General features: G+C 61.0%; 110 protein-coding genes, 4 tRNA genes, 7 pseudogenes and 1 riboswitch (1 of these 122 running past the window's edge). Of the genes and pseudogenes, 60 read left to right on the plus strand and 61 right to left on the minus strand.

Annotation, left to right across the window (positions count from 1 at the left end):
- Positions 1-194: hypothetical protein (locus AS026_RS42800; RefSeq protein WP_205634470.1), on the minus strand; the 194-nt coding region annotated here is incomplete at its 3' end.
- A gap of 219 nt (positions 195-413) precedes the next feature.
- Between AS026_RS42800 and AS026_RS27210 the strand changes: the two genes are divergently transcribed.
- The 4 genes and pseudogenes from AS026_RS27210 to AS026_RS44670 all read left to right on the plus strand — a co-directional run.
- Positions 414-2,519: a recombinase family protein gene (locus tag AS026_RS27210; protein ID WP_028749699.1), complete on the plus strand. Its 2,106-nt coding sequence runs from the start codon at positions 414-416 to the stop codon at positions 2,517-2,519.
- A 1-nt stretch (position 2,520) separates the two neighbouring features.
- A pseudogene (locus tag AS026_RS40585) lies at positions 2,521-2,679 on the plus strand (ATP-binding protein); the annotation flags it as partial.
- A gap of 130 nt (positions 2,680-2,809) precedes the next feature.
- Complete coding sequence (locus tag AS026_RS42475) at positions 2,810-3,268, plus strand: aminotransferase class I/II-fold pyridoxal phosphate-dependent enzyme (protein WP_131815348.1); 459 nt, start codon at positions 2,810-2,812, stop codon at positions 3,266-3,268.
- Positions 3,196-3,414, plus strand: a pseudogene (locus AS026_RS44670) (aminotransferase class I/II-fold pyridoxal phosphate-dependent enzyme); the annotation flags it as partial. The gene AS026_RS42475 and the pseudogene AS026_RS44670, both read left to right, overlap by 73 nt.
- 52 nt (positions 3,415-3,466) lie before the next feature.
- Here the strand turns inward: AS026_RS44670 and AS026_RS43725 are convergent.
- Positions 3,467-4,036 carry a hypothetical protein gene (locus tag AS026_RS43725; RefSeq protein ID WP_245307651.1) on the minus strand — a complete coding sequence of 190 codons (570 nt, stop codon included), beginning with the start codon at positions 4,034-4,036 and terminating at the stop codon, positions 3,467-3,469.
- Between the two features lie 315 nt (positions 4,037-4,351).
- On the opposite strand from AS026_RS43725, the gene AS026_RS27225 reads away from it, so the two are divergent.
- Complete coding sequence (locus tag AS026_RS27225) at positions 4,352-5,380, plus strand: IS110 family RNA-guided transposase (protein WP_062373133.1); 1,029 nt, start codon at positions 4,352-4,354, stop codon at positions 5,378-5,380.
- 333 nt (positions 5,381-5,713) lie between these two features.
- Here AS026_RS27225 and AS026_RS27235 read toward each other — a convergent pair.
- The 10 genes from AS026_RS27235 to AS026_RS27280 all read right to left on the minus strand — a co-directional run bounded on the left by AS026_RS27235 (position 5,714) and on the right by AS026_RS27280 (position 11,650).
- Positions 5,714-5,789: transfer RNA gene (locus AS026_RS27235), tRNA-Phe, on the minus strand.
- Positions 5,790-5,973: 184 nt separating this feature from the next.
- The gene (yacG, locus tag AS026_RS27240) at positions 5,974-6,180 is read right to left on the minus strand and encodes a DNA gyrase inhibitor YacG (RefSeq protein ID WP_062373139.1); all 207 of its coding nucleotides are present in this window, start codon (positions 6,178-6,180) and stop codon (positions 5,974-5,976) included.
- Positions 6,181-6,198: 18 nt separating this feature from the next.
- A complete protein-coding gene (locus AS026_RS27245; protein WP_062373142.1) occupies positions 6,199-6,819 on the minus strand; it encodes a Maf-like protein in 621 nt (206 codons plus the stop codon).
- A 56-nt stretch (positions 6,820-6,875) separates the two neighbouring features.
- Positions 6,876-7,094 (minus strand): translation initiation factor IF-1, encoded by a 219-nt coding sequence (gene infA / locus AS026_RS27250; protein WP_003545338.1) that lies wholly within the window; start codon positions 7,092-7,094, stop codon positions 6,876-6,878.
- Positions 7,095-7,212: 118 nt separating this feature from the next.
- Entirely contained in the window at positions 7,213-7,689 is a 477-nt protein-coding gene (locus tag AS026_RS27255) for an arsenate-mycothiol transferase ArsC (protein WP_062373146.1), read from the minus strand.
- A gap of 5 nt (positions 7,690-7,694) precedes the next feature.
- Positions 7,695-8,168, minus strand: a complete 474-nt coding sequence (locus AS026_RS27260; RefSeq protein WP_018858550.1) for a UPF0262 family protein — start codon at positions 8,166-8,168, stop codon at positions 7,695-7,697.
- 3 nt (positions 8,169-8,171) lie between these two features.
- A complete protein-coding gene (hisD, locus tag AS026_RS27265; RefSeq protein ID WP_062373152.1) occupies positions 8,172-9,470 on the minus strand; it encodes a histidinol dehydrogenase in 1,299 nt (432 codons plus the stop codon).
- Positions 9,471-9,506: 36 nt separating this feature from the next.
- Positions 9,507-9,944, minus strand: coding sequence for a DUF2948 family protein (locus AS026_RS27270; protein WP_062373155.1), 438 nt, complete (start codon positions 9,942-9,944; stop codon positions 9,507-9,509).
- Between the two features lie 115 nt (positions 9,945-10,059).
- Entirely contained in the window at positions 10,060-11,352 is a 1,293-nt protein-coding gene (gene murA, locus AS026_RS27275; protein WP_062373161.1) for a UDP-N-acetylglucosamine 1-carboxyvinyltransferase, read from the minus strand.
- Positions 11,353-11,455: 103 nt separating this feature from the next.
- A complete protein-coding gene (locus tag AS026_RS27280; protein ID WP_062373164.1) occupies positions 11,456-11,650 on the minus strand; it encodes a hypothetical protein in 195 nt (64 codons plus the stop codon).
- A 152-nt stretch (positions 11,651-11,802) separates the two neighbouring features.
- On the opposite strand from AS026_RS27280, the gene AS026_RS27285 reads away from it, so the two are divergent.
- The 3 genes from AS026_RS27285 (at position 11,803) to AS026_RS44305 (ending at position 13,068) form a co-directional block, all read left to right on the plus strand.
- Positions 11,803-11,877: transfer RNA gene (locus AS026_RS27285), tRNA-Thr, on the plus strand.
- Positions 11,878-12,038: 161 nt separating this feature from the next.
- A complete protein-coding gene (locus AS026_RS27290) occupies positions 12,039-12,326 on the plus strand; it encodes a hypothetical protein (protein ID WP_062373166.1) in 288 nt (95 codons plus the stop codon).
- Between the two features lie 517 nt (positions 12,327-12,843).
- A complete protein-coding gene (locus AS026_RS44305; RefSeq protein ID WP_425349833.1) occupies positions 12,844-13,068 on the plus strand; it encodes a hypothetical protein in 225 nt (74 codons plus the stop codon).
- A 69-nt stretch (positions 13,069-13,137) separates the two neighbouring features.
- Here AS026_RS44305 and AS026_RS27300 read toward each other — a convergent pair whose 3' ends face one another.
- Positions 13,138-13,386, minus strand: coding sequence for a hypothetical protein (locus AS026_RS27300; protein WP_018858557.1), 249 nt, complete (start codon positions 13,384-13,386; stop codon positions 13,138-13,140).
- 305 nt (positions 13,387-13,691) lie between these two features.
- Here AS026_RS27300 and AS026_RS27305 point away from each other — a divergent pair, with 305 nt between their 5' ends.
- The gene (locus tag AS026_RS27305; protein WP_025660341.1) at positions 13,692-13,934 is read left to right on the plus strand and encodes a DUF982 domain-containing protein; all 243 of its coding nucleotides are present in this window, start codon (positions 13,692-13,694) and stop codon (positions 13,932-13,934) included.
- Positions 13,935-14,164: 230 nt separating this feature from the next.
- Here AS026_RS27305 and AS026_RS27310 read toward each other — a convergent pair whose 3' ends face one another.
- The 3 genes from AS026_RS27310 to AS026_RS27320 form a co-directional block, all read right to left on the minus strand.
- Positions 14,165-15,313 (minus strand): acyltransferase family protein, encoded by a 1,149-nt coding sequence (locus tag AS026_RS27310; protein ID WP_062373172.1) that lies wholly within the window; start codon positions 15,311-15,313, stop codon positions 14,165-14,167.
- 154 nt (positions 15,314-15,467) lie between these two features.
- Entirely contained in the window at positions 15,468-15,725 is a 258-nt protein-coding gene (locus AS026_RS27315) for a hypothetical protein (protein WP_018117007.1), read from the minus strand.
- A gap of 222 nt (positions 15,726-15,947) precedes the next feature.
- Positions 15,948-16,211: a BON domain-containing protein gene (locus tag AS026_RS27320; protein WP_018858560.1), complete on the minus strand. Its 264-nt coding sequence runs from the start codon at positions 16,209-16,211 to the stop codon at positions 15,948-15,950.
- A 167-nt stretch (positions 16,212-16,378) separates the two neighbouring features.
- Between AS026_RS27320 and AS026_RS27325 the strand changes: the two genes are divergently transcribed.
- Complete coding sequence (locus tag AS026_RS27325) at positions 16,379-16,642, plus strand: hypothetical protein (protein WP_062373175.1); 264 nt, start codon at positions 16,379-16,381, stop codon at positions 16,640-16,642.
- Between the two features lie 96 nt (positions 16,643-16,738).
- Positions 16,739-18,799, plus strand: a complete 2,061-nt coding sequence (locus tag AS026_RS27330) for an ATP-dependent helicase (protein WP_062373178.1) — start codon at positions 16,739-16,741, stop codon at positions 18,797-18,799.
- Here AS026_RS27330 and AS026_RS27335 read toward each other — a convergent pair.
- The 3 genes from AS026_RS27335 to AS026_RS27345 form a co-directional block, all read right to left on the minus strand.
- Positions 18,796-19,860, minus strand: a complete 1,065-nt coding sequence (locus AS026_RS27335) for an enoyl-CoA hydratase/isomerase family protein (RefSeq protein WP_025660344.1) — start codon at positions 19,858-19,860, stop codon at positions 18,796-18,798. The genes AS026_RS27330 and AS026_RS27335 overlap by 4 nt on opposite strands.
- A gap of 132 nt (positions 19,861-19,992) precedes the next feature.
- A complete protein-coding gene (gene galE, locus AS026_RS27340; protein ID WP_062373466.1) occupies positions 19,993-21,027 on the minus strand; it encodes a UDP-glucose 4-epimerase GalE in 1,035 nt (344 codons plus the stop codon).
- Positions 21,028-21,227: 200 nt separating this feature from the next.
- Complete coding sequence (locus AS026_RS27345) at positions 21,228-21,419, minus strand: hypothetical protein (protein ID WP_018858565.1); 192 nt, start codon at positions 21,417-21,419, stop codon at positions 21,228-21,230.
- A gap of 232 nt (positions 21,420-21,651) precedes the next feature.
- Between AS026_RS27345 and AS026_RS27350 the strand changes: the two genes are divergently transcribed.
- From AS026_RS27350 to AS026_RS27365, 5 genes and pseudogenes are all read left to right on the plus strand, one after another.
- Positions 21,652-22,095: an SRPBCC family protein gene (locus AS026_RS27350; protein ID WP_062373181.1), complete on the plus strand. Its 444-nt coding sequence runs from the start codon at positions 21,652-21,654 to the stop codon at positions 22,093-22,095.
- A 402-nt stretch (positions 22,096-22,497) separates the two neighbouring features.
- A complete protein-coding gene (locus AS026_RS27355; protein WP_280950909.1) occupies positions 22,498-22,890 on the plus strand; it encodes an isochorismatase family protein in 393 nt (130 codons plus the stop codon).
- Entirely contained in the window at positions 22,862-23,035 is a 174-nt protein-coding gene (locus tag AS026_RS44060) for a cysteine hydrolase family protein (RefSeq protein ID WP_342587577.1), read from the plus strand. Before AS026_RS27355 ends, AS026_RS44060 begins: the two co-directional genes overlap by 29 nt.
- Positions 23,036-23,221: 186 nt before the next feature.
- A pseudogene (locus AS026_RS27360) lies at positions 23,222-24,311 on the plus strand (IS5 family transposase).
- Positions 24,308-24,655, plus strand: coding sequence for a hypothetical protein (locus AS026_RS27365; protein WP_062373183.1), 348 nt, complete (start codon positions 24,308-24,310; stop codon positions 24,653-24,655). The pseudogene AS026_RS27360 and the gene AS026_RS27365 overlap by 4 nt, the downstream one beginning before the upstream one ends.
- On the opposite strand, the gene AS026_RS27370 is transcribed toward AS026_RS27365, so the two are convergent.
- Together AS026_RS27370 and mscL are read right to left on the minus strand one after the other, a co-directional pair.
- Positions 24,652-25,818 (minus strand): pyridoxal phosphate-dependent aminotransferase, encoded by a 1,167-nt coding sequence (locus tag AS026_RS27370; protein ID WP_062373185.1) that lies wholly within the window; start codon positions 25,816-25,818, stop codon positions 24,652-24,654. The genes AS026_RS27365 and AS026_RS27370 overlap by 4 nt on opposite strands.
- 124 nt (positions 25,819-25,942) lie before the next feature.
- Positions 25,943-26,386: a large conductance mechanosensitive channel protein MscL gene (gene mscL, locus AS026_RS27375; protein WP_062373188.1), complete on the minus strand. Its 444-nt coding sequence runs from the start codon at positions 26,384-26,386 to the stop codon at positions 25,943-25,945.
- Positions 26,387-26,602: 216 nt separating this feature from the next.
- Here mscL and AS026_RS27380 point away from each other — a divergent pair, with 216 nt between their 5' ends.
- A complete protein-coding gene (locus tag AS026_RS27380; RefSeq protein ID WP_062373192.1) occupies positions 26,603-30,106 on the plus strand; it encodes a PAS domain-containing hybrid sensor histidine kinase/response regulator in 3,504 nt (1,167 codons plus the stop codon).
- Here AS026_RS27380 and AS026_RS27385 read toward each other — a convergent pair.
- On the minus strand, positions 30,066-30,665 hold the full coding sequence (locus AS026_RS27385) for a TetR/AcrR family transcriptional regulator (RefSeq protein WP_062373195.1): 600 nt from the start codon (positions 30,663-30,665) through the stop codon (positions 30,066-30,068). The genes AS026_RS27380 and AS026_RS27385 overlap by 41 nt on opposite strands.
- 134 nt (positions 30,666-30,799) lie before the next feature.
- On the opposite strand from AS026_RS27385, the gene AS026_RS27390 reads away from it, so the two are divergent.
- Positions 30,800-31,999 (plus strand): MFS transporter, encoded by a 1,200-nt coding sequence (locus AS026_RS27390; protein WP_062373200.1) that lies wholly within the window; start codon positions 30,800-30,802, stop codon positions 31,997-31,999.
- 20 nt (positions 32,000-32,019) lie between these two features.
- Here AS026_RS27390 and AS026_RS27395 read toward each other — a convergent pair whose 3' ends face one another.
- The 5 genes and pseudogenes from AS026_RS27395 to AS026_RS44675 all read right to left on the minus strand — a co-directional run.
- On the minus strand, positions 32,020-32,424 hold the full coding sequence (locus AS026_RS27395) for a GFA family protein (RefSeq protein ID WP_062373203.1): 405 nt from the start codon (positions 32,422-32,424) through the stop codon (positions 32,020-32,022).
- Positions 32,425-32,502: 78 nt separating this feature from the next.
- The gene (locus AS026_RS27400; protein WP_062373205.1) at positions 32,503-32,718 is read right to left on the minus strand and encodes a hypothetical protein; all 216 of its coding nucleotides are present in this window, start codon (positions 32,716-32,718) and stop codon (positions 32,503-32,505) included.
- A gap of 306 nt (positions 32,719-33,024) precedes the next feature.
- Positions 33,025-36,858, minus strand: a complete 3,834-nt coding sequence (locus AS026_RS27405) for a peptidoglycan-binding protein (protein WP_062373469.1) — start codon at positions 36,856-36,858, stop codon at positions 33,025-33,027.
- A gap of 316 nt (positions 36,859-37,174) precedes the next feature.
- On the minus strand, positions 37,175-37,876 hold the full coding sequence (locus tag AS026_RS27410) for an SDR family NAD(P)-dependent oxidoreductase (protein WP_062373208.1): 702 nt from the start codon (positions 37,874-37,876) through the stop codon (positions 37,175-37,177).
- A 66-nt stretch (positions 37,877-37,942) separates the two neighbouring features.
- A pseudogene (locus tag AS026_RS44675) lies at positions 37,943-38,049 on the minus strand (Lrp/AsnC family transcriptional regulator); the annotation flags it as partial.
- A gap of 139 nt (positions 38,050-38,188) precedes the next feature.
- Between AS026_RS44675 and AS026_RS27415 the strand changes: the two are divergent.
- Positions 38,189-40,729, plus strand: coding sequence for an arylsulfatase (locus AS026_RS27415; RefSeq protein ID WP_062373211.1), 2,541 nt, complete (start codon positions 38,189-38,191; stop codon positions 40,727-40,729).
- A gap of 152 nt (positions 40,730-40,881) precedes the next feature.
- Here the strand turns inward: AS026_RS27415 and AS026_RS27420 are convergent, their stop codons facing one another.
- Positions 40,882-41,340, minus strand: coding sequence for an Lrp/AsnC family transcriptional regulator (locus AS026_RS27420; protein ID WP_062373215.1), 459 nt, complete (start codon positions 41,338-41,340; stop codon positions 40,882-40,884).
- A 122-nt stretch (positions 41,341-41,462) separates the two neighbouring features.
- Here AS026_RS27420 and AS026_RS27425 point away from each other — a divergent pair, with 122 nt between their 5' ends.
- The gene (locus AS026_RS27425; RefSeq protein WP_062373218.1) at positions 41,463-42,752 is read left to right on the plus strand and encodes a cystathionine gamma-synthase family protein; all 1,290 of its coding nucleotides are present in this window, start codon (positions 41,463-41,465) and stop codon (positions 42,750-42,752) included.
- 14 nt (positions 42,753-42,766) lie between these two features.
- Here the strand turns inward: AS026_RS27425 and AS026_RS27430 are convergent, their stop codons facing one another.
- Entirely contained in the window at positions 42,767-43,138 is a 372-nt protein-coding gene (locus AS026_RS27430; RefSeq protein WP_082728615.1) for a hypothetical protein, read from the minus strand.
- Positions 43,139-43,356: 218 nt separating this feature from the next.
- On the opposite strand from AS026_RS27430, the pseudogene AS026_RS27435 reads away from it, so the two are divergent.
- Positions 43,357-43,785: pseudogene (locus tag AS026_RS27435) on the plus strand (GGDEF domain-containing protein); the annotation flags it as partial.
- A 96-nt stretch (positions 43,786-43,881) separates the two neighbouring features.
- Here AS026_RS27435 and AS026_RS40610 read toward each other — a convergent pair.
- Positions 43,882-44,355 carry a VOC family protein gene (locus AS026_RS40610; protein ID WP_082728617.1) on the minus strand — a complete coding sequence of 158 codons (474 nt, stop codon included), beginning with the start codon at positions 44,353-44,355 and terminating at the stop codon, positions 43,882-43,884.
- 203 nt (positions 44,356-44,558) lie between these two features.
- Here AS026_RS40610 and AS026_RS27440 point away from each other — a divergent pair, with 203 nt between their 5' ends.
- From AS026_RS27440 to AS026_RS27450, 3 genes are read left to right on the plus strand one after another with little or no spacing between them, the layout of a single operon-like run.
- Positions 44,559-46,355 (plus strand): acyl-CoA dehydrogenase C-terminal domain-containing protein, encoded by a 1,797-nt coding sequence (locus AS026_RS27440; protein ID WP_062373225.1) that lies wholly within the window; start codon positions 44,559-44,561, stop codon positions 46,353-46,355.
- Positions 46,356-46,392: 37 nt separating this feature from the next.
- Positions 46,393-47,601 carry an acetyl-CoA C-acetyltransferase gene (locus AS026_RS27445; RefSeq protein ID WP_062373229.1) on the plus strand — a complete coding sequence of 403 codons (1,209 nt, stop codon included), beginning with the start codon at positions 46,393-46,395 and terminating at the stop codon, positions 47,599-47,601.
- A 12-nt stretch (positions 47,602-47,613) separates the two neighbouring features.
- On the plus strand, positions 47,614-49,827 hold the full coding sequence (locus AS026_RS27450) for a 3-hydroxyacyl-CoA dehydrogenase NAD-binding domain-containing protein (protein WP_062373232.1): 2,214 nt from the start codon (positions 47,614-47,616) through the stop codon (positions 49,825-49,827).
- 62 nt (positions 49,828-49,889) lie between these two features.
- On the opposite strand, the gene AS026_RS27455 is transcribed toward AS026_RS27450, so the two are convergent.
- The 3 genes from AS026_RS27455 to AS026_RS27465 all read right to left on the minus strand — a co-directional run bounded on the left by AS026_RS27455 (position 49,890) and on the right by AS026_RS27465 (position 53,026).
- Positions 49,890-50,318, minus strand: coding sequence for a plastocyanin/azurin family copper-binding protein (locus tag AS026_RS27455; protein ID WP_062373474.1), 429 nt, complete (start codon positions 50,316-50,318; stop codon positions 49,890-49,892).
- A 131-nt stretch (positions 50,319-50,449) separates the two neighbouring features.
- The gene (locus tag AS026_RS27460) at positions 50,450-51,565 is read right to left on the minus strand and encodes a flavin-containing monooxygenase (RefSeq protein WP_062373235.1); all 1,116 of its coding nucleotides are present in this window, start codon (positions 51,563-51,565) and stop codon (positions 50,450-50,452) included.
- Positions 51,566-51,616: 51 nt separating this feature from the next.
- A complete protein-coding gene (locus AS026_RS27465; RefSeq protein ID WP_062373238.1) occupies positions 51,617-53,026 on the minus strand; it encodes a DUF1254 domain-containing protein in 1,410 nt (469 codons plus the stop codon).
- 609 nt (positions 53,027-53,635) lie between these two features.
- Between AS026_RS27465 and AS026_RS27470 the strand changes: the two genes are divergently transcribed.
- Complete coding sequence (locus tag AS026_RS27470) at positions 53,636-54,118, plus strand: hypothetical protein (RefSeq protein WP_062373242.1); 483 nt, start codon at positions 53,636-53,638, stop codon at positions 54,116-54,118.
- 95 nt (positions 54,119-54,213) lie between these two features.
- On the opposite strand, the gene AS026_RS27475 is transcribed toward AS026_RS27470, so the two are convergent.
- Entirely contained in the window at positions 54,214-55,836 is a 1,623-nt protein-coding gene (locus AS026_RS27475) for an ABC-F family ATP-binding cassette domain-containing protein (RefSeq protein ID WP_062373479.1), read from the minus strand.
- Positions 55,837-56,116: 280 nt separating this feature from the next.
- Here AS026_RS27475 and AS026_RS27480 point away from each other — a divergent pair, with 280 nt between their 5' ends.
- The gene (locus tag AS026_RS27480) at positions 56,117-56,749 is read left to right on the plus strand and encodes a TerC family protein (RefSeq protein ID WP_062373483.1); all 633 of its coding nucleotides are present in this window, start codon (positions 56,117-56,119) and stop codon (positions 56,747-56,749) included.
- A gap of 23 nt (positions 56,750-56,772) precedes the next feature.
- Here the strand turns inward: AS026_RS27480 and AS026_RS27485 are convergent, their stop codons facing one another.
- Positions 56,773-57,336, minus strand: coding sequence for a DUF922 domain-containing Zn-dependent protease (locus tag AS026_RS27485; protein WP_062373245.1), 564 nt, complete (start codon positions 57,334-57,336; stop codon positions 56,773-56,775).
- Between the two features lie 310 nt (positions 57,337-57,646).
- On the opposite strand from AS026_RS27485, the gene AS026_RS27490 reads away from it, so the two are divergent.
- Together AS026_RS27490 and AS026_RS27495 are read left to right on the plus strand one after the other, a co-directional pair.
- Positions 57,647-58,567, plus strand: a complete 921-nt coding sequence (locus AS026_RS27490; RefSeq protein ID WP_018858589.1) for a sulfite exporter TauE/SafE family protein — start codon at positions 57,647-57,649, stop codon at positions 58,565-58,567.
- Positions 58,567-59,373, plus strand: a complete 807-nt coding sequence (locus tag AS026_RS27495; protein ID WP_062373247.1) for a TIGR02186 family protein — start codon at positions 58,567-58,569, stop codon at positions 59,371-59,373. The genes AS026_RS27490 and AS026_RS27495 overlap by 1 nt, the downstream gene beginning before the upstream one ends.
- Here AS026_RS27495 and AS026_RS27500 read toward each other — a convergent pair whose 3' ends face one another.
- The gene (locus AS026_RS27500; RefSeq protein WP_062373250.1) at positions 59,374-59,880 is read right to left on the minus strand and encodes a winged helix-turn-helix transcriptional regulator; all 507 of its coding nucleotides are present in this window, start codon (positions 59,878-59,880) and stop codon (positions 59,374-59,376) included.
- A 91-nt stretch (positions 59,881-59,971) separates the two neighbouring features.
- Between AS026_RS27500 and AS026_RS27505 the strand changes: the two genes are divergently transcribed.
- Positions 59,972-60,535, plus strand: coding sequence for a dihydrofolate reductase family protein (locus AS026_RS27505; protein WP_062373254.1), 564 nt, complete (start codon positions 59,972-59,974; stop codon positions 60,533-60,535).
- A 43-nt stretch (positions 60,536-60,578) separates the two neighbouring features.
- Here AS026_RS27505 and AS026_RS27510 read toward each other — a convergent pair whose 3' ends face one another.
- On the minus strand, positions 60,579-61,646 hold the full coding sequence (locus AS026_RS27510; RefSeq protein WP_062373258.1) for a cyclic nucleotide-gated ion channel: 1,068 nt from the start codon (positions 61,644-61,646) through the stop codon (positions 60,579-60,581).
- Between the two features lie 340 nt (positions 61,647-61,986).
- On the opposite strand from AS026_RS27510, the gene AS026_RS27515 reads away from it, so the two are divergent.
- Entirely contained in the window at positions 61,987-62,568 is a 582-nt protein-coding gene (locus AS026_RS27515) for a transglycosylase SLT domain-containing protein (protein ID WP_018858594.1), read from the plus strand.
- Between the two features lie 141 nt (positions 62,569-62,709).
- Positions 62,710-62,940 (plus strand): hypothetical protein, encoded by a 231-nt coding sequence (locus AS026_RS27520; protein WP_062373262.1) that lies wholly within the window; start codon positions 62,710-62,712, stop codon positions 62,938-62,940.
- Between the two features lie 38 nt (positions 62,941-62,978).
- Here the strand turns inward: AS026_RS27520 and pdeM are convergent, their stop codons facing one another.
- The 4 genes from pdeM to AS026_RS27540 all read right to left on the minus strand — a co-directional run bounded on the left by pdeM (position 62,979) and on the right by AS026_RS27540 (position 68,445).
- Entirely contained in the window at positions 62,979-63,704 is a 726-nt protein-coding gene (pdeM, locus tag AS026_RS27525) for a ligase-associated DNA damage response endonuclease PdeM (RefSeq protein ID WP_062373265.1), read from the minus strand.
- Positions 63,705-63,810: 106 nt separating this feature from the next.
- Entirely contained in the window at positions 63,811-66,321 is a 2,511-nt protein-coding gene (locus tag AS026_RS27530) for a ligase-associated DNA damage response DEXH box helicase (protein ID WP_062373268.1), read from the minus strand.
- 51 nt (positions 66,322-66,372) lie between these two features.
- Positions 66,373-67,626: an NAD(P)/FAD-dependent oxidoreductase gene (locus AS026_RS27535; protein ID WP_062373271.1), complete on the minus strand. Its 1,254-nt coding sequence runs from the start codon at positions 67,624-67,626 to the stop codon at positions 66,373-66,375.
- A gap of 63 nt (positions 67,627-67,689) precedes the next feature.
- Complete coding sequence (locus AS026_RS27540) at positions 67,690-68,445, minus strand: ABC transporter substrate-binding protein (protein ID WP_018858599.1); 756 nt, start codon at positions 68,443-68,445, stop codon at positions 67,690-67,692.
- 174 nt (positions 68,446-68,619) lie between these two features.
- On the opposite strand from AS026_RS27540, the gene AS026_RS27545 reads away from it, so the two are divergent.
- Together AS026_RS27545 and AS026_RS27550 are read left to right on the plus strand one after the other, a co-directional pair.
- The gene (locus tag AS026_RS27545) at positions 68,620-69,120 is read left to right on the plus strand and encodes an RrF2 family transcriptional regulator (protein WP_062373274.1); all 501 of its coding nucleotides are present in this window, start codon (positions 68,620-68,622) and stop codon (positions 69,118-69,120) included.
- A 29-nt stretch (positions 69,121-69,149) separates the two neighbouring features.
- Positions 69,150-69,611, plus strand: a complete 462-nt coding sequence (locus AS026_RS27550; RefSeq protein WP_062373277.1) for a carboxymuconolactone decarboxylase family protein — start codon at positions 69,150-69,152, stop codon at positions 69,609-69,611.
- On the opposite strand, the gene AS026_RS27555 is transcribed toward AS026_RS27550, so the two are convergent.
- Positions 69,608-70,243, minus strand: coding sequence for a YitT family protein (locus tag AS026_RS27555; RefSeq protein ID WP_062373283.1), 636 nt, complete (start codon positions 70,241-70,243; stop codon positions 69,608-69,610). The genes AS026_RS27550 and AS026_RS27555 overlap by 4 nt on opposite strands.
- Before the next feature lie 210 nt (positions 70,244-70,453).
- Complete coding sequence (locus tag AS026_RS27560) at positions 70,454-71,386, minus strand: class I SAM-dependent methyltransferase (RefSeq protein WP_062373287.1); 933 nt, start codon at positions 71,384-71,386, stop codon at positions 70,454-70,456.
- A gap of 146 nt (positions 71,387-71,532) precedes the next feature.
- Here AS026_RS27560 and AS026_RS27565 point away from each other — a divergent pair, with 146 nt between their 5' ends.
- From AS026_RS27565 to AS026_RS27575, 3 genes are read left to right on the plus strand one after another with little or no spacing between them, the layout of a single operon-like run.
- On the plus strand, positions 71,533-71,799 hold the full coding sequence (locus AS026_RS27565; RefSeq protein ID WP_018858604.1) for a DUF6460 domain-containing protein: 267 nt from the start codon (positions 71,533-71,535) through the stop codon (positions 71,797-71,799).
- A gap of 1 nt (position 71,800) precedes the next feature.
- Positions 71,801-72,298 carry a CAP domain-containing protein gene (locus AS026_RS27570; RefSeq protein WP_062373291.1) on the plus strand — a complete coding sequence of 166 codons (498 nt, stop codon included), beginning with the start codon at positions 71,801-71,803 and terminating at the stop codon, positions 72,296-72,298.
- 31 nt (positions 72,299-72,329) lie between these two features.
- Positions 72,330-73,676 (plus strand): MATE family efflux transporter, encoded by a 1,347-nt coding sequence (locus AS026_RS27575; RefSeq protein WP_062373294.1) that lies wholly within the window; start codon positions 72,330-72,332, stop codon positions 73,674-73,676.
- Here the strand turns inward: AS026_RS27575 and AS026_RS27580 are convergent.
- Together AS026_RS27580 and AS026_RS27585 are read right to left on the minus strand one after the other, a co-directional pair.
- On the minus strand, positions 73,652-74,740 hold the full coding sequence (locus tag AS026_RS27580; protein ID WP_062373298.1) for a quinone-dependent dihydroorotate dehydrogenase: 1,089 nt from the start codon (positions 74,738-74,740) through the stop codon (positions 73,652-73,654). The genes AS026_RS27575 and AS026_RS27580 overlap by 25 nt on opposite strands.
- The gene (locus AS026_RS27585) at positions 74,737-75,090 is read right to left on the minus strand and encodes a DUF952 domain-containing protein (RefSeq protein WP_205634495.1); all 354 of its coding nucleotides are present in this window, start codon (positions 75,088-75,090) and stop codon (positions 74,737-74,739) included. The genes AS026_RS27580 and AS026_RS27585 overlap by 4 nt, the downstream gene beginning before the upstream one ends.
- Before the next feature lie 108 nt (positions 75,091-75,198).
- On the opposite strand from AS026_RS27585, the gene AS026_RS27590 reads away from it, so the two are divergent.
- The 5 genes from AS026_RS27590 to AS026_RS27610 all read left to right on the plus strand — a co-directional run bounded on the left by AS026_RS27590 (position 75,199) and on the right by AS026_RS27610 (position 78,326).
- Entirely contained in the window at positions 75,199-75,597 is a 399-nt protein-coding gene (locus AS026_RS27590; protein WP_018858609.1) for a hypothetical protein, read from the plus strand.
- An 89-nt stretch (positions 75,598-75,686) separates the two neighbouring features.
- Positions 75,687-76,334, plus strand: coding sequence for a response regulator (locus AS026_RS27595; RefSeq protein WP_062373304.1), 648 nt, complete (start codon positions 75,687-75,689; stop codon positions 76,332-76,334).
- Between the two features lie 110 nt (positions 76,335-76,444).
- On the plus strand, positions 76,445-77,110 hold the full coding sequence (locus AS026_RS27600) for a S24 family peptidase (RefSeq protein WP_062373308.1): 666 nt from the start codon (positions 76,445-76,447) through the stop codon (positions 77,108-77,110).
- 11 nt (positions 77,111-77,121) lie between these two features.
- The gene (locus AS026_RS27605) at positions 77,122-77,859 is read left to right on the plus strand and encodes a thermonuclease family protein (RefSeq protein WP_062373311.1); all 738 of its coding nucleotides are present in this window, start codon (positions 77,122-77,124) and stop codon (positions 77,857-77,859) included.
- Positions 77,860-77,912: 53 nt separating this feature from the next.
- The gene (locus AS026_RS27610; protein WP_018858613.1) at positions 77,913-78,326 is read left to right on the plus strand and encodes a tellurite resistance TerB family protein; all 414 of its coding nucleotides are present in this window, start codon (positions 77,913-77,915) and stop codon (positions 78,324-78,326) included.
- Positions 78,327-78,338: 12 nt separating this feature from the next.
- On the opposite strand, the gene AS026_RS27615 is transcribed toward AS026_RS27610, so the two are convergent.
- Positions 78,339-79,214 (minus strand): transporter substrate-binding domain-containing protein, encoded by an 876-nt coding sequence (locus tag AS026_RS27615; RefSeq protein ID WP_062373314.1) that lies wholly within the window; start codon positions 79,212-79,214, stop codon positions 78,339-78,341.
- Positions 79,215-79,327: 113 nt separating this feature from the next.
- Between AS026_RS27615 and AS026_RS27620 the strand changes: the two genes are divergently transcribed.
- The 3 genes from AS026_RS27620 (at position 79,328) to AS026_RS27630 (ending at position 82,370) form a co-directional block, all read left to right on the plus strand.
- Positions 79,328-79,687, plus strand: a complete 360-nt coding sequence (locus AS026_RS27620; protein WP_131815350.1) for a hypothetical protein — start codon at positions 79,328-79,330, stop codon at positions 79,685-79,687.
- Positions 79,651-80,112, plus strand: a complete 462-nt coding sequence (locus AS026_RS27625) for a hypothetical protein (RefSeq protein ID WP_131815351.1) — start codon at positions 79,651-79,653, stop codon at positions 80,110-80,112. The genes AS026_RS27620 and AS026_RS27625 overlap by 37 nt, the downstream gene beginning before the upstream one ends.
- 233 nt (positions 80,113-80,345) lie before the next feature.
- Complete coding sequence (locus AS026_RS27630) at positions 80,346-82,370, plus strand: methyl-accepting chemotaxis protein (RefSeq protein ID WP_062373324.1); 2,025 nt, start codon at positions 80,346-80,348, stop codon at positions 82,368-82,370.
- 123 nt (positions 82,371-82,493) lie between these two features.
- On the opposite strand, the gene AS026_RS27635 is transcribed toward AS026_RS27630, so the two are convergent.
- From AS026_RS27635 to AS026_RS27645, 3 genes are all read right to left on the minus strand, one after another.
- Positions 82,494-82,679 carry a hypothetical protein gene (locus AS026_RS27635; protein WP_018857618.1) on the minus strand — a complete coding sequence of 62 codons (186 nt, stop codon included), beginning with the start codon at positions 82,677-82,679 and terminating at the stop codon, positions 82,494-82,496.
- Between the two features lie 251 nt (positions 82,680-82,930).
- Positions 82,931-83,004: transfer RNA gene (locus AS026_RS27640), tRNA-Gly, on the minus strand.
- Positions 83,005-83,059: 55 nt separating this feature from the next.
- On the minus strand, positions 83,060-84,154 hold the full coding sequence (locus AS026_RS27645) for a 2'-deoxycytidine 5'-triphosphate deaminase (protein WP_062373327.1): 1,095 nt from the start codon (positions 84,152-84,154) through the stop codon (positions 83,060-83,062).
- Positions 84,155-84,226: 72 nt separating this feature from the next.
- Positions 84,227-84,305: riboswitch (SAM riboswitch) on the plus strand.
- A gap of 45 nt (positions 84,306-84,350) precedes the next feature.
- Here AS026_RS27645 and AS026_RS27650 point away from each other — a divergent pair.
- Positions 84,351-85,535 carry an O-succinylhomoserine sulfhydrylase gene (locus AS026_RS27650; protein ID WP_018857620.1) on the plus strand — a complete coding sequence of 395 codons (1,185 nt, stop codon included), beginning with the start codon at positions 84,351-84,353 and terminating at the stop codon, positions 85,533-85,535.
- A gap of 200 nt (positions 85,536-85,735) precedes the next feature.
- The gene (gene apaG, locus AS026_RS27655) at positions 85,736-86,128 is read left to right on the plus strand and encodes a Co2+/Mg2+ efflux protein ApaG (RefSeq protein ID WP_018857621.1); all 393 of its coding nucleotides are present in this window, start codon (positions 85,736-85,738) and stop codon (positions 86,126-86,128) included.
- On the opposite strand, the gene AS026_RS27660 is transcribed toward apaG, so the two are convergent.
- From AS026_RS27660 to AS026_RS27670, 3 genes are all read right to left on the minus strand, one after another.
- On the minus strand, positions 86,129-87,124 hold the full coding sequence (locus AS026_RS27660) for an Hsp33 family molecular chaperone (RefSeq protein WP_018857622.1): 996 nt from the start codon (positions 87,122-87,124) through the stop codon (positions 86,129-86,131).
- Between the two features lie 92 nt (positions 87,125-87,216).
- Positions 87,217-88,134 carry an ornithine carbamoyltransferase gene (gene argF, locus AS026_RS27665; protein WP_062373330.1) on the minus strand — a complete coding sequence of 306 codons (918 nt, stop codon included), beginning with the start codon at positions 88,132-88,134 and terminating at the stop codon, positions 87,217-87,219.
- A 42-nt stretch (positions 88,135-88,176) separates the two neighbouring features.
- On the minus strand, positions 88,177-89,373 hold the full coding sequence (locus AS026_RS27670; protein WP_062373333.1) for an aspartate aminotransferase family protein: 1,197 nt from the start codon (positions 89,371-89,373) through the stop codon (positions 88,177-88,179).
- Positions 89,374-89,801: 428 nt separating this feature from the next.
- On the opposite strand from AS026_RS27670, the gene AS026_RS27675 reads away from it, so the two are divergent.
- A complete protein-coding gene (locus AS026_RS27675; RefSeq protein WP_018857625.1) occupies positions 89,802-90,335 on the plus strand; it encodes a GcrA family cell cycle regulator in 534 nt (177 codons plus the stop codon).
- A gap of 93 nt (positions 90,336-90,428) precedes the next feature.
- On the opposite strand, the gene phoB is transcribed toward AS026_RS27675, so the two are convergent.
- From phoB to phoR, 7 genes are all read right to left on the minus strand, one after another.
- Positions 90,429-91,112 (minus strand): phosphate regulon transcriptional regulator PhoB, encoded by a 684-nt coding sequence (gene phoB, locus AS026_RS27680; RefSeq protein WP_007529789.1) that lies wholly within the window; start codon positions 91,110-91,112, stop codon positions 90,429-90,431.
- A 36-nt stretch (positions 91,113-91,148) separates the two neighbouring features.
- Positions 91,149-91,862, minus strand: a complete 714-nt coding sequence (gene phoU, locus AS026_RS27685) for a phosphate signaling complex protein PhoU (RefSeq protein ID WP_025658811.1) — start codon at positions 91,860-91,862, stop codon at positions 91,149-91,151.
- A 43-nt stretch (positions 91,863-91,905) separates the two neighbouring features.
- Positions 91,906-92,721 (minus strand): phosphate ABC transporter ATP-binding protein PstB, encoded by an 816-nt coding sequence (gene pstB / locus AS026_RS27690; RefSeq protein WP_062373337.1) that lies wholly within the window; start codon positions 92,719-92,721, stop codon positions 91,906-91,908.
- Between the two features lie 14 nt (positions 92,722-92,735).
- A complete protein-coding gene (gene pstA / locus AS026_RS27695) occupies positions 92,736-94,058 on the minus strand; it encodes a phosphate ABC transporter permease PstA (RefSeq protein ID WP_018857628.1) in 1,323 nt (440 codons plus the stop codon).
- The gene (gene pstC, locus AS026_RS27700) at positions 94,055-95,536 is read right to left on the minus strand and encodes a phosphate ABC transporter permease subunit PstC (protein WP_018857629.1); all 1,482 of its coding nucleotides are present in this window, start codon (positions 95,534-95,536) and stop codon (positions 94,055-94,057) included. Before pstC ends, pstA begins: the two co-directional genes overlap by 4 nt.
- 147 nt (positions 95,537-95,683) lie before the next feature.
- Positions 95,684-96,718, minus strand: a complete 1,035-nt coding sequence (locus AS026_RS27705) for a substrate-binding domain-containing protein (protein WP_025658808.1) — start codon at positions 96,716-96,718, stop codon at positions 95,684-95,686.
- A 198-nt stretch (positions 96,719-96,916) separates the two neighbouring features.
- Positions 96,917-98,143, minus strand: coding sequence for a phosphate regulon sensor histidine kinase PhoR (gene phoR, locus AS026_RS27710; RefSeq protein ID WP_062373488.1), 1,227 nt, complete (start codon positions 98,141-98,143; stop codon positions 96,917-96,919).
- A 237-nt stretch (positions 98,144-98,380) separates the two neighbouring features.
- Between phoR and ppk2 the strand changes: the two genes are divergently transcribed.
- The gene (gene ppk2, locus AS026_RS27715) at positions 98,381-99,262 is read left to right on the plus strand and encodes a polyphosphate kinase 2 (RefSeq protein ID WP_062373340.1); all 882 of its coding nucleotides are present in this window, start codon (positions 98,381-98,383) and stop codon (positions 99,260-99,262) included.
- Position 99,263: 1 nt separating this feature from the next.
- Here ppk2 and AS026_RS27720 read toward each other — a convergent pair whose 3' ends face one another.
- A complete protein-coding gene (locus AS026_RS27720; RefSeq protein ID WP_062373344.1) occupies positions 99,264-100,451 on the minus strand; it encodes a hypothetical protein in 1,188 nt (395 codons plus the stop codon).
- Positions 100,452-100,705: 254 nt separating this feature from the next.
- Between AS026_RS27720 and AS026_RS27725 the strand changes: the two genes are divergently transcribed.
- The 8 genes and pseudogenes from AS026_RS27725 to AS026_RS27760 all read left to right on the plus strand — a co-directional run bounded on the left by AS026_RS27725 (position 100,706) and on the right by AS026_RS27760 (position 108,350).
- Positions 100,706-101,665 (plus strand): NAD(P)H-dependent flavin oxidoreductase, encoded by a 960-nt coding sequence (locus AS026_RS27725; RefSeq protein ID WP_062373347.1) that lies wholly within the window; start codon positions 100,706-100,708, stop codon positions 101,663-101,665.
- Between the two features lie 128 nt (positions 101,666-101,793).
- A tRNA-Thr gene (locus AS026_RS27730) sits at positions 101,794-101,869 on the plus strand.
- Between the two features lie 267 nt (positions 101,870-102,136).
- Positions 102,137-102,286 (plus strand): annotated as a pseudogene (locus AS026_RS44680) (SOS response-associated peptidase); the annotation flags it as partial.
- Positions 102,287-102,644: 358 nt separating this feature from the next.
- Positions 102,645-102,860 carry a hypothetical protein gene (locus AS026_RS27740; RefSeq protein ID WP_018857635.1) on the plus strand — a complete coding sequence of 72 codons (216 nt, stop codon included), beginning with the start codon at positions 102,645-102,647 and terminating at the stop codon, positions 102,858-102,860.
- Between the two features lie 1,002 nt (positions 102,861-103,862).
- Entirely contained in the window at positions 103,863-104,120 is a 258-nt protein-coding gene (locus AS026_RS41785) for a hypothetical protein (RefSeq protein ID WP_131815352.1), read from the plus strand.
- A gap of 77 nt (positions 104,121-104,197) precedes the next feature.
- Positions 104,198-104,530 (plus strand): hypothetical protein, encoded by a 333-nt coding sequence (locus AS026_RS27750; RefSeq protein ID WP_062373358.1) that lies wholly within the window; start codon positions 104,198-104,200, stop codon positions 104,528-104,530.
- Between the two features lie 149 nt (positions 104,531-104,679).
- Entirely contained in the window at positions 104,680-105,618 is a 939-nt protein-coding gene (locus AS026_RS27755) for a polyphosphate kinase 2 family protein (RefSeq protein WP_062373361.1), read from the plus strand.
- Positions 105,615-108,350: a cation-transporting P-type ATPase gene (locus tag AS026_RS27760; RefSeq protein WP_062373364.1), complete on the plus strand. Its 2,736-nt coding sequence runs from the start codon at positions 105,615-105,617 to the stop codon at positions 108,348-108,350. Before AS026_RS27755 ends, AS026_RS27760 begins: the two co-directional genes overlap by 4 nt.
- A gap of 80 nt (positions 108,351-108,430) precedes the next feature.
- Here AS026_RS27760 and AS026_RS27765 read toward each other — a convergent pair whose 3' ends face one another.
- Positions 108,431-108,886, minus strand: coding sequence for a carboxymuconolactone decarboxylase family protein (locus tag AS026_RS27765; protein ID WP_062373494.1), 456 nt, complete (start codon positions 108,884-108,886; stop codon positions 108,431-108,433).
- A 342-nt stretch (positions 108,887-109,228) separates the two neighbouring features.
- Between AS026_RS27765 and AS026_RS27770 the strand changes: the two are divergent.
- The 4 genes and pseudogenes from AS026_RS27770 to AS026_RS27785 all read left to right on the plus strand — a co-directional run.
- A pseudogene (locus AS026_RS27770) lies at positions 109,229-109,984 on the plus strand (SDR family oxidoreductase).
- A gap of 76 nt (positions 109,985-110,060) precedes the next feature.
- Positions 110,061-110,477, plus strand: coding sequence for a cupin domain-containing protein (locus AS026_RS27775; protein ID WP_062373367.1), 417 nt, complete (start codon positions 110,061-110,063; stop codon positions 110,475-110,477).
- Between the two features lie 91 nt (positions 110,478-110,568).
- Entirely contained in the window at positions 110,569-111,219 is a 651-nt protein-coding gene (locus AS026_RS27780) for an HD domain-containing protein (protein ID WP_062373370.1), read from the plus strand.
- A gap of 298 nt (positions 111,220-111,517) precedes the next feature.
- Positions 111,518-111,635, plus strand: the 5' portion of a protein-coding gene (locus AS026_RS27785) for an alpha/beta fold hydrolase (RefSeq protein ID WP_062373373.1). The gene runs 863 nt beyond the window's last position; the window shows 118 of its 981 coding nt (coding positions 1-118); the start codon lies at positions 111,518-111,520; the stop codon falls past the right edge of the window.

Genomic DNA, 111,635 nt, shown 5'->3' on the forward strand with positions numbered 1-111,635 from the left:
GAGCTGGTGTCGGTCCAGTCCGGCCGCGGTGCGGCATTCGTTGTCGTTCGATTACCTGACGGACGCCGCCGTTCAATTCGCCGATCGATAACCGATCTTGTAACCGCTTCGCCGGAAGCGCGAAGCGAGTCGAAGTCGGCGCCTCGCATCAGCGTTCGAACCCTGCTCACATTGATGCACCATTTGAACAGCATGGTTACCTCCCGTTCCAAGGAGGTGATTCGCGATGAACGTGCAATCAAAACCGTACCGCGTAGCGTCTCAGTCCCTCGTAAAGCTTCTTACCCCGAGCACGACAGTCCCGCGTCCGTGGCTCGATCTGCCGCCGGAGACGCGGAAACAACTTGCTCAAAAACTTGCCCCCCTGTTGATGCGGATGCGGTCAATACGCGCGCCGACAAAGGTGGATCGGCATGCTGAGAGCGACGAATAACCCGGACGAGCGCGTCACGGCCGAGCATCGCGGCAAGCTCGCCTACATCTATGTCCGCCAGTCTTCCGTAAACCAGGTGCGCCATCATCAGGAAAGCACGGAGTTGCAGTATCGTCTGATCGATCGTGCCGTCGCTCTTGGCTGGCCACATGAACGCGTGCACGTCATCGATGAAGATCTCGGCAAATCCGGTTCGGGCTGCGTCGAGCGAGAGGGCTTCAAGAAGCTAATCGCGGAGATCGGGCTGGGAAACGCGGGGCTTGTCATCAGTCTTGACGCCTCCCGGCTCGCCCGTAACAACCGCGACTGGCATCAACTCCTCGATCTGTGCTCATTGTTTGGCGTCATCATCGCTGACGGCGAACGGCTCTACGATCCGTGCGCTTATCACGACCGCCTGCTGCTGGGCTTGTCCGGCATCATGAGCGAGGCGGAGCTGCACCAGATCAAGCAACGCCTGCATCAGGGTGAGCGCCAGAAAGCGGCACGCGGCGAATTGCGCCTTGGCCTTCCCGCCGGATTGGCTTACGACCGCTCAGGCCAAATCATCCTCAACCCCGATGAGGAGGTGCAGGCAAGGCTGTGCCTGGTCTTCAGCAAATTCCGCGAGTTAGGAAGCGCGCGGGCAGTGATGCGCTACCTACGCAAGGAGAATTTGCCGTTGCCAATGCGCCCCCTTCGTGGTCCGGCGCCGCACGAAGTGGTTTGGCGTGAGGCCAGCAACCCGCGGGTGCTCAGCATTCTCCATAATCCCGGCTATGCTGGGGCCTATGTCTATGGTCGGCGGCGGCAGACGGGTGGACGCGTTCGCCAGGACGTTTATCGTCCGCGGACGACTAAGGTCCCCATCGCGGACTGGGAGGTCTGTTTGGAAGCGGCCCATCCTGGTTACATCGGCTGGGAGCAGTTCATGGAGAACCAACGGCGATTGGAGAACAACATCAACCGCTACGAAGCCGGCCATTCGGGCTTGCCGCGCAAGGGCGCCGCGCTGCTGCAGGGCATCGCTGTCTGCGGGCGGTGCGGTCGCCGGATGAGTTTGCGCTATAGCGGCCCTGCGGGAAACTATCCCGTCTACGCATGCCGCGCCGACCGCGGCCACGACGGAGGGCCGTTATGCCAGGAGGTGCGCGCTCTGCCGGTCGATGCACGCGTCGAAAGCATTCTACTCGAGGCTCTGACGCCGGACAGGATTGCTATCGCCGTCGCCGCACTGGGCCAGATGGAAGAGGAGGCCCGTCAACTCGAGCGTCAATGGGCTCTGCGGCGCGAACGTGCGCGCTACGAGGCGGAAAGGGCACGGCGCCAATATGATGCAGTCGAGCCAGAGAACCGCTTGGTGGCCCGTTCGCTGGAACGCGGATGGGAGGAAAAGTTGCGCGCGGCCGCGGCCATCGAGCAGGACTATGAACGGTGGCGGTCCGACGAGCCCCTGGTTCTCAGCGAGGCAGATCGCGACGGGTTATTGGCACTCGGAGAGAACCTGCCTGGCATCTGGCATGCCCCATTGACCACGGCGGCCGAGCGAAAGAGCATCTTACGCCTCATTATCTGCGAGGTCGTTCTCGATCAAAAACGGCTGCAAGGACAGGTCTGGATCAAGATCTTGTGGCAAACGGGAGCGACGAGCGAGCACTCTGTCCAAAGGCGCGTTCATACCTATGGCGACTATATCGATATCGACAAATTACGAGCGCGCGTGACGGAGCTGAACGCCGCAGGCAAAATGGACAAGGAAATTGCGTCGGTACTGAACGCGGAAGGCTTCCGTGCCGCACAGAATTGCGCCTTCAAAGGTGACAATGTCTGGCTCTTGCGCAGGCGTTGGGGCATTCCAACCGTCAAAATCAACGGAACGAGCTCCAACCCCGTCAGGTGGCCAGACGGAACCTATTCCGTTCAAGGAGCTGCTGCAGCTCTTGGCATTACGCCGCAGACCATCTTCAAATACCTGGCACGAGGCCTGATTCAAGGCCGGCAGCTAGTGAAAGGACAACCATGGCAGATCGAACTGATGGAGGACCAGATCGACATTCTACGCGCTCGCGCTCAACGCAATAGACGATCGAGGAAACAGGCATCATGAAATCATTGGTGATCCCGTGGTGGCAACCGCTATCCTCGATCGATTGCTGCACCATAGCCACGTGATAACAATCCGTGGTGACAGCTACAGACTGCGAGAGAAACGTCGTAGTGGACTCCTACAGAAGCCCGCAACGACACTCGGCATGGAGAGCAACTAGCAATCCTTGGCGGACCAGATTTGTGTGTCGCCAGAGGACCAGTTCACGATGACGCTTGATACGGCATTCATGCCATGACGGTTCAACCTATCAACGATGGGTCATTTCGAACCAGAAGGACGTGTCGCAAATGCAGCTTGCACCGTACCTGCTTGATCAATGGTTGGCGAAATACGGATCCTCGCGATCCCCTATACTCTACGACCTGGCTTCGAGCGCGGGACCGACCTGGACATTGAGGGAACTGCTAGCTTTGGGAAACGAGGCGGTGAATGTCTCGGAAGTCGTTCTGGGCGACGTGCCTCCCGACGGCGACCCTGATCTCCGAGGGGTGATCGCTGCGCTTTCCGACGTCGATCCGGAATGGGTCGTTGTGACGTCCGGTGCATCGGAGGCAATCGCGATCCTGCTTTGCATATCGGCCCAGCCGGATCACAATGTCCATATTCCGAACCCCGCATTTACTCCCTTCGAAGTTATGCGCAGGCATGGGGTTTGCAAACCCGTCGATACGAGTTGTCGCGGGACAACGGCTATCGGCAGGACGCCGATCAAATCCTTGCGGCTTCGGACCACAAGACCGTTTTGACGTTGGTCAATACGCCACACAATCTAGCGGGAACGGTCTTGTGGCGCTGCGAGATTTCGGAGCTCGCAGCCGCCCTCCGAGACCACGGAACTCCCCTGGTTGTGGATGAAGCCCATCACCGAGTTTATTCTGGGACGGCGGAACGGTTGGCAGCAGGCATCGAAAATGTGATCGTCATCGGTGACATGGCGAAGGTATTTAGCCTTCGATCGCCGCCGTCATACTCATGTCGAAGGCCTCGAGCGCAGCATCTATGCGCCCGATGCCGAGCGTCCTGGTTATGGCGCAGGCCGTGCCGAGACGCCCTGAGAGGTTCACCAGGGAGTGCAGCTGTGCCGGAGTAAACGGACCGAGACTTGGGAGCGTTGCAGGGCCAGACACCAGAGGCTGTCGCTCGACGCGACCTTGACCCCAGCGAACCATTGCAGTCCGTTCGGTGCGAGGAATTCCTGGTAGTAGGAACCTCGAAATGCTATCGGGGGTGAATATGTCGAAATCCGTAGCAACACCCCTCTGCACCAGCGTCGAAAGCACTCCGTAGCGGACGTCGCGCTCGATCCAGCCACCCTCGACATAGGCCTCGAGCGAACGAACCTTGCTTTCGCTATGCGGCAGTCCTGGCAGATGATTGCCAGTGTCGAAAAGAACCGCACCGGTGCATCCGGTAGCGATGGTGACGGCGTTCATCGCCTCGTTCCATTTCGTTGGATCGAGTGCCGCCTCGACGAACGCGCGTTCTATGCTAGCAACGTCGAATTCCATCCCCATGGCTCGGTCCCCCAACCGAAATCGCCCTGAGATAACCTGGCACCAGCCAATGGCCGGCTTCACCCCTCGCCTAAACGTCAGAGGATACTAATTTGCCTCCGTCCGCGTTGCAGCTGCACGATGCAGCCTCAAGCGGTTGGGATTGACCAGGGGGTGCGTTGTCAGTGGAGCGGCTCCCGGAATCGCGCAAACCTGCCAGCAAATGCAAATTGAACGGATAGTCCGTTTAGGCCGAAAGCATGCGTAATCGGGCGGTCCCGCAAGAGGCAAGCTCCTAGTACAATCCCGGTTCAACCGCGATGAAGGGAGATGACGATGTTCTATGCTGCTTTGGACGTGTCACTGCGCGCAGTGGCTATCTGCATTATCGATGAGACTGGAAAAGTCAGGCTCGAACGCTCTGTGCCATCGGACGTTCCCGATATTGTCCGCTGCTTCGACGAGTTCGGCGAACCTATCCACGAGGTCGGGCTCGAAGCTGGCACGCTCACCCAGCACCTGACTTACGGTTTGACGGAGGCGGGCTTCGATGTCGTGTGCATGGAGGCTCGCCAAGTCAATGCTGCTCTTTCGGCCATGCGTAATAAGACGGACAAGAACGATGCGCGCGGCATTGCCCAGCTGCTTCGATCGGGTTGGTACAGCCGGGTACATGTGAAGAGCGTCGAAAGCCACTACACCCGAGCGCTACTTAGTAGCCGGAAGGTGATGCAGCGAAAATGCCTTGATCTCGAAAACGAGATTCGAGGGCTGCTCAAGGTCTTCGGCGTGAAGCTGCCCATACGCCTCAGGGGCGGTGCGTTTGAAGAGGCTGTCCGCGACACGATCGAAAACGATCCACCGCTCAGTCATGCGCTTTTGCCAATGCTAGAGGTTAGGCAAATGCTCTTGGAGACATTCCTCGAGCTGGATCGACGTGTCCGGAAGGCCGCCAATCAAGACACCATAACCACCCGTTTCATGAGCGTTCCGGGCGTCGGATATGTCACGGCCCTGAGCTTCAAGGCAGCAGTCGATGACCCCGCTCGCTTTAAGAGCTCACGAACTGTCGGAGCCCACTTTGGATTAACACCACGACGCTTCCAATCTGGTGAAAAAGACAATCCCGGCCGCATCTCACACGCTGGTGACGCCGATGTGCGCGCAACGCTCTACGCCGCGGCCAACGCGATGCTCATGCGATCGATTGCGTGGAGCAGCTTGAAAGCATGGGGTGTACGCCTCATGAAAACCAAAGGAAGACGGCGAGCCATTGTCGCTGTTGCCCGCAAAATTGCTGTCTTGCTCCATCGCATGTGGATTGACGGCACAGAATTCCGGTTCGGATTGGAGGCTGCAGCATGAATTGAAATTGCCACCGAAACCGATCCTGGCCGGATCGTCCCATGCGGACGACGGGATGGATGAAGCCGACTATGACTGCTGCGCTTCGAGCGCGTCCTTAAGCAAGGCTCTCCAGACCCTGATCCCATGCATGCGTGCAGCGGCTCCAAACGAACGCAGCCACCAGACTGCGGAGAGAAGCGTGACCCGCATGATCGATCAGGCCATCAAAGATCAGAAAGAGCTTGACCAAAATGCCCGATTAGAGAAGCGGTCATTAAGAGAAAGTGGCATCCAGCCAAGCCGGGCTTCTGGAAACTTGGCTAGATAAACACGACAAAATGGGTGGTGAAATGGTGCCCAGAGCCGGAATCGAACCAGCGACACGCGGATTTTCAATCCGCTGCTCTACCAACTGAGCTATCTGGGCTAACCCGCTTCGCAGACATTCTTTCCTGGGAAAGAACCGAAGGGCCTTGGTTCGCCCCGGAAGCGAGCGGGGTTATAGCATCTTGTCCGGACATGGCAAGCGCCAAATGACAGTTTTTTGAGAAGCCTTGGAATTTTCCAAATTCATCAACGAATTTAATGGCTTCGCCCGTGGAAAAACGGACCTATTCCTCATCATTGTAATCCGCCTTCGCCTCGTCGTCGGCAACGGAGATGGCGTATGAGCCGGAGAGCCAGCGCGAAAGATCGAGGTCGCGGCAGCGGTTCGAGCAAAACGGGTAGTGTTCGCGGTTGGACGGCTTGCCGCATTCCGGGCAGGGCCGCGTCTTGCGCAGCGGTTCGACCTTGGCGGTCTTGTTTTCGTCAGGCATCAGCGGTTCCTTCGAGGATCAGCCCTCGGCCCACCGGCTATGCACGTCAAAGCCTTCGCCGGTCAGCAAAAGGATGGTTTCATAAAGCGGCAACCCAACAACGTTGGTGTAGGAGCCGACCATCTTCTGCACAAATGTTCCGGCCAGACCCTGGATGCCGTAGGCGCCAGCCTTGCCGCGCCATTGCCCCGATGCAAGGTAGTTCTCGATCTCGAAACCGGAAAGGCGCTTGAAGCGAACCTTCGTCTCGACAATCTTCTGGCGGATCTTGCGGTCGGGCGTCACCAGGCAGACGCCGGTATAGACCCAGTGGCTGCGCCCGGACAAGAGATACAACGAGGCTGACGCCTCATCCGCGAACTCGGCCTTGCCAAGAATGCGGCGTCCGACAGCGACGACGGTATCGGCGGACAGGATGTAACTGCCCTTCCACGTCATGTCGCCCTTGAGGGCGGCAAGTGCTGCCTCGGCCTTTTCCGTCGACAGGCGCCGGGCGAGCGAGCGCGGGTGCTCAGACTTTTTCGGCGTCTCGTCGATATCCATCGGCATGAGACGCGAAGGCTCGATCCCTGCCTGATTGAGCAGATCAACACGGCGGGGCGAGCCGGAAGCCAGAATGAGCTTGTATTTCAGCGCCATGGAACCTCGACCACCGGAAGACGGAGAAAGCGGCCTTTCAAGCCTTGTATGCAGGCCTACTTGAAGCGGTAGGTGATGCGGCCCTTGGTCAGGTCGTAGGGCGTCATTTCAACGAGAACCTTGTCGCCGGCCAGAACGCGGATGCGGTTCTTGCGCATGCGGCCAGCAGTGTGAGCGATGATCTCGTGTTCGTTTTCGAGCTTTACGCGGAACGTTGCGTTCGGCAGAAGCTCGGTCACAATACCCGGAAATTCGAGGACTTCTTCTTTAGGCATATAGAGGTTTTCTTCCTGTGGGTTGAGATGACGGCGGCGGCCGCCCAAAATTTTGGGCGGAAACTACACAATCAACGAGGGTTTGTGAACCTAATTGATCGCGTTTCCGCCATTTGTTTCACGCCGAGTGCGCGGCAATGATGTTTCTTCTAACCAGCCGGCTCTCGATCAGTTCGGTCAGATGATCGCGGACTTGCCGGTAGCTGTCCAGAATCTGCTCTCGCGTGCCCTGAACAACGGTCGGATCGATGGTCGGCCAATAGACGACTTCGATGGCTTTCGACCGGGTCAGTTCGAGCGCTGCATGGTGCGCTTGCGGCGAGAGCGAGATGATCAGGTCGAAGTAATCATCTTCCAGTTCTTCCAGCGTATGCGGATGATGCCGACCAAGAGAAAGGCCGATCTCCTCAAGCGCAACATCGACGAATGGGTCCCGCTCCCCCGAACGGACGCCCGCGGATCTGATATAGACGTTCGCAGGCAGCATGCTGCGGGCGATCACCTCGGCCATGGGGGAGCGAATGCAGTTCATGCCGCACATGAACAGGATGGCGCCCGGCCTTTTTTCTTCGCCTGCGTCGACTGGCGCTTCCATCGGCCTCAACCGCGCCAGTAGAGCACGCAAACCAGCGTGAACAGCCGGCGTGCGGTATCGAAATCGATCTCGATCTTGCCGTTCAAGCGGTCCCTCAGCGTCTGCGAGCCCTCATTGTGAATGCCGCGCCGCCCCATGTCGATCGCCTCGATGCGGCTCGGCGAGGCTGAGCGGATTGCCTCGTAGTAGCTTTCACAGATCAGGAAATAATCCTTCACGATGCGGCGAAACGGGGTCAAGGACAGGATGTGGGTGGCGACGGCGCCTCCGTCCTCCGTCGTGATCGCGAAAACCAGCTTGGAGTCGACCAGCGAGATATTCAGCCGGTACGGCCCACCGGAATGACCCACGGGCGTAAAGCTGTTTTCCTCGACAAGATCGAAGATGGCGACCGCGCGCTCGTGTTCGACGTCGGGCGTCGCTCTGCCGATGCTGTCGTCAAGGACGACGTCGCAAAGCCGAAAGTCGCCCGTTGCCATCTGTCACCCTTCCAGGTTCAGGCGGATCGCTACCGACCGTGCGTGTGCGTCCAGTCCTTCGGAAACGGCCAGTGCGATGGCGGCGGGACCGAGCGTGCGAAGTTGCTCGGGACCGAGGCGCAGGATCGAGGTGCGCTTGACGAAATCGAGCACTGAGAGACCGGAGGAGAACCGGGCCGAGCGGGCCGTCGGCAGAACGTGGTTCGAGCCGCCGACATAGTCACCGATCACTTCAGGCGTATGGGCGCCCATGAAGATCGCGCCGGCATTGCGGATGCGAGGCAGCAGCGCGTCCGGATCGGCAACGGCGAGCTCCAGGTGTTCGGGCGCGATCCGGTTTGCCAGCGGAATCGCGTCCTTGAGCGACTTCACGAGAATGATCGCTCCAAAGTCGCGCCAGCTTGCGGCAGCGGTTTCGGCCCGATTGAGCAGTTTCAACTGCCGCTCGACGGCTGCTTCCACGGACCGTGCGAACTCGGCATCCTCAGTCGCGAGGATCGCCTGCGCGCTCGCATCGTGCTCGGCTTGCGCCAGAAGATCGGCCGCCACCCAGTCCGGATTGTTATCCTTGTCGGCGATGACAAGCACTTCCGAGGGACCGGCGATCATGTCGATGCCGACGGTGCCGAAAACCTGGCGCTTGGCGGCTGCCACGTAGGCGTTGCCCGGGCCGGTGATCTTGGCGACCGGCGCAATGGTTTCGGTGCCGTAGGCAAGGGCAGCGACGGCCTGCGCACCGCCGAGCCGGTAGATCTCGGTGACGCCCGCGAGTTTGGCGGCTGCAAGCACGGCCGGATTGACCACGCCACCGGTTGCGGGAACGACAATGACGATGCGGTCGACGCCGGCAACTTTGGCCGGCACGGCATTCATCAGCACCGAACTCGGATAGCTAGCCGTGCCGCCAGGCACATAAAGGCCGACCGCCTCGATCGCCGTCCAGCGAGACCCGAGGCCGACGCCCATGTCGTCCTCATAGATATCGTCTTTCGGCAACTGGCGGCGATGATGCGATTCGATCCGCACGGCCGCGACCTTCAGCGCGCCAAGCACTTCGGCCGGCACAGCTTCGACCGCTGCATCGATCTCGGCTTCCGTCACACGCATGGGCGTTACGGCAAAATCGATCCCGTCGAACTTCTTCGAATATTCGGCAAGCGCCGCGTCGCCGCGCGCCCTGACGTCATCGATGATGGCGCGGACTGCCGTATTCACATCCTCGGAGATTTCGCGCTTGGTCGTCAGGAAGGCGGCAAACCGTTGCTCGAAGCCTTCCGATGCCTGATCCAGCCAGATTGCCAATGCGATATTCCTCTTTGATTACAGAACAACCAGTTCTCAGGCGCCGGGATGGCGCGGCTTAGATGCGGTTTCCCACGCTCCGCCGATATCCGCAAGCTGAACCTCGATGCATTCGACATCGAGCGCAACACTTGCCGTGCCTGACAGCGCCAGCACGACCGTTCCCTCCGGCCCCTCGCCCTTCTGCTCGAAGCGGATAGCAAGCAGCGACAGCACCGCGTCGCGGTTCTCGCGATCGATGCCGGTGGAGCGAACCGCAAGTACACGCTTGAAGACGACAGCTGCGCGGCGGCGTTCGAACCCCCTGCGCTTCTTGCCGGCTTCTTCCCACACGAAGCGGTTGACGGCGACCGAGAACTGACCTTCGCGCGGCGACCATGCCAGATCGGCGACCTTGAAGACGCTATCCTGCAAATGCGCGGAGACGACGGCAAGATCTTCGCTATCGAGCGCTACCAGCTTCAGGTCGGTCATTCAGGCAATACCCCATCGCCAATGCATCGCCGGAATGGCGATGCGTCAGACAACGGACATAAGGCGCGACAGGACAATGCGCAACCATATCGAAGGGCTAAGAAGCGCCCTTTCGTTATTCGCTCACACGCTCGACGATGGCGCCGCAGCGGGTGAGCTTTTCTTCCAGGCGCTCAAAGCCGCGATCGAGGTGATAGACACGGGACACCATCGTCTCGCCTTCGGCGGCAAGGCCGGCGATGACGAGCGAGACGGAGGCGCGCAGGTCGGTCGCCATGACGGGCGCACCCTTCAGCCGCGGAACGCCTTCGATCTTCGCCGTCTGGCCAGACAGCGAGATCTTCGCGCCCAGGCGCGCCAGTTCCTGCACATGCATGAAGCGGTTTTCGAAAATCGTCTCGGTGACATGCGAGATGCCGGTCGAACGCGTCATTAGCGCCATGAATTGCGCCTGCAGGTCGGTGGGGAAGCCCGGGAAGGGATCGGTGACGATATCCACCGGCTTGATGCCGACGCCATTGCGGCGGATGCGCATTCCGTTGCTGGTCGGCAAGATTTCGGCACCGGCGCGGCGGAGCGTTTCAAGGGCCGTGTCGAGAAGCGCGATATCCGTGTGCTCAAGAGTGACATCGCCGCCGGCCATGGCGACGGCCATGGCATAAGTGCCGGTCTCGATGCGATCGGGCAGGACGCGATGGCGCGCGCCGGAAAGCGACGAGACGCCCTCGATCGTAATCGTGCTGGTGCCGGCGCCGGAGATCTTGGCGCCCATGGCAATGAGGCAGTTGGCGAGGTCGACGACCTCCGGTTCGCGGGCGGCGTTGCCAATGACGGTCGTGCCGCGGGCAAGCGTTGCGGCCATCATCATGACGTGAGTCGCACCGACGGATACCTTCGGGAAGGTGTAGCGGGCGCCGATCAGACCGCCCTTCGGCGCCGTCGCATTGATATAGCCGCCGTCGATCTCGAGGTTCGCGCCGAGCGCGGTCAGGCCGTCGAGGAACAGGTCGACCGGACGCGTGCCGATGGCGCAGCCGCCCGGCAGCGAGACGCGGCACTGGCCTTCGCGCGCCAGCAGCGGGCCGATGACCCAGAAGGAGGCGCGCATCTTGGACACCAGCTCATAGGGAGCGGTGGTATCGACAATGGTGCGGCAGGTGAAGTGGATGGTGCGCGAGTACGCGTCTTCCTGACGCTCGCGGCGGCCGTTGACGGCAACATCGACGCCGTGATTGCCGAGGATGCGCATCAGCAGCTCGACATCGGCCAGATGCGGCACGTTCTCAAGCGTCAGTGTATCGCTGGTAAGCAGCGAGGCGATCATCAGCGGCAGGGCGGCATTCTTGGCGCCGGAAATCGGAATGATGCCGTTAAGCTCATTACCGCCGACAATTCTAATACGATCCATGTGCGCTTACGGGCGATGCCCGCCTTTCTGAAAGGCTGTCTGTAAAAAGATGCGGGTGTTTAGACGAAATTAGCGGGGGCTTCAATTCGCCGTGAACCGAACATTATGATTCGTCCATTTTTGCGGCAGGCAGGCCATCCGTCTCATCCGCCTGCCCCGATCGACGCGCACGGGTCTGCTGTTTGCGGCGGGACAAATTTTCTCGGAGCTTTTCGGCGGCCCGCTCGCGACGCAGTTTTGCCTGGCGTTCGATCTCGGTCTTGCGGCTGTTCTGGCCTTTTTTGGTGTTTTCGGTCATCGCCCAGACTTAGCCGAATTCGCGCCAATCCAAAAGTGGGCCGGCCTCAATCTCTACAAAGATGGAAATTGCGGCTTGCGCTTATCATGAAGCTGTGGCAATAGGCCCCCCGTTCACGCAATGCAGCCGGTTCGGTTGCGCGTCTGGTCCTTGCTGCCGTAGCTCAGTGGTAGAGCACACCCTTGGTAAGGGTGAGGTCGGTGGTTCAATCCCACTCGGCAGCACCAGTTTTCCCTAGGAAAATCAGATAGAAGAGCGTGGACGTCAGCGACCGAGAGGCGCGCGAAACGACGTGAAAGTGTGGAACAGACCACGAATTGCACAGAAAATCCGTGCGGCATGTTCCCGTCACGTTCTCACGAGACAGAAGACAAATAGGTTTCCTAACATGATCGAGCTTACGCCATCGCAGATTGCCGCACTGAAACTCGCTCGGGCCGGAGACCTGTATCTTCAGCCATCGAACAAATGGACGCACCAGAATGCGACGGTAACCTACGCAAAGTCGGACCGCTGGAAGGAACGGCCTCTGAAAGTGAAGTCCGTAACAGCCAAAGTTCTGGATGAGCTAAAGGCGCCTGGCTTGCTGGAGCGGCGGCATCTCGACGATAACGCTTCGAAAGACGTCTACGGGATAACAATGGCCGGGAAGGTATGGCTACTGAAGAACAAGTAGGCTTAAGTGCATCTTAACGGTGGTGTCCAGAGCCGGCACACGGAAACTCAACAAAAACAAGATGGGTAGCGTGTGATTGGACACTCATTATTGCCGCGCCGTCATTATGCTTTTTGGAAAAGTGTCCAGCCGTTTTTAGGAGTGAGAGTGGCCGTTTACGTCGATCCACAGCGGCATAAACTCGGGCGGATGAGACCTATTCCCAGATGCTCGGAAGCTTCCTTAACGGCACTCCAGCCAGTAAAGCCTGCGTCGACTTAAATGGCGGCACGAAATCGTGTCACCCGCGGTTCATACCGCCGCGCTTGACGATGATCGCTCTATTGGCGCGTGGAGCGTCGGCAACCTGTGACTCTCGGCTGCGAAAGAACGCCTTTCCCGCCAGCGGAGCTACGCAATGCCCTGAGATTTCAATTGAATCGCTCTGCGTACGCTGTTTAACTGTCAGCAACCAGGAGGCGTTCATGAAAAATGTGGTTCTAGGGGCTGCGCTTTTGCTGTCTCCTTTGCCGGCGCGGTGACGCAGATCAATGCTCGTGAGCATACCTGCGCTGAGATCACGCAAATCATTCGCCAGGAGAAAAAGCTTTTCGTGCGCGTCGGCATCGGAGGCCGGAGCTTCCGTTATCCGCCGGCCAAATGTGGCCCCGGCGACCAACGGGACACAACCAACCTGCCAGATGCCACCGGAAAACAGTGCGTTCTCGACTATGCCTGCGTCTATGATCCGCAATCGCTTTAGAATTTCCGATAGGACTCTCGGGAAAGCACTGCCGAGTCATCGGCTCGAAGAGAATGCCCTGGTCCGGCCTCAGGCGTCGAAGTGCCAATCCTTCGTCGGACGGCACAGCGTATAGTCGGACTCATCGAGGTCCTGGATCATCTGCCTCAGCGTCCGGACGGTTTCCTCAAAGGCCGCTAGCTTTGCATCGGTCACGTCTACGTTCGAGCCCGTGGCAGCATCCCGTTCGAGCCATCGCTGGTTGCCGCGCCGCATGGATATGACCATAGAAACATACTTCTGGCATTCAGCATTCAGAACGTTCTTGAGGTCCTGCATCACCGATCTCCAACGCTAACAGCGGGCGACTGACGTTGAGCTTTCCATGGTTGCACAAAGCGTTGTTTTCAGCCAGTTAAAAGTGCGCTTAGCCGATCTGCCGGCTAAAAAAGAGACAACCTCCCACGGCACTCAAAAGATCTGCGGTCTGGGGGACGGCGCCGGTGGATACCGAGATCCACCAGCACCCGGTTTTCCTGTTTGCGGGCTCCGAAAATATCGCTAAAATACACTCAGTACGGGCCTTCTGGGGGAACGCGAAGGCTGACTTGCACGATTTGGCGTAAGCAACGGAGAATGCGCCTATGGCCAGCGAGAAGTGGAATAATCCTATTCATGTGGGGTTTGAAAATACGGGCGCACGCACGATCGTCGGCCCTATGGACGCGCTGAAATGCCTGGCAGACCTGTGGCCGAGCAGTCGCGGGTTGCATTATCTGAAGGCAAGAAGCACTTGCAGAGCCGCCCTTGATGGTCGAAAGACGGTCGAGGAGGCACGCGCGGAATTCGTAGCGGCCGCGGAAGAAGCCAAGCTGAAGGTCAACTGATCGGGCCTTGATCCGCCAATCGGCGGCAGATCGTCGACAACCTGTCCCGGAACAGGGCAATGGTTTATTTTTGTTTAACCCTCGGCAGCGCTTGCTGTTGGGAGCGCGATTAACCTCATTGCCATCAAGGCACGTCCCTCAATAGAAAGTGTGCAGCCATCATGATGATGGTCAGAGGCTCGTCACCCTCAGCGAAAGCAGACGAGCCTCGATTGCGATAAGCCGGTGCGTCAGGCCGGCTTCAGGCGCCGTCTCCGGATTATTTCCAGCACCTTGCGCCCAAGCGTCTGGCCCGGCCCCTCGATGCGGGTGAAGCCGAGATATGCCAGCGCATAGGCCAATGGCAGCAGGGCGGCGACCACGATCGCAAAGCGCGCCGGCGCGGAAATCTCAGCCCCGAAATGCGTTATGACGAATGCTGCGAGCGGCTGGAGCAAAAGCAGGTGAATCAGATAGACGCCGAACGAGAGCTCGCCGAGCCAATGGCAGAAGTGATTTCCCATCAGCGATGAGACGCGATCGCCGAGCTTTCCGACCAGACCTGGCAACAAATGATAATGCACCAGCACGAAGAAGCCGACGACCAGAAGCAGGCGGACGGCGACCTTCGTCGAGGTCATGTCGCCGCCGATCGGAATCATGACCAGCATGACGGCAAGCAGGCCATTCATGACGGTTTGCCGCGGCGTCACGAACAATCCGTTGGCGATCAGCATGCCGCACAGGAAGACATGCATCTTCAGCGGCAGGAAAGACGGCATCGGAAAATCGATGTGGGCGGCCTGCACGGCCTTGGCGACTACGAAACCGCCAAGCGCAATCAGGGCGGCGCCGGGCACCCATCTGGCTTTCCTCAAGAGCAGCATCGCCAGCGGAAAGACCGCATAGAACTGCATCTCCAAACCAAGACTCCAATCGGGCAGTGGCGTGCGGAACGCATAGGCCGGATGCAATCCGAAGAGGAAGCTCGCGTGGATGAGAAGGTTGCGCAGGCTACCGTCCAGATAGCGCTCCGGCAATTGTGGACCGTGGGATAGGAAGGTGTCAATGACCATGCGGCTCGCATAGAGCTGCGGCCCCAGCAACAGGGCGATGCACAGCATCACGTAGTAGAGTGGCGCAATTCGGAAAAAGCGCTTCAGCCAGAAGCCGAACCAGGTGGATGGCTTCTCCCAGGGGTTGGCGCTCTCGCGTAACCGATAGTGAAAGACCATCAGAAAGCCGGACAGCATAATGAAGAGGTCGACGCCCAAATCCGGCGACGACAGGATCGGAAGGTGCCAACCCGTCAGTTGCAGGCTGTGACCTAGGAGGACCCAGAGTGCGGCCAGTCCGCGCAGCCCGTCGAGGCATCCGATCCGCTTGCTCTCAATGATCATAGGGTATCCTTCTGGTTGAGGCTCAGCTTCGCGGAAGCTAACGCAATGTGCTGCAACGCACAACTCACAACCAGAAAAGTTGATCGGTCTCCGGCTTGGGGAGCGCGATCTTCCTACCCTATTTCATCGGATTCCGAGACGGACGAGCAAACGATCAGCAGCGACCGTCGCTCTGCACCTCGAGGTAACCGACGCCGATAATGGTGCCGTCAAAAGACCGGATGAAGGATGGCACATAATGCGTCGTCGGCGCGGTGCAGGACACCGAACCGGTATATTCGTTCATCGCCATCTCGTCCTGCGGCAGGGCGGAATAGTCGCTCGTAATCTCGAGTGAAGCCGAAGCTGGCGTGATGAAAGTCCCCAATGCCAGCGCAAAAGCCGGCGCTCCCAGTCGAAGAAGTCTTCGCATGCCCTTCTCCCGTGTTTTGATTACAAGCATTAACTAATGAAACACGCTTTTAGTTCCAGTGTCGCCGCTACTACTTTCGCACAGTTAATTCTTCGTATTTTCGGTCGAGCTAAATTGTATTATTTTATATGAAGATAGGCGGATATTTCCGGGTGCGCAGCAACATGCCGTATGCGTGCGTCAAAACTGATGAACTTACAGTATTACATGTGAGTAGGCTGGCTAACGCCGCAGCATCCGGCTGCGGACATAACCCTTCCCGACCACGTCTTCGGCAATCTCGACCGCCCGCTCGACATGGCCTTTCTGCCGGACGAATCCTTCCAGGACGACATAGAGTCCCAGGATCGAGACGACGATTTCGCTACTATCGACGTCATAGGCGGCACTGAGAGCGCTTTCGACCGAGGCGCGTGTTGACGCGAGGCTGTGGCCCTGCCCGCAAGCACCACCGTGACCTTCCGTCGTCTGAAATCGAAGCACCATGATCGCCTCCGAATGGCAAAGTCAGTTACAGGCAAACGCCGGAGGAGAGTTTTAGTTGCGCTGCACCAATCTATACTCGAAAGAATCTCGCCGGTCCCAGGCCACGCTACTTGGCGCCCGGATCTGGTGCGCCATATATACCATAGGTTTAGCTAAGGGCTACCGCGGTGAAGGTTGTGCTTCCGACGATTCTATCGCTCGTCATACTATCGGGCTGCACGACGGACAGCTCCACCGAGGTTCAGCCCATTCCGGGTAGCATCACCTATGGCGGGCAACCGCGCACGAAACTGACCAAATCGCCGCCCGGCAGTGTCATCTACAATTCCTTCTACGACTCCACCGGCGCCAGGGTGAGAGAAACCTATATCCTGCAGCCGGATCGCACGCTGAGACTGACGAGGCGCGTCATCGTGCCCGATTTCCCCTGATACGCCCACGCTTGACAGCCGCAGCGTTCGAGAACATTCAAGGAACGTCGAATATTTCCGCGGTGCGATTCTCCGCCGAAGCAACCGGACGGCTGAATGTATCTTGAAAAGCTCAATCCCCAGCAGCGCGCGGCCGTTGAATACGGCACGCTCACTGACGGCACCCACGTTGCCGGTCCCTTGCTCGTCATCGCCGGCGCCGGCTCGGGCAAGACGAACACGCTCGCGCATCGCGTTGCGCACCTGATCGTCAAAGGCGCCGATCCTCGCCGGATCCTGCTGATGACATTTTCCCGGCGCGCGGCCGCCGAGATGGCGCGTCGTGTCGAGCGTATCTGTGTCCAGGTGCTCGGCGGCAATTCCGGCATCATGGCTGACGCGCTTGCCTGGAGCGGAACCTTTCACGGCATCGGGGCACGGCTGTTGCGCGATTATGCGGTACAGATCGGCATCGACCCCGCCTTTACGATCCATGACCGCGAAGACAGCGCCGATCTGATGAACCTCATCCGGCACGAGCTCGGCTTCTCGAAGATGGAGAACCGATTTCCGACAAAGGGCACCTGCCTTGCGATCTATTCGCGCGTGGTCAATTCAGAAAGCGAACTCGGCCTCGTTCTGCGCGACGCGTTCCCCTGGTGCTCGGCCTGGGAAAACCAGTTGCGAGACCTCTTCGGCGCCTATGTCGAGGCCAAGCAGAGCCAGAACATTCTCGATTATGACGATCTGCTCCTCTACTGGGCACAGATGGTCAGCGAACCGATCATCGCCGACGATATCGGCAGCCGCTTCGACCACGTGCTTGTCGACGAATACCAGGATACGAACCGGCTGCAGGCCACGATCCTGCTCGCATTGAAGCCTGGCGGACAAGGCTTAACCGTCGTCGGCGACGATGCGCAGTCGATCTATTCCTTTCGCGCGGCCACCGTGCGCAACATTCTCGACTTTCCGGCCGCGTTCAGCCCCTCGGCAAACATCATCACGCTCGATCGCAACTACCGCTCGACGCAGCCAATCCTCGCGGCGGCGAATGCCGTCATCGATCTCGCCTCGGAGCGCTTCACCAAGAACCTCTGGACAGAGCGCCAATCGGCCCAGCGTCCAAGGCTCGTCACCGTGCGCGACGAGGCCGACCAGGCGCGATACGTGGCGGACAAGGTGTTGGAGAACCGCGAAGAAGGCGTGAAGCTCAAGCAGCAGTCGGTGCTTTTCCGTGCCTCGCATCACAGCGGAGCGCTGGAGGTCGAGCTGACACGGCGCAACATTCCGTTCGTGAAATTCGGCGGATTGAAATTCCTCGACAGCGCGCATGTGAAGGACATGCTGGCCGCCCTGCGCTTTGCTCAGAACCCGCGCGACCGCGTCGCCGGCTTCCGGTTGATGCAACTGCTCCCGGGTGTCGGGCCCTCGACGGCGCAGCGCGTCATCGACCAGATGGCCGCGGATGCAAGCCCGATGCAGGCCCTTGCCGACCTGCCGGCCCCTCCCCGCTCCGGCGAGGATTGGACGGCCTTCGTTGCGATGCTCCAGGAAGTGAAGACAGGCAAGGCCGGCTGGCCGGCAGAAATCGGCCTCGTCCGCGAATGGTATTCGCCGCATCTCGAACGCCTGCACGAGGACGCCTCGACCCGCCAGGCCGACCTTCTGCAACTCGAGCAGATCGCCAGCGGCTATCCTTCCCGCGAGCGTTTCCTGACGGAGTTGACGCTCGACCCGCCGGATGCGACCAGCGACCAGGCCGGTGTGCCGCTGCTCGACGAGGATTATCTGATCCTCTCCACGATCCATTCCGCCAAGGGCCAGGAATGGACACGGGTATTCATGCTGAACGTCGTCGACGGCTGCATCCCGTCCGACCTCGCGGTCGGCACCAGCGCCGAGATCGAGGAGGAACGGCGACTGCTCTACGTCGCGATGACCCGCGCCAAGGACAATCTCGACCTCGTCGTGCCGCAACGCTTCTTCACGCACGGCCAGAACGCGCAGGGCGACCGGCACGTCTATGCGTCGCGCACGCGCTTCATTCCGGCAACCTTGCTGCAGTTCTTCGAGGTGGTCGGCTGGCCGCAATCCAGAGCCGATGGCGGCGCGTCGCATCAGGCCCGACAGGTGCGCGTCGATGTCGGCGCACGCATGCGCGGGATGTGGCGCTAGAGCGCCAGCGGCGGCTCCGCGGGCCGGAAGAAGGCATCGATGGCCGCCTGGTCGACCGCCTCCGATGTCGCCGGCATCCACTGCGGATTGCGATCCTTGTCGATAATGGCGGCGCGGATGCCCTCGTAGAAATCCGGGCTTTTCAATATCTGCTGGCAGGCGCCGAGTTCGCGGTTCAGGCATTCGGCAAGGTTCCTGCTTTGCCTTCCCTGGCGCAGCAGACGAAGCGCAAGTTTCAGGCTGGTCGGGGAGCGGGTTCGGATGATCCGCAGCGTTTCGGCGGCAAAATCGCCGGGCTCCTTCCCAAGCGCATCGATGACTTCCTCGACGGTGCCGAAATGAAAGCAACGTTCGATCAGGTCGCGGTTGCTTTTGACGGCGCTCGTCCCCGGATCGCTGGAGAGATTCTTCAGCACCACCTCGACGTCACGGGGCGCCGCGTTTCGCGGCAGTTCCGCCAGCGTATCGACGATGTCAGGCAGCCGGAAGGAAGCGATATGGCAATCGGCCAGTCCGGCATAAATGATATCGGCCGCGTCGACTGTCAGTCCCGTCAGCCCCATCCAGGTGCCGGCCTCGCCCGGCGCGCGTGGCAGCAGCCAGGTCGCCCCGACATCCGGAAAATAGCCGATGCCCGTTTCCGGCATGGCAAGCTTGGTTCGTTCCGTTACGACGCGGTGGCGGCCGTGCGATGACAGGCCGACGCCGCCCCCCATGGTGATGCCGTCCATCAGCGCCACATAGGGCTTTGGGTAGGTCGCGATCCGATGGTTCAAGCGAAACTCTTCGCGCCAGAAGGTCATTGCCAGATCGGTGCCGGCGCGGCCGCTCTCGTGCAGTGCGCGAATGTCGCCGCCGGCGCAGAAGCCGCGCTCCCCCTCGCCTGATACGATCACCATGGCGATGCTGGCGTCTGCCGCGAAATCGTCCATTGCAGCGGCAAAGGCGCGGACCATATCAAGTGTCAGGCTGTTCAGCGCACGCGGTCGATTGAGGCGGATGATGCCGGCCGAGCCCCGCCGTTCGACAATCACCTCACTCTGGTGAACCTCGTCCCGCATGCTGACCTCCTCGCTCCGTTGCACCTTCAGGTCGCCATCCGGCGTCAAGCGAACCGGTGCCATCAACCGTCATGCCACCTTAACGCACTCGACGGCATAGTCGATGGCTGAGCCTGGGATTGATTTCGTTTCTCAGAACGAGGCGGCGGCGAGCGCTCGATGGAGGCTCTGTAGATCGTCGACGTTGCGATCCATCAGGAACTGTTCCCAGTCGAGCGCGCTTTGAACGATTGTCTCCAATGAATCGTGTGTCGGCTTCCAATCCAGAACGCGTTGGGCGAGGCTTGAGTCCGCAACAACGCTGGCGGCATCGCCCGGACGCCTCGGCGCCATGTGAATCTTGAAGGAGTGTCCGTGCAGGCGGGTGACCATATTGAGCACGTCGAGCACCGAATAGCCGGCGCCGTAGCCGCAATTGGCAACCAGCGAGCAGCTCCCACGGCGTAGATGCTGCAGCGCCTTCAAGTGAACCGCGGTGAGGTCGCTGACATGGATGTAGTCGCGCACGCCGGTACCGTCATGAGTCGGGTAATCGATGCCGTAGACATGAACACCGGTGCGTTTGCCGAGTGCCGCCTCGCAGGCGACCTTGATCAGGTGAGTGGCGCCTGATGTCGATTGACCGCTGCGCCCCAACGGGTCGGCGCCGGCGACGTTGAAGTAGCGCAGCGCGACATAGGCAAAATCGTAGGCTGCCGCCGCGTCCCGCAGCATGAATTCCGTCATCAGCTTGGACTGGCCGTAAGGATTCTCAGGATTGAGCGGCGCGGTCTCCTTGACCGGCTCGGACGTCTTCTGCGGCCCGTAGACGGCGGCGGTGGAGGAAAAGACGAAATGGCGGATGTTGGCATTGATCGCAGCGCTCAACAGCGCCCGCGTCTTGCCGGAATTGTTGTCGTAATAGGCAAGCGGATCGGCGACGGATGCAGGCACGATCGCGGAGCCGGCAAAATGAATAATGGCGTCGACGTCGTTCTCGATAAAGATCGTCTTCAGAAGCTGGGCATCGGCGACATCGCCGAGATAGAAGCGCGCACGCGGAGAGACCGCCCAGCGAAAGCCGGTCGAAAGATTGTCCAGGACAACGACGTCTTCGCCCGCATCCAGCAATGTCCAGACCATGTGGCTGCCGATGTAGCCCGCGCCACCCGTGACCAAAATTGCCATATCCCGCATCCCCACTTCATTCACGCGGGGGCATCTGACGCTGCTTTCCTTTCAGAATTTCCTATCGAAAGCGCGCTGCGGGGCTTCCTCGCCGGTAAGTTTGATGGCGTGGTTAGAGGCCGATTTCGGGCTCCGCTACATTTTTATTGATGTACCATTTCGAGGGCTCTTTTCTGCGGCAGCTCACCAGGTCCAGACTTTCAATGCCGCCGAAGGAATTTGGTAAGATCTTCCCACAGGATCACTATCCCAATGACGAACAGCCCGCCGGGCACCAGATAATACAGGGTCCTGACGGGATAAACGGTGAAATACAGCAGGTACAGGACGCCATAGATTCCGGAGATGACGAGCACTGTTCCCAATAAGAGAGAAATTATCTTCCTCACCACGGTCCCACTCTCCCCGCTAAACCTCTAAGGGAATTGCTACACCAAACATGCCCAAGCTGTATAGCTGGCACGCCAACCGTAAAGACAACTGGACTGGCAGGTGCAACAATGTCAGCCCTACTGGACACGGAACCGACATAGGCTGAGAGCGAATAATTTCAATCCATTGTCGGACTGACAAAGATAGGTTCGTCCTCGGGCATTCCCATGCTGCATTCAAAGGAGGATCATCATGCCCAACACGATACGTCTTCACCGCGTCCTGGCGGCCAGCCCTGAGAAAGTCTATCGCGCATTCCTGGAGGCGGATGCGCTGGCCAAATGGCTTCCGCCAAATGGGTTTACGTGCACAGTGCATCATCTGGAGCCAACGGTCGGCGGAACACACAGGATGTCCTTCCGGAACTTTACGACTGGAAATAGCCACTCCTTTGGTGGCAGCTATCTGGAATTGGTTCCGAACGAGAAGCTCCGTTACACGGACAAGTTCGACGACCCGAACCTTCCCGGTGAGATGGAGGTCACGGTGACCTTGAAGAAGGTCTCGGTCGGCACCGAACTGAATGTTGTACAGGCGGGCGTACCGGACGTTATTCCCCCGGAGGCATGCTATCTCGGTTGGCAGGAATCGCTGCGCAATCTGGCAAAGCTCGTCGAGCCCGAAATCAACGATTGAGCCTCGAAAGCTGCTTGAAAATAGGACGACTGCTTAGTCAACCAGGCAATCCAAAACGAAAGTGGAGCTTGGCGGCTGAAGCCGCCTGGCTTCATTAGGCTATCGCCGACGCTGGCCCCCTTCTCAGCTTCCGACCGGGCGGCCCTGGATTGCGAGCCGGCAGGTTAAGGGTTGAGGGTGTTTGACTGGCTCGAGAGACGCTCGGAGCAATCTAACTATCGTCTGCGGAGGGTAGTCTCGTTTTCGTGGACACCCGAGTAAACGAACTTGGCTCCTGATTCCGCGATGTCGGCACAGGGCGCTTTCCCGCCGAGCGCGTTGTCGTTGTCGGCCCTTTGCGGTTCTCTCACCCCATGCTAGGTGATTGGTCGGGGCACCGAGCATCTACTAGGGATCAGCAAAATGACGGCGGCACTTGTCATTATCGATATGCAGATGACGATGCAGCATCGCCTGGATGCTGGACGAGACCACGTCAATTCCAACGTCCCTGAAAGGATCGCCGCCATTGTCACGGCCTTCCGCCACGCGGGGCAACCGGTAATCCACATAAGACACAGGGATGATGACCCGGCATCGCCGCTGCATCCGGATGCGCCGGGCTATCCGGCGATGCCTTGCGCTGAAGCAATCGCGAATGAGCCGGTTTTCGTGAAGACCACGTCGTCGGGCTTCGCCTCAACGGAATTGGCACGATACCTTCATGAAAAGGGTATCACGAGCCTTATCGTAAGGTGCGGTCGCCGGATTTTGTGTCAACTCTACGGTGCGCGCCGGGGCAGACCTTGGCTTTAGAATGACGGTCATTCGGGATGCCGTCCTGGGTTTTGACCTACCTTCCGAAAACCTGTCGGCGCGCGTCATTTTTGATGTCACGATGGCCCACCTCAAGGCAGACTTCGCGGAAGTTGTCGACAGCGCCTCCTTGATCGCCGCCTAGCGCGAGTCCGCGCCAGCGGCTAATTCGCTCTGTCGGCCTGTCTGAGTACGCGGCGGGGCGTTGGCTACGCGCTCACGCAAAAGCCTGGTCGAGGCGGCTCCGCACTCCTAGCAGGCTGTTGAAAAAGGCATTGGCGCAAGGCTCCCGTCGTGATTCACGCGCTTTATTGCGATTTGGAGCTGATGGATGCGTGGCGGCGATGTGAGGACAGGCAAACTCTTCAGCTATGTGGATCTGGAGGCTCGTGTTCGAAAGATCATCCTCTACGGGCCATCCGGCAGATCGTGAACGAAACGCTCGTTTTATTGGAACAAGATTTTGCAGCGCTTTATTCACCGATCGGACGGCCGTCGATTGCACCTGAAAAGCTCCTGCGCGCCATGCTTCTGCAAGCCTTCTATTCGATCCGTTCCGAGCGACTTCTGATGGAACGGCTGGAATACGACCTTCTCTTCCGAGGGTTCGTCGACATCGGCATTGACGATCCCGCCGGGGACCATTCGGTGTTTTCGAAGAACCGCGACCGGTTGCTTGAGGGTGACATCGCTGCGAAGTTCCTGGGTGCAATCCTTTCCCAGCCCAAGGTAAAGCGGCTGCTGTCCACAGACCATTTTCCGTCGATGGCACGCTGATCGAAGCCTGGGCGTCGATGAAGAGCTTCAGGCCGAAGGACGGTTCGGACGAACCGCCGTCGGATGGCGGTTGTCGCAACGCGGAAGCAGACTTCCATGGCGAAAGGCGTTCCAACGAGACGCATGCATCAACGACCGATCCGGATGCAAAGCTGTATAGGAAGGGAAAGGGCAAGGAGGCCAAGCTGTCCTTCATGGGGCATGGGTTGATGCAAAACCGCCATGGTCTTCTGGCCAATGCTTACCTGACGGAAGCAACCGGTTATGCCGAACGCATCGCGGCTCTTCACGTGATTGAACCCTTCTGCGACCGGCCACAGGCAATCACGCTTGGTGCCCACAAGGCTTATGACACGAAAGACTTCGTTAAAGATTTGCGGTCGATGAAGGTGACGCACCACGTGGCACAGAACGTCAATGGTCGCCGCTCGGCTATCGACGGACGCACGACACGCCATCCCGGCTATGAGGTCAGCCTACGCATTCGCAAGCGTATCGAGGAGGCGTTCGGCTGGATCAAAATGGTCGCGGGGCAGGACAAGACAAAATTCCGCGGTCGCGACAGGGTTGGATGGGCTTTCACCTTCGCGGCAGCGGCGTATGATCTGGTGCGGTTACCGAAACTGATGGCGGTATCGTCATGAGTGGGGCGGGTTCAAACTGCAGGCTGATAGGTCGTTGGCGGATTGTAGCCGCCGACATCTGGGATCGGGATTATCTCGACCTGGTCGAGCCGGCGGTGATCACCATCACGCCAGATGGCTCCGGAGAAATTGCCTTCGGTGCTATGCAAGCTAACCTCGATATCGGCTATAGCGGATCATCCGTTTCCTTCACATGGTATGGATTTGACGAGATGGACGAAGTCTCGGGCGACGGTCATGCTGAACTGCTCGACGATGGCTCGGTCGAGATCACGTTCGCATACCACAACGGCGACGAGGCCATCCTCAAGGCCAAACCGCAGACTTTTTCAACAGCCTGCTAGAGCTTGAGGATATAGTCGCAGAGCCTGTCGGCCGCCATCTGGATCTGGGCCGGGTCGCGCAGGAAGCAGGCGCGCAGAAAGAGCTCGCCGCCAGCGCCGAACGCCGCGCCGGGTGCCAACCCGACACCCGTCTTGTCGACGATGTCGATCGCTGCCTTGCGGCTGTCGGTCACGCCGTCGATCTTGAGGAATGCATAGAGGGCGCCGTCCGGCTTCAGCGTCTCGACTCGGTTCGTTGCAATCAGCGCGTCGCACAGGATGTCGCGGGAGCGTCTGGCCTTGTCGATGTTCGACTGCACGAAGCTGTCGCCCTCATTCAGGGCCGCGGCCGCGCCGCGCTGCATGAACTGCGCCACGCCCGAGGTCGAATACTGGATGAGGTTCTCGAGCACCTGGCCGGTTTGCGGCGGGGCAACGATCCAGCCGACACGCCAGCCGGTCATCGACCAGTTTTTGGAGAAGGAGTTGACGAACATCACCTTGTCGTCGGGCACCATCACATCGAGGAAGGACGGCGCGCGACCGCCGGCAAAGTAATAGCGCGCGTAGATCTCGTCGGCCATGATCCAGAGATCGTGCTTGCGCGCGAGCGCCAGGATGGCTGCGAGATCATCCTTGGTTGCGGTCCAGCCGGTCGGATTGGACGGCGTGTTGATGAACAGCCCCCTGGTCTTCGGGGTGATGGCCGCCGCGATACGGTCGAGATCGACCGCCCACTTGCCGCCCTCGAAGGTCAGTTGCACGCCGACCGACCGGGCGCCGGCAATTTCCAGGGCGGCGGCGATGTTCGGCCAGGCGGGCGTCAGATAGACGAGCTCGTCGCCCGGCGAGGTCAGCGCCTGCACGGCGATCTGGATCGCCTGCATGCCGGAACCGGTGACATAGAAATGCTCGACCGGCAGGGAGACGTCGAAATGTCTGGCATAGTAGTCGGAAAGCGCCTGACGCAGCTCCGGGATGCCGCGCTGATAGGTATAAAAGGTCTCGCCACCCGACAGCGCTTCGATCGCCGCCTTGTTGATGAAATCCGGCGTCGACAGATCTCCCTCGCCGACCCAAAGCGGCAGGAGGCCGTCACGGCCACGGGCATAGTTGACAACTTCGACGATCCCGCTTTCTGGCGCCAGGAGCGCGCGCGGGCTAAGACTGCTGACTATCGACATACATCACTCCGGTTTGCGCCCATATAAAGCAAATAAGGCGGCAAATCCCATGACATTCGGTGATGCGATATCGATTTTCGTGATGGATGAGCCCCGCGCCCGTCGGCGAAGGCTCATAATCTCATCAGACGGCCGGACGCTTGGCCAGCAGGTCGCGAATTTCCGTCAGCAGCGCCACATCGGCCGGCGGCGCGGCCGCCTCGTCCTTGGCCTCCTTGATCTTCATCTGCTTGTCCACCTGCTTCTGGAGCGTATTCACGCCCTTGACCATCAGGAAGATGATCCATGCGAGAATCAGGAAGTTGATCAAAACCGTAATGAAGCTGCCATAGGCCAGGACCGCGCCCTGCTGGCGGGCTGCGGTCAGTGTCGGCGCGTTCACGCTGGACGACAGGCCGATGAAATAGTTGGAAAAGTCGAAGCCGCCGAAAATGGCACCGACGATCGGCATGATGATATCGTCCACCAGCGACCTGACGATCCCCCCGAAAGCGCCGCCGATGATAACACCGACAGCAAGGTCCATGACATTGCCGCGGGCGATAAATGCTTTAAACTCATTGAGCATCCGATCCGTCTCCCTCTGATGCAGTCGCACTGACAGGTCATTGTTTTTATTAGCTACATGTTCGATGCAATTATTCAATTGCCAATTACAAATTATTGGACCGGCGTGCGGTCTTTGACTTAAGACCTATACACCCGCTGATGTTCAAGGACGCCAAATTCCCGTAATCTGCAACTGTCCGGGAGAACCGGTGCGTGGTGCATCGGTGGAGGTTCAATGCTGCCAGGCTGGGTCATACTTGCATCTGCTTTCGGCTATCTGCTGCTGCTCTTTGCGGTCGCGAGCCATGGCGACCGCAGGCGTCGGATGTTCGGAACGCCCGTTGGCGGCCGCCCCGCGGTCTATGCACTCAGCCTCGCGATCTACTGCACCTCCTGGACGTATTTCGGTGGTGTCGGATTGGCATCGCAACGCGGGCTGGAATTCCTCGGCATCTATATCGGCCCGATCCTCGTCTTCACGCTCGGGATGCCGGTGCTGCGGCGGATCATCGGGCTCGCCAAGGCCGAGAAGCTGACATCCGTCGCCGATTTCATCTCCGCACGCTACGGCAAGAATCCGGCGGTCGCGACAATTGTGGCATTGATCTCGCTCGTCGGCGCCATCCCCTATATCGCCCTCCAGCTCAAATCCGTGTCGAGCACCGTGACGGCAATGCTCAACCCGTCGGATTACGGCATCGGCAGCGGCAACCTCTATTTTCTCGACCTGCCACTGCTCGTAACACTCGTGCTCGCCTGCTTCGCGATCATGTTCGGCACGCGCCACACGGATGCGACCGAGCACCAGGACGGGTTAATCCTTGCCGTCGCCATGGAGTCTGTAGTCAAGCTGTTTGCCTTCCTCACGGCCGGTGTCTGCGTGGTCTGGTTCCTTTTCGACGGTCCATCCGACCTCTGGCAGAAGGCCAGCGAAAACCAGCTCGTGCTCTCGGCCCTGAACTACCAGACCCCCATCAGCCGCTGGATCACGCTGACGCTGTTGTCCGCATTCGCGATCATCATGCTGCCGCGACAATTCCACGTCACGGTTGTCGAGAACAGGACGGCCCGGGAGCTTCGGCTGGCCGGCTTCCTCTTCCCTCTCTATCTCGTTGCCATCAATCTCTTCGTGCTGCCGGTGGCGATCGGTGGCCTGCTGACGTTTGGCGGCAGCGGCAATGCCGATCTCTACGTGCTTTCGCTACCGCTTACCGGGCAGATGCCCTTTGTCTCGCTGATTACCTTCATCGGCGGCTTTTCCGCTGCGACCGCCATGGTGATCGTCGCTTCGGTGGCGCTGTCGATCATGGTGTCGAACGACATCATCATGCCGATATTCCTGCACCGGAAGCTGGTCGATCGCACAGGTCAGCGCAGCGATTTCGCCAAGACGCTGCTCAACATAAGACGCAGTGCGATCTTCGCCGTACTGCTGCTCGGCTACGCCTATTATCGTTCAACAGACAGCACGACGGGGCTGGCCTCGATCGGCCTCCTCTCCTTCGCCGCGATTGCGCAGATGGCCCCTTCCTTGTTTGGTGGCCTTGTCTGGCGGCGAGCCAATGCGCGCGGTGCCATTCTTGGGCTGACGTCGGGCTTCGTGATTTGGGTCTACCTGCTGTTCCTGCCTTCGCTTGGCGGACCGGACTATTCGGGTGTCGCAAGCGCAGTCCTCGGTTTCATCTTTCCCGGCACGACGATCTTTTCGGCACCAGATGCCGATCCGCTTGTCAATGCCACGGTCATGAGCCTGCTTGTCAACACCGCCTCCTTCGTCGTCGGATCGGTGACCCGCAATGCGCGGCCGCTCGAACGCATCCAGGCCGGCATCTTCGTCAAGCGGCAGTCCCGCTCGCAGTTTGCCACGCGCGGCTGGAAGACCCGCATCAGCGTTGGCGACCTGAAGACGACAGTGTCCCGCTATCTCGGCGAGGAGCGCATGGAGCGCTCGTTCCAGACCTACCAGCAGAATTCGGGCCGCAAGCTCGAGGACGACCAACCAGCCGACATGGCGCTCATTCACTTTGCCGAACAGCTGCTCGGCAGCGCCATCGGCTCTTCCTCCGCTCGGCTGGTGCTGTCGCTGATCCTCCAGAAAGTGGAGGACGCCTCGGCCGACACGGCCTGGCTGCTCGACCAGGCAAGCGAGGCGTTGCAATATAACCAGGACATGCTGCAGACCGCGCTGTCTCAGATGGACCAGGGCATCGCTGTCTTCGACAGCTCGAACAACCTGACGATCTGGAACCGCCGTTTCCGGCAGTTGCTGGACCTTCCGGAGAATACCGGACAGGTGGGCTTCCCGCTCGCCGACATCGTGGCGATCCTCAGCCAGCGCGGCGATGTGCCAGCCGGCGACGTCAACCAGACCGTCCGGCACTTCCTGACGCTGGACAAGCCCTTCGCGCTGGTGCTCGGCGGCGGCGAACGCATCATCGAAGTGCGCTCCAATGCGATGCCGGACAAGGGCATCGTCGCAACCTTTACCGACATCACCCAACGCGTCGCCGCCGACCGAGCGCTCAAGCAGGCGAACGAAACGCTGGAACAGCGCGTTGCCGAGCGGACGGCGGAACTGACCCGCGTCAATCGCGAACTCGGCGAAGCGAGAGCCGCCGCTGATGAAGCCAATCTAGGAAAGACACGCTTCTTCGCCGCTGCCGGCCACGACATCCTGCAGCCGCTCAATGCGGCCCGGCTCTATTCCTCGGCGCTTGTCGAGCGCATGGGAAAGTCCGAAAGCAGTGCGATCGTTCGCAACATCGATTCCGCGCTGGAATCGGTCGAAACCATCCTTGGCGCGGTTCTCGATATTTCGCGGCTGGACACCGGGGCAATGCGGCCACGCCTCGCCTCCGTGCCCCTCTCTGACTTGCTAGAGCGGATCCAAACCGACTTCGAGCCGATCGCCCGTGAGAAAAACCTGAAGCTGGTGGTGATGCCAACCTCGCTTCGGGTCCGCTCTGATCCCAACCTGCTTCGCCGCCTCGTGCAGAACCTTGTTTCCAACGCGATCAAATACACGATCGACGGAAAGGTGCTGGTTGGTGCGCGTCGGCGCGGACATCACGTCGTCATCCAGGTGATGGATTCCGGGATCGGCATTCCGCCTTCGAAGTTCCGGACGGTCTTCAAGGAATTCGCCCGTCTCGACGAAGGCGCCCGGACGGCTTCCGGATTGGGCCTCGGCCTCTCGATCGTCGATCGCATCGCGCGTGTCCTCAATCACCCGGTTGAACTCCACTCGACACACGGCAAGGGCACGGATTTCCGCATCATCATGCCGCGCGACGCGTCGCGACTACCCGAGCGATTGGGCGCTGCCCAGCCGTTGGAGCATTCGGCGCAGAGCCTGCAGGGATTGAAGATCCTCTGTGTCGATAACGAGCCGCATATTCTGGAAGGCATGCAACTGCTGATCAGCGGCTGGGGCTGCGAGGTGCGATGCCTGGGTTCGCTGGCCGATGTCGGCGCGCTCGATACACTCCAGCCGCCGCCGGATCTCGTGATCGCGGACTATCACCTCGGCGACGGTACCGGCGTTTCTGCCATCCTGACGCTCAGGGAGCGTTTCATGGCGTTCATTCCGGCGCTGATCGTCACGGCCGACCGCACGCCGGAGGTCCGCGCCGAAGTCGAGCGGCACGGCATTGGGCTGCAACACAAACCGGTGCGCCCGGCGGCGTTGAGGGCCTACATCACGCAGATTTCCGCCCAGAAGCGCGCGGCGGCGGAGTGACCGCCGCCCCCTTCGCCATCACGCCGGACACGAGGCCGCGCACACGCTCGGCGGTTGGCTCGTCGCCGAAAAGAATGCGGTAGATGATCGGCGCAACGACCTGATCCATCACGCTATCGACCGGCGGAAAGCTCTCGCCGCGCGAGAGCGCCCGATCGCTCAGCAGTTCCACCTGCTCGCGGGTGAAGGCGCAGCACTTGGCGGCATTGGCGTTGTCCTGCGCGGCCAGCACGTCGCGAATAATCTCGCGCCCAACGCCGGAAGACATCTCCTCGGCATACTGTTCCGCCCAGGCTTCAAGATCGCTTCGGCCGCTGCCGGTGTCGATCGGCTGCATGTCCGGGCGCAGGCGCTCGACGGCGACGTCGGCCAGCAATTCCTGCAGGTCGCCCCAGCGACGGTAGATGGTCGACGGGGTAACGCCGGCCTTTGCTGCAATCAGCGGGATCGTGACGTCTACCCGGTCCATGTCAGCAAGCAGTTCGCGGACTGCCTGATGCACTGAAGCCTGCACCCTGGCACTGCGGCCGCCCGGCCGGGGATTTTCTTTTGCTGCCATTTTCTAACGTCCTGTTTCCTGCGCCGGCGCATGGTTCAAAATCTTTGATCGAGCTGTTAACGCAAATTATTTGCTTTTAGCGGCAGGTCGACCTACATGGCTAACGCAACAAATTAGCTTTAAGAGGCTTATATATGTTCGGCGCCGCCAAATCCACACCGACCTCTCGTAATCCGATCCCCTTCCATGCAATTACGCTGGCAACCTTCTTCGGCGCTTCCGCAGCGCCGACGCCGCTCTATCGAATCTATCAGGAAAGCTTTGCGGTCTCGCCGTTGCTGATCACAGTGATCTTTGCGGTCTATGCCTTCGCGCTCCTGGCAGCACTGCTGATAGCGGGCTCGATCTCCGATCACCTCGGCCGCAAGCCGGTGATCTTCGCCGCCCTGATGTTGGAGATCGTCGCCATGGCGTTGTTCGTGGTGGCAAGCGGCCCAGACTGGCTGATCGCGGCGCGGATCTTGCAAGGCCTGGCAACCGGGATTGCCGGCGCCGCGATTGGCGCGGCACTGGTCGACGTCGACCGGGCGAAGGGCCAGATCGTCAACTCCATCGCACCGCTCTCCGGCATGGCGGTGGGTGCAGTCGGCACAAGCGCCCTGATCCAGTACGGCCCCTTCCCGCTCCACCTCGTCTATGCCATCCTGCTCGCGGCTTTCGCCGGCCAAGCCGGCGCCATCTGGGTGACCCCGGAGACAGGCGGCCGTCGGCCGGGCTTCTGGAATTCGTTGAAGCCGACAATTTCGATTCCGCCGCAGGTAAAACGGCCGCTCGCCTTGGTAACGCCAATCAACATCGCCAATTGGACGCTTGGCGGCTTCTACCTCTCGCTGGTTCCGTCATTGGTTGCCAGCACGACCGGCAGCCGGGCGCCGCTCACGGGCGGGTTGATCGTGACGGCGCTGATGGTGTCGGGGGCGGTTGCTGTCTATCTCAGGCGCAGCAAATCCGGTGCGGCCAATCTCGGCTTCGGCACGGCGGCAACCACACTTGGAATTCTGACTGTTGTCGCCGGCGTCCACCTCGGCAACGTTCCGCTGCTGCTCGTCGGCACCTTCTTTACCGGCGCCGGTTTCGGTACAAATTTCCTCGGGTCGATCGGCACGATCATGCCGCTCGCCAAGGCCGACGAGCGCGCCGGCCTGTTGTCGGCTTTCTATATCCAGAGCTATCTGGCGTTTAGCCTTCCGGCCATTCTCGCCGGCTTCCTCGCCAAGTCTCTCGGCTACCAGCTGACCACCGATCTCTACGCAACGGCGATCATTCTGGTGACCGGCGCCGGGCTTCTCGGCCTTCGCGCCGAACGCAGCAGGGCTGCGAGGCTGCCTGCCTGAGACTGGAACCCTGAAGGGGCCTAGAGGTAACTCGTAACCGCCGGCTCATTCCACCAGTTGTCGTGGCGCCCATCCATGTAGCGGATGGGTAGCGCGGCAAGCTCCTCCGGCGTTATGTCGTCGAGGCAGGCGATGTTGATTGAAACGTAGTCGCCGCCGATCTCGGGAATATGGCCATGCCCGTAGGCATGCAGGCCGCAGATCCGGCAGAAGCGGTGATGGCCGCTCATCGATGCGAACTGGTAGTCACCCGCCGCTGCCTCCTCGCACAGCAGGCGGAAATCCTCAGGCTTGACGATCGCGCCCCAATAGCGCCGCTTGCCGCAGACCGAGCAATTACAGCGGCCGGTACCGGCCCGGAGATCGGCATCGACCTCGTAGCGGATTTTGCCGCAATGGCAGCTGCCCGTGTAGGTTCTCTTCATGGGGTTCCTCCTCCGCCCTTTGCAACGGCCGGAGTCGCCGAGCTTAGCCGAAGGCCACCGCGTCCAGGCAAGACAAAATCAGGCTTCCTGCCCCGCCTGCAGTCTGTTGGGACTGATCGAGGCTGCATGCGCTTCAAGAATGGCGGCAGCGATAACTTTCTGAAGCTCGTAGACCAGCGTGCGCGACCGCTTGCGATCCAGATCTTGCGCCGCCTTCGCAAGATTCAATCCCTCGTTCAGGACAATATGGTGAGCTCGCGTCAGCGCCCAACTCTCAATATCCAGACCTATCATTCGGAATCTCCGCCAAATCATTCAGCATCCAAGATATTCACGAATCACGATACGCAGAGCACTTACGCAGCAAGAAGAATCATAGTTGCAATATTTTGCAAATAGCGTTTGCGAAAGAAATACACGTCGAGTGCGAAATTACTCTGCTCGAACCGCGATAAATGCAATCGTGCCATTCTCGGCCCGACGAACTGAATTCAGAGCCTGTGCTCATAGATATTCGGCGAAGCTTGTACGGACCTGCACGCCAAGCGCGTATCCGCGTCGATCTCTCATGCGCGGCATGGGAGATCGACAAACCTTTGGTCAGACCTTGGTGGCAGGACCCTTGTTGCGCGCCAGCAGGGCCTTTACCGTATCGTCGTTGATCTTCCCGCTCGGCTCCTGGCCGATCGATTTCTGGAAGTTCTTGATCGCCGCAACCGTCTTCGCGCCCATCTCGCCGTCCGGCTGGCCAGCGTCGAAGCCGTTGTTGTTGAGGATCGCCTGGATGTTGCGGATCGCCTTCTTCATGTCGACAGTCGAGGTCTTGGTGGCATTGCCGACCCACTCGTCGGGAAGATCCACGCCATTCGCCTTGCTGTCGAGCGGCACAGCCTTCCACTGGTCAACCTTGGCACGCGCCTTCTCAAGCTGGTCCGGCTTCATGGCTTTCGCAACTTCTTCGCGCTTCTGTGCCGCGTCCTTGTCACCGCCCTTGGCGGCAATCGCAAACCACTTGTAGGACTCGGTCAGATCCTGCGTGACCCCATTGCCGCGGGCGCAGAGGATCGCCAGGTTGAACTGGCTGTCGGTGATGCCGAGGTCGGCCGCCTTGACGAACCAGTCCGCGGCCGCCTTGTAGTCCTGCTGGCCGAGCGCGCCGGAGGCATAGAGCACGGCGAGATTGTGCATCGCGCTGGCGTTGCCGCGATTTGCCGCCTGGTCGTAATACTGCTTCGCCTTGGCGATGTCGCGGTCGACGCCTGTGCCCTTCTCGTAGATGTTTCCGAGGCGATACTCCGCCGGGCCGAAGCCCTTGTCGGCGGCGAGCTGATACCAGCTTATCGCTTCCTTCGGATCGGCGGCGACGCCGGCCCGGCCTTCGCTGTAGCGGGCGCCGATTTCAAACAGCGCCAGCGGATCGCCGCTCCTGGCGGCATCCGCGAGCGACTTCGGCTGTACCGTGTCGGGAATGGCAATGCCGACTGTTTCCGCCACCGGAGCGGCAGGCGTCGTCGCCATGCCGGCAGCAGCCGGCGCCGTATCCTTGGCAACGAAACCGGAGGCGTCCTGCGGAGCGCCGGAGGGCGCGAGCGGGGCAACCGCGTCGCCGGTCAGCGGTGCGGCGGCCGTCAGATGGTCGGGTGCTGTCGGCGCCGGTGCTGTATCGCTGCTCGCAAGCGGCGCGGCCAGTGTGTCCACGGCTGGGGCTTCCGCGGCTGGGACCTCCGGAGCGGCTACGACGGCCTGGTCGGGCGCCGTCTCGCTGTCCACCGGCAGGGCATTGCTGGATGAATCGGTCAGCACCGCGACTTCGGCTGATGGCGCCGGCTGGCCGCTCGTCAGCGTGCGGGCAAGCGGGAACGCCATGATCGCCAGCAATACGGCGCCGACGGCAAGCAGGATCGGACGGCGGAAGCGCGAGAAGGCGCTTCCCTTCACCGCATCCTTGTCCTTTGCCTTCTTGTCGGCCTTGGCTGGCTGTGGCTTGGCGCTCGGTTCTGTCTCCATCGCAGCAGCCTGCGCGGCGCGGCGGGCTGCGGCGATGTAGTCCGCGCGCTCGTTTTCCGTTGCCGGCTTCGCATTCACGCGGGCGGCGTTCTGGCTGGCGCGCACGCGCTCCAGGATCTTCTTGACATCAGGCGCGCCGGAGCCGGGCTCCAGTGGCTCATTGGCAGCTTCCGGCGGCATCACATCGACCGGATCGATGGAAGGAGCCGGGTCGATGAGCGTGCGTTCTACGGTAGCGGCTTCAGCCTTGGCCTTCTTGCCGGGCAGCAGGCGCTTGCCGAGGCCAGCAAGCAGGCTACCCTTGGAAGGAGCTGCGGATGATACGGGCTTCATTGCCGCTTCTATCGCGACCACACTGGTGTCGGTCGTCGCCATGACTGGTACGGCGGGCGCTTCGTCGGCGACCTCGGGCTGACTGCTTGCCGAGGCGCGGGTTCCGAAAACCACCGGCTTCTGTGCTTCCTCGGCGCCGGCCTGCATCATCGTATACGTATCGACGGCGAAATCGACATCGGCCGCCGGCATTCTCGCTGCCGGCCTTGCGACCGCGCGGTCTTCCATGGTGTCCAGTCGCTCGGCGATCTGGACGAGCGTTTCGTGCAGGGCCTGGAAGGTCTTGTGCGTGCGCTCTTCGCTGCTGCGGCTCAGGTCTTCGAGTTGACGCAAGTCTTCGGCAAGCGCATGGAGCGCTGACATATCAGCCGCAGCCGGCGCGCCACCTTGCAGGGCACCGTTTCTTGCATAGGCTTCGACCACCGCTTCCGCCGCCTGGCGGGCAGCCTCGATGATGTATTCGTCGCTGGTCGCCATGTAATCTTCGATCGCGCCCATGCGGCGATCGAATTCCGCCGGCAGTTCGGCAGCCGGCCGCGGCTCGCTCATAAGCGCCGAAAGGTTTGCGATCTGGTCCTCGAGGTTGCGCAGCGCATGCGTATCAGCCGCCGGTGCCGCGGTGCTTTCCTCCAGGCGCGCGACGATATCGCCGAGCCGGCCTTCGATACGCCTGATAGCGCTGTCATCTACGGAAGCAACGACAGGCTGAAGCGGCTGGAAGTCCATCTCGTCGATGCGGCGCGCGAGATAATCAAGGCGCTGCGCAAGCGCATCGTTGACCGAGCCGACTTCGAGTGCATCGATCTTGCGCGAGATATCTGCGAGTGCACCGGTCAGTTCCGGCTGTGGCGCAGCCTTGTGGCTACGCTCGAGCAGGTAAGACAGATGCTCCAGGCGCTCGTCGAGGCGCGAGGTGGCCTCGGCGTTGGCGAGTTCCTCGACGCGCAATGTCAGGGTTTCCAACCGGTCCGCCAGGGCATCGGTCGGGGCAGCCCGGCTCGCGACGCTGTGGCCCATCATATCGATCTGCTCGCCCAATGCGTTCAGGCGGCCTTCGAGACGATGCATCATGGCCGGATCGCCGCTGGCGGCAGCGCGGCCGGTTGCCGCGATAGCGCGGCTGATTTCGTCGAGACGGCTATCCATTGCCGCAAACTGCTCGGCCATCGCCCGATCGTGCGGCTGGATCATGCTGCCGAACTGCTCCATCGCCGTGGCAATGGAAATAAGCTTGTCCTCCAGCGCGCGAACGGCGGGGCTTTCCCCCATGCCGCCGATATGGCGCTTGATATCGTCGAGCCGGTAGGCAAGCGCCACAAGCTCCTCCTGCAGGCCGGCGGTGTCGAGCGCATGCAGCTGGTTCTCGAAGCCGTCCCAGCGGGTCTCCATGTGGCGAATGGAATCCTCGCGGGCGAGCCCGTCCATCAACGAGCGGAGCTCTTCGAACTCGCCGCGCAGCCCTTGCGCCTCAGGCGCGCTGGAGCGGCTGGCAAGCTGATCGATGCTGCTTGCGAGGCGGGTCATATCGGCACGGATGTCATCGGCGAACCGGTTGTCTTCCGCGCCGACCTTGATGCTGCGGATTTCCTCGCGCAATGCGTTCATTTCGCGCGTCACTCCGTCGGAGATGTCGCGCTTCAGGTCCTGGCGAAGATTGACGAGCGCTTGCGCGATCTCGGTCATCGTGTCTTCCGCGGGGCGATAGGCCGGTTGTGCCGAGGCCGGTTGGGGAGAGGAGGGACGCGGCGCGCGTTCGGCAACAGGGAGCGGCGCACGCGACGGAGCCGGCTGCTCGCGCGTGTAGGCGGCGGGTTCGCGTGCAACAGGACGTTCCCGGCTTGCTTCCAGGATGCGCTGGCGCTGGCGAATTTCTGCGAAAGGATCCGGCCGCGCTTCGGCGGCATTGGGCGCCCGGGCTGCGTAGAGATCGGCGTAGATGTCGCGCTCCGGCGCCGGCACGCGTTGGCGCTGGTCGCGAGCACCCGCACCCATCAGACCCTCGATCCTCGCCTCCAGGCCTTCGATGGTGCGGTTCAGCGCATCGAGGGAAGCCCTGTCGGAAAGCCGTGGGGAATTTGATCGCGATCCGTTCATCTTCTTGCTCGCTTCATCTGTCCGAACCCTTGTCAGGCCGATCATTGGCTTCCGTCACCGCCGCATCGGAATGCGGGCGAGAGCACCGTTCATGAAGGGATAATCAATTAGACTTTCCTCAACCTGTACGGCGTAGCGGCATTCCGATGAAACGCGAGACTGAAAAAAGGAATGCAAGTCGCCAATGCTCAAACAGCACCTTTCACGAAACGTGGTAAATAACCCGTTAACCGGCGTGAGATTTTTTAACTTTTCAGGATTTTCAGCGATTTGCGTGCTGAAATCGGGCAGTCCCCTGAAAGGCTCAAGACGGAGATCAGAACGATTCCGTCCACGGCCGAACCTCTATTTCCTGCGACCAGGCGCTTCGGTGCTGCAGCAAGACATCGATGTAGGTCTGTGCGATGGCATCCGGGTCGAGCGTCGCATCCGGCTTGGCCGGGTCTTCCCGGCGCATCTCGGATCGGATTCCGCCATCAATGATGAAATGGGCGACGTGAATGCCCTTCGGCCCCAATTCACGGGCAGCGCTCTGGGCAAGGCCCCGAAGGGCGAACTTGCCCATGGCAAACGCGGCGGACTGGGCATATCCCTTCACGCTCGCCGTCGCCCCGGTAAGCAGGATCGCTCCGCGCCCCTGGGGGATCATGCGCCTTGCGGCCTGCTGGCAAACAAGGAAGCCGCCATAGGCGCTGACCGCAATTGCCTGTTCGACGGCGGCCGGATCGAGTTCGGCCAAGGGACCACGCAGGCGGCCGCTGGCGTTATAGATGACAACCTCCGGATCACCGATTTCCGCCGCGACCACGTTGAAAAGGGCGGCGACGGACGCCGGCTGGGCGGCATCCGCCGCAAACATCCACGCGCCGATTTCACCAGCAAGCCTGCTCAGCTTGTCGATATTGCGTGCCGCCAGCGCGACCTTGACGCCGCGCCCCGCCAACTGACGCGCAAGCGACGCGCTGAGGCCCGGGCCTGCACCGACGATGAGAGCGGAACTGTAAGGAAACACGGTCATAGCTGTCCTCCGGTCGTTGTCGACGAAACCTGCGGCGCAGGTAAGCATCAAGCTTGCCTGCGGATACTACACCCGCCGCACCTGGATCGTATTCATCTCAAAGCTGGTCTCGATCGTATCGACCCATTTCAGGCGGGCGATCTTTCCTTGATAAACCGCCGCTCCTCGAGGCCGGCCTAGACTACTCCACCATTGTGCTAATGCCCCACGCGCATGGTTTTGGCCTCGCTCTCGTGATATCTTCTACCAGAAGTAAACGAACCGCTTGGAATGAAAGGGAGTTCGATTTTGGGCTAGTTGGAGGGAACCGTCATGAAACTGACGAGACTGATGTCACTGGCTTCCGCGGTAGCAACATTGGCTCTTGCTACAGGAGCGGCATATGCACAACAAGTCACCGGAACACTGGGTGCGCCGAGTGCTACGACAACCATCGATGGCAGGCAGCTGCCGGCGCCGGACCCGAGTTTCGGCGGCACGATCACCAACGATGCTCTCAGTTCGAAACCCTGGTGGGCGCCCCGGATCGTGCCGCCGAAAGGAGCGCCGAACATCCTGCTGGTCATCACGGATGACGCAGGCTTCGGTGTGCCGAGCACGTTCGGCGGCGTTGTTCCGACACCAACCATGGATCGCGTCGCCGCCAATGGCCTTCGCTACAACAATGTCCACTCGACTGCCTTGTGCTCGCCGACCCGCGCGGCCCTCATCACCGGACGGAACCATCATTCCGTCGGGTTCGGCGTGATCTCCGAGCAGTCGACGGGTTTCCCCGGCTATAATAGTATCATCCCCGAGGACAAGGCCACCATCGGCCGGATCCTGCGCGACAATGGTTACGCCACCTCCTGGTTCGGCAAGGACCATAACACCCCGGCCTTTGCCGCCAGCTCGATCGGGCCGTTCGACAAATGGCCGACTGGCATGGGATTCGAATATTTCTACGGTTTCGTCGGCGGCGACGCGAACCAGTGGCAGCCGAACCTGTTCCGCAACACCACCCAGATCTATCCTTTCGAGGGCAAGCCGGGCTGGAACCTCGTGACCGGCATGGCTGATGACGCCATTGATTATCTCACTCGCCTCAACCAGACGGCGCCTGACAAGCCTTTCTTCATGAAATACGCGCCCGGCGCGACACACGCGCCTCATCACCCGACGAAAGAGTGGGTGGAGAAGATCAGCGCCATGCATCTCTTCGACCAGGGCTGGAACAAGCTGCGCGAGCAGATCTTCGAGAACCAGAAGAAGCTGGGGGTAATTCCGCAGGACACGCAGCTGGAGCCCTGGCCCTCCAGTATCCTCAAGAACTGGGACGATCTGAAACCAGAGGACCAGAAACTCTTCATCAGGCAGGCGGAGATCTATGCCGCCTACGCCGCCTACAGCGACCACGAGATCGGGCGCGTCGTCCAGGCGATCGAGGACATGGGCAAGCTCGACAACACGCTCGTCATCTACATCAACGGCGACAACGGTACGAGCGCGGAAGGCGGCCCTCTCGGCACACCGAATGAGGTGGCGTTCTTCAACGGCATCAATGAAATGCCGACCGATGTACAAATGAAATGGTATGACGTCTGGGGTACCGAACAGACCTACAACCACATGTCGGCGGGCTGGTCTTGGGCCTTCGATACGCCCTTCTCCTGGTTCAAGCAGAACGCCTCGCGGCTCGGCGGCGTCGGGCAGAACATGGCAGTCTCCTGGCCGGCACGGATTACCGACAGGGGTGGCTTGCGCGAGCAATTCATGCACGTGATCGATGTCGTCCCGACGCTGCTTGAGGTAACAGGCATTCCGGCGCCGGACATGGTGGACGGCATCAAGCAGGCGCCGATCGAGGGAACGAGTTTCGCCTATACTTTCGACAAGGTGAATGCCAAGGCGCCGACTCGCCACAAGACGCAGTATTTCGAGATGTTCGGCCAATGGGCCCTTTACAATGACGGCTGGCTGCTCAGCACCAAGGTCAACCGTGCTCCCTGGGAAGCCTTCGGCACCGCCAACCCGGACCCGCTGAACAACCAGGTCCTTCAGCTCTATGATCTGAGCAAGGATTTCAGCCAGTCGCAGGACGTCGCCGCTGAGAATCCCGACAAGGTCAAGGCGATGAAGGATCTCTTCCTCGCCGAGGCGAAGAAATACCAGGTCTTCCCGATGGACGCCTCGGTCGCCGCACGCATCGTCGCCCCGCGCCCGAACATCACGGCCGGCCGCACCGAGTTCACCTACACGCATCCGATGACGGGCCTGCCGCAGGGCGACTCGCCGTCCCTGCTCAACAGCTCCTACACGATCACCGCCGACATCGACGTGCCACAGGGGGACGCTGAAGGCATGATCCTGACTTCGGGAGGCCGCTTCGCCGGTTACGGCTTCTATCTTCTCGAAGGCAAGCCGGTGTTCCTCTGGAACCTGGTCGATCTGAAGCGGGTGAAATGGCAAGGGCCGGATGCGCTCACTGCCGGCAAGCATATGCTCGAATTCGACTTCCAGTATGATGGCCTCGGCATCGGAACGCTCGCCTTCAACAACATGAGCGGCGTCGGCCGATCGGGCACCGGCACACTCAAGGTGGACGGCAAGGTCGTGGATACCCAGAAGATGGAACACACCCTTCCCATGATCCTGCAGTGGGATGAGGCTTTCGACGTCGGTTCCGACACGCTAACGGGCGTCAACGATGCCGACTACTCGCCGCCCTTCGCGCTGACTGCCAAGCTCAACAAGCTGACGATCAAGGTGGATCGCCCGACCTTGAGCGAGGACGACATCAAGAAACTCGAGGATGCGCAGGCGGTGGCTGTGGACGGCAGCCCGATCCACCACATGCAGCCTGCGCCGCAATGATCGCGTTGAAGCACGCCGGCCCTGCGGGCACCGATGTCAGCCATCCGCCTGCAACATGCGGCGTCTAACGAAATAGATGCCCGGATCGTGACAAGTCGACTAGGGGCTGCGCGCGCTTCGCCCTTCGGGCGACGTGCCCAAGCTTGCGGATACTACACCCGCCGCGCCTTGATCGTATTCATCACGAAGCTTGTCTCGATCGTATCGACGCATTTCAGGCGGGCGATCTTTTCCTTGATGAACCGCTCGTAGTCGTCGAGGCCCGAACTCATCACCTTCAGCAAGTAGTCGCGCGATCCGGTGACCAGATGGCACTCCAGTACCTCGTCCCACCCGCGAACCGCGCTCTCGAACATCTGGATTTCGTCCTCGTGCTGGCGGCTGAGCCGAACCGACGCCAGCGCCGTCATCGTCCAGCCGTCAATGGCGGGATCGACGAGCGTCGTGTAGCCCTGAATGATGTCAGCATCCTCCAGCCGGCGCAGGCGGCGCAGGCAGGCTGATGCGGAAAGGCCGACGCGCTCGGCAAGCTCGTTGTTGGGAAGGCGAGCGTCGCTCATCAGTTCCTTGAGGATTTTCCGATCCATATCGTCAGCAATTTTCTGCGTCACAATTCGCCATTCTCCGCACTAAGTTGCTTTAGAGAGCATTGCCGCGCGGCAAATAGCAAGAACAGTCCTCGTGTTCTGATATAATTTGCGAGCATCACGCCGCATCTCTCGAGGAAACGACAATGACCGCACCGCATCCTTCCAAGACTCATATCGGCAACCACGCCCTGCATCCCGAAACGCAGATGCTGAACTATGGCTACGATCCGGAATTGTCGGAAGGGGCGGTAAAGCCACCGGTGTTCCTGACGTCGACCTTCGTCTTCAAGTCCGCCGAGGACGGCCGCGACTTCTTCGACTACGTCTCCGGCCGCAAGGAGCCGCCCGCCGGCAAAGGTGCAGGGCTCGTCTATTCGCGCTTCAATCATCCCAACAGCGAGATCGTCGAGGACCGGCTTGCCGTTTACGAGCGAACAGAAAGCTGCGCCCTATTTTCGTCAGGTATGTCGGCGATCGCCACGACGCTCTTGGCCTTCGTTCGTCCCGGCGATGCCGTGCTCCACTCCCAGCCGCTCTACGGTGGAACGGAAACCCTGCTGGCCAAGACCTTCCTCAATCTCGGCGTTGCGGCGGTGGGCTTTGCCGATGGCGTCAGCGAGGCATCGGTGCAAGCGGCTGCGGAACAAGCCATGGCCAAGGGCCGGGTGTCTGTCATCCTTGTCGAGACGCCAGCCAACCCGACAAACAGCCTCGTCGACGTCGCAATGATCCGCCGTGTCGCAGAAAGGATCGGCAGGAAACAGGGACACACGCCTGTTATTGCTTGCGACAACACGCTGCTTGGCCCCGTCTTCCAGCGGCCGATCGAGCACGGCGCCGATATCTCGCTCTACTCGCTGACCAAGTATGTCGGTGGCCACTCGGACCTGATCGCCGGCGCCGCACTTGGCTCGAAGGCCGTCATGAAGCAGGTCAAGGCGCTGCGCGGCGCCATCGGCACCCAGCTCGACCCGCATTCCTGCTGGATGCTCGGCCGCTCGCTGGAGACCCTGCAGATCCGCATGGAGCGGGCCAACAACAACGCCCGCGTCGTTGCCGACTTCCTGCGCGAGCATCCAAAGGTCGAGGGGATCCACTACCTGCCCTATCACGACGCCAGTTCGCCCGTCGGGCGCACCTTCGCGGCGCAGTGCAGCGGTGCGGGATCAACCTTCTCGTTCGATATCGTTGGCGGCCAGCCGGCCTCGTTCAAGTTCCTGAACGCCCTGCAGATCTTCAAGCTCGCGGTCAGCCTCGGCGGCACGGAATCGCTAGCCAGCCATCCGGCGACGATGACGCATTCGGGTGTGCCGGCCGACGTTCGCCAGCGGATCGGCGTCCTGGAATCGACCATACGCCTGTCGATCGGCATCGAGCATCCGGACGATCTCGTCGCCGACCTGCAACAGGCATTGGACGCCGCGCGAACTTAGAGCCTAGCGGCGGCTCAGGCCGCCGCCGTTTCCCTCACATCGTCGAGCAGGAAGTGCACGACGACATACTTCGTCGTGTAGCGGCGGCCGCTGTCGGAAACATTGTCGACGCTGCCGCCATCGGCGGGGTGCCAGCGATGATAGTGCGGATTGGTGGTGATCAAGGTGATCGCCTTGCCGGCCATCTTGCCGTCGAGACGGTAGCGCATTTCGGCCAGCGGCCAGATGCGCTCGTAGTCCTCCATGGACATGCGGACCTTCAGGGCTTTGCGGCTCACCGCCTCGCTGCGTGAGCCGTCTTCGTGCTCCACCGCCGGCAGGTCCAGCGTGACTTCCTCGGCTCCATCAAGAATGGAATTGAACTCCTCCGGCCACATCCGTCTCATAAAATCGCTCCTCCAAAGCTCTTCCATCAGTCTGCCTTGTGAAATCTAGCCTGTCTTCCCCCGGAAGCAAACAGTTCCGGCAAAGCTTAGACGAAAGCCTCACGCACGGCATTGGAAACATGATCGTTTCCAGTGTCGCAGTGTGGGCGTTGTCCACATTTAGGACGCCGCTATGCACTTGCCCTTAGGCGCCATCGCATCATTTTACGCGCCGACGCATTGATGACGGAGAAACAGCCGCGCTGACGGCCAACGAGACCTTTGGAGCGCTCTATCTCGACATGGATGGCTTCAAGGGCATAAATGACATGCTTGGCCATCACGCCGGCGATGAGGCTCTGCGAGAGGCCGCAAACCGCATCCGCACGGTGATCCGATCCGGCGATATCGCCGTGCGCATGGGCGGCGACGAATTCGCCGCCTTTGTTCCCAATCCCCCGAACGCGATCGCATTATCATCGGTTGCCGAACGGCTGGTATCGGCTTTCCGCGAACCCTTCAAGATCGAGGACATCGACGTACGCGCCTGCATCAGCGGCGGCGGCGCCGTTGCACCGCATGCCGGGACGACGCGGATCGATATTCTTCGTAACGTCGACAGCGCGCTTTATCAGGCCAAGGCCACCGGCCGCGACGGCTTCGTGGTGCGGGAAGGCGAGAGTTGCGGGCGTTTTTCAACGCCCGCACACGACCCAAAAGATTGCCGTTCCGGCACCACCACGACCGAAAACTGCCATCAAGAGCTACCGGTAGGCTGCTTCAAGCTTCGCGATATCGAGCTTGACCATGCCGAGCAAGACTTCGGTGACACGCTTGGCGCGCTCCTGGTCGGGATCGGCAATCATCTCACTCAGCACGCGGGGAACGATCTGCCAACACAGGCCCCAGCGGTCCCGCAGCCAGCCGCACTGCTCCTCCACGCCGCCGTTCTCCAGGAAGGTGCTCCAGATCCGGTCGATCTCCTGCTGCGTCTCGCATTGTACCGAGACCGAGAAGGCATGGTTGAACGCATCAAGCGGACCGGCTTGCATAGCCACGAAATCCTGATGCCCGAGCTTGAACTCGATGATGACGACACTGCCGGGCGGGCCGCTCGGCGTCTCGGCCGGAAGCACGGTCGTGCGCCCCATGGACGAATTCGGGATCGTTGCCACATAGAATTCGACGGCCCGCTGGACGTCCTTCTCAAACCAGAGATTCGAACTGACCTTGAGCATGGATTGTCTCCTCCTTGATGCTCTGATGAAAGGTTCGACACCCCAAGGACGTTCCCGGTCGGCCCTTCCAGACACCGCACCACACAATCGCATCACAAATTCGAGCAAGCGCGAAATTTGACGTTTACGCAAACGTCAATATTTTGTAAGAGACTCTCAAATGCCGGCTTCGTCCGGCGTGCCGAATTGGAGGAATTCGAACGATGCCAGTCTATAAGGCCCCGGTAAACGACACGCTTTTTGTGCTGAACGACGTGCTCGGCCTGGAACGCTACAACAATCTTCCGGGGTTTTCCGACGCGACGCCCGACATGATCGAGGCGATTCTCGGAGAATCGGCAAAGCTTGCTGAGGAAGTGCTCTTCCCGCTGAACTATTCCGGCGATCAGCAAGGCTGCGTGCGCCATGAAGACGGCTCGGTCTCGGTGCCCGATGGTTTCAAGGGCGGCTATGATGCCTATTGCCAGGGCGGCTGGACTGGCCTTGCGGTTCCCGAGGAATTCGGCGGCCAGGGTCTTCCCTACGCACTGCATGCTGCCGTCGGCGAATACACCTCCTCCGCCAACATGTCGCTGATGATGTACCCGGGGCTCACCCAGGGCGCGATCGCGGCGATCTTCGTGCATGGCTCGGACGAGCAGAAGCAGACCTATCTGCCGAAGATGGTTTCCGGCGAATGGTCCGGCACCATGAACCTCACCGAACCGCATTGCGGCACGGATCTCGGCCTGCTGCGCACCAAGGCGGTGCCGCAGGCAGACGGCAGCTACAAGCTGTCCGGCCAGAAGATCTTCATCTCGGCCGGTGAGCACGACATGACCGACAACATCGTGCATCTGGTGCTGGCGCGCATCGAGGGCGCACCTGAAGGCACGAAGGGCATTTCGCTGTTCATCGTGCCGAAGTACCTGGTCAAGGCGGACGGCACGGTCGGTGCGCGCAACCAGGTTTCCTGCGGTGCGATCGAGCACAAGATGGGCATTCATGGCAACGCCACCTGCGTCATGAACTATGACGGGGCAACCGGCTTCCTCATCGGCGCCGAGAACAAGGGTCTCAGCGCCATGTTCGTGATGATGAACGAGGCACGCCTCAGCGTCGGCCTGCAGGGGCTGGCGATCTCCGAAGTCGCCTATCAGAACGCGGTCAACTATGCCCGTGAGCGCATCCAGGGCCGCTCGCTGTCAGGCCCGAAGGCGCCGGAGAAAAAGGCCGATCCGATCATCGTGCATCCCGACATCCGCCGCTCGCTGATGACGATCCGTGCCTTCAACGAGGCCGGCCGCGCCTTCCTGCTCTGGACGGCGCTGAAATCCGACATCGCCCACCGTTCGGCGGATGAGAAGGAGCGTCAGACGGCCGACGACATCCTCGGCCTCGTCACCCCGATCCTCAAGGGCGTGCTGACCGACAAGGGCTTCGACCACGCCGTCATGGCCCAGCAGGTCTTCGGGGGCCACGGCTACATCGAAGAGCACGGCATGAGCCAGTATGTGCGCGACGCGCGCATCGCCATGATCTACGAAGGCGCCAACGGCATTCAGGCGCTCGACCTCGTCGGCCGCAAGCTCGGCCAGAACGGCGGCCGCGCCGTCATGGCGCTGTTCAAGGAAATCGGCGATTTCTGCGAGGAGAACCGCAACGAAGAACAGATGGCCTTCTTCACCAAGAACCTGAAGAAGGGGTTGAACGACGTGCAGGCGGCGACCATGTGGTTCATGCAGCACGCCATGGCCAAGCCCGACAATGCCGGCGCCGGCTCCACCGACTACATGCATCTCTTCGGTCTTGTCGTGCTCGGCTACATGTGGGCAAAGATGGCCAAGGCTGCCAATGATGGCCTTGCCGCTGGAGAAACCGAACGCGAAACATTCCTGCGTAACAAGCTGATCACCGCCCGTTTCTTCATGGAGCGGATCATGCCGGGAACGGCACTGCGCAAGGCCCGCATCGAGACCGGCGCGGAAACGATGATGACCTTGGCCGCCGAGGCCTTTTGAGTTCAACGGCGCTTGCCGCCGATAGGGAGATAGAGGAATGACCGAGGTTTTCATTTACGACCACGTGCGCACGCCACGCGGCCGCGGCAAGAAAGACGGCTCGCTGCACGAGGTGCCGTCGGTGCGGCTTGCCGCCAAGACGCTGGAAGCGATCCGCGATCGCAACGGGCTTGATACGGCAACCGTCGACGACATCGTCATGGGCTGCGTCGATCCCGTCATGGAAGCAGGCGCGGTGATTCCGCGCGGTGCCGCCTTCGAGGCGGGCTATTCCACCAAGGCGCCCGGCATGCAGATTTCCCGCTTCTGCGCCTCCGGTCTCGACGCCGTCAATTTCGGCGCGGCGAAGATCGCCCAGGGCGCCGATGACATCGTCATCGCTGGCGGCGTCGAAAGCATGTCGCGCGTCGGTCTCGGCATGTCCGGCGGCGCCTGGTTCATGGATCCGTCGGTGAACTTCCCGGCATATTTCATGCCGCAGGGCGTCTCCGCCGATCTGATTGCCACCAAGTACGGCTTTTCGCGCGACGACGTCGATGCCTATGCGGTCGAGAGCCAGAAGCGCGCGGCGAATGCCTGGGAGAAGGGCTACTTCAAGAACTCCGTCATCCCAATCAAGGACCAGAACGGCCTTGTTATCCTTGCCCATGACGAGCACATGCGCCCAGGCACCGATATGCAGGCGCTGGCAGCCCTGAACCCCTCCTTCCAGATGCCGGGCGAGATGGGCGGCTTCGAAGCCGTCGCGATCCAGGCCCATCCGGAAATCGAGCGCCTCAACTATGTCCACCACGCCGGCAACTCCTCCGGCATCGTCGATGGCGCGGCTGCCGTGCTGCTCGGCTCGAAAGCAGGCGGCGAGAGTATGGGCATCAAGCCACGGGGCCGCATCAAGGCCTTCGCCAATATCGGCTCCGACCCGGCGCTGATGCTGACCGGCCCGGTCGATGTCACCGAAAAGCTTCTGAAGCGCACGGGCATGACGCTTGCGGATATCGATCTCTTCGAACTCAACGAAGCCTTTGCCGCTGTCGTGCTGCGCTACATGCAGGCCTTCGAGATCCCGCACGACAAGATCAACGTCAACGGCGGCGCCATCGCCATGGGCCATCCGCTCGGCGCCACCGGCGCGATGATCCTGGGCACGGTGCTCGACGAACTGGAGCGGCGCGACCTCAACACCGCGCTCGTCACGCTCTGCATCGGCGCAGGCATGGGCACGGCAACGGTAATCGAACGCGTCTAAGGGAGAGAGACGATGACCTACAAGAACTTCACCATCGAAACCGACGCGGATGGCATCGCCCTTGTGACCTGGGACATGCCCGGCAAATCCATGAACGTCTTCACCGAGGAGGTGATGGACGAGCTCAACGCCATCGTCGATGCCGTCGTTGCCGACGGCGCCGTCAAGGGCGCGGTCATCACCTCGGGCAAGTCGAGCTTCTCGGGCGGCGCGGACCTTTCGATGATCAAGTCGATGTTCTCGCTCTATCAGCATGAGAAGGCCGCCAACACCGATGGCGCTGCGCAGAAGCTGTTCGATCTCGTCGGCCGCATGACCGGCCTCTTCCGCAAAGTCGAAACCTCAGGCAAACCCTGGGTTTCGGCAATCAACGGCACCTGCATGGGCGGCGCCTTCGAAATGTCGCTCGCCTGCCATGGCCGCGTCGCCTCGAATGCCAAGTCGGTGAAGATCGCGCTGCCCGAGGTCAAGGTCGGCATCTTCCCCGGTGCCGGCGGCACGCAGCGCGTCTCGCGCCTGGCGGACGCCCAGTCGGCCCTGCAGATGATGACAACAGGCCAGTCGCTGACAGCAGCACGCGCCAAGGCGATGAACCTCGTGCATCAGGTGGTCGAACCGGATCAGCTGATCCCATCAGCCAAGCAGATGATCAAGGACGGCCTCAAGCCAGTCGCGCCTTGGGACGAAAAGGGTTTCAAGGCGCCCGGCGGCGGCATCTGGACGCCTGCGGCGGCCCAGCTCTGGCCGGCAGCCCCCGCGATCCTGCGCCGCGAAACCTCCGGCAACTATCCGGCAGCGCTCGCCATCCTCAAATGCGTCTATGAAGGCCTGCAGGTGCCTTTCGACACCGGCCTCAAGATCGAACAGCGCTATTTCACCGAGATCCTGCAGACCAACGAAGCCTTCTCGATGATCCGTTCGCTCTTCATCTCCATGCAGGAGCTCGGCAAAGGGGCCCGCCGCCCCGCCGGAATCCCGAAAACGGAGTTGAAGAAAGTGGGTGTCGTCGGCGCCGGTTTCATGGGAGCCTCGATCGCCTACGTGACCGCCGCCGCCGGCATCCCCGTCACCCTCATCGACCGCGACATCGAAGCGGCGGCCAAGGGCAAGGGCGTCGGTGAAGGCCTGGTGAAGGACTCTATCGGTAAGGGACGCCTTACGCATGATGAGGGTGCGGCGCTGCTTTCGCGCATCGTCCCGTCCGCGGACTATGCCGACCTCAAGGATGCTGATCTCGTCATTGAAGCCGTGTTCGAAGACCGTGAGGTCAAGAAGGCCGTGATCGAGGCGGTTGAAGCCGTGCTGCCGGAAGGCGCCATCTTCGCTTCCAACACCTCGACCCTGCCGATTTCAGGCCTTGCCAAGAACTCCAAGCGCCCTGCCGATTTCATCGGCGTGCATTTCTTCTCGCCGGTCGAGAAGATGATGCTGACGGAGGTCATTCTCGGCAAGCAGACCGGCGACAAGGCGCTGGCGGTGGCACTCGATTACGTCGCCGCAATCAAGAAGACGCCCATCGTCGTCAACGACACCCGCGGCTTCTTCGTTAACCGCTGCGTCTTCCGCTATATCCACGAAGCCTACGACATGCTGATCGAGGGCGTCCCGCCCGCGATGATCGAGAATGCTGCCAAGATGGCCGGCATGCCGGTCGGCCCGCTCTCATTGAACGACGAGGTGGCGATCGATCTGTCGCAGAAAATCCTCAAGGCCACCGTCGCCGATCTCGGCGAAGCCGCCGTCGATCCTGAACATATGGCGCTGATCAACAAGATGGTCGACGAGCTCGACCGCCGCGGCCGCAAGAACGGCAAGGGCTTCTACGACTATCCGGCGAAACCGGCCAAGAAGTCGCTTTGGTCCGAGCTGAAGACCTTCTACCCGCAGAAGAAGGCGGAAGACGTCGATGTCGAGGTGCTGAAGCAGCGCTTCCTCGTCACCATCGCACTGGAGGCAGCCCGCACCATCGAGGAGGGCATCGTCACCGATCCGCGCGAGGCCGACGTCGGCTCCATCCTCGGCTTCGGCTTCGCGCCCTATACCGGCGGCGTGCTCTCCTACGTCGACGGGATGGGCGTGAAGGCCTTCGTGGCGCTATGTGAAACGTTAGCCGAAGCTTACGGTGCACACTTCAAGCCGACGGCGCTGCTTGAGGACATGGCGGCCAAGGGCGAGACCTTCTACGGCCGCTTCGACCCTTACGCAAAGGAGAAAGAGGCGGCGTAAGCCGCCTCTGGCACCTGTCATCAAAGCCAGCGGTGCTTTCGGCTGGCTTTTCGATCTCGCAGCTACTTGGTCACGGTAAGGCTGGCCTGCATGCCCGCCTCATAGTGCCCCTTGATATTGCACAAGAGCAGGTAGGCGCCGGGCGCGAGCTTCGTTTTCAACTGCCCGTCCGCTCCCGGCTTGAGGTCCGAGACCTCGCCGATGCCTTTGAGCTGTTTCTCGTCGACCCTGTGCCTTGATGCAATCAAGGGCACCTTCTGATCCGGGGACTTCAGCTTGACGAGCACCATCTCGTGCTCCTCTGTCATCGCGTCGTTGTGAACCGCGAAGATCGTCTCCCCTGCCTTGATCGTGGCCTGGTCGAGCGTCAGGGTCATCGGCCCGCCGCCCTCACCGCCTTCGGTTACCTTCACAGTCGTAGCCGCCCATGACGGCGAAGTAATTGCGATCGCGGCAGATGCGGCGAGAGCGTACCATGCGTACCTGTTCATCAAATCAGCCTCTCCGTTGCAGCCCGCGCTTCGTGTAGGCAGCACGTCTGACGCCAGCCTGAACGGCTGCTCCAACCGTTGCAGGCTCCACAACACAGAGCCGACGGTCAGATCGGACGGTGGACGACGCATCATTTTCCGGCGATGGAGGCAGCGATCTTCTCCGCCTCAAGTCCGACTTCCCGGAGGAGGCCGGTTGGAACGGCGGTGAAGCCGCAAAAGTAGAGGCCGTCATTCGCCGGCTGGAGATCTCCGCGCGCTGGACCGTCGGCGCCGCCAAATCGTTGCTCGAAATCGGGCAGCAGTGCCTCGAGCCCCGGCCGGTAGCCCGTCGCAAGGACGATCGCGTCAAAAATGCCGGAGCGGCCATCCGCGAATTGCACCTGGCGATCGTCGGAACTCGTGACGGCGGGGAACACCTTGATGTCCCCCGACCTGATCCGCTCGATCGTGCCGATGTTGATCATCGGCGTGCGGCCCCTTTCGATGATGCCGGCCAGCGGCCCGCCTCTTGCCCTTTCCACTCCGAACGCCCCGAGGTCCCCGAAACGCAGGCTGAGGATCGGCGCGTTCACCGCATCGACCAGGCGATAGGGAAGGAACCGCTGGGCGATGGCAATGCTGGCGGTCGTCACGCCGAACAGCTCGAGCGGCACGACGTTGACCGGACCACGCACGGACATGGCGACATGAAGGCCGGCCTCGGCGCATTCGAGCGCAATCTCGCCGGCCGAGTTGCCGAAGCCGACGACGAGGACCCGCTCGGCTGCAAGCTCCGCGGCATTCTGGAACTCCGAGGAGTGCAGAAGCTTGCCCGAAAACAGCGCCTGCCCCTCCCAGGTCGGCCTTATCGGCGCGTTCGAAAGCCCGGTCGCGAGGATGACATTGCTCGCCTGGAACGTCCCCTCGGAGCTCTCGACAATCCACGTTTTGTCCTTGCGGATCGTCGTCGCGCGCACACCGAACCTGACCTCGATGTCGTTCGAGGAGCTGTAGGTTTCGAGATACTCGATCACCTGCAGCCGCGAGGGATACTTCGGAAACCGCCGTGGCATTGGCATTCCCGGCAGAGCCGAGTGTATCTTGTGGGTATGCAGCCGAAGGCGGTCGTAGTGGCGATGCCAGGAGGCAGCCAGCGTGTCGCCTTTCTCAAGCACCAGAAACGGGCGTCCACGCGCCTGCAGCGCCACGGCGCAGGCCAATCCTGCCGGTCCCGCACCGATAATGATCGTTTCTGTATCCGTCATGGGAGCTCTTGGCTCACGATGCCAGTCATAAATGGGCCCTCGTGCTGACACCTAGGGCGCGGCGACCCTGACGACATCCGACAACACCCACTTCTTGTCAAAAAACTCCTTCGTCGGGCCGTAGGCGCGGAACATCAGTTCGAACTGCCGCTTCGGATCGGTCGGCACCCAATTGGTGCCCTTGCCCTTGGGGGCCTTGGGACCGAAATAGAGATCGACGGATCCGTCTCCGTTCTTCACCAGTTCCGGAATCTGCGACGAACGGCTGGCACGCGCAACATTCTTGATCAGCGCGTGCGTCTGCCGGTCATAGGCCGTCACCGACCAATATTGCTGGACGGGAACATTGCCAGGCACATGGAGACGATAGGTCTTGCCGCCGTCGAAGGCATTGCCATCCTTGTCGCGGATCGAGATCGCATAGAACTGACCGGCCCCGAGCCTCTTGATGCCGATATAGGCATAGCTGTAGGCAACGCCGCGATGATCGACCGGATAGGCGTCCTGTTCGGCGAAATCAGATTGCATGGCCTTGATGAGATCGGGATAGGCCGGGAAGGTCCAGCGGCTCTTCTCGCTGAAGAAGGGCGGCAGACCGGCATCGTATTTCGCCTCCAGTAGGGCCTCGGCCTCCTTGATGCCCTTGGTCAGCAGGGATTTGGTGTGGCGATCGGGCTCAAACGGCTTGTCTTTCTCTATGCCGATCGATTTCAGCTGGTCGATCATCACGCGGTCGCGGGAGATCCACGGCTCTTCCTGTACGACACGGTTCAGATTGTCGAAGAAGCTCGCGTCCCATCTGATCGTGGAATCGAACAGAACGTCCTTCACGTCGGAGAAAACGGTCTCCGGCGGATTGGCGGCGGCCGACAGCGGATAGACTTTCAGCTTCTTGCCGTAGTCGATGGAGGCGTGGACATCGGCATCACCATGGCTCGCAAGGTTCGAACGAAACAGCATGTAGCCGCCGTAGACCTCGGACTGCAGCGGAATGAACCCGTCCGGAAGCTTGTCCGTGTAACCCGGCGGCAGGACCACAAACTTGCCGCCTTTGCCCTTGTCGTATCCGAGCAGGCCGGCATCCTCGAGCGGCAATTGCCATGCGGTGACGATATTGCCGTTGAAGGAAGCCTTTTCCTCCGCCGGCGGCAGATCGAGAACGACGGGGCCGTCCTTCGTGCTGAAGAAAACCATGAAGTAGAGAGCGTCCGGATTGGGCGTCAGCGTCTGGTTCCTCCAGTCCAGCGGGCGGCCCCAATAGATGACCTGTCCGACCTTGCCGGGCGTCTTCTCAAGCATCTCCTGCCGCATCAGATCGTAGTTGACGACGGGAATGCCCCAAACGGCCGCCTGGACTGCATTCCGCTCGATCTCTTGGTCGAACACCTGCCGTGCGGTCCTATCTGCCGAAAGTGCCGGACCGGCGAGCAGCAGCATGCATAGTAGCGCGATAGACCTCATGGCAGGCCTCCTCCGATCTTGATGCGTCATCCGGAGTGAATGCTTGCGGGGCTCAATACGGAAGTACGTTACGGTAAATGTGACCAGTATCCCATCTGCAGAGTAGAGGCGGGTCCGACAATGCGAAATCGGGATATGCTGATGCAATATCCGATCGAGTGCATGGTGCCTCAACGGAGCAAAACAGCGCCGAGTTAAGCCATATCAATCACTTATCCGATCTCTCATCCCCGCTTCCCGGCCCCGTGCCTAAAATCCTCCCGCTTCCGTCGCCGGGGTGTTTCGCGAGACGTTCGCGGGCAGGCGGGAGCCGGCGCCCTGCCGGAGGCTGTAACGTGTAGTCGAAGGCAGGGAGGCGAAAACCGGGCATCGGCATTAGACCGCTGCCATCACAAGTCTCCCCCGGTTCAGCCATGCAAGTTCGGGCCGATCTGCTCGGACGCAGCGAGACGAGGCGATCGCCTGAAGGGGTAGGGATATCCCGAAGAACGCCGAAGGCCACGCAAATGCGGAGCCACAATAAATCTAACCAGTGAGGTTCCGCATTTGCGTGGGCTCTCCGGATCGATGGTCGAAAACATGGCGGCGGAGCTGCCGTGGAGGAGACGCATGCGAAGCAGCCTGTTCCTGAAAAGACTTCTCGCCCTGCCCGTTGTCGACGTGCTCGCCGTCGTCGAGGCCATGAATTTCGAGGATGGCGGACTGGTCGATGACGAGGAAAAGGCGCGATCCGGCGGATGCGTCATCACACGGCTGGCCGCCAGCGAGTGCGGCTTCTGGAAAGATTGCTCCATCGCCACCTGCCGTCGTGCCCGGGCCTGCAGGGGCAGGCTGACGGCGGCACAGATGCACCACGATGCCGGCTATCACCCTTACTTCCCGCCTTGCACGCGCGCCAACGAGGACCGGCGCCAGACCATCCTTCGAATGATGGGAACGATGCAACGGACGACTGCTGACGACACGGAGGAGTTCCGCGATCTGAAGCGTCGCCTGGCTGAGGCGGCGCTGCGGCAACCGGAACTCCGGCCGCGGCGCGCCGCCTTCCCCGGTCGCTACGGCCTGCCGGCAGCGCCAAATTGCCGATCGTAACGGCGCCCTTTGAAGGACCCCGGCGAGGCCCATGCAGTGGCCGTCACGATAGCGGCTTCGCATCGAACCTGCAGGTCGACAGGCGCCCGTTATCCTCAGCCCCGCAGGCCAGGCGCCTCGTAACCGGTGCGCTCGACGTATTCCGTGTAGCCGCCGCCATATTGGTGGATGCCGTCAGGCGTCAGTTCCAGCACGCGGTTGGAAAGCGCCGCGAGGAAATGCCGGTCGTGCGAGACAAACAGCATCGTGCCCTCGTATTGCGACAGCGCCTTGATCAGCATTTCCTTGGTGTCGAGGTCCAGGTGGTTGGTCGGCTCATCGAGTACCAGCAGGTTCGGCGGATCGAAGAGCATCTTGGCCATGACAAGCCGCGCCTTTTCGCCACCCGACAGCACGCGGCACTTCTTTTCGACGTCGTCGCCGGAGAAGCCGAAGCAGCCGGCCAGCGCTCTCAGCGGCGCCTGCCCTGCCTGCGGGAAGGAATCCTCCAGCCATTCCAGCACTGTCCGCTCGCCATCGAGGATATCCATGGCGTGCTGGGCGAAATAGCCCATCTTGACGCTGGCGCCGAGGGCAACGCTGCCCTGGTCCGGCTCGGCGGAACCAGCAACCAGCTTCAGCAGGGTCGACTTGCCGGCACCGTTGATGCCCATGATGCACCAACGCTCCTTGCGGCGGACCATGAAGTCCAGGCCTTCGTAAATGGTTCGGCTGCCGTACTTCTTGTGGACGTTTTTGAGGTTGATCACGTCTTCGCCGGAGCGCGGGGCCGGCAGGAAGTCGAAGGCGACCGTCTGGCGGCGCTTCGGTGGCTCGACGCGGTCGATCTTCCCCAGCTTCTTGACGCGGCTCTGCACCTGCGAGGCGTGCGATGCGCGCGCCTTGAAACGCTCGATGAACTTGATTTCCTTGGCAAGCATCGCCTGCTGGCGCTCGAACTGCGCCTGCTGCTGTTTCTCGTTCTGCGCCCGCTGCTGTTCGTAGAACCCGTAATCGCCGGAGTAGCTGTTCAACGAGCCGGCGTCGATCTCGATGATCTTGCCAACGATGCGGTTCATGAACTCGCGGTCGTGCGAGGTCATCAGAAGCGCCCCGTCATAGGTCTTCAGGAATTCTTCCAGCCAGATCAGGCTTTCCAGGTCCAGGTGGTTGCTCGGCTCGTCGAGCAGCATGACATCCGGACGCATCAGGAGAATGCGGGCGAGCGCCACGCGCATTTTCCAACCGCCCGACAGTGCGCCGACATCACCGTCCATCATTTCCTGGGTGAAGCTCAGGCCTGCCAGCACTTCGCGTGCACGGCCCTCCAAAGCGTAGCCGTCCAGCTCCTCGTACCGTGCCTGGACTTCGCCATAGCGCTCGATGATCCGGTCCATTTCGTCGAGCTTGTCGGGATCGACCATTTCCGCTTCGAGTTCACGCAACTCGGCCGCGACGACGCTGACAGGCCCAGCACCTTCCATGACCTCGGCCACGGCGCTACGGCCGGCCATCTCGCCGACATCCTGATTGAAATAGCCGATCGTCACGCCCTTTTCGGCCGCGACCTGGCCTTCATCGGGCTGCTCCTGCCCGGTGATCATGCGAAAGAGCGTCGTCTTGCCGGCGCCATTCGGGCCGACGAGGCCGATCTTCTCGCCTCTGTTGAGGGCTGCGGAGGCTTCGATGAAGAGGATGCGGTGGCTGTTCTGCTTGCTGATATTCTCGATACGAATCATGTCTGCGTGGAGTCCGAAAGCGTTGCTGCGCCCCTCGATCATGCCGGCCGGGGCTTTTTGCGGCTCTCGCTAGCACGTTCGCGGCGTAATGGCCAATCCCAGGCCATGCAAAGAACTCTACGTCAGGAAAATGAAGGTCGTTTGTCGACCAGGCGGAACTGCAACGGGCGACAGAACTTTTCCACAATAGGTCCTCGCCCCTTGATCAGCCGATCAGCGATCATTTATGCGTTATCGGCGCGCCGGCGGGCGTTTCGCATATGTCAGGGATTATCAGATTATGGAAATTTTCACCTCGGCCGGCTTGCTGGCGCTCTTGCAGGTCATTCTCATCGACCTCGTGCTTGCCGGCGACAACGCCGTCGTCATCGGTCTTGCCGCCGCCGGATTGCCGGCCGACCAACGCAAGAAGGCGATCCTCGTCGGTATTCTTGCTGCCACCGTGCTGCGTATCGCGCTCGCCAGCGTTACCGTCCAGCTTCTCGAGATCATCGGCCTGCTGCTGGCCGGCGGTATTCTCCTGCTCTGGGTCTGCTGGAAGATGTGGCGCGATCTGCGCAACGGCAGCGGCGAAGTGGAGGGTGCCGAAGGAGACGCAGCGGCGCCGAAGAAGACCTTCTTCCAGGCAGCCAGCCAGATCGTCATTGCCGACGTGTCGATGTCGCTCGACAACGTGCTCGCCGTTGCGGGGGCTGCCCGCGAACATCCGACGATCCTCGTCATCGGCCTCATCCTGTCGATTGCGATGATGGGTATTGCGGCGAACTTCATCGCGCGCCTGCTCAACCGCTACCACTGGATCGCCTATCTCGGCCTTGCCATCATCGTCTACGTGGCGCTGAGCATGATCTATCGCGGCGCCCTCGAGGTCTGGCCGCACCTCGCGCCGGTGGCCGCTGCCGCTTTGGGCTGAACCGCCATAGGTTCGAACGGCCCTCAGGGGCCGTTCACGAGCTGCAGGACGAGGCGGCGAATATTGCCGCCCTCGCTCATCTCCGCCTTGTCGAAATCGCGGCCCTGCTGTCGCTGTTGCGCCGAGAGTTCGCCGAGCCGCTTGGTGAGTTCGACCCGGATCTTGCGGCAATCCGGGTCATTGTCGGCGGAAAAGCCGACGCTCATCGCCTCGATGTCCCGGACCATCTGCTCGATATAGTCCCCGTGCACCCGCTCATGCGTTTCGATGCCGGCAATGAAGGTCGCCCAGCTTGCCTGGGTGGCAGCGGGAAGCTTGCCGGTCGGCTTCGGCAGCGTGTAGGTGATGATCAGCTTCGGCCGCGCCACGGCAAGCACGCAGGCATCGCCCCGGCGCTCGTATTTTCTGGTCCAGGTCAGCTTGAAAGTCGTGTGCGCCACCACCCGACCGCCGCCAAGCTCGGGACCGTGCACGCCGATGGAATCGTACAAGGCTGCGCCGGAACTGCCCGTCACCGCGTAGGTCCGCACCTCTTCGATCGGTTGCCATTCCGCCTCCGCCGCAACCGGCTGAAGGACGCAAGCCATCAGCAACCAACGAACCAATCCTGCCTTCAAGCGAATCCCCCGGACAATCATGCTCCGACCCTAGTCGGCAGGCGTCCCGCATTCAACCGGCGATCCAGATGCGGCACTAGGCACGCTTTGTCGGGTTCGACCCCTAAAGGTCTGTCATAAAACCCAAAAAAAGCCTGAATATTCGAGAGTGATCACGCTATCGAGTGGATCGCGTGTCGCTAATCGAAATCCTCTGGCAACGATTTCACCGTATGATGCACCATTCGAACAAGATGTAAGACGCCTGCCTGTGGGGGCAGTTCATAGATTGGGGTCTGCTGTGACAATCTATCTGCCTATCGCAGAATTGTCGGTGAACATCTTCATCATTCTCGGCATGGGAGCAGCCGTCGGCTTTCTCTCCGGAATGTTCGGTGTCGGCGGCGGCTTCCTGATCACGCCGCTCCTGATCTTCTACAACATCCCGCCGGTCGTTGCCGTCGCCACCGGCGCCAATCAGGTCGTGGCCTCCTCCATATCCGGCGCCATCACGCATTTTCGGCGTGGATCGCTCGACCTGAAGCTCGGAACCGTACTGCTGATTGGGGGTCTCACGGGTGCGACAATCGGCATCTGGATCTTCTCGCTGCTCAGGCGGATCGGTCAGCTCGATCTCATCATCTCCTTGCTTTACGTCGTCTTTCTCGGCACGGTCGGTGGACTGATGCTGGTCGAGAGCGTCAGTGCCATGCGCCGTGCGGCGAAGAACGTGCCGCCGACACCGCGGCGCCCCGGTCATCACCATTGGGTGCACAAGCTGCCGCTGAAGATGCGGTTCAAGAAGTCGAAGATCTTCCTCAGTGTGATCCCGGTCGTCGCGCTCGGCTTCGGCATCGGCATCCTGACATCGGTCATGGGCGTCGGCGGCGGCTTCATCATGGTGCCGGCGATGATCTATCTCCTGCGCATTCCGACCAACGTGGTCGTCGGCACGTCGCTATTCCAGATCATCTTCGTGACCGCCTACACAACGGTCGTGCAGGCGGCGACGAACTTCTCGGTCGACATCGTGCTCGCCTTTTTCCTAATGATTGCCGGGGTGATCGGCGCGCAGTATGGCGTGCGTGTCGGACAGAAGCTGCGCGGTGAGCAGCTTCGCGCGCTTCTCGGACTGCTGGTGCTTGCCGTCGGCCTTCGTCTTGCCGTTGCGCTCGTCGTAACCCCAGCGGACGTCTACTCCGTCGTCATGGGAGCGAATTGATGCACCGCTTCCTAGCTGCTCTTCTATCTATCGTTCTCTTGCTGCCCACCGCAGCAATGGCGCAGATGCTGCTCCCGGGCCAGGCCGCGCAGAGCAAGACCGAAGGGCTGGAGATCGGCACCTCCACCAGCGAAATCGCCATAACTTCGGATTTTCGGGGCGCGGACCTGACGATCTTTGGAGCCGTGACCAACACTGACAGTCTTCTCTTGGCAATCGGCCAATATGACGTGGTCGTCGTTCTCGAGGGGCCGCGAGAAAACGCGACCGTGCGCCGGAAGGAGCGCGTGTTCGGCGTCTGGATGAATACGCGATCGATGACCTTCGAGGCGGTGCCGCACTCCTATTCGATGTCGAGTTCGCGCATGCTTGACGACATCACCACGCCGCTCGACCTCACCGATAGGGGGATCGGCATCGACCACATCCCGCTGACGCCGGTCGGCTTCGTCGGCAACGCCAGCAATCTCGGCGAATTCCGGCAGGCCTTTCGCCGACTGCAGGAAAACGGCGGCCTCTACGATCGCGACCCGAGCGGCGTGCGTTTCGTCAGTTCCAGCCTTTTCAAAGCCAGCCTGCGGTTGCCGGCAAACATTCCGAACGGCGTGCATACCGTTCGAGCCTATCTCTTCAAGAGCGGCAATTTCATCACTGAGAAGTCGGTGCCGTTGCGTGTCATCAAGACGGGCATCGAGCAGATGATTACCGACGCGGCGCACTCGCAGCCGATTGCCTACGGCCTGGTTTCTGTCTTCCTGGCACTCATTACCGGCTGGGGTGCCAGCGTGGTGTTCCGCAAGGATTGATCAGGCGGATTTCGTCTTGCGGGCGACGACGCCGAGATAGGCTTCGGTGAGGCGCGCGAGGACGGACGGCGTTCCGGCAGGCAGCTTCTTGCCGAGATGCGTGGCGCGCAGCTCGTCCATGAATTCCTCCCAGAGTTCGGTGCCCCCCTCCTCCAGAAGCTCCGCCCGAATGGAGAGTTCCTCGGTAACCGGAAGATGCCTGCGACCCCACGCACCCATGTGCGCGAAGATGGGCACGAGTTGGATCGCCATTTCGGTCAGGCTATAGATTGCCTTCTGCTTGTGCGTTGGATCATCCTCACGCGTCAGCAATCCCCTGTCGACTAGGCGGCGGAGGCGGTCGGCCAGAATGTTCGAGGCAATTTTCTCCTGCGAATTCTGCAGCAGTTCACGAAAATGGCGCCGATTGCCGAACATGATGTCGCGGATGACGATGAGGCTCCAGCGATCGCCGAGGACCTCGAGCGTCAGATTGATCGGGCAGCCGGAGCGGTGAGCGTCGTCCATTAGCATCTCCAAAACTGCTTGCATTTTGCCATCAGTCAACCAAGCCTTCAACCAGTTACAAGTCGCAACCAGTTTCGAGGAGGACGAAGGGATGAGAAAGCTTATCGTTTGGAATCTGATGACGCTTGACGGCTATTTCGAAGGGACGAAGCCGTGGGATATCGATTTTCACACTCTTGTCTGGGGTCCCGAACTGCAACAGTACTCCGAGCGTCTTGGCGAAGAGGGCGACCTGCTCGTCTTCGGCCGCAAGACATATGAGGGCATGGCCGCCTATTGGCCGACCGCCACGGACGAGGAAGGCGAGAAGATCAGGACCTATATGAACGGCATTGCCAAGATAGCCGTATCGAGGTCGATGACGACGGCCGACTGGAACAATACCCGCGTCGTGAGTGAACCCGTCTCGGAACTCAAGAAGCTGAAGGCCGAAACCGGCAAGTCGATCTTCATATTCGGCAGCGCCGAACTGGCGGATTCGCTCCTGAAGGAAGGCCTGGTGGATGAGATCCGCATGTGCCTTGTGCCTGTCATCCTCGGCGGCGGCAACCCACATTTCAAACCGGGAGACTGGCAGCTTCCGCTGAGGCTACTGGACAGCACGACGACGAAGAACGGCGCAGTGATCCTTCGCTACGAGCCGGTCCAGGCATGAGCGTCAATGGCTGCGGCCCTGCCGCAGCCACAGCCGGATTGGATCAAGCCTTCGGCAGCCCGCCCCGTCGCTCAAGCGCAGTCTTGCGGATGGTCTCTGCGATCTCGGGGCTGCTGCTCGACAGCATCTGGAACTCCACCGCATAGAGCGACAGCAGCGACACCTCAGTTGCGGCACTGACAGTTGCTGATCGCGGCTCGCCCGTGATCAGCGCCATCTCGCCGAAGAAGCTTCCGCTGCCAAGTTCCACCGGATGATCGGGGGTTGCCACGCTGACCCGCCCCTCGACGATGAAGAACATCTGATCGCCAATATCACCCTTGCGACAGATCACGCTACCGGCAGGGACGACGCGCGGTCGCAGCGCCCGCACGATCTCGACGAGTGCGGCAGCGCCGAGCTTCTGGAATAGAGGTACGGCGGCGACCAGTTGCCAGTTGCGAACAAAGTCCTGGCGGCGAACCTCTTCGTAGAAACCGGTGGCGAGGATACCGGCCCAAAGCGCAAAAATGCCGATACCGCTCATCATCACCAGGCCAGCCAGTATCCGCCCTCCGAGGCTCTGCGGGATCTCGTCGCCGTAGCCGGTCGTCGACAGCGTCACGACGGCCCACCACATCGCCTGCGGGATGCTGCCGAACTTGTCTGGCTGGACGTCGCGCTCGATGACATAACCGGCCAGCGCGGCACCAAAGAGAACGATGCCGAAGACCGACGTGACGCCAAGCAGATTGCGCGATTCGTTCGCAACCACCTTTGCCATCAGCCTGAAGAAGCTCGAGTCCCGCAGCGGCTTGAGAAGCCAAATGGCGCAATACAGGCTCCGATCGCGGGATCCAACGAACAGGAATGCAACGACCGGAACCAGAACGGCAAGCAAATCGATCAAAAGGGCCGTCACCCCGCTCGAGGGGCGTTGTCGACGTGAGAGCAACGTCCCAACCAATTGGAGCACATAGACCACCCAAATTGCCGCAAGCAGCAACTCAAAGGCCAATTGCTCTTCCGCGGCGAGATTGGGCGTCGTCAGCGCAGCAACGATCAGGAGACCAATTGCGGCGAACAGCGCGTTGATCGGCGTCGAAATCTTCGAGAAAGGCACTGCCGACATCAGACACTCCCAACCGCGCCCGGCATTCTTCGACAATAAATGCCTTTGGGCCACGCGCAAAGTACACTTGAACCAACGCTCGTGCGGCCGCCCAGAGCCAGGCAGTTTGGCAAGGGAAGCGGGCCTGACGGCCAAACTGTTCTTCGAGCGGCGAGGTTTCGTCGTTTTAACGCAGCAAAGCGTCCAAAAGCGCAGGCGGGCGCTGACAAAATTCCGGATGGGAAAAGCTACTGTCCTAAGCGGCACTGCCGCCATTTGCAGGTGGCAACTCGCATTCCGCTAAAAACCGCTCGTTAATATTTACGAGTTAGTAATCTCTCGGAAACGAGAGGTTCTTGTAATGCGTATCCGTGCCCTCCCCGCTCTCGTGCTTCTGGCACTTGTTGCCGGCTGTGCGACCGCTCCCAAACAGACCCGAAACATCTGCGCCGTCTTCGAGCAGCGCGACGGGATGTTCACGAGCTGGCAGCGCGCGGCGGAAAAGACGGAGCGCAAGTATGGCGTTCCAGTTCCGATCCTGATGGCGACCATGTATACCGAGTCCGGCTTCCAGCCCTATGCGCGACCACCGCGCACCAAGCTGTTCGGCTTCATTCCGTGGACGCGACCTTCGACGGCTTACGGCTATTCGCAAGCGCTCGACGGCACCTGGGATCACTACCAATCCGCCACCGGCAGCTGGGCCGCGCGCCGCACCAACTTCGCCGATGCGATCGACTTCATCGGCTGGTACCACGCGCAAAACAGCCAGGTGACCGGCATTCCCCTGAACGATGCCTACAACCTCTATCTCGCCTACTATTCCGGCCCGAAGGGTTACGTGCGCGGCGACTGGCGCTCGAATGCACAACTGCAGAAGACGGCGCAGCGGTTCAACAACATGGCAGTGACCTATCAGCGGCAATTGCAGGAGTGCAATTAAGGCCTTCACTGGGAACGTCCAATAGAAACACTATACAACACGAACCAAACAAAATTGGGTCGATCTTCGTACATCTACAGTATTGTTTGACAATACATTCGGGAGCATGGGATTCTTTCCGAAATAGAATCAGGAGAATAGATGGCCGAGCGCTACTTATACGATTACAACTCGCACCGGGCGGTCATGTATGAGGTTGGCGACTATCTGTATGCGCTTTCTGGCAACAAAGCGGAACACTGGATCTCCGGCGACTACATCTTCAACACGAAGACACAGGCGATTTCCTTCTGGATTCTGGGAAACGATGTGTACGGCCATCTCGGCCGTGGTGAGCTCACTCGCCAGCCGCTCTACTATTTCGGCGACTAGCGCGACGGCGGTTTGCACGCCGGTCGCCTATCGCGCGCTTAACCCACCAGGTTGCCAAACCTGACCGAGTAGATCCGGTCGCGCCCAAGGAGGTGGGCGATGAGCGCAGTGTGATCGAACAGGCCCTTCATCGCCTTGTGGCGAAGGTCGAGGCCGCCGGTCATGACGCCGAAGGCCGGCATCAGCAGGCGAACGCCGTCGGTGGCAAAGCACGGCCGGCGGACGGATTTTTCGCGGCGGCGGACGGTTGCGGCCGGATGCAGGTGCCCGGCGATCTCGCCCTGCTGCAGCCCGCCTCTCGGCTCGTGGCGGAAGGTCAGACCGCCGTAATGCATCTCGTCGACGGAAGCACCCGGCAGATCGACAGTGCCGTCAGGATCATGATTGCCGTTGATCCAGATCCATTCGCGGCCGCGCGCCATTTCCGCAATCAGGCTGCGGAACGACTCGGGCAGATGCGCCGAGCCGACGCGGTCGTGGAAATTGTCGCCGAGCGAGACCACCAGCTTCGGGTCGTAGCGGGTGATGACGGCCGAAAGCACGGTCAGCGTCGCCAGCGTATCGTAGGGCGGCAGCATCATGCCGCGACGGGCGAAGGCCGCACCCTTTTCGAGATGCAGGTCGGACACGACGAGAATGCCGGCATCGGGCATGTAGAGCGCGCCGAGTGGATCGCAGACGGCGGCAACGCCGTGGACCGAAGTCTCGACGCCCGGTCGCGCGGCCAGTCCGTTCAGTTCACGCGCAAGCGCCAGGCGGTTCATCACTCGGGTCAGTCCTTGGTCTCGGAAGCTCCCCTCCGGGTCGCTCCCTATCTCCGTATCGGGCATTCCGGATGGTAAGCCGGCGCGAACCTATCCGGGACTTATTCTAAGCCAGCGCCTCGGCGATCAGGTCGTCGGCGGCTTCCGCCAGCACGGCATCATGCGCCTCGCCATGCACTGGCTCCTTGCCGATCTCCAGCATGACGGGGACCGCCAGCGGCGAGATGTGGTCGAGCGCGCGATGCGTGATATGGCCCTTGATTCGCCTCAGCATATCGCCAAGCCGGGAAATATCCAAAAGCCCGCTTGCCGCATCCTGCCGCGTCGCCTGCAGCAGAATGTGATCCGGCTCGTGGGTTCTCAGCACATCATAGATCAGATCGGCCGAGACCGTGACCTGGCGCCCGGTCTTTTCCTTGCCCGGGTGACGGCGCTCGATCAAACCTGCAATCACGGCACAATTGCGGAAGGTTCGCTTCAAAAGGAAAGATTCGTCGAGCCAGCTTTCGAGATCGTCGCCCAGCATGTCCTCGTCGAAGAGATCGGCAAGGCTGAGCCGGCCGTTGCGGATCATCAGCCCCATGTCCTCGAAGCCCCAGATGCCGAGCGAATAATCCGTCGCGACGAAGCCGAGAGGCTTGGCGCCGGCTCGCTCGAGGCGCCGGGTCAGCAGCATGCCGAGCGTCTGGTGCGCCAGTCGTCCCTCGAAGGGGTAGATCACCATGTAGCAGCGGCTTCCGCGCGGAAAGGTCTCGATCAAGAGCTCGTCGCGCTTCGTCAGCATCGACTTTTCCTGCTGGATCGCCAGCCAGTCGCGCACCTGGTCCGGCAGGCGGCGCCAGCGGTCGGGATCTGCTATCATCGAGCGCACCTGGTCCGCCAGATAGGTGGAAAGAGGAAACTTGCCGCCGGCATAGGATGGGATCTTCGGATCCATCGAGAAGGCCTGCGAGGCAAGCGCCTCGTTCTCGCGGATGCCCTCGAAACGTAGCACCTTGCCTGCGAAGATGAAGGTGTCGCCGGGCGAAAGCTGCTCGAGGAAGTATTCCTCGACCTTGCCCAGCGTCGCACCGCCGCGGCCGATCCTGCCGCCTTCGCCGCGCTTGACCATGCGCAGGTTGAGCATCGGGCTTTCAACGATGGTGCCGAGGTTCAGCCGGTATTGCTGGGCGACCTGGGGATTTGAGACGCGCCAGCGTCCTTCCTTGGTCTTGCGGATCCGGGCATAGCGCTCATAGGTGCGCAGCGCATAGCCGCCCGTCGCGACGAAATCAACGACGCGCTCGAAGGTCTCCCACGAGAGATCGGCGTATGGCGAGGCGCTCAATATCTCGTCGAAGAGTTCCAGCATATCGAAAGGTTCGGCGCAGGCCATGCCGAGCACATGCTGCGCCAGAGCATCAAGCGCGCCCTTCCCGACCGGCGGCGTGTCCTGCGCGCCGATATAGTTCGCGTCGAGTGCTGCCTGGCATTCCATCACCTCGAAGCGGTTGGCGGGCACGAGGATCGCCTTCGACGGCTCGTCCATGCGGTGGTTGGCGCGGCCGATGCGCTGGGCAAGCCGCGAGGCTCCCTTTGGCGCGCCGACATGGACGACTAGATCGACATCGCCCCAGTCGATGCCGAGGTCGAGCGTCGAGGTGGCGACAACCGCCCGCAGCCGGTTTGCCGCCATCGCGGCCTCCACCTTGCGGCGCTGGCCGACATCGAGCGAGCCGTGATGCAGCGCGATCGGCAGGTTTTCCTCGTTCACCGTCCAGAGTTCCTGGAACAGCATCTCGGCCTGCGACCTGGTATTGACGAAGAGCAGCGTCGTGCGGTGGTCGAGGAGCTGCTTGTAGACGTCGGGGATCGCGTATTTCGCCGAATGGCCCGACCAGGGAATGTGCTCCTCGGTCGACAGGATCGAAATGTCGGGCTTGGCTCCGCCTTCGACGATGACCAATCCGGCGTGGTGATCCTCGCCTTCCCGCTGCGCGACTAGCCATTTCTGCAGGTCCATCGGGTCGGAGACGGTAGCCGAAAGGCCGATCGTCTGCAGGGCGGGTGCCAGCCGGCGCAGGCGGGCAAGGCCGAGCGAAAGCATGTGGCCCCGCTTCGAGGTGACGAGCGAATGCAGTTCGTCGAAAACGACGTATTTGAGGTCCTTGAAAAAGCGCTCTGCCTCGCGGCTGGCGAGCAGCAAGGCCACTTGCTCGGGGGTGGTCAGCAGAATGTCGGGCGGGCTCAATCTCTGGCGCTGGCGCTTGGCAACGGGCGTGTCGCCGGTGCGGTTTTCGACCGTCACCGGCAGGACCATTTCCTCCACTGGCTTCATCAGGTTTCGCTCGATGTCGACGGCAAGCGCCTTCAGTGGCGAGATGTAAAGCGTGTGGATACCGGTGAAGGCGGAGCCCGGGAGGATCTTGCCGCGACGCGTCAGGTCGGTCAGCGATGGCAGAAAGCCGGCGAGCGTCTTGCCGGCGCCGGTTGGCGCGATCAGCAGAGTGCTTTCACCAGCCTCGGCGCGGGCCAGCAATTCCAGCTGATGGGCGCGTGGACGCCATCCCTTGTCCGCGAACCAGCGGGTGAAAGGCTGAGGCAGGACAACGCGGGCTTCGGAATCGATCTGGTCCACGGCCCTAAAGGTAATGCAGCGGCTGCAGAAATAGAATGGCAGACCTTGTAACTACAGGAAGCGATGCGGGTGGAAGGGCTTCGGATCGGCAAACGTGTCGTTGCCGGCCATCTGCTCGGCCAGCAGCCGGCCACTTGCCGGGCCGAGCGTCAGGCCGTGATGGGCGTGGCCGAAATTGAACCAAACGCCGCGATGGCGCGGCGCCGGTCCGATCACCGGGCGCATGTCGGGCAGGCAGGGACGCAGGCCGAGCCAGGGCGTGGCCTCCACCGGCTCACCGAGCGGGAAGAGCGCGCGGGCCTGAGCCTCGTCGCGGCGGAGCTGGATGGTGTTCGGCGGCGCATCGGGCGCAGCAAATTCGATGCCCGTCGTCAACCGGATACCGCGCGCCATCGGCGCCAGCACGTAGCCGGCTTCCTCGTCGACGACGGAGTGGCCGAGCGGCTGGCCTTCGCGCTGCGCATAATGCCGGTGGTAGCCGCGCTTGACCGCCAGCGGCAAGGAATAGCCGAGCTTGCGGAAGATCAGGCCGGATTGCGGGCCGAGGGCAACGACGACCTCGCCGGCTTCGATGATCTCGCCTTCGGCTGTCGTGATCGACCAGCCGTTCTTCTCCTCGCGAAGAGCGGAGGCGTCAGCTCGGACGACCGTGCCGTCGGCTGCCGTGAAGAGGTTGGCATAGGCTGCCGTCAGCGCCTGTGGATCGGTTACGGTCTTCGGGTCGAGCCAGTGGACGGCGCCGGCGATGCTTCCACCGCGCGCGGCGAAGGCAGGCTCCATCGCCAGAAACTCGCTGGCATCGAGAATACGGATCGCCAGACCATGGGCGGACAGGCCCTCGGCTTCCGCACGGGCAGCCTCGAAACGGCGCGGGTTCTTGTAGAACGACATCCAGCCGCGCTCGCGGATGAGGTCGGAGGCGCCGGCGCGGCCAATCAGTTTGTCGTGTTCGGTGACACTGGCTTCGATCAATGGCAGCAGCGCCCGTGTCGCCTTTTCCAGATTGGTCGGCGAGGAATGCCACCAGTAGCGCGCCAGCCATTTCGCGATGCGCGGCAGGTAGGCCGGATCGTAACGGACATCCGATGAATTGTTCAGCGCATACTTGGCAATCGCGCCGAGCTGTCGTGGGAAGGCGTAGGGAACGACGGAGGAACGCTCGATCAGCCCGGCATTGCCGTAGCTGGTGCCGCCGCCCGGTTCGCCGCGGTCGGCAAGCACGACGGAGCGGCCGCGATCCTGCAAATGAATGGCCGCACTGACGCCGACAATGCCGGCACCGAGGACGAGGATATCTGTTTTCATCGGATGGACTTGATCAGAGGGCGCGGAGGCTTTTGGCCTCCGCGCGATTGGATCGGCAAGCGATCAGTAGATGTCGAAGGGGAAGTACTTCTTGGTGATTTCCTTGTACTTCCCGTTGGCAACGAGCGCGTCGATGGCCTTGTTGAAGCGCTCCTTCAGCTCGGTCTCGCCCTGGCGGATGCCGATGCCGGCCTGCGTTTCCGTACCGGGGACGTCGCCGAGCAACTTGCAGCAATCCTTGCCTGCCTTGTTCAGCCAGTCGACCACCACGAACTTGTCGGAGATCAGGGCGTCCATACGACCGTTCTGCAAGTCGGCGACGGCTTCATCCTGCGTCGGATACATCTTCGCTTCGGCGCCGCCCTTGGCGTAGACGTCGTTCAGGTAGTCGGCCTGCGTGGTCGAAGCCTGGGCGCCAACGGTCTTGCCCTTCATGTCATCGACCGAAACGCCCTTGAGCGGGCTGTCCTTCGGCACGGCAACCGCAAGCGGCGTCGTGTAGTATTTGTTCGTGAAGTCGATCTGCTTCTTGCGTTCCTCGGTGATGCTCATCGACGCGATGATGGCGTCATATTTCTTGGCCAGGAGCCCGGGGATGATGCCATCCCAATCCTGCGCTACGATCGTGCACTTGGCCTTCATCTCGTCGCAGAGCGCATTGGCCATGTCGACGTCGAGGCCCTTCAGGCTGCCGTCGGATTCGACATAGTTGAATGGAGGATAGGCACCTTCCGTTGCGATGCGGATCGTGTCCTCGGCGGATGCGAGGTGCGTCGCCGCAAGCAAGGCAGCGGCCGCCAGGAAAATCGTCTTTCTCATTGCTGTTCCCTTATTGGAATTGTTTTTGCCCAACGGGGCCGACTTTAGCGAATCCGTCCCGCTTCACAACCCCGGACGACCAAAATGCGCACGTCTATCCGATCCTTCGCATATAGCCGCTTGACAGGTGCAATAATCATAGATATTTTTTATCCACGAATTGAGGATGGTCTGATGAAACTGGGTGATGGAGTCGAGCAGGCGATACACAGCGTTTCCATGCTGGCCGGCCTTTCCGAAGGCGGGGTGCTCTCGGCCGCGGCACTCGCAGAGTTCCATGGCGTTTCGACGAGCTATCTTCTGAAGCATCTGCAGGCGCTTTCCGGCGCAGGTATCGTGAGCACGGTTCCGGGGCCGAAGGGCGGATACAAGTTGGCGAAGCCGACAGAGGAGATCAGCCTTCTCGACATCGTCCTTGCTGTCGAAGGGCCGGAGCCGGCTTTTCGCTGCGGCGAGATCCGCCAGCGCGGGCCGAACCAGCTTCCAGGGAGCTATTTCACCAAACCGTGCCAGATCAGCGCGGCGATGCTGAGGGCCGAGCGCGTCTACCGCGCCGAACTCGCCAAGACCAGCATCGCCGACATCCTGGTGCAGCTCGCTGCTGATGACGACGGCGGGATCGCCGCCCGCGGCTGCGCCTTCCTTGAGATCAATGAACGCAGAGCGGCTCGCTGAGCCGCTGAACCCCAAAAGGAGAATGAACCATGCAAGCACGTTTCAACTTCGCCAAGGCCGCGCCGGACGCTTACAAGGCGGTCGCCGCCCTCGAGCAGTATGTTCAGGAATCGGGCCTTGAGCGCCGCTTCATCCATCTGATCAAGCTGCGCGCCTCGCAGATCAACGGCTGCGCCTATTGCGTCGACATGCACGTGAAGGAATCCCGGCATGACGGGCTTAGCGAACAGTGGATCAACCTGATGTGCGTCTGGCGGGAATCGCCGATCTATGACGCCAAGGAACGCGCCCTTCTCGGCTGGGTCGATGCCGTGACCCGTATCGCCGAAACCGGCGCACCGGACGCCGATTTCGAAGCCCTGAAGGCCCACTTCACGGAAGAAGAGATCACCAAGATCACGGTCGCGATCGGCACGATCAATGTCTGGAACCGGCTGGCAGTCGGCCTCCGCTCGCAGCACCCGATCGACAAGCCGGCACGGGCTGCCTAAAGCGCGATGTAGCGATCGGCGCGGTGGTTGACGGCCACGAAGAGGTTCAGCACCACCGCGCCTAGAACGGAATAGAAAACCACCGGTGGCGTGGCGACAAAGAAGGCTGCGGCCAGCACACAAAGGTCGATCGCCATCTGCACGAGGCCGGCGCGGATGCCGAAACGCTCCTGCATATAGACGCCCAGGATGCCGACCCCACCGAGGCTGGCGCGGTGGCGATAGAGCGCCAGAAGGCCGAAACCCAGCAGCAGACCGCCGAGAAGAGCCGCCCAGGCCGGATGGATGGCGGAAATGTCCATGACCTTCGGCTGCAGGCTGGTCATGAGCGATGTCAGGCCGATCGCGATAAATGTCTTGACCGTGAAGGCCATGCCGAGCCGCGTCCACGAAAGATAAAAGAACGGCAGGTTGAGCAGGAAGAAGGCGAGACCGAAGTTCACGCCGAAGGCGTAGTGGAGCAGAAACGCGACGCCGGCGGTGCTGCCGGTCAGAAGGCCGGCGCTGGCCAGAACATAAAGCCCGAGCGCCGCAATAAGGCTGCCGGAGAAAATCCCCTGGACGTCTTCGACCGGTGTATGGCGAGTGGCGCTGGTATTCCAGAAACCGAGGGCATTGAAGAGCTGTGCCATTGTCGTTGATCCCCAAACGGCAGACATGTTCATATCCGCCAGGGCGAGACCCGAGCGTGACGAAATGTAGGTGATGAATGATCCCGGGCGCCTCGAAATCCTGAAAGAACCCTACTGAATTAGCCAGGATTATCAGGCGCTTTCGCAGTGCAATCAAGCGAAATATGTAAGCAATGCTGACCTATTATTCACTTCGCAAGAATCGTTCCGCTATCCCGCCTTGCGCGTAAGGAACAGGATACCAGAAATGATGTTTGAGCCATCTTTGCGAATGGGCGTCTTGCTGACGGCGATGACCTCGAGACCGTGGCGGGCGCAGAGCGCGCGTATATAGCTTTCGGAATGGGCGTAGCGCAGCGACGGCGCGAGATGAAAGCCATCGCCCTCACCCGCGTCCTCGACTGAAAATGCGAAATCGGCGCCCGGCAAGACAAGCTCTGAAACCGCCTCGAACACACTCTCGAGATTGCCGAGATACATCAACACATCCGCGGCAGTGACGAGGTCGGCACGATGCGTCGCTCCCTCGACAAAGAGGCCGGTCGCTTCCGGAGCCAGCGACAGATCGGCTTGCGCCAAGTGATCGTAGATATGCTTCTCGGCAGCCTTGGCGAGCATGTTCTGCGACAGATCGAACCCCTCGAGGCGCGCAACGCGATCACAAATCTCCGGTCCGAGCAAGCCGGTGCCGCAGCCGAGGTCCACGGCCAACGCATAGTTCCTGCCGGTCGTCGCGACGAGCGTCGCAAGCTTGGCGGGAACGCTGTAATCGAGCTTCTCCACCAGCGACGTCTCGAAGCGATCGGCATAGTCGTCGAACAATCGCTCGACATAGCTGCTCGGCGGCTGGTCCGGCGTCTCGACGTCGCCAAGCAAAGCGAGCTTGAGCTCGGCTCCGAAAATATCGTCCGGACTGACCTCCAAAGTGCGCCGGTAGGCGTCGATCGCGCCTGACTTATCGCCGGCCTTTTCGCGGTAGCCGGCCAGCCGATACCAGCCGGCCGCCCAGCCCGGCACGAGTTCCAACGCCTGCTCCATCAATTCGGCGGCTGCGTCCGGTTCGCCGCTTTCGTCGAGCATCTTGGCGTAGTCGGCGCGGCGATCGGCGATCACGTCGCCTGAAGTGAGCTGGTTGGGCTGCATGGTGAAGACCTATTGGGATCGGCCCGCATTTGGCTGCGGTCACAAAAAAACTCAAGTCCTATTTCAGAGGCGGAGACGCCAGACCTGAAAAAGGCTTGCGAGCGGCGTTCCGCGCCCGTATTTCAGGGACAAACAGGAGATGGCGCATGTCCGATCAGGTGAACAAGTTTCTCGGCGATTCCCTCGGCCGCACATTGGTCAAGCTTTTGGTCGTATCGCTGATCGTCGGCTTCATCATGGCCGTGTTCGGCTGGGCGCCGCTGGATTTCGTCTACGGCTTCCGCAATTTCGTTCTGGAAGTCTGGCATCGCGGCTTTGCCGCTTTGGGACGTGTCGGCGATTATCTGTTGCTTGGTGCGACCGTCGTGATCCCGGTCTTCGTCCTCATCCGTCTCTTCAGCTATCGGCGCTAATATGACCTCTCTCATCCTCTCGCGGCGTGGGCTACTACACATATCCGGCCTCGTGCTGGTCGCCGGTGTTGCAAGCTGCACGACCGCGCCCAAGTTCGCTTCCATGCCTTCTGATGGCGAAGACGAAACGGCGGACGCTCTGCCGCTAGTCAATCAGTTGCGCGCCAAGAACGGATTGCCGCCGCTTTCGGCGGATCCCGCTGCCAAGGATGCCGCGATGTTCCAGGCCAAGCGCATGGCATCGGCAGGCAAGATGAAGCACGTGATGGGGATCGGCGACGGCTTCGGCCCGCGCGTCAAGGCAAGCGGCGTACAGATGCCGGCCGCCGAAAACATCGCGGCCGGCCAACAGTCGGTGCCGGCCGTTGTGACCGCCTGGATCAACTCTCCGCACCATCTGGAGAACATGCTCGGTCGTTACAATGGTCTCGGCGTTGCGGTAGCACGCAATTCTGCTTCCAAAAGCGTGCCCTATTGGGCAATGGTGCTTTCCGGCTGAGGCGATTCTGCCTCCTTCCTCAGAGGCAGACATGGATACGCACGGTCACGAGAACAGGCTGGCATTCGACGTGACGCACCGACTGGTGCTGTCGATTGCAATTCCGATGACGCTCGGCTTCATGACGACGCCGCTCCTTGGCCTCGTCGACACCGGCGTCGTCGGCCACATGGGTCAGCCGGATGCGCTGGCAGGGCTTGCGATCGGCGCCATGCTCTTCGACCTTATCCTCGGCAGCTTCAACTTCCTGCGCGCCTCCACGACCGGACTGACGGCGCAGGCCTTCGGACGGCACGACCGGCACGCCCAGCAGGGCGTCTTCTGGCGAGCGCTGATCTCCGCGCTCGGCTGCGGCATAGCGCTTCTCTGTCTTTCGCCACTGCTACTCGCAGCCGGGCTGAAGCTGATGGGACCGGAGAGCGCCGTTGCGGCCGCCACCAGCACCTATTTCTCCATCCGCATCCTTGCCGGCCCGGCAGCGCTTGCCAATTACGCGATCCTCGGCTTCGTGCTCGGCCGCGGCCAGGGCACCGTTGGCCTGTTGCTGCAGACGATCATCAACGGCATCAACATCATACTGGCGATCTATCTCGGCCTCTGGCTTGACTGGGGCGTGGCGGGCGTCGCCTGGGGTACGATGGTCGGCGAGACAGCCGGTGCTGTCGTCGGCTTGCTGATTGTCCTTCGCGGCTTCGATCGCGCGCATCGGCCGACACGCACGGAGATCTTCTCCCGGCATCGCCTCGCCGAGCTTTTCGCGCTGAACCGCGACATCCTGATCCGCACCTTCGTGCTGCTCGCCGCTTTCACTCTGATGACGCGGATCGGCACGAGCTTCGGAGCGGTCACGCTGGCCGCCAACGCCGTGCTGATGAACTTCTTCCTGCTCTCCGGATATTATCTCGACGGACTGGCCAACGCGGCAGAGCAGATCACCGGACGGGCGATCGGCGCGCGATACCGGCCGGCCTTCGAGCGTGGCCTGAAGCTGACGGCGCTCTGGTCCTTCGGGCTTGCCGGCCTCATTTCCGTGTTCTTCCTGCTGGCCGGTCCATGGTTGATTTCGGTGCTAACCACCTCGCCGGAGGTGCAGCAGGCGGCCGAAACCTACCTGCCCTGGGCCGCCGTCACCGGACTTACGGGGACGCTGGCCTTCCTGATGGACGGTGTCTTCATCGGCGCCACCTGGTCGACCGACATGCGCAACCGGATGCTCATGTCGTTTGCCGGCTATCTCATAGCGCTGGCCGTTTTCGTGCCGCTGTTCGGCAATCATGGCCTATGGCTGGCGATGAACGGCTTCCTGCTGTTTCGCGGTGTCTTCCTGGCGATGCTTGTGCGGCCGCGGGCGGATCAGACGTTCCGTCCTGCCCAGTAGTCCGTTCTCGTATCCCTGAGGTCGCGGATGGATCTGACCTGCTCGCGATCGAGCAGCTTCGACAGGCCGCGAACGATCGTGCCCGGGAGGCCCGGCCCCTCATAGACCATGCAGGAATAGAGCTGCACGAGATCGGCACCGGCCTTGATCTTCTCGAGCGCGGTGCCGGCGGACGAGACGCCGCCGACGCCGATGATCGGCAGGCCTGGGCCGACGCGTTTGCGCATTTTGGCGAGAACGGCGGTCGATTTGTCGAACAGCGGCTTGCCGGAAAGCCCGCCGGCCTCCTTCGCCTGACGCTGGTCCCTGAGGCCCTCGCGGGAAAGCGTGGTGTTCGAAACGATCAGGCCGTCCAGGGCATGCGACAGCGCTTCGGCGGCGATATCGTCCAGCCCCTCTTCCGTCAGATCAGGCGCGATCTTCAGGAAGACGGGGATCTTTCTGCCTGCCTTTTCGGCTTCGGCATCGCGGGCGGCAAGCACTGCCGACAAGAGCGCGGCGAGGCTTTCGCGCGCCTGCAAATCGCGCAGGCCCGGCGTGTTCGGTGATGAGATATTGGCGGTGAAATAGCGGGCGACCGAATAAAACCGGCGGATGCCGAGGACATAGTCGACAATGCGGTCCTCGCTGTCCTTGTTGGCGCCGATGTTGACGCCGATCATGCCGTTGCCGCGAATGGCCGACAGGCGCGCGAAGGCAGCGTCGTGGCCTTCGTTGTTGAAGCCGAGGCGATTGATGACGCCTTCATCCTCGACCAGCCGGAAGATGCGCGGGCGCGGATTGCCGGGCTGCGGCTTCGGCGTCACGGTGCCGATCTCGGTGAAACCGAAGCCGATCTTCAGCAACGCTTCCGGAACCTCGGCGTTCTTGTCGTAGCCGGCCGCCATGCCGATCGGATTAACGAAATCGAGCCCGGCAACGCTCTGCCGCAGGCGCGGATCGGGGGCGATCCGGCAGGCCGGCACGGCGCCTGCCTTCAGTGCGGCAATCGACATGCCATGAGCGGTTTCGGGGTCGAAGAGGAAGAGACCCTTGCGGGCGGCGTGCTTGAAAAGCTCGATCATGGCGCAAGATCCGGAAAGAGGTGCTGGCCGGCGACATCGAGCGGCAGCGGCGCCTCCCATAACACGGCCGACATCGGCAATTCCGCATAGAGGTGTGGAAAGAGAGCGCCGCCGCGCGAGGGTTCGAAGACGAGTTCGTCGCCGAACTTGCTGCTATCGACGGCAACGAGCAGAAGCCCCGCCTGGCCGGCGAAGTGAAGCGCCGCAGTCTGCCTGACCTGGGCGGCTGTCGAGAAGTGGATGTAGCCGTCCGTAAGGTCGATCGGCGCGCCACGAAAAACGCCGGCTCCCCTCGCCTCCTGCCAGAGCGTTTCCGTCACGATCTTGTAAAGCGTTGGTGTCAGGGTCATGATAACCTCAGAATGGCTGGTCTTTCCCGGGCTTTGCCGCAAAGCGGCGGTGATGTCCACGCCTCGCCGTGAAAAATGCGGAGGCCGCCGAGATTTCCGGAGGAAACCATGAGAAATATCGCAATCGGCCTTTTCGCGCTTCTCCTGCCGCTCGGCGTTCATGCGGCCGAAACCGACGCATTGCGCTTTCAATTGGAGCGTAGCGGCGACCACTTCGTACGTCTCGACAAGCAGACCGGCGCCATGTCGCTTTGCGAGGAGAAGGACGGCGCGCTCGTCTGCCGGATGGCCGCCGATGAGCGGGCGGCCTATGAGCAGGAACTCGACCGGCTTTCGGCCCGCGTCACGGCGCTGGAGAACAAAAGCATCGTCAACAAGGCGCTTCCCTCCGACGAGGAGATCAACCGTTCGATCGGCATCATGGAGCGCTGGATGCGGAGCTTCATGGGGATAGTCAAGGAATTCCGAAGCGAGGAGGAGCGCAACGCCCTTCCGCAAAAGACATGATTTGATATAGTCACCTCCGAATGGAGGCATGTATCGTGCGGAGGCACGAGGCATGGCTCGGCGATCGAGCTCTTGGGAGGGAGCTATCGATGCAGGAACAGACAATCATCATTGCCGACGACCACCCGCTTTTCCGGGATGCGCTGCGCCAGGCAGTGATAGGTATGGAAGGCCATCCCCAGATCGTGGAGGCCGGCGATTTTGCCGCAGCGCGCATGGCGGCTGGATCACATCCCGAAGCGGACCTGATGCTGCTCGATCTATCGATGCCTGGTGTCAGCGGCTTTTCCGGCCTGATGGCGCTTCGCTCCGAATTCGCCGGGCTGCCGATCGTCATCATTTCCGCGACGGATGACGCCACGACGATCCGTCGCGCGCTCGAACTCGGCGCATCCGGCTTCATCTCCAAATCCTCCGGGATCGACGACATTCGCCGCGGTATCCAGACGGTCCTTGCCGGCGATATCGCGACCCCCGAGACTTATCGGGACGGGCAGGAACAGGATCCTGACGTCGCCGACCTGATCCACCGGCTGCACACGCTGACACCGCAGCAGAGCCGTGTGCTGACGATGCTGGCGGAAGGTCTTCTCAACAAGCAGATCGCCTATGAGCTCGGCGTTTCCGAGGCGACGATCAAGGCGCATGTCTCGGCTATCCTGCTCAAGCTCGATGTCGACAGCCGTACGCAGGCGGTGATTCAGCTCGGCAAGATCAACATGGCCATGGTCGCCTGAGGCGAGACAGGATTTTATTCCTTTCTTCTCTTTACTCCCGCTGGGCTTGCGGTTAATATTTCGTCGTTGAACGATGGCGCAGGCGCGCAGGCGCGCAGGAATCAGGCGACATGCTGTCACACGAGCAGATTTGGGGGGCGATCGACAGGCTTGCCGAACGGCATGAACTGACGCCTTCAGGTCTTGCCCGGCGCGCGGGGCTCGATCCAACCTCCTTCAACAAGTCCAAGCGGCTCTCCGCCGATGGGCGGTTGCGCTGGCCGTCGACGGAATCGATCGCCAAGGTGCTGGATGCAACGGGCGCCAGCATGGAGCAGTTCCTGACGTTCATGCGGCCGGCAGGGAGCTTTTCCAGTCTTCCGGAAGGCGCTTTCCCGCGGCAGGGCAGCTCGATTCCGCTGCTTGGCTTTGCGCAGGCCGGTGCCGGCGGCTTCTTCGATGATGGCGGCTTTCCGGCTGGGCAAGGCTGGGACGTTGTGGAGTTCCCGGCCGCACCCTCGCAGAAGGCAGGCGTCTATGCGCTCGAAGTCCAGGGCGAGAGCATGATGCCGCTCTACCGCGACGGCGACGTCTTGATCGTCGAGCCTGGCGCGCAGGTTCGCCGCAATGATCGCGTCGTCGTCAAGACGCGCGAAGGCGAAGTGATGGCGAAGGTGCTGTTGCGCCAGAGCCCGCGATCGATCGAATTGATGTCGCTCAACCCGGAGCATCCCAACCGAACAATTGAACTTTCCGACGTGGATTGGATCGCCCGCATCATCTGGGCCAGCCAGTAGGAAGATATTCCATGCGTCCTGCGGCAATTCTCACGGCTGTTGCAGGGATCGGAATTGTTGCCGACCTGATTGCGGCCGGCGGACAGCGGCTTGGCTCGACCATTGATCCGGCGGAAACGGCAGCGCCGATGGAAGCGCAAGTGCCGCCCCCCGCTCCGACGGCTCAACCGACCCCAAATCCCGAAGCCAGCATGAATGCGCGGCGTGTCGACGAGGCCAGCCAGTTCTACCCTGCGGTCATCGACGGCAAGCCACTCGAGCGCATCGCGCCCGTTGTGCCGGAGCAACCGGCAAACCCTGCCAAAGACAGGGGCGTGAACCTTGTTCGCCCGATCGCGGAAAGCGCCGGTGTCCTGGCGTTTGGCGACCGTCGCCTGCAGCTTGCCGGCATCGACCCCACGCCGGCGGACAAGACATGCATCGACAGCGGGGGCCGTGAGTGGCCATGCGGGATGCTGGCAAAGACCAATCTGCGGCTGCTGCTGCGCCTCAGGGCCGTCCGCTGCGATCTCGACAGTGCGGAATGGACCGGTACCGTCACGGCCGCCTGCAGGATCGGCACGCAGGACATTTCACAGTGGCTCGTCGAAAACGGCTGGGCAGAGGCGGCGAAGGGATCTGCGCTCGCCGAGGCCGGCGAGAAGGCAAAACAGGCGGGCAAAGGCATCCACGGCAACGACCCTCGCAGCCTCGCAGAAACCAGCGGTCCTGAGGATCTGCCTTCCGATCTGCCGCCCGACGGCTTGTAATGTCGCTGGGCAACTCCTAGACTCTGGCCTCACTTCGAAGGGATCATCGAGACATGAACAAGCCGCTTTCCGCCCATGACGCCTTGATCTACGTGATGGTGATGGCATCCGCCGTCGACAGCACGATGAACGATCGCGAGATGGAGCGCATCGGCCAACTGATCGGCTTCCTGCCGGTCTTCCGTGATTTCGACGACGAAAAGCTGATTTCTATCGCGCGCGATTGCGCGGGACTGCTGGCTGGTCCCGAAGGGCTCGACATCGTGCTCGAAACCGTCAAGGACACGCTGCCGTCGCGCCTCTACGACACGGCCTATGCGCTCGCGGTCGAAATTGCTTCCGCCGATCTCTCGGTGAAGGCGGAAGAGCTGCGCCTTCTCAGCCTGCTTCGCGACCGCCTCGGCCTCGATAAGCTCACTTGCGCCGCCATCGAGCGCAGCGCGATCGCGCGCTTTCGCAAGGGCTAGAGCCTTTCAGGTTTAATACAGGCCGTAAGGGAAGTAGCGCAGGTAGATTTCCTGCAGGCGGCCACTGCGCGACAGCGCTGCCAGCGCGTGATCGAGCGCTGCCGTAAGGACATCGTCCTTCTGACGGAGCATGATCGTCATGCCTTCGCCGAGAAACTGCTCGGAGAGATAAGGCCCGTCGAACAGCGCGCAGCATTTCGCCGAGGCCTCCGACGAAACCCAGAAGGAGAGCTGGAGGGAATCCGCGAAGACGGCCTCCAGCTTGCCATCCTTGAGTGCTGCAAGAAGGGCGTCCTTGCTGTCGAAGGGTACGGCCTTCACCTTCGGGAAATAGGCCGCCAGCATGGCTTCGTGCGCCGTCGCCTTGACGACGCCGACCGGATGATCGGCCAGAGCGCTGGCATTCTCGCCCTTGATGGAAGCCTTTACGTTTCGAACGAAGCGGGCGGGCAGCATGAGATAGGGGCGCGAAAAGGCGAACTGTCGCCGCAGCTCCTCGCTGACGGCGACGCCGGCAATCACGGCATCGCCCTGCGAGGCCGCGAGCGCGGCATTCAGGTCAGCGAACGGCAGCGCCTGGATCTGGCATTTGCTGGCAATCTCCAGCTCGTTACAGATCTCGCGGGCGAGATCGACGTTGAAACCGGAAAGCTTGCCATTCTGATCGGTAAAATTGAACGGTGGAAAGTCGATCGTCGTCAGGAAACGCAGGCGGACGAGCGACGAAAGATCCGGTTTGGCAAGGCGCTCCCTGGAATCGAAAAGCAGCGGCAAGCCTGGCGTCGCCTCCTGCGCTGACAACGAGAGCGGGCAGAAAAACACAATCAAAGACAGCCAAAAGCTGCATAGCCCCTTAAGATTCAGGGATGCCAGTTTAAATTGCATCATTATGATCGGCCTCGGGGAAAGCATGCACTGCCATTCTGGAAACGGTGTATCAGAGTCATGCGTGTCGGGGAATATGCGTCGGGCGGGATCGAAGATCCGCACGCTCTTGGATGATGGTTCAATACGCCACGGCGCGCCGCCTGCGCGCGGTAAACGATTCCTACCAGCAGGAAGCAGAGGTTCTGCTGCAACTCGGCATCGGCAGGCCGACAATCGCCCGCGCGATGCAGGTCGCACGCCGCAACGGCGCGAGCATCGAACAGGAACTCATTGCAAGCGGCTCCATCGATGCCGACAGCTATTACGCATCCCTGGCGCGCGGGCTCCGGCTTCCCTTTCTTTCGGCAATCGACAGCTCCCTCGTCAACGATGACAAGGCACTCGACAGCAGCTTCTGCAGGCTCGCTGCGTCCGGCTGGACTACATCAGCAAAGGCATGCTGGCGATCGTGCCGGAAGCCCGAAACCTGGTGATGCGCGAGCCAGCGCGCCTCCCGCGCGAGATGGGCGTGGGCGGCTTTCTGGTGTTCCAGTTGCTGATCGGAGGAATGCTGCTTTCCTCTCTCACCCATCCCTGGCTGATCATGCTCCTTGTCACCACCGCCGGCTACCTAGCGCTCGGCTTTCCGCCCGCCGGCAGCAGCGAAGGCGCGCTCTTGCTCCTCGATCTTGCCAATATGGCGGCAAGCTACGACCTCTTTCTGCTGCTCGGCAGGGTCGCGATGCTGCGTGAGGAAAAACGCAGCATCGGCTGGCGCTGGATCTATGTCCCGCTCTATTGGCTGATGATCTCGGTGGCGGCATGGCGCGCCCTTCTCGAGCTGCCGAGAAAGCCCTTCTTCTGGGACAAGACGCCTCGTGTCCCTGTCAGCACCAGTGAGAAGTTGCGCCGCGCTTAGCATGACTCGTCCCTAGGCGGCGGGACCCGAAATTTTTTCCGGGGACAGATACCAAGCGTTAGGGCCACATTAAGCAATGTCCCATTCTATTCGCCAGGACGACGCCGGCTCACGGGCCGAATGCATGATGCGCATGTCGAGCCTTCCGGGCATCCCACCATGCCGTATCCCGCGACATAAAATGCTTCAATAGTCGGCCCGCCCGCGGTCGGGTCAAGCGACTGGACATAGCCATGCTGAAGAACTTGAAAATCCGGACGAAGATCATTTCTGTCGTCGCGCTTCTCGGGGCGATCGCGCTCGGGGGCCTCGTTTATGTCATCACCGAATTCCGCGGCGCCGATGCCACCTACAGCGCCTTCATCGATAACGAGGCACTGGCAGCCATGCAGGCATCGCGCGCCAGCGCCTCGGCAACCGCTGCCGTGCTGCAGGTCACGCTTATCGCCGGCCTCAAGCCGGAGACGCCGGCTTTCAATACGGCGCTCACGACGCCAAGCAAGATGCCTCAAGCGCGCGAACGCCTGGAACAGGCGGCGGCCTTGGTACCTAGCCGCAAGCCGGCGATTGACGACATCCTCGTCGGCATCGCCGAGATGGAAGCGCTTTCCAGCAAGGTCATCGACCTCGCCAAGGCAAAGGACAGTGCCGGCGCGCAGCTTGCAGCCAGCATGCTCAATGCGAAGCTGAACACGGTCACTCCGAAAATGATCGCCAACAATGATGCGCTGATGGCATTGCTGAACGATGGCGGCGACGCGCTCTCCGTTAGAGTCAACCAGCGCATCACTCTCAGTTTCGTACTGATCGGGCTCGCTGTCATGGGCGCGATCGGCCTTTCTGTGTGGGTCGCGCAATCGGGGATCACCACGCCCATGGTTCGTCTGCGTGACCGGATGGCTCAGCTTGCCGAGGGAGATACGCACGGCGCCATCGACGGCCTCGACCGTCGTGACGAGGTTGGCCAGATGGCCGGCGCCGTTGCCGTCTTCCGCGACAATGCGGTCGATCGTATCCGGCTTGAGGGCGAGGCCGAAAAGAGCCGCAATCTCAGCGACAGCGAACGCCGAGAACGTGAAGCTCAGCGCGCAACCGAGGCTGCCGATCTCTCGCGCGCGGTCAGCGCGCTTGGCGACGGCTTACGCCGGCTGGCCGCAGGCGACCTCGCATCTCGGATCGACACGGCGTTTGTCGGCGACCTCGATAGTCTGCGACAGGATTTCAACAACTCGATCCTGCGCTTGAACGACACTATGCAGACGGTCGGCGCCAACGCCCGCGCCATCACTGCCGGCGCAACCGAGATCCGCGCCTCGGCGGACGAGCTTTCGAAGCGCACCGAGCAGCAGGCAGCGTCCGTCGAGGAGACGGCAGCGGCCCTCGAGGAGATCACCACCACCGTGAAGGATGCCGCCAAGCGTGCCGAGGAAGCACGTGGGCTCGTGGCACGCACGCGCGCCGGTGCAGAAAAGTCCGGCCAAGTGGTCAGCAAGGCCGTCAACGCCATGCAGCAGATCGCGCAATCCTCCGCGGAGATCGGCAACATCATCGGCGTCATCGACGACATCGCCTTCCAGACCAATCTTCTGGCCCTCAACGCCGGCGTCGAGGCCGCGCGCGCCGGTGAAGCCGGCAAGGGCTTTGCCGTCGTTGCCCAGGAGGTGCGCGAACTTGCACAGCGCTCGGCCAATGCCGCCAGGGAGATCAAGTCACTGATCACCACATCGGGCGACCATGTGCAGACGGGCGTGTCGCTTGTCGGCGAAACCGGCAAGGCGCTTGATGCGATCGTTCACGAGGTTCAGGAGATCAACCAGCACGTCGACGCGATCGCCGAGGCCGCCCGCGAGCAATCGTCCGGCCTGCAGGAGATCAACACGGCGGTGAACTCGATGGACCAGGGAACGCAGAAGAATGCGGCCATGGTCGAGGAAAGCACGACGGCGAGCCACAAGCTCGCGACGGAAGCGGCGACACTCAACAACCTGCTCGACCAGTTCAAGCTGACCGGCACTGGCAGTTTCAGCGCTAACATTGCCGCGGCAGCGCCGCTGCAGGGCACTCACATCCATTCGGCGCCACGGCCGGCCGCGCCGCCGGTCGCAGCCAGAATGGCACCCGTCCGCATCGCCACTCCGGGTGTCACCCGCCCCTCTAGCTCGCCGGCTCGGGCGCTTGGGCAGAAACTTGCAAGCGCATTTGGTGCAGGCAGCGCCTCTTCGAGCCCACGCGACGACGCCGATTGGACGGAATTCTGATCCCAGCAAAACGGTACAAAAGCAAAGGGCGGCTCAATACCGCCCTTTTCGATTATAGACTTCCGACTTCAAACAGCGAGCCATGGCCCGGCTGCCGCACAAGACGGAAGCTAAAAAGGGTGCTCAGGCAAACCCGAGCGGAATTTGCTCGACCTTGCGGCCGCGACCATAATCGCGCTCATAGGAAGCACGATCGTCATCGCGCGCAGACGCAAGAACCACTTCCGGCGCATAGTAGCCGTCAGCGTAAGTGCCGGTATCGCCATTCTCCCGGATCTCGCGCTTCGCCGTGAAAATCTTCAAAAGCATCCTGCAACTCCTCCTGATCATGCCGACAACGACCAAGGGGTCGCCTGCGTTCCCGTGATATCGGAGAATAGTTAAAAATTAACTATGTTTATTAGAGGATTGTCAACTATGTCAATTTCCTTCGAGGCTACCTCTTAAGGGCGTTCTTTCCTCGTGGAGCAAGACAGCGAACGACGGCGGCCCACGTGGGCACCACGCTCAGACCACAGTGCGGCTGAAATCCGCTCAGTCCCAGCAAAACCATCTGAAGTTGGAGCGGGTGAAGGGAATCGAACCCTCGTATTCAGCTTGGGAAGCTGCTGCTCTACCATTGAGCTACACCCGCGTTGGAGCGAGATTTCCAATAGATGGGTGCCGCTGTCAAGCGGGCATCGGCGTTGTCAGATGCGGAAGTGCTTCGAGAGTTTCAGGCCCTGGGCCTGATAATTGGAGCCGAGGCCGGAGCCGTAGAGGCTCTCGGGGTGCTCCTGCATATGCTCATAGACGAGGCGACCGACGATCTGGCCGTCCTCGAGGATGAAGGGAACCTCGTGGCTGCGGACCTCGAGCACGGCGCGGCTGCCGCGGCCGCCGGCGGGGACGTGGCCGAAGCCGGGGTCGAAGAAGCCTGCATAATGCACGCGAAATTCGCCAACCAACGGATCGAAGGGGGTCATCTCTGCCGCGTAGTGCGGTGGCACATGGATGGCTTCGCGCGAGACGAGAATATAAAACTCGTCCGGATCCAGGATCAGTTCGTTGCGACCGCGGCTATAGAGAGGTTCCCAGAAGTCATAGATGTCGTGCTGCGCCTTCTTGTCGACATCGACGACTGCAGTGTGGTGCTTACCGCGGTAGCCGATCAGTCCATCCTTGTCGCCGGCCAAATCAATCGACAGGGCAATGCCGCCGCCGGAGACGTTCGGCAGCTTGCTGGCGACCAGCGTTTCGGCATCGTGGAGCGCGAGCAATTCCGGCTCCCCAAGTATCGAATGGCCGACCCGGAAGCGGATCTGCGACAGGCGCGAGCCTCGACGCACGACGATCGGGAAAGTACGCGGACTGATTTCGAGATAGAGCGGGCCGGAATAGCCAGCCGGGATTTTGTCGAACTCCTGCGCGTAGTCAGTGATGACGCGGGTGAAGATATCAAGACGTCCGGTCGAGCTTTTGGGATTGGCCGAGGCCGACATGTCGGCCGGCAGGTCGAGGCGCTCCATCAAGGGAACGATGTAGACACAGCCGGTCTCCAGCACGGCGCCTTCGCTGAGGTCGACGACGTGGAGGCTGAGGCGATCGAGCTTATCGGACACCAAATGGGAAGGACCCGGCATGAAGCTCGCGCGAACGCGGAATGCCTTCGCGCCAAGCCTGAGGTCAAGGCTTGCCGGTTGGATCTGGTCGTGGTCCAAATCGCGCTCGCTGGTGAGACGTCCCGCCTCAAAGAGCGCGCCTATCGCGCGATCCGCCAAAATTCCTGTTTCGCGAGCCATCATGCCCCATCCATATTCGTGGGAGACAAAACCAAACTCAAGGAATTGACGCAAGCATAGAACGGCAGTATTGCACTTTTATCCCGTGGTGATTTGGCCGGTCGGCTTGCAGCCACGTTAAACAAGTGGCTAAAAGGACCGGGTGCAAAACCGGTCTGCTTTCGCGGCCGGTTTTTTTGTTGTTTGAAAGTGGTGATTCATGAGCAAGACTTGGCGCCCCGCAACCCAACTCGTTCACGACGGTTCTTTGCGCTCGCAATATGGCGAGACCTCGGAAGCCATCTACCTCACGCAAGGCTTCGTCTATGAGAGCGCGGAAGCGGCCGAAGCGCGCTTCAAGGGCGAAACGGAAGGCTATATCTACGCTCGCTACGGCAGCCCGACAAACGACATGTTCGAGAAGCGCATGTGCGCACTGGAAGGCGCAGAGGAAGCCCGCGCCACGGCCTCCGGCATGGCAGCCGTCACCGCCGCAATCCTCTGCCAGGTGAAGGCCGGCGACCACATCGTTGCCGCCCGCGCCCTCTTCGGCTCCTGCCGCTGGGTCGTCGAGACGCTCGCCCCGAAATACGGTATCGAATGCACGCTGGTCGACGGTCGCCATCTGGAAAACTGGGAAAAGGCGATCCGCCCGAACACCAAGGTGTTCTTCCTGGAAAGCCCGACCAATCCGACACTCGAGGTGATAGACATTGCCGGCGTCGCCAAGCTCGCCAACCAGATCGGCGCCAAGGTCGTGGTCGACAACGTCTTCGCCACGCCGATCTTCCAGAAGCCGCTCGAGCTCGGCGCCCATATCGTCGTCTATTCGGCCACCAAGCACATCGACGGCCAGGGCCGCAGCCTCGGTGGCGTCATCCTCTCCGACCGGGAATGGGTCAACGAGAACCTTCAGGACTACTACCGCCACACCGGCCCGGCCATGTCGCCGTTCACGGCATGGACGCTGCTGAAGGGACTCGAGACGCTGCCGCTGCGCGTCAAGCAGCAGACCGAAAACGCATCGAAGATCGCCGACTTCCTGGCCGATCAGCCGAAGGTCGCCAAGGTCATCTATCCCGGCCGCAACGATCATCCGCAGGCCGACATCGTCGCCAAGCAGATGAAGGGTGGCTCGACACTGGTCGCCATCGAACTCAAGGGCGGCAAGGAAGCTGCTTTCGCGCTCCAAAACGCCCTGCAGGTCGTCAAGATCTCCAACAATCTGGGCGACGCCAAGAGCCTGATCACGCATCCGGCTACGACGACGCACAAGAACCTGACCGACGAAGCACGGGCGGAGCTCGGCATTTCCGGCGGTACCGTTCGTCTTTCCGCGGGCATCGAGGACACGGACGACCTGATCGAGGACTTCGCCCAGGCTCTCGCAAAAGTGAACGCCTGATCAGCCTACATCGGCCGGATTGACGCAAATCCGGCCGACCGCCACATGCTGCTTTGCCCCACCCAAGACAGGTCAAAGTCAGGCTTAAGTGGCGAAACTTCTTGCCTTTACAGGCATTACGGACGTGATCGACTATCGGTTTATTGACGGATCGGCTGTCGTATAAGATACCGGTAACGTATATTGACTATGGTGTAGGCATGTACCGCGCCCTTACACGAGACATTGAAGTCGTCGTCGAACCTTTTTATCTGGAGGAGCAATCCGATCCGGAGGACGATCGCTATGTCTGGGGCTACCGGATCGTCATCAGCAACAATTCCGACAAGTCCGTGCGACTGGTGAACCGCTATTGGAACATCACCGACCAGAACGGCCTCGTCGATGAGGTCACGGGCGCCGGCGTCGTGGGCGAACAGCCGCGGCTCGCGCCCGGCGATACCTATGAATATTCCTCGGGCTGCCCGCTGGATACGCCGTCGGGGCTGATGTTCGGCCACTACCAGATGGAAACGGACGAAGGCGAGCTTTTCAATGTCGAAATACCCGCCTTCTCACTGGATTCGCCAGGGCTGCTGAGAGTCCTGAACTGATCACTCCGCAGGCTCTGCCACCTCTTCCACTTCGAAACGATAGGTCGTCGAGCAGAATTCGCAGGTGACCGAAATTGCGCCGTCTTCCTGGCTGGCATCAATTTCCTCCGCCGAGAAGCCCTTCAGCACCCCCTTGATCTTTTCGCGGGAACAGCTGCAGCGATCGAAGACCTCGCGCGGTTCGTAGACGCGAACCCCACGCTCGTGGAACAGACGATATAGCAGCCGCTCGGTGCCGACTTGCGGATCCGTCAGTTCGTCGGCGTCGATCGTGTCGACGAGCGAGCGGGCTTCCATCCAGGCATCGTCTTCCTTGTGGGTGCCGCCAGTCCTATCGCCGTCGCCGCCGTGAAGATCCGGCTGGCGCATGCGCTCCGGCGCTTCCGGCAGGAACTGGGCGACAAGACCGCCAGCCCGCCAGCGGTGGCGCGGCTTGCCCGCGTCGTCGCGATCGAAGAGTTCGGCCGCAGCAAGACGCACCCGCGTCGGGATCTGCTCAGACTGGCGGAAATAGGTGCCGGCAATCTCTTCAAGGGTCGCACCGTCGAGCGCAACGATACCCTGGTAGGGTTGGGAAAACTTGCCCTGATCGATCGTAAAGGCCAGCATGCCCTTGCCGAGAAGCTGTTCGGGCTCGATCTGCCCTGCCGCAACGGCCCTGTCGAGGAGGCCCTGGTTGAAGCGTGCGTAGGCACGCACGTTCTCAGGCGTCGAGAAATCGCAAACAAGCAGGTCCACCGGGCCGTCGCCCTTGGTCTGGACCGTGAACTTGCCTTCAAATTTCAGCGACGTGCCGAGCAGCACCGTCAGCACAACGACTTCGGCAAGAAGCCGCGCGACGGGCGCAGGATAGCGATGGCGCTCGAGGATCGCGTCCAGCATCGGCCCGAGCTGGACGGCGCGACCGCGCACATCCAGTCCCTCAACCTGAAACGGAACGACATGATCATCGCCGGCGAAATTGAATTCGCCGAGGGTGGCTGCAGGTTCTGCCATGGTCTTCTCCTAGTCTGAGAGCGGCAGACAAGAGTGTCCATCCGCTCGCGCGGCCAACGGGCCTTCCGGCCAAACGTGGCGTCCAGTATGGTTCAGATCGCGCCCAGGCACCAAGCAAGAATCGACTTCTGCGCATGAAGACGGTTTTCCGCTTCATCGAAGACCACGGATTGCGGGCCGTCGATCACCTCGTCCGTAACTTCCTCACCACGATGGGCGGGCAGGCAATGCATGAACAATGCATCCTTGTCGGCCTGCGCCATCAAAGCCGAATTGACCTGATAAGGCTGGAATACGTTGTGACCACGGGCCCGATGTTCCTGATTCATGGAGACCCAGGTATCGGTCACCACACAATCGACGCCGGCGACCGCACGGTCTGCATCATGGTAAAGCATGATTTCGGCGCCCTCATTGCGGGCCCAGTTCAGATAGTGATCCTTTGGCTCGGAACCAAGGGGCACCGCCATATTCATGCGGTAGCCAAAACGCGCGGCTCCTTCGACCAACGAATGCAGCACGTTGTTGCCGTCGCCGGTCCAGGCGATCGTCTTGCCCTTGATCGGGCCGCGGTGCTCTTCGAAGGTCATGACATCAGCCATGATCTGGCAGGGGTGCGTATCATCCGTCAATGCGTTGATGACAGGAACGGTTGCATGCTCGGCGAGCTCCAGCATGCGGGCATGATCGGTCGTGCGGATCATGATCGCGTCGACATAGCGCGACAGCACCTTGGCCGTGTCACCGATCGTCTCGGCGCGGCCGAGCTGCATTTCGGTGCCCGACAGGAACAGCGTCTCGCCCCCGAGCTGGCGCATGCCAACGTCGAAGGACACGCGGGTACGGGTCGAGGGCTTTTCGAAGATCATCGCCAGCATCTTGCCGGCGAGTGGCTTGTCGCCCTGCCCGGCCTTGAAGGCCTGCTTGCGCGAGATTGCGTCATCCATAATGAGCCGCAGGTCCGATGCCGCGACGGCGGAGAGATCGAGGAAGTGTTTGGGGGAAGCCATTATCGTTACCTATCACGCCCGCCTTCCGACGGGCACTATCCATTAAGCCGTCTTCTTGACCTTCGTAGCGCGCACGCTTTCGGCGGCGCGTTCGAGGCGGGCAAGGCCCTCGCGGGCTTCGTCAGCAGTGACGACCAGAGGCGGCAGAAGACGAATGACATTGTCGCCAGCGGGTACGCCGAGCAGATGGGCGTCACGGATCGCCTGCAGCAGTTCGGAGGACGACACGGCGGCCTTGACGCCGAGCAGCAGCCCCTCGCCCCTGATATCCTCGATGATATCAGGATAGCGATCCTTGAGCGAGGCCAGCCCTTGGCGGAATACCAGCGAGACGTCACGCACCTGCTGCAGGAAGCCCTCCGCGAGGATCACGTCGAGCACGGCACTGCCAACTGCCATGGCGAGCGGATTGCCGCCATAAGTGGAGCCATGCGTGCCGGCCTTCATGCCGGAAGCGGCCTCTGCCGTGGCAAGGCAGGCTCCGAGCGGGAAGCCGCCGCCGATACCCTTGGCAACCGCCATGATATCGGGGGTAGCGCCTGACCACTCATGCGCAAAGAGCTTGCCCGTGCGGCCCATGCCGGTCTGCACTTCATCGAAAATCAGCAGCAGACCATGCTCGTCGCAGATCGCGCGAAGTGCCTTCAGGAACTCGTTCGTCGCCGGGCGGACGCCGCCTTCCCCCTGAATAGGTTCGATGAGGATCGCGGCCGTTTCATTTGTGATGGCGCTGCGGACTGCATCGAGATCACCGAACGGCCCCTGATCGAAGCCAGGCGCCTTGGGACCGAAGCCTTCGAGGTATTTCTCCTGGCCACCGGCGGCAATCGTCGCCAGCGTACGGCCATGGAAGGCGCCTTCAAAGGTGATGATATGGAACCGCTCGGGATGGCCCTTGGAAAACTGATAGCGGCGCGCGGTCTTGATCGCGCATTCCAAGGCTTCTGCGCCGGAGTTCGTGAAGAACACCTTATCGGCGAAGGTCGCATCGGTCAGCCGCTTTGCCAGTGTTTCCTGACCCGGGATCTCATAGATGTTGGACAGATGCCAGACCTTGTCGGCCTGCTCCTTCAGCGCGCCAACCACATGCGGATGGCTGTGGCCAACGGAGGTGACGGCAACGCCCGCGCCGAAATCAAGATATCGCTCGCCCGTTTCGCTGATCAGCCACACGCCTTCTCCTCGCTCGAACCGCAGCGGGGCACGAGAGTAGGTGTCGTAAAGCGCGGCTTCAGCCATGGCGCGATCTCCTATCAGCAATCATCAGCAGCCGGACTCCGGCTAAGGAAAGCAGGTCCGGAAAATTAAAAATGCCGCCTTTCGGCGGCGAGCAGCACTATTTACTTTTCGCACTGCAATGTCAACAAAACTGAGGTTTCGCTGCATGCGTCAAGCAGCCATCCCGAGGCGCTCGACCTATCAACAACTATGTTGCATAAATGACTCTCACGCCCAGCAAGTTGGGGAAAACTTGAAAATCGATTCCCCGAGATTCAACCGACTCTTGTCACGGAGTCGGCCTCACACTAGGTTAAAACTCAATTACTAGGCTGCATGCGGCGGAACTAGTCACCAAAATTTGAGTAAGCGTTTCTTGCCTCGGATACGTCCGTGGCAACGGTGAAGGATTCTGCCTACACCAACGCTAATAAGGCGGAGACAGGGGCATGAACTGGACAGACGAGCGCGTTGAAAAACTGAAGAAGCTGTGGTCCGAAGGCCTGAGCGCCAGCCAGATCGCAGCACAACTTGGCGGTGTAAGTCGTAACGCCGTCATTGGTAAAGTCCATCGTTTGAGTCTGCCCGGCCGTGCGAAGGCCGGCGGTTCGACGACCACCGTCAGAACCCCCAAGCGCACGACTTCGGCGCCCCGCGCCACGAACTACGCCTCGCGGATCACCACACGCACCGTTACCCGCCAACAGGGCGCGACGATGCTCAAGGAAGAGATCGAAATCGATACGGTGGAGGAAGTCCGCTTCCGTCCGGCCGCAAATGTAATCGTTCCGATTTCTCGCCGCCTTGGCCTCACCGAACTCACCGAGCGCACCTGCAAGTGGCCGGTCGGCGATCCGCTCAATGACGACTTCCACTTCTGCGGTTGCGAGTCCCCGGACTCTTCCCCGTATTGCACGTATCATCAGCGCATGGCCTACCAGCCGGTCAACGAGCGCCGCAAGGCCGCTAACCGGGTCGCCTGACCCGGAAGCCGGATAAGGAATAAAGAAAACGGGCCCTCGCGGGCCCGTTTTTCGTTGTATCGGAAAGACCTCTCAGGCTCTCGCCTGAAAGGATCAGGCTTCCATCGAATAGCCGGCACCGCGCACGGTGCGGATGACGTCCTGCATGTTGGAAAAGTTCAAAGCCTTGCGCAGGCGGCCGACATGGACGTCAACAGTACGCTCGTCGACATAGATGTCGTGACCCCAGACGCCGTCGAGCAACTGCGAGCGCGAGAAGACGCGGCCGGGCGATGCCATCAAGAACTCGAGAAGGCGGAATTCGGTCGGGCCGAGGCGAACTTCGCGGCTCTTGCGGTGAACGCGGTGCGTCTCGCGATCCAGCTCGATATCGCCGCACTTCAACAGCGTCGAGAGCACCTCGGGCTTGGCACGACGCAGCATCGCCTTGACGCGAGCGACAAGCTCCGGCGTCGAGAACGGCTTGACGACGTAATCGTCAGCACCGGTCGAGAGGCCGCGAACCCGTTCGCTTTCCTCGCCACGGGCGGTCAGCATGATGATCGGCAGGCGCTCGGTTTCCGGCCGCATGCGCAGGCGGCGGCAGAGCTCGATGCCAGACACGCCCGGCAACATCCAATCGAGGATGAGAAGGTCCGGCGTGCGTTCCTGAAGCCGGATCTCGGCCTCGTCGCCGCGCAGGATGGTATCGACCTCAAAGCCTTCGGCCTCAAGGTTATAGCGGAGAAGCACGCTCAGCGCTTCTTCGTCTTCAACGACAGCTACTTTAGGGATCATTCGTTTCGGTCTCCTGGGGGCGCGGTCGCGGAATGATTATTCAGTGACTGCGCCGACGGTGTTGGCGGTATCGTCCTTCGGACGTTCGCCTTCCGGCTGGGCACCGGTGGCCATGTAGTAGATCGTTTCGGCAATGTTGGTGGCGTGGTCGCCGATGCGCTCGATGTTCTTGGCGCAGAACAGAAGATGCGTGCAGCTGGTGATGTTGCGCGGATCTTCCATCATGTAGGTGAGCATTTCACGGAACAGCGAGGTGTACATCGCGTCGATTTCCTCGTCGCGCTCACGGACCGATTTTGCCTTGTCGGCAGCACGGCTCGTGTAGACGTCGAGGACTTCCTTGAGTTGGACTAGGGCGAGCTCGGACAGATGCTCGAGGCCGCGGGCGAGCTTGCGCGGCACGCCGGCGCTCTGTACGGCAATGACGCGCTTGGCAGTGTTCTTGCCCAGGTCGCCGACGCGCTCCAGGTCTGCCGCGATGCGGATGGAGCCCATGATCTCGCGAAGATCGGCCGCCATCGGCTGGCGGCGGGCGATCGTGACGATCGCCTTGTCGCCGATCTCGCGCTCCGCGTGGTCGAGGATCACATCGTCCGAGATGACCTTCTGGGCAAGAGCCGTATCGCCGTTTACGAGTGCGCGTACGGCATCCGAGACCATCTGCTCGGCCAAGCCGCCCATTTCCGAGATACGGCGGGACAGGAACTTCAAATCATCGTCGTAGGCAGAAAAGATATGTGTCGATGCCATAGGGCTCATCCTTGAATATCGTAAGTGCTACCGAGACGGCCGATCAACCGAAGCGGCCCATGATGTAGTCCTGGGTGCGCGGATCGTCCGGGTTGGTGAACATCTTGTCGGTGTCATTCTCCTCGACGAGGTTGCCAAGGTGGAACATGGCTGTGCGCTGCGAAACACGGGCGGCCTGCTGCATCGAGTGCGTCACGATGACAATCGTGTAGTTCTCGCGGAGCTCGTGGATGAGCTCCTCGACCTTGGCCGTTGCAATCGGGTCGAGTGCAGAGCATGGCTCGTCCATCAGGATGACTTCGGGGCTGACGGCGACGGCGCGGGCGATGCAGAGGCGCTGCTGCTGACCACCGGAAAGACCGGTGCCGGCTTCGTGAACGCGATCCTTCACCTCATTCCAGAGGCCGGCGCGCTGCAGGCTGTGTTCCACGATCTGGTCCATGTCGGCCTTCGACTTGGCGAGCCCATGGATACGCGGACCGTAGGCGACGTTTTCGTAGATCGTCTTCGGGAACGGGTTGGGCTTCTGGAACACCATGCCTACACGCGCGCGAAGCTCCACAACGTCGATATCCGGATCGTAGATATCTTCGCCATCGAGCGTGATCTTGCCAGTGACGCGGCAACCGTCGATCGTGTCGTTCATGCGGTTCAGGCTGCGCAGGAAGGTGGACTTGCCGCAACCGGATGGGCCAATCAGGGCGGTCACCGTGTTTTCACGGATGTTCAGCTTCACGTCGAACAGCGCGCGCTTCTCGCCGTAGTAAACGGAGACGTCCTGGCCGATCATCTTGTAGGGAATGGTGTTCATCTTCTGATCAACCGCTTTCTCAACTGCTGCTTCCGTCAACATGTTCATAATGTCTACTCCGTTTACCAGCGGCGCTCAAAGCGACGACGCAAGAGGATGGCTCCGAGGTTCATGAGGATCAGGAATAGGAGCAGGACGATAATGGCGCCGGAGGTCCGCTCGACGAAGGCGCGCTCGGCTTCATTGGCCCACATGTAGACCTGCACCGGCAGGGCCGTCGAAGGCTCCATGGGCGTCGCCGGAGCATTCGCGACGAAAGCGACCATGCCGATCAAAAGCAGCGGCGCCGTCTCCCCGAGCGCGTGCGCCAGACCGATAATCGTGCCGGTCAGGATACCGGGCATCGCAAGCGGCAGGACGTGGTGGAAGACCATCTGCATCTTGGAGGCGCCGAGGCCGAGCGCGGCCGAGCGGATCGATGGCGGGACGGCGCGAAGCGCTGCGCGGGTCGCGATGATGATCGTGGGCAAGGTCATCAGGGTCAGTACCAGGCCACCAACCAGCGACGCTGAACGCGGCAGGCCGGCGAAGTTGATGAAAACAGCAAGACCGAGCAGACCGTAGACGATGGAGGGAACCGCCGCGAGGTTGTTGATGTTGACCTCGATCAGGTCCGTCAGCTTGTTCTTCGGTGCAAATTCCTCGAGGTAAATCGAAGCGGCAACGCCGATCGGCAGGGAAAGGACGAGCACGATCAACATCAGATAAAGCGAGCCAACCAGGGCGACACCAAGACCGGCGGCCTCGGGACGGCTGGAGTTGCCGTTGACGAAGAGCCCGGTGTTGAATTTCTTGTGCAGCGCACCGGTTTCCGCCAGCTGGTTCATCCAGCCAACCTGCCTGTCGTTCACCTTGCGGTTCTTCTCGTCGACCTTGAGGTCAATCTGACCCTTGTTGGCGGAGTCAACGTTGGCGTCTGCAAGCAGGGTGATGTTGACTGTCCTGCCGATGAGCGACGGATCGGCAACGACCATGTCGCGCAGCTGGATCGGCGCGCCCTTGGAGATCATAGCGGTCGCGTCACGCACCTCGGGACGGCTCGATGCATTGAGGTTCAGCGTCTTGACCATCGCGTCGCGGATGAGAACCGAATAGTTGGCCGCGATCAGCACGGACGGATCCGTTGCGCGCTTGTTGTTCGGGTCGATGGTTTTCTCGCTGAACTCGATCGGCAGCGTGATCGCCGTCTGCAGGAAGGCCGTGTAGCCCTTGCTGACGACGCTCGTCAGCAAAACCGCCAGGAAGATCAAGCCAAAGGAGATCGCAGCGATGCCATAGATGCGGAACCGGCGCTCGGCGGCATAGCGGCGCTTGAGGCCGATGTCGCGACGTTCAGGCGCCTTCGAAACGACAACGCCCTGACCCGGAGAAACAATATCCGTCATTCGTACTGCTCCCGGTATTTGCGCACGATATAGAGCGCGTAGATGTTGAGGCAAAGCGTGATGAAGAACAGCGTGATACCAAGCGCGAAGGCAACCAGCGTCTGCGGCGAGGTGAACTCCAGATCACCAGTGAGCTGATTGACTATCTTGACAGTGACTGTCGTCATTGGCTCGAACGGGTTGATCTGGATGCGCGCTGCGACACCCGCCGCCAGCACCACAATCATGGTTTCGCCGATGGCGCGCGATGCAGTCATCAGAAGCGCGCCGACGATGCCGGGCAGCGCCGCGGGAAGCACCACCTTCTTGATTGTCTCCGAACGCGTCGCACCGAGACCGAGCGAACCATCGCGGAGCGCACGCGGCACAGCGGTGATGATATCGTCGGAGAGCGACGAAACGTATGGGATCAGCATGATGCCCATGACGATACCCGCTGTCAGAACGCTCTGCGCCTGAATAAAGTTCGCATAATTGCCGGTAAGGAGGCCGTTTACCTGCGAAGACAGGTCGCGGAGGAAGGGGCCGACCGTGACGAGGGCGAAAAAGCCGTAAACAATCGTCGGAATACCAGCGAGCACTTCGAGCAGCGGCTTTGCGATCGATCGCACCGCGGGGGCCGCGTATTCCGCCATGTAGATCGCCGCGAACAGGCCGACAGGCACCGCCACCAGCATCGCAACGAAGCCGATGTAGAGCGTGCCTAGCAGCAGCGGTATCAGGCCGAATTGCCCGAAGGACGAGCCGCCGGCACCGGCAAAGCGCGGATCCCAGACCGTACCGAAGAAGAAGTCTGCAGCAGGAACGACCGCGAAGAAATGCGCGGCTTCCGTCAGCATTGACAGAACGATACCGATCGTCGTCAGGATGGCGATCGAGGACGCCAGGAGCAGGCCCCAAAGCATGACACGTTCGACGCGGTTGCGTGCACGGAATCGCGGAGCGACTTCACGAAGCGCATAGAATGCGCCGGCAACGGCAAGGATGAGGACGACCGCCGTCATGACGAGGCGGCTGGAAGCCGATTCTTCGTTCAGCTTTTGCGCTGCGTCGATCATGTATGGCTGCGGCTGGCCGGCCAGCGGAACGCCCTTTGCAGCAAGCTTTGCCTGGAGGCCAGCCGGATCGCTGGCAGCACCGCTGATCTCCTCCGGGGTGAGGAGCGGCAGGCCGCGCGCAATCGCGCTGACCATCCCGTAATTCAGGTTCTGCTGCGCGGCCGGCTGCGCCTTGACGTCATCTGGGAAAGTGCCACGGACGGAAGACTCAATGATCGAAGGGCTGATCGCCAGCCAGGCGCACAGCACGATAAGTGCCGGCAGCACCGCCCAGATGGCGGCATAGGCGCCATAGTAGCCCGGTCGCGAATGCAGCGCGGAGGACTTGCCCCCGGCAAGTGCCGTAGCACGGCTGCGCGCTGCGATGAAAGCAACGGCGCCAAGCACCACGAGACACAAGAGTATGATGGATGTACCCATTCGTTTAGGTCCCAGGCCCTTTGACCCCAAAAGCGGAAACGGCAGGCGGACCGATCCGGCTCTCAAACTTGCAGAAGTTCAGACCCCGTCCCGACTTGGCGGAACAAGGCAAAGCCGGCGCGATCTGGTGATCGCGCCGGCAAGTCATTACATAGTCTTGCCGTCTTCAACGCCCTTGCGGATCGCGTCGCGCTCACCGTCCGGAGCGGCAACGAGGCCGTACTCGACGAGCGGGCTGTCCGGTCCGATCATCTGTTCGGATACGAAGAAGTTGACGTATTCCTTCAGGCCCGGGATGACGCCGAGGTGTGCCTTCTTGACGTAGAAGAACAGCGGACGGGAAACCGGGTACGTGCCGTCGGAGATGGTTTCGGTCGACGGAACGATACCGTTGACGGTCGCAACCTTCAGCTTGTCGGCGTTGTTTTCATAGAAGGAAAGGCCGAAGACGCCAACGCCGGTCTTGTTGGCAGCGATGCGTGCCAGCGTTTCCGGATAGTCACCGTCGATGTCGACAGCAGCGCCGTCCTTACGGACTGCGACGCAAGCCTTGGTCTGAGCGGCGGCGTCAGAGATCGAAGCCTTGATGACGTCGAGAGCGCCGGAAGCCTTGCAGCCAGCAGCAAGAACGTTCTGTTCGAAGACTTCGCGCGTGCCGTGCTTTTCGCCCGGGATGTAGGCAGCAATGTCAACAGCCGGGAGTGCCGGGTTGACTTCCGACCACTTTTTGTAAGGGTTGGCGACGAGCTTGCCGTCAACAACGACCTGGGCAGCCAGAGCCTTATAGATGTCGGCCGGGACGTAGGCGACATCAGGGTTGGACGAGTCGGTCGCGAAGACGATGCCGTCATAGCCGATCTTCACTTCCTGGATGTCGGTGACGCCGGCTGCCTTGCAGGCGTCCAGTTCCTTGGCGTTGATCGGACGCGAAGCGTTGGCAACGTCGATGGTGTCCGGGCCGACGCCCTTGCAGAATTCCTTGAGGCCAGCGCCCGTGCCGCCGGATTCAACGACCGGCGTCTTGAAGTCCTTGAAGGTTTCGCCGAAGGTTTCGGCTACGATCTTGGCGTAAGGCAGGACGGTGGACGAGCCAGCAACCTGAACCTGGTCGCGAGCAACGGCCGCGCCAGCGAAAGCGGCGGAAGCGGCAAGTGCTGCGACCGTGAGTTTAAAAGCGTTCATAACAATCTCCCGGGCATATAGCGGTCTGAGTGCGGCCTTGAGCGGCCTTTGCAGTGCCGTCTTCATCAGCGGCCCGCTCTCTTTAGCCCCTGATGCCCAGAGCTTTTATGTCATTTTCACGAAACATTTGTGACAGATTAAATATATGAAATCATTATACAAAGAATGCGATCCTGCACGATTGATCGCAGTTTTATGTCAAAACCGCACGGTGAAGCTCGTTCCCTTGCCGACTTCCGACTTGACGATCAAGCGCGCGCGGTGCCGCGTCAGGATATGCTTGACGATGGCAAGGCCCAACCCCGTGCCTTTCTTCGAGCGGCTGTCCTCGATGCTCACACGGTAGAAACGCTCGGTCAGTCGCGGCACATGCTCGGCCGGAATTCCCGGTCCCTTGTCGACAACCGTGACCTCCACCGGCTCGCCCGGTGCATTCTTCAGGAACACATCGACGGTCTTGCCCTCCTGCCCATATTTGCAGGCATTTTCCATCAGGTTTTCAAAAACCTGGACCAGTTCGTCGCGGTCGCCAAGCACCTCTGCCTTGCCCAGCGGAAGATGCAGCACGATCTCAACGCCGACATCGTTTGCGAGCGGTGCCAGCGAGTCCCTAACATGGCCGAGAAGTGGAACGAGATCGACCTTCTGATCCGGGGCGATGTGTGACTTGAGTTCCAACCGCGACAAGGACAGGAGGTCGTCGACAAGACGGCTCATACGAGTGGCCTGATCCAGCATGATGCCGAGAAAGCGCTCCTGCGCCTTGCCGTCATTCTTCGCCGGGCCCTGGATAGTCTCTATGAAGCCGCGCAGGGACGCGAGTGGCGTGCGCAACTCGTGGCTGGCATTGGCGACGAAATCGGAGCGCATGCGGTCGATGCGGCGAACCTCGGAAATGTCCCGGAAGGAGAGCACGAAGAAACGCTCATCAGCCGGCTGCTGTTCGTCAAACTCCACGGGGGCGCTGCGGACGATGTAAACGCGCTCGGATGGTAGGCGTTCGAAGTGCTCGATCTGGTTCGGCGCGTTGGTTGCAATCGTTTCGCTGACCATGTCGAGGATGCCAGGCGAGCGCAGGCGAGCGGAAATATGCGCACCAATGGCGGCCTCGCCGAAAGCCTTTTCGGCCGCGCGGTTCTGGTAAAGCACCGAGGCATCACCGGAAAGTACCATGACGGGGATGTCGAGCGCGGCAAGCGTCGCGGCAACCTCGGCCAAGCGGTTGCCGGGCGCTTCGATAGTCTCGGGAACTGGTTCCAGCTGGACTTTCGGGAGGGCCGCCGGAACCGTGTGCCACAACGCCGTGATGATCATTAGCAACAGAAGACCGAGCACGACCCACTTGTTTGCGCCTGCAGCCAGAGCAATCAGGGCAATCAGCAGAGCCACGAGCAGGACGGGACGCTCCTGCCGAATGCGTGCAATCAGGCTTCGTGTCCATGGCGCTTTGTCTTCCAACTGCCCCTCGCGGTTTTCGGCTCGTACTCTTATCTTCAAACTCTGCCTGATAGCCGTGATTCATGACAGAAGTTTTCGCCTGCACACGACACGCGGAAAGGCTTTGCTGCGAACACACAGAAATTTCCACGATCCGTAAGACATTTGATTTTCAACAGGAAATATGGTCGCCTGTATGCGACGAAGTTCACCGGAGAAGAAGCCATGGCCGATGATGTCGAAAGCAGAGCCGTCGAACTGGACATCCGCGGAGAGAAGCGCGTCTTTGATGTCGACAATCCCGTGCTGCCGGACTGGGTTGACAAGGCGGCTTTGGAATCCGGCGGCTATCCATACGACAAACACCTCAAGGAAGAACAATACCTTGAGGAACTCAAAAAGCTGCAGATCGAGTTGGTCAAGGTGCAGTTCTGGCTGCAGGCCACCGGCAAGCGGGTCATGGCGCTTTTCGAGGGACGGGATGCGGCGGGCAAAGGCGGCGCGATTTCCGCCTCATCGGCGCACATGAATCCCCGCCTTGCCCGGGCGGTCGCGTTGGCCAAGCCCACCGATCGTGAGGCCGGGCAATGGTATTTCCAGCGCTATGTCGCGCAATTCCCGACCGCGGGCGAGTTCGTGCTCTTCGACCGGTCCTGGTACAATCGTGCCGGCGTCGAGCCCGTCATGGGCTTCTGCACACACAAGCAATACGAAGATTTCCTGAACCAGGCGCCTCAGCTTGAGAAGGTCATCGCGCACGAGGGTATCTTCTTCTTCAAGTTCTATCTCGATATCGGCCGCGAGATGCAACTGAAGCGCTTCCACGATCGGCGCCACGACCCGCTCAAGGTCTGGAAACTGTCGTCGATGGACATCGCAGCGCTGACGAAATGGGGCGACTACAGCGAGAAACGTGACCGGATGCTGAAAGAGACACATACGGAATTCGCGCCCTGGACGGTCATTCGTGCCAATGACAAGCGTCGCGCCCGGCTAAACCTGATCCGGCACATGCTGAAGACGATGGATTATGACGGCAAGGACAAGGATGCCATCGGCAAGCTCGATGACAAGATTATCGGCTCGGGTCCGCATTTCCTGAAATAGCCTATTGCCCCGGCAGGATTCGGATAGCGTAGAGGTTGATGCCGCGCGCCTTGCCGTCGACATCGCTGTTGATGATCAGACTTCCGGCGGCGTTCGGCGCCAGCGAGCGATCGAAGCGGACCTGGAGAAGCACATCCGACTTCTGCCGGGTGACCGAGAAACGGTGACGGGCGCAGTCGCCGAGCGACTGGAAATCGCATTCCACCGTAACCTGAGTTGGTTCGTCGGACGTCGATTGCAGCGTGATTGCAATCGTCGAGGACTTGCCGGCCAACTGCTGAAGGACATCGGCGGGAACGCTGATGCTGATATTGCCGTCGCTGTCGTTACTCTGCGAGATCAGGCGGACCGCGGTGCCCTCGTTTTCCGCAACATTCTGAATTTCCGCCCGTGCACCGGTCTTGATCTTGTCCGCATTGGACGGCTTGAAAACCTCAATCCAGTCGGCGGAGAAGGAGTTCTGCGGGTCGATCGCAACCGGCGTCGCATTGCCGCCTGCGGCACCGCTGTCGCCACTGTTGTCCGCGCCGTCGAAGTCTTCCGGCTGAGTGCTCGCCGGCGGATTGGCAACGCTTGTATCTCGTTCCGCAGCGGTCTTAAGGACGCCCGAGGTGTATACCCACCACGCACCCATGCCGATGAAGGCCAGGAGCACGCAGGCGACAAGCAGTCGGGAGAAAAACTTGCGCGGCTTGCGTCGAACCGCGGCGCGCTCCGGCCGGAAATCCATCTGCGTGGGCTTTCTCTCCGCCGCTGGCGATTCAGCGACCGGCTCGGCGCCAAGATGATTGCCGCTCCCGGCATGGACGCCGGCGAGGCTGGATTCATCGTCGAAGCGTGGGTCGGTAACCGAATGCTCACGGGTCTCGCCGCCAATCGAAACGTTCGCGATTTCTTCCTCTGCCACATGATCAGCCGGCCTTGGTACTTCCACCACGGGGGGAACAGCAACTTGCGGCGGCCCCTGGCGCGGATGAAGGCGTTCGCGCTCCTCCGCTTCGATCATATGGATCGTCGTTTCGAGCCTGTGGCGATGATAGGCGACCGCTTCCGTCTCGGTGATGTCCTGCTTGCGGAGACCGGCTTCAAGAGCCTGACGCGCGGACTGATAAATCTTTGCACGGACTTCGGGATTGTCGCGATCGGCATTGCTGAGCGCCGTTTTGATAGCCGTTTCTAATCCGCTCACGTCCGGTCCTTTACTCTGAGACTGGGCTTTGTACTTAACAATTCGTAAATGCGGTAGCCGCTGCCGCCGCAAATCACAAGCCTCACCCGGTGTCCGGGTTCGCATCGGCAGGGGATAACGCAGGAGACCCTGACCGTCCTATGTCCTTGCAACAATAGCCGATATTTGAGGAATCGATAGAGCGCACTTTTCCTCTGTCAAAGTCTCTGCTATCACATTGACGTTTTCGTAAACGTCAATTCCTACGGTGTCCCATGGCCCTGCCTCCGATCCTGACCCAGAATCTCAGATTGCCGGTCGTCGCCTCCCCGCTCTTCATCATTTCGCACCCGGCACTAACGCTGGCGCAGTGCAAGGCTGGGATCGTTGGCGCCTTCCCGGCCCTGAATGCGCGGCCGGAAAGCCAGCTCGACGAATGGCTCGCCATTATCACCGAGGATCTCGCCGCGCACAACGCCGCGAACCCCGAACGGCCAGCGGCTCCGTTTGCCGTCAACCAGATCGTCCATATGTCGAACAAGCGGCTGGAGCACGATCTGAGGCTCTGCGTCAAATATAAGGTGCCGGTTGTCATCTCGTCGCTCGGCGCCGTGCCGGAAGTGAACGCCGCGGTGCACTCCTACGGCGGCATCGTGCTTCACGACGTCATCAACAATCGCCATGCGAACTCAGCCATCCGCAAGGGCGCGGACGGGCTGATTGCCGTCGCTGCCGGTGCCGGCGGCCATGCCGGCACGCTTTCGCCGTTCGCGCTTGTCCAGGAAATCCGCGAATGGTTCGACGGGCCGCTGCTGCTTGCCGGCGCGATAGCCAATGGCGGTGCCATCCTCGCGGCGCAGGCGATGGGCGCCGACATGGCCTATATCGGCACGCCCTTCATTGCGACCGATGAGGCCCGCGCCTCAGACGCCTACAAGCAGGCGATTGTCGACGGCATTGCGAACGACATCGTCTATTCCAACTACTTCACCGGCGTGCATGGCAATTATCTCAAGCCGTCGGTGAAGGCCGTCGGCCTCGACCCCGACAATCTGCCGGTCGCCGATCCCTCGAAAATGGATTTCGAACAGGCCGTCGGCGGTGCCAAGGCATGGAAGGACATTTGGGGCAGCGGACAAGGCATCGGCGTCATCAAGGCGATCGAACCAGTCGGCAAGCTCGTCGACCGGCTGGAAGCCGAATATGCGGCTGCCCGGAGGCGGCTGTCAGTCTAGAGATCGGCGGCGGATTTCCACAGCACCGTTCTTTTTTGCCGAAGAGCCGACAGGGCGCTTGAAATCTTCAAACAATGCCTGTATCAGCCCATGCAAATCGCGGGCCGCATGGTTCGGCCGCAGGGATTGCCGCTTTAGCTCAGTCGGTAGAGCACATCATTCGTAATGATGGGGTCACGTGTTCGAGTCACGTAAGCGGCACCATTCTTTCCTCGATAAATCAAATAGTTATCAAGGGTCGCGCTCCACCAAGCCCGTTGCAATTCATCGCTGTCACACCACGGTCACAGCATGAGGTTTTGCAATGGGCGACCATCCGTAGGCGCAATGGAAAGTATCAGGTGCAGGTCCGCGTTCAGGGCTGCGCCCCACTCTACAAGACATACAGGCGCCTCGAAGACGCAAAGACTTGGGCACAGCTCACGGAGGTTGAGGCCGAGCAAATCGGCTTGCCCGCAGATCCCCGCACCGCCGGAACCCGATCCCGTCGACCTTATGAGGCCCCTTTCCGGTCGGACTCATGAAGATGTGGCCCATCGCCAGAAAGGTCGGCTTGCCGAGGAACGACACGCCCGACGTCTTGACGAGATTGATCCAGATCCAGAACCAACAATGGTCTAGCTGGCCTCAAATGGGCGGCATAGCTGGGCCGAACCCGCAGGATCGGGAGAGAAGCTCAGGCGTTGCCTCCGAAGAGCTAAGCTTCTCTCCCTCTGGCATTCGAGATTTCGTCCTGTACAGGATGCTCGGTCCCCGCTGCGCCCTGTTTAAGCCGCACCGTTCGGTTTGCCATGCGGGAACATTAGCGATCCCGGAAATAATTGAAACAAGTTTCTGAGGTGCGTGAAGGACGACTCCTACGGCAGAGACGGCGGAGGTTGACGCACTGCCAGATCGAGGAGGCTGAAGATATGGTTGACCTGCCGAACTGGCAGTACATCATAGGCCATGTTGTCGGTGCTTTACGAGGATGTGAGCAATGACCCCTGCCCGTTTCACGGAATGCCTTCTTCATATCCGGTGGACGCCGATCAATCTGGCATCGGCCCTGCAATGCGACCTTTCATGGGTGGAAGCGCTGGAGGCCGGGAACGCTGAAGTTCCAGCTGGCTTGGCCTCGTGGCTCGAAACGCTTGCTCAAGCTCACGAGGCGCTTCCTCCGCCGACCACATATCGCGGCAAACACTCGGAATGACCCGCTACCCTGCAAAGCATTAAGTTCGCGGACGACGTCGGCGGACCGAAGATCAACTGGCAACCGTCCCGCGGCGGGCGTATGATAATCGTGTTACCCGTGGGAGCGTACACCGGCGGGTGGCTCCGCGGTGGCCCTGAGGTTTATGGCAGCCCACCAGCACGCCCCCAGGGTCTTCGCTGAGTGTCGAACCAGCAGTGGGGGCCTTTTCTTTAATATTAGTCATTCCGTAAATACTAAATTAACCCTGAACTCTTAGCTTCCGGCACGTTGCTTTTGGAGCCAGGACCCCAGCCCCTCCAGAGCAATGGGGTGTGCGGTTGGGGCTCAAGGCGAATTTGCTTCGACCGCGCGCCCTCAATGCTCTTGTCCGAGCTGTCATCGAAATCGACCTTGATGCCGTGACCCGTTTCCAGGGAGATAGAACCCCGGATCTCTGCACTACGCCCCGTACCGCGTCGATATTCAGGTAAAGTGCCATGGCTGCGGGACACAGCGACCATTCGACAGAAACGGATCGATTGAGGCAGGCGTATATTGCCGAGATCCAACCTCGGTTGAAGTGCTCCGTGTGTGGAGCGAATGGCGGGGGAAATGCTGTTCGGGCAATACGCAGTGAGGAGGAGCCGCGAATCGCTTCGAGATCCCCAGCATGATATTCGCCTTCCTCCTCGTCGTCGGCGCTTTAGCCTTGATCTGGATAGCCTTCTGGATGCTGGGAGCGTGGGTGTTTGGAGGATGAGATGTCAACTCCTTTGAGAGATCCGACGGCGTGCATTTTTCTGCTGACTAATATTAGTGGTTGCTGTAACGTCGCTGGCGCCTCCCATGGAGCGGCCAGGAGGTTTCCGTGGCTGGCTGGATGGCCCCCTCCCATGTCGCTCGGTCTGACATCATCAGTTCATACACGGCTGGCACCATGGGTGGTCCGTTTATAGCGGCCTGACTGCGTGTATGTGGTGGTCGCCGTTGCTGACAACCGCCATCCGAGGGAGAATGCCAATGAACCGCACTCTCATGGCTGCAACGACAGCCGCATTCTTTTGTCTTTCGACCTTCGCGCCAGGTACGGCCGCCCCTGTTTCATCGGCTGCTTCAAAGCAACCCGACCCGAAGGCCGTGAGCAACCAAAACGCCGCGCCCACCACGCAGCCGACCAATCGCTTTCTTACTCCCCGAATGATGGACCGCAAGCGCCCGATGAACCCGGTCTGTGACCATGGGTTTAAACCCGGCGCCCCTTCAAACTGTCATTACTGACGTCGCTGGCGATCAAAGCCCAGCGAGGTTCTAACACCTGCCGTATTCTGCCGACGGTGAACCGGAGGGATGGTCACATGTCCAATCACTCACGCGACAAATACCCGAGACAGCAGCAGGTGGATCAGCGGCAGCGGGTGCAGGACCAAAAGCAGCGCCAGCAACAGCAGATCGAGGAGAAGTCACTCTCCACGAACTCTCTCAACGATAAGCTCGCGGTAGCCGGCAATTCCACACCCACTCAAGGTAACGCAGGAAACAGGGCCAACAAGAGCACCGCGCAGCCCGTGGCCGATCCTTCCGACCAATGGACATGGGCCACCGCTCTGAGCATCGCTTCGAGCGTAAGCGGCACCATTTCTCTCAGACAAATCAATTGTATGCCGGCCTGGAATAGGGGACTGCGGTAGTGATCCGAAAAAATGTCGTTGGGTCGCCAAGCCCCACACAGCACCATGTTTTCGTTCAGCGACAACGTGTGGCGACGCTCCCCGATTGACATTGGTTGCAAGCGCGAGCCTTCTTCTCCTGTGACGATCGTTCTTCCGGAGAAGCGTCAATGGCTCGGAAAGAAATCGTAGACGCCGTGAAGAAATACACGGATCCGTTTCGTGTCACCAACGGCAAGGATTTTCGCCTGCGGGACTTCGATCCCGGCGATACGCTGGGGCTCAAGATGGGCAAGCAGGAAGCGGCGCAACTTCTCGATCGCGGTTCGGAATGGCTCGCGATGGAACAGGATATTCTCTATGCGCAGGATTCCTGGTCCCTGCTGCTTGTGTTCCAGGCGATGGACGCGGCAGGAAAGGACGGTACGATTAAGCACGTCATGTCGCGGGTCAATCCGCAGGGATGCGATGTCATCTCGTTCAAGCAACCCTCGGACAAGGAGATCTCCCACGATTTCCTATGGCGCCATGCCAAGGCCGTTCCGGAGCGCGGGCGAATTGGCATCTTCAACCGCTCTTATTACGAGGAGGTGCTTGTGGTGCGCGTGCACCAGGAACTGCTCGAAGCGCAAAAGATCCCGCCAAACCTTGTCGGCAAAAATCTGTGGGAAGAGCGGCTCGCCGACATCGCGCGCTTTGAAGACTATCTGACGCGCCAAGGCGTGGTCATCCTCAAGTTCTATCTGAACGTCTCGTACGAGGAACAGAAAAAACGGTTCATGCGCCGCCTCGACAAGCCCGAAAAGCACTGGAAGTTCTCCGCGTCCGATGTTCGCGAGCGACGATACTGGGATGACTACATGCAGGCCTATGACGACGCGATCCGCGCCACGGCCTCCGAGGGGGCGCCGTGGTTCGTCGTGCCCGCCGACACCAAATGGTTCACGCGCCTCGTCGTCGCGGCAGCGATTGTGGAGGCGGTGGAGAAGCTCGACCTCGAATATCCCAAAGTCACGTCGAAGCAGATGAAGGATCTAGCGGCGGCGCGCCAAGAGCTCGAAGCGGAAGGCTCGACGGGGGCTAAAAAGCACCGGGAGGAACAAAAATGAGAGCGGATGACACCTCGGCTTTGGGTACGGATCCGGTGTCGTGGCATGCGATGCCGGCGGAACAGGTGGAAAGCCAGCTTCGCACGGACCCCGGGCGCGGCCTCGATGCCGCCGAGGCCGCCGAGAGGCTGGGGGCTTATGGGCCGAACCGCCTGCCGCAGGGCAGGAAGAAGGGGCCGCTGATGCGGTTTCTCGCCCAGTTCAACAATATTCTCATCTATGTCCTCCTCGCGGCCGGCTTCATCAAACTGATGCTTAACCTGTGGCTCGACGCCTCGATCATCTTTGCCGTCGTAATTCTGAATTCGCTCTTGGGCTTCCTGCAGGAGGGACGGGCGGAAAAAGCGCTCGACGCAATCCGCGACATGCTGTCGGCGGAGGCGCGCGTTCTGCGTGGCGGAGCGACGCGCCTCATCTCGGCTACAGAACTTGTTCCAGGCGACATCGTCCTCCTGGAATCGGGCGACAAGATCCCGGCGGACATGCGCCTCATCGATACCAAGAACCTGCGCACGGAGGAGGCAGCCCTCACGGGCGAATCTGTCCCGGCAGAAAAGACCACGGCCCTGGTACCCGACAGGGCCACCGTCGGCGACCGGGGAAACATGGCGTTTTCCGGGACCATGGTGGTTTCGGGCCGGGCGACCGGCATCGTTATCGCGACCGGCAGCCAGACGGAACTCGGCCGCATCAACCAGATGCTCGCGGACGTCAGTGCTCTCGAGACGCCGCTGCTGCGCCAGATCAAGAAATTCGGCTACGTCATCACGGCGGCCATCGGCATCATCAGCGTGTTGCTCTTCTCCTGGGGCCACTGGCTCGGACATATGTCCTTTGTCGAGCTATTCCAGGCGATTGTCGGCATCGCGGTGTCGATGATCCCTGAAGGTCTGCCCGCGCTGATCACGATAACGCTCGCCATCGGCGTGCAGCGCATGGCCCAGCGCAACGCGATCATCCGCCGTCTGCCGGCGGTCGAAACGCTGGGGTCCGTCTCGCGCATCTGCTCGGACAAGACCGGAACGCTGACCCTGATGGAAATGATGGTGGCCTCCGTCGTGACGGCGGATGCGGCCTATGAGGTCAGCGGCGACGGCTATGCGCCCGAAGGCGAGATCAAGACCGGCGGCAAGCCTGTCGGTGCTTTGCCGGACGTGCTCAGGCTGATGGGCCGCGTCTCCGTGCTGTGCAACGATGCCGAACTCTTCGATGAGGTTGGAAAGTGGAAAGTGGAGGGAGACCCGACCGAGGGCGCGCTCTATCCCTTCGCCACAAAGGTTGGCATCGAGCGTGCCGCGGAGGCGGCAGCCGCGCCCCGTATCGATGCGATCCCCTTCGAGTCGGAGCACAAATTCATGGCAACCCTCAATCGTTCGGCCGACGGCGAAATGCTGCTGGTCAAGGGCGCCCCTGAGGTGATCCTCGATCATTGCGACCGGCAGCAGGCCGCGACCGGTCCGGAGCCGCTCGATCGTGACTGGTTTGTTCGGGAAGGTGACCGGCTGGCTGCGCAGGGGGAGCGCGTCTTGGGCCTGGCATGGCTGCCGAACCCGGATCTCCGCGCCGGCAGCCTCGGGCCGGCGGATCTGCCGAAGACCCTGGTGTTACTTGGCTTCGTGGGCCTCATGGATCCACCCCGCAAGGAGGCGATCGATGCCGTGCAGGAATGCCATGGCGGCGGCATCCGCGTGACGATGATCACGGGCGACCACAAGATCACCGCGGCGGCAATCGCGAAGATGCTCGGCATCGGCGACGGGAAGACGGCCGTGGCGGGCACTGAGATCGAGGCGATGAACGATGCGGCGCTGCAGGAATGCGTGCGCGACGTCGATGTCTTCGCCCGCGCCAGCCCCGAGCACAAGCTCAGGCTCGTGAAGGCAATCCAAGCCAATCGTCAGATCGTCGCCATGACCGGAGACGGCGTCAACGATGCGCCGGCGCTGAAGAAGGCCGATATTGGAGTGGCGATGGGCATCAAGGGCACGGAGGTGACGAAAGAGGCCGCGGAGATGATCCTCGCCGACGACAATTTCGCCTCGATCTCGGCGGCCGTAAAGGAAGGCCGCACGGTCTACAACAACATCGAGAAGGCGATGCTCTTCCTGCTGCCCACCAATATCGCCCAGGGCGCGGTGATCGCGATCGCAATCCTGTTCGCCTTCACGCTGCCGATCACGGCGCCACAGGTGCTGTGGGTGAACATGGTCACGTCGGTCGCGCTCGGTCTTGTCATTTCGTTCGAGCCCCATGAGGCGGACGTGATGACGCGCCCTCCCCGCTCGATCGACCGGCCGATCGTCTCCGGTTTCGGGATCTGGCGCATTCTCTTCGTGGGCGCGGCGCTTGTCCTTTATACGCTGGTGGTCTTCTTCTGGATGAAGGGGCAAGGCGCTTCGGACCAGATGGCGCGCACGGCTGCCGTCAACGCGATCACGCTCGGGCAGCTCTACTACCTTTTCAACAGCCGTTACCTGCTCGATTCGTCTTTGTCCGTGCGTGCCCATCTGGGCAATCCCTATCTTTGGTACGGCATAGCCGCGGTCGTGGTGCTGCAGATCCTCTTCACTTATGCACCGCCGCTCCACGCCGTGTTCGACACCGAGGCCTTGCCCCCTTCAGTCTGGCTCTGGCTCATCTTGGGCGGGCTCGCCTTCTTCCTCGTCGTGGAGATCGAAAAACTCGTCATTCGCTCTACGCCCGCGTTGAAAGACGCAGCGACCCGTCGGTAACGCGCACAAGAAGTTGGGTTGCATGGCGGCGCGGTCGCCGCAGTCGCCGGGCGAACGGATTTGCCCGGCGAACGATTGGGTTAGGCGGCGCGCTTGCGATCCGCTGGATGCTGCAGCCGAAAGCCGATTGCCAGGCGGTTCCAGGCATTGATCATTGCGATGCCGATCGAGAGCGCCACGAGTTCATCCTTCGAGAAGGCGTTTTGCGCGACCTCATAGTCCGAATCCGGCGCATGGCCTTCAGCGACATTGGTCAGCGCCTCGGCCCATGTCAGTGCCGCCCGTTCGCGATCCGTATAGAGCTCCAATTCATGCCAGGCGTTCAACATGAGCATCCGCTCTTCTGTCTCGCCGAGCTTCAACGCGTCCTGGCGATGCATGTGCAGGCAATTGGCGCATCCGTTTATCTGGGACACGCGCACCTTGACGAGCTCCATCAGCTTGGGATCGAAGCTCTTGGCAATCCAGGCCTCCACGGCAACGAGGCCTTCGATGCCTCCGTTCTTCCTGGCCAGTATGTTCAAACGCTTGGTCATCATGCTCTCCGTGACATGAGTGATCGGGACGTTGCGCCCGGACAGGAAGTATCCCCGACATCGTGGATCATCCATCTGGCCGGTCGATGCGCCCGGCCTAATGCGGAATTCAGCAGACGCCCGCCGATCGATCAGGCCTTCCACCGTTCGGGACACCCCTTCCTATACTTCGGCAGGAGATGAGCGCGTCCCCGGTAGAATGGTTCAAGACGGGGATCCAACGCATTGTCCCGCCATCGGAGCCGCATCCGGGCGTGGCTTTCGCTGATCCCACACACGGAATGCTGACACTGGCGGGTTTCAATCAAGATCCGGGCACATGACCCAAGAAGGAGACTAGGCATGAAAATCGTTGTCATTGGCGGCACCGGACTGATCGGCTCGAAGACCGTCGAACGGCTGCGGAAAAAGGGCCACGACGTCCTCGCAGCATCCCCAAATACGGGTGTCGACACTCTCACCGGCAAGGGCCTGGACGACGCGCTGGCCGGCGCGAAGGTGGTGATCGACCTCGCCAATTCGCCGTCGTTCGAGGACAAGGCGGTGATGGAATTCTTCCAGGCCGCGTGACGTAACCTCCTCAAGGCAGCCGCCGTGGCAGGCGTCGAACATCAAATCGCCCTTTCCATTGTCGGCGTGGAGCGGCTCGAGGGCAGCGGCTACATGCGCGCCAAGATGGCCCAGGAAGCGCTGATCCGTGCTTCTGGCATTCCCTACACGATCGTGCATTCGACGCAGTTCCTGGAATTCATTCCGGGCATCGTCCAGTCAGGCACGGTCGACCAGACGGTGCATCTGTCCTCCGCCTGTGTGCAGCCGATCTCGTCGGAGGATGTCGCCGACGCCATGGCCGACGTGGCCCTCGGCAAACCCCTGAATGGCATCATCGAGATTGCCGGTCCGGAGAAATTTCGCCTCAACGAAATCGCGGCGCAGTTCCTGAAGTCGACCGGCGATTCCCGCCAGGTCGTCGCCGATCCGCATGCGCCTTATTTCGGCACCGAGCTCGCCGAGGGCTCGCTCGTGCCGATCGGCGACGCCCGGCTTGGCCGCGTCAGCTTCCAGGACTGGCTCAGCCACTACCAGCCGAGAACGTAACCCCTTCGGAGGGGCGCGGCGCATCCGGCAAGACCTAGACTGCCCCTTCCATGCACAATCACGACAGGAGAACGACATGTTCCGGACCTTTATGGCGGCAACCGCATTGACGGCCGTCCTCGGCGGCGCCGCCGTCGCGCATGACACTTCCGCCGGTGACGCGAAAGTCACCATCGTTTACGACCAGAAGCTTCCCAACGTGCCCGGCAAGAGCATGAAGGGCGTGCTGGTCGAGTATGCGCCGGGCGGCACCTCGCCTGCCCACACGCATCCGAACTCAGCCTTCATCTATGCAACGGTCCTCGAAGGCGCAATCAGCAGTCAGGTCAATAGCGGCCCGGTCACGACCTACCATGCCGGCGAAAGCTTCTCGGAGTTTCCGGGCGATCACCACGCCGTTAGCGAGAATGCAAGCAAGACAGAACCCGCACGCCTGCTTGCGGTCTTCGTCGTCGATACCGACGAGAAGAACATAACGATCGACGACAAGTGAGACAAACCTGTGCGATGTCCGGCCAATGCCTGACATCGCAGCCCTCACCCGCCGATATTTCGAGAGACTCACATCAACAAGGCTTGGGCCCATGAGCGCGACAGCAATGCGAACACTTGCCGGAATTTCGGTCCCCCAGACGCCGATCGTCGATCGCGCGCTTGAGCATGCGCGAAAGGCATGCGAGCCCTATCTCTTCAACCACGTTGTCCGCTCCTGGCTGTTTGCCGAGCGGATCGGGCAGCTTCATGCCATCGAGCACGACGCGGAAGTCTTGGCCGTCGGCACGCTGCTGCATGACATAACGCTGAACGAGAGATTTGCGGGACCACGGCGGTTTGAGGTGGAGGCCGCGGATCTGGCGCGCGGATTTGCGACGGAAGCGGGGCTCGACAAGTATCGCGCCCAACAGATCTGGGATTGCGTCGCGCTCAACTCGACGCCGTCGATCGGCCTCTACAAGGAAGCCGAGGTCGCACTCTGCACAGCCGGCGTCTGCCTCGACGTCGTCGGCCTGCACTACAGTTCCATTCCCTCGGCTGAGATGAAGGCGATCGCCGCCGAATTTCCGCGGCTTGGGATGAAGCGGCAGATGACCCTGTGCTTTTGCCACATCGCCGCGACACAGCCGGAAACGACGTACGACAACTTCGTACGGGATTTCGGAGAGCGCCTGGTTCCTGGCTACAAAGTGCCGACCTCCTCAGTCGATCTGGTGGCAAATGCGCCCTTCGATGAATGATCGCCATGTTCGATGCGACGGACGTGCACTTCGAACAGGAGGATCTGCAAAGGCCTGCACTCACCACTACATCGCAGGGCCCCTATCGGTAACCCACACCGCACATAGACCAGCAAGAAAACGGGCGCTTCATCAGCGCGTGTTTTGCGTCGTGAACGCCTCGGTGCGAGCAACCGCCCTAATCGTTCGATGCGGTCACCTAGACTTTCGCACAGTCCTCAGATGCTTCCGCCCAATGGTTTTCCAGGCCGCCGGTCGCCATCCTCCGTCGCATGTCAATCACCGCGAAGGATAGAAAATGCGCGATATTTCAAACCCATTGACTGTCAGTGTCTCACGCCGCGACGCTCTGCTCGGCAGCCTCACCGCCGGGATCGCCATGGGCTTGCCCGCGGTTGCCGCTGCCAAGACGCCAA

The sequence above is a fragment of the Rhizobium altiplani genome, from assembly GCF_001542405.1.
Taxonomy (GTDB): Bacteria; Pseudomonadota; Alphaproteobacteria; order Rhizobiales; family Rhizobiaceae; genus Rhizobium; species Rhizobium altiplani.

What these genes read in the sequence shown, in the direction of transcription:
- AS026_RS27210 (WP_028749699.1), top strand. Translation starts at nt 414, where the DNA reads ATGCTGAGAGCGACGAATAACCCGGACGAGCGCGTCACGGCCGAGCAT.
- AS026_RS42475 (WP_131815348.1), top strand. Translation starts at nt 2,810, where the DNA reads ATGCAGCTTGCACCGTACCTGCTTGATCAATGGTTGGCGAAATACGGA.
- AS026_RS43725 (WP_245307651.1), bottom strand. Translation starts at nt 4,036, where the DNA reads ATGGGGATGGAATTCGACGTTGCTAGCATAGAACGCGCGTTCGTCGAG.
- AS026_RS27225 (WP_062373133.1), top strand. Translation starts at nt 4,352, where the DNA reads ATGTTCTATGCTGCTTTGGACGTGTCACTGCGCGCAGTGGCTATCTGC.
- yacG (WP_062373139.1), bottom strand. Translation starts at nt 6,180, where the DNA reads ATGCCTGACGAAAACAAGACCGCCAAGGTCGAACCGCTGCGCAAGACG.
- AS026_RS27245 (WP_062373142.1), bottom strand. Translation starts at nt 6,819, where the DNA reads ATGGCGCTGAAATACAAGCTCATTCTGGCTTCCGGCTCGCCCCGCCGT.
- infA (WP_003545338.1), bottom strand. Translation starts at nt 7,094, where the DNA reads ATGCCTAAAGAAGAAGTCCTCGAATTTCCGGGTATTGTGACCGAGCTT.
- AS026_RS27255 (WP_062373146.1), bottom strand. Translation starts at nt 7,689, where the DNA reads ATGGAAGCGCCAGTCGACGCAGGCGAAGAAAAAAGGCCGGGCGCCATC.
- AS026_RS27260 (WP_018858550.1), bottom strand. Translation starts at nt 8,168, where the DNA reads ATGGCAACGGGCGACTTTCGGCTTTGCGACGTCGTCCTTGACGACAGC.
- AS026_RS27270 (WP_062373155.1), bottom strand. Translation starts at nt 9,944, where the DNA reads ATGACCGACCTGAAGCTGGTAGCGCTCGATAGCGAAGATCTTGCCGTC.
- murA (WP_062373161.1), bottom strand. Translation starts at nt 11,352, where the DNA reads ATGGATCGTATTAGAATTGTCGGCGGTAATGAGCTTAACGGCATCATT.
- AS026_RS27280 (WP_062373164.1), bottom strand. Translation starts at nt 11,650, where the DNA reads ATGACCGAAAACACCAAAAAAGGCCAGAACAGCCGCAAGACCGAGATC.
- AS026_RS27290 (WP_062373166.1), top strand. Translation starts at nt 12,039, where the DNA reads ATGATCGAGCTTACGCCATCGCAGATTGCCGCACTGAAACTCGCTCGG.
- AS026_RS27300 (WP_018858557.1), bottom strand. Translation starts at nt 13,386, where the DNA reads ATGCAGGACCTCAAGAACGTTCTGAATGCTGAATGCCAGAAGTATGTT.
- AS026_RS27305 (WP_025660341.1), top strand. Translation starts at nt 13,692, where the DNA reads ATGGCCAGCGAGAAGTGGAATAATCCTATTCATGTGGGGTTTGAAAAT.
- AS026_RS27310 (WP_062373172.1), bottom strand. Translation starts at nt 15,313, where the DNA reads ATGATCATTGAGAGCAAGCGGATCGGATGCCTCGACGGGCTGCGCGGA.
- AS026_RS27315 (WP_018117007.1), bottom strand. Translation starts at nt 15,725, where the DNA reads ATGCGAAGACTTCTTCGACTGGGAGCGCCGGCTTTTGCGCTGGCATTG.
- AS026_RS27320 (WP_018858560.1), bottom strand. Translation starts at nt 16,211, where the DNA reads ATGGTGCTTCGATTTCAGACGACGGAAGGTCACGGTGGTGCTTGCGGG.
- AS026_RS27330 (WP_062373178.1), top strand. Translation starts at nt 16,739, where the DNA reads ATGTATCTTGAAAAGCTCAATCCCCAGCAGCGCGCGGCCGTTGAATAC.
- AS026_RS27335 (WP_025660344.1), bottom strand. Translation starts at nt 19,860, where the DNA reads ATGCGGGACGAGGTTCACCAGAGTGAGGTGATTGTCGAACGGCGGGGC.
- galE (WP_062373466.1), bottom strand. Translation starts at nt 21,027, where the DNA reads ATGGCAATTTTGGTCACGGGTGGCGCGGGCTACATCGGCAGCCACATG.
- AS026_RS27350 (WP_062373181.1), top strand. Translation starts at nt 21,652, where the DNA reads ATGCCCAACACGATACGTCTTCACCGCGTCCTGGCGGCCAGCCCTGAG.
- AS026_RS27355 (WP_280950909.1), top strand. Translation starts at nt 22,498, where the DNA reads ATGACGGCGGCACTTGTCATTATCGATATGCAGATGACGATGCAGCAT.
- AS026_RS27365 (WP_062373183.1), top strand. Translation starts at nt 24,308, where the DNA reads ATGAGTGGGGCGGGTTCAAACTGCAGGCTGATAGGTCGTTGGCGGATT.
- AS026_RS27370 (WP_062373185.1), bottom strand. Translation starts at nt 25,818, where the DNA reads ATGTCGATAGTCAGCAGTCTTAGCCCGCGCGCGCTCCTGGCGCCAGAA.
- mscL (WP_062373188.1), bottom strand. Translation starts at nt 26,386, where the DNA reads ATGCTCAATGAGTTTAAAGCATTTATCGCCCGCGGCAATGTCATGGAC.
- AS026_RS27380 (WP_062373192.1), top strand. Translation starts at nt 26,603, where the DNA reads ATGCTGCCAGGCTGGGTCATACTTGCATCTGCTTTCGGCTATCTGCTG.
- AS026_RS27385 (WP_062373195.1), bottom strand. Translation starts at nt 30,665, where the DNA reads ATGGCAGCAAAAGAAAATCCCCGGCCGGGCGGCCGCAGTGCCAGGGTG.
- AS026_RS27390 (WP_062373200.1), top strand. Translation starts at nt 30,800, where the DNA reads ATGTTCGGCGCCGCCAAATCCACACCGACCTCTCGTAATCCGATCCCC.
- AS026_RS27395 (WP_062373203.1), bottom strand. Translation starts at nt 32,424, where the DNA reads ATGAAGAGAACCTACACGGGCAGCTGCCATTGCGGCAAAATCCGCTAC.
- AS026_RS27400 (WP_062373205.1), bottom strand. Translation starts at nt 32,718, where the DNA reads ATGATAGGTCTGGATATTGAGAGTTGGGCGCTGACGCGAGCTCACCAT.
- AS026_RS27405 (WP_062373469.1), bottom strand. Translation starts at nt 36,858, where the DNA reads ATGAACGGATCGCGATCAAATTCCCCACGGCTTTCCGACAGGGCTTCC.
- AS026_RS27410 (WP_062373208.1), bottom strand. Translation starts at nt 37,876, where the DNA reads ATGACCGTGTTTCCTTACAGTTCCGCTCTCATCGTCGGTGCAGGCCCG.
- AS026_RS27415 (WP_062373211.1), top strand. Translation starts at nt 38,189, where the DNA reads ATGAAACTGACGAGACTGATGTCACTGGCTTCCGCGGTAGCAACATTG.
- AS026_RS27425 (WP_062373218.1), top strand. Translation starts at nt 41,463, where the DNA reads ATGACCGCACCGCATCCTTCCAAGACTCATATCGGCAACCACGCCCTG.
- AS026_RS27430 (WP_082728615.1), bottom strand. Translation starts at nt 43,138, where the DNA reads ATGAGACGGATGTGGCCGGAGGAGTTCAATTCCATTCTTGATGGAGCC.
- AS026_RS40610 (WP_082728617.1), bottom strand. Translation starts at nt 44,355, where the DNA reads ATGCTCAAGGTCAGTTCGAATCTCTGGTTTGAGAAGGACGTCCAGCGG.
- AS026_RS27440 (WP_062373225.1), top strand. Translation starts at nt 44,559, where the DNA reads ATGCCAGTCTATAAGGCCCCGGTAAACGACACGCTTTTTGTGCTGAAC.
- AS026_RS27445 (WP_062373229.1), top strand. Translation starts at nt 46,393, where the DNA reads ATGACCGAGGTTTTCATTTACGACCACGTGCGCACGCCACGCGGCCGC.
- AS026_RS27450 (WP_062373232.1), top strand. Translation starts at nt 47,614, where the DNA reads ATGACCTACAAGAACTTCACCATCGAAACCGACGCGGATGGCATCGCC.
- AS026_RS27455 (WP_062373474.1), bottom strand. Translation starts at nt 50,318, where the DNA reads ATGAACAGGTACGCATGGTACGCTCTCGCCGCATCTGCCGCGATCGCA.
- AS026_RS27460 (WP_062373235.1), bottom strand. Translation starts at nt 51,565, where the DNA reads ATGACGGATACAGAAACGATCATTATCGGTGCGGGACCGGCAGGATTG.
- AS026_RS27465 (WP_062373238.1), bottom strand. Translation starts at nt 53,026, where the DNA reads ATGAGGTCTATCGCGCTACTATGCATGCTGCTGCTCGCCGGTCCGGCA.
- AS026_RS27470 (WP_062373242.1), top strand. Translation starts at nt 53,636, where the DNA reads ATGCGAAGCAGCCTGTTCCTGAAAAGACTTCTCGCCCTGCCCGTTGTC.
- AS026_RS27475 (WP_062373479.1), bottom strand. Translation starts at nt 55,836, where the DNA reads ATGATTCGTATCGAGAATATCAGCAAGCAGAACAGCCACCGCATCCTC.
- AS026_RS27480 (WP_062373483.1), top strand. Translation starts at nt 56,117, where the DNA reads ATGGAAATTTTCACCTCGGCCGGCTTGCTGGCGCTCTTGCAGGTCATT.
- AS026_RS27485 (WP_062373245.1), bottom strand. Translation starts at nt 57,336, where the DNA reads ATGGCTTGCGTCCTTCAGCCGGTTGCGGCGGAGGCGGAATGGCAACCG.
- AS026_RS27495 (WP_062373247.1), top strand. Translation starts at nt 58,567, where the DNA reads ATGCACCGCTTCCTAGCTGCTCTTCTATCTATCGTTCTCTTGCTGCCC.
- AS026_RS27500 (WP_062373250.1), bottom strand. Translation starts at nt 59,880, where the DNA reads ATGGACGACGCTCACCGCTCCGGCTGCCCGATCAATCTGACGCTCGAG.
- AS026_RS27505 (WP_062373254.1), top strand. Translation starts at nt 59,972, where the DNA reads ATGAGAAAGCTTATCGTTTGGAATCTGATGACGCTTGACGGCTATTTC.
- AS026_RS27510 (WP_062373258.1), bottom strand. Translation starts at nt 61,646, where the DNA reads ATGTCGGCAGTGCCTTTCTCGAAGATTTCGACGCCGATCAACGCGCTG.
- AS026_RS27515 (WP_018858594.1), top strand. Translation starts at nt 61,987, where the DNA reads ATGCGTATCCGTGCCCTCCCCGCTCTCGTGCTTCTGGCACTTGTTGCC.
- AS026_RS27520 (WP_062373262.1), top strand. Translation starts at nt 62,710, where the DNA reads ATGGCCGAGCGCTACTTATACGATTACAACTCGCACCGGGCGGTCATG.
- pdeM (WP_062373265.1), bottom strand. Translation starts at nt 63,704, where the DNA reads ATGAACCGCCTGGCGCTTGCGCGTGAACTGAACGGACTGGCCGCGCGA.
- AS026_RS27535 (WP_062373271.1), bottom strand. Translation starts at nt 67,626, where the DNA reads ATGAAAACAGATATCCTCGTCCTCGGTGCCGGCATTGTCGGCGTCAGT.
- AS026_RS27540 (WP_018858599.1), bottom strand. Translation starts at nt 68,445, where the DNA reads ATGAGAAAGACGATTTTCCTGGCGGCCGCTGCCTTGCTTGCGGCGACG.
- AS026_RS27545 (WP_062373274.1), top strand. Translation starts at nt 68,620, where the DNA reads ATGAAACTGGGTGATGGAGTCGAGCAGGCGATACACAGCGTTTCCATG.
- AS026_RS27550 (WP_062373277.1), top strand. Translation starts at nt 69,150, where the DNA reads ATGCAAGCACGTTTCAACTTCGCCAAGGCCGCGCCGGACGCTTACAAG.
- AS026_RS27555 (WP_062373283.1), bottom strand. Translation starts at nt 70,243, where the DNA reads ATGGCACAGCTCTTCAATGCCCTCGGTTTCTGGAATACCAGCGCCACT.
- AS026_RS27560 (WP_062373287.1), bottom strand. Translation starts at nt 71,386, where the DNA reads ATGCAGCCCAACCAGCTCACTTCAGGCGACGTGATCGCCGATCGCCGC.
- AS026_RS27565 (WP_018858604.1), top strand. Translation starts at nt 71,533, where the DNA reads ATGTCCGATCAGGTGAACAAGTTTCTCGGCGATTCCCTCGGCCGCACA.
- AS026_RS27570 (WP_062373291.1), top strand. Translation starts at nt 71,801, where the DNA reads ATGACCTCTCTCATCCTCTCGCGGCGTGGGCTACTACACATATCCGGC.
- AS026_RS27575 (WP_062373294.1), top strand. Translation starts at nt 72,330, where the DNA reads ATGGATACGCACGGTCACGAGAACAGGCTGGCATTCGACGTGACGCAC.
- AS026_RS27580 (WP_062373298.1), bottom strand. Translation starts at nt 74,740, where the DNA reads ATGATCGAGCTTTTCAAGCACGCCGCCCGCAAGGGTCTCTTCCTCTTC.
- AS026_RS27585 (WP_205634495.1), bottom strand. Translation starts at nt 75,090, where the DNA reads ATGACCCTGACACCAACGCTTTACAAGATCGTGACGGAAACGCTCTGG.
- AS026_RS27590 (WP_018858609.1), top strand. Translation starts at nt 75,199, where the DNA reads ATGAGAAATATCGCAATCGGCCTTTTCGCGCTTCTCCTGCCGCTCGGC.
- AS026_RS27595 (WP_062373304.1), top strand. Translation starts at nt 75,687, where the DNA reads ATGCAGGAACAGACAATCATCATTGCCGACGACCACCCGCTTTTCCGG.
- AS026_RS27600 (WP_062373308.1), top strand. Translation starts at nt 76,445, where the DNA reads ATGCTGTCACACGAGCAGATTTGGGGGGCGATCGACAGGCTTGCCGAA.
- AS026_RS27605 (WP_062373311.1), top strand. Translation starts at nt 77,122, where the DNA reads ATGCGTCCTGCGGCAATTCTCACGGCTGTTGCAGGGATCGGAATTGTT.
- AS026_RS27610 (WP_018858613.1), top strand. Translation starts at nt 77,913, where the DNA reads ATGAACAAGCCGCTTTCCGCCCATGACGCCTTGATCTACGTGATGGTG.
- AS026_RS27615 (WP_062373314.1), bottom strand. Translation starts at nt 79,214, where the DNA reads ATGATGCAATTTAAACTGGCATCCCTGAATCTTAAGGGGCTATGCAGC.
- AS026_RS27620 (WP_131815350.1), top strand. Translation starts at nt 79,328, where the DNA reads ATGGTTCAATACGCCACGGCGCGCCGCCTGCGCGCGGTAAACGATTCC.
- AS026_RS27625 (WP_131815351.1), top strand. Translation starts at nt 79,651, where the DNA reads ATGCTGGCGATCGTGCCGGAAGCCCGAAACCTGGTGATGCGCGAGCCA.
- AS026_RS27630 (WP_062373324.1), top strand. Translation starts at nt 80,346, where the DNA reads ATGCTGAAGAACTTGAAAATCCGGACGAAGATCATTTCTGTCGTCGCG.
- AS026_RS27635 (WP_018857618.1), bottom strand. Translation starts at nt 82,679, where the DNA reads ATGCTTTTGAAGATTTTCACGGCGAAGCGCGAGATCCGGGAGAATGGC.
- AS026_RS27645 (WP_062373327.1), bottom strand. Translation starts at nt 84,154, where the DNA reads ATGATGGCTCGCGAAACAGGAATTTTGGCGGATCGCGCGATAGGCGCG.
- AS026_RS27650 (WP_018857620.1), top strand. Translation starts at nt 84,351, where the DNA reads ATGAGCAAGACTTGGCGCCCCGCAACCCAACTCGTTCACGACGGTTCT.
- apaG (WP_018857621.1), top strand. Translation starts at nt 85,736, where the DNA reads ATGTACCGCGCCCTTACACGAGACATTGAAGTCGTCGTCGAACCTTTT.
- AS026_RS27660 (WP_018857622.1), bottom strand. Translation starts at nt 87,124, where the DNA reads ATGGCAGAACCTGCAGCCACCCTCGGCGAATTCAATTTCGCCGGCGAT.
- argF (WP_062373330.1), bottom strand. Translation starts at nt 88,134, where the DNA reads ATGGCTTCCCCCAAACACTTCCTCGATCTCTCCGCCGTCGCGGCATCG.
- AS026_RS27670 (WP_062373333.1), bottom strand. Translation starts at nt 89,373, where the DNA reads ATGGCTGAAGCCGCGCTTTACGACACCTACTCTCGTGCCCCGCTGCGG.
- AS026_RS27675 (WP_018857625.1), top strand. Translation starts at nt 89,802, where the DNA reads ATGAACTGGACAGACGAGCGCGTTGAAAAACTGAAGAAGCTGTGGTCC.
- phoB (WP_007529789.1), bottom strand. Translation starts at nt 91,112, where the DNA reads ATGATCCCTAAAGTAGCTGTCGTTGAAGACGAAGAAGCGCTGAGCGTG.
- phoU (WP_025658811.1), bottom strand. Translation starts at nt 91,862, where the DNA reads ATGGCATCGACACATATCTTTTCTGCCTACGACGATGATTTGAAGTTC.
- pstB (WP_062373337.1), bottom strand. Translation starts at nt 92,721, where the DNA reads ATGAACATGTTGACGGAAGCAGCAGTTGAGAAAGCGGTTGATCAGAAG.
- pstA (WP_018857628.1), bottom strand. Translation starts at nt 94,058, where the DNA reads ATGACGGATATTGTTTCTCCGGGTCAGGGCGTTGTCGTTTCGAAGGCG.
- pstC (WP_018857629.1), bottom strand. Translation starts at nt 95,536, where the DNA reads ATGGGTACATCCATCATACTCTTGTGTCTCGTGGTGCTTGGCGCCGTT.
- AS026_RS27705 (WP_025658808.1), bottom strand. Translation starts at nt 96,718, where the DNA reads ATGAACGCTTTTAAACTCACGGTCGCAGCACTTGCCGCTTCCGCCGCT.
- ppk2 (WP_062373340.1), top strand. Translation starts at nt 98,381, where the DNA reads ATGGCCGATGATGTCGAAAGCAGAGCCGTCGAACTGGACATCCGCGGA.
- AS026_RS27725 (WP_062373347.1), top strand. Translation starts at nt 100,706, where the DNA reads ATGGCCCTGCCTCCGATCCTGACCCAGAATCTCAGATTGCCGGTCGTC.
- AS026_RS27740 (WP_018857635.1), top strand. Translation starts at nt 102,645, where the DNA reads ATGACCCCTGCCCGTTTCACGGAATGCCTTCTTCATATCCGGTGGACG.
- AS026_RS41785 (WP_131815352.1), top strand. Translation starts at nt 103,863, where the DNA reads ATGAACCGCACTCTCATGGCTGCAACGACAGCCGCATTCTTTTGTCTT.
- AS026_RS27750 (WP_062373358.1), top strand. Translation starts at nt 104,198, where the DNA reads ATGTCCAATCACTCACGCGACAAATACCCGAGACAGCAGCAGGTGGAT.
- AS026_RS27755 (WP_062373361.1), top strand. Translation starts at nt 104,680, where the DNA reads ATGGCTCGGAAAGAAATCGTAGACGCCGTGAAGAAATACACGGATCCG.
- AS026_RS27760 (WP_062373364.1), top strand. Translation starts at nt 105,615, where the DNA reads ATGAGAGCGGATGACACCTCGGCTTTGGGTACGGATCCGGTGTCGTGG.
- AS026_RS27765 (WP_062373494.1), bottom strand. Translation starts at nt 108,886, where the DNA reads ATGACCAAGCGTTTGAACATACTGGCCAGGAAGAACGGAGGCATCGAA.
- AS026_RS27775 (WP_062373367.1), top strand. Translation starts at nt 110,061, where the DNA reads ATGTTCCGGACCTTTATGGCGGCAACCGCATTGACGGCCGTCCTCGGC.
- AS026_RS27780 (WP_062373370.1), top strand. Translation starts at nt 110,569, where the DNA reads ATGAGCGCGACAGCAATGCGAACACTTGCCGGAATTTCGGTCCCCCAG.